The following is a 113233-nucleotide window of genomic DNA, read 5'->3' as shown; positions in this document are numbered from 1 at the left end:
CCGTCGCCAAAGATGCCGCAGACTTCCACCTGCTGCCAGTCCAGGCCGCAGGAGGCGATGTCGGCGCACACCAGCAGCACGCGCCGGTAATGCCCGGCCTGGATCGGCCAGGACAGGGTGTCCAGGGCGGCAATAAAGCCCAGGCAGCTGGCGTTGATGTCCATGGCCGGAATACCCGACTGGCCCAGGCCCAGCTCCCGTTGCAGCAGCGCCGCGTTGCAGGGCATGCCCTGGTCCATGGTGCCGCTGGCGCAGACGATCAGGTCCAGTTGGCCAAGCTCCAGGCCGGCCGCGTGCAGGGCCTGGCGCGCGGCACTGGCACCGAGGCTGGCGGCGGTGTCCGCAGGAGCGGCGACGTGGCGCTGCTGCACTCCGCTGATGCGCGCCACGCTGCCGGTTTCCAGGCCGAGCTGGCGGTCCAGCTCGGCACTGGTGACCACCCGCTGCGGCAGGGCGTGGCCGGTGCCGAGGATGGCCAGGGCGCGGGCCGGGCGGGGGGAGGACGCTGATGTGTGCATGCAAATTCCGTGTGTGTGGGCGTCGAGGCTGGCGTTGAGAGAGGCGGTTAGTGCGCTGGCAGTGCCGCCGGGCATTGGCTCAGGAAGGCTTGCAGCCCCTGCTGGTAGGCCTCGGTGGGCATCAGGTCAGTGTGTTTGGCGATGAAGCAGGCCACGCCTTGACGCTCCATATCGGCGTCCGCCACGAGGTAGAAGTCGGGAATTTCCTGCACGCTTGCGATCTGCTTCCAGGCCAGGCTGCTCTGACCTCCGCGGGTGTTGAGCAGGGTGAAGCCCTGGTCGTCGAAGTTCAGGCAATAGGTGCCTTCGACGGCCCGCAAGCGGGTATCGATCAGGCGCTGACTCAAGCCGCGCAACGGCGCTTGGGGTTTGATCGGGGTGGCGGCAATCCGGGCTTGCAGGTGCTTGATCCAGCGTCCGGAAAAGCGCCACCACAGGGGGATGAAGATCAAGGCGAACGCCACCATGGCGATGACCTTCTCCGGGGTGAAGGTCCGCTCGGGGAAGTAGATCGACAGGCAGCCGCCGATCAGGCACAGGGTGAACATCACGGGACCGATAAAGCGGCCTTGCCACCGGGCAAATGTGCTCATGGCCCGGACATGCTGCTGATCATCCTTGAGCAATTCCTGCTTCAGCGGTTCGGCAATCCAGGCTTCGGTGTGGGCGGGGGTGATGCGGTAGTGCAATTCCATGGGGGCTGAATCCGAGGTCCGTGTTCGGTGAGGGCGGCAGTCTACCGGCTCTGGTGTGTGTTGAGCAGCGGCGTGTGCGCCAACGCCGAGCGGCTGTTCAGGCTGGAAACTGCTCCAGATGTTGCTCCACCCACTGGTACAGGCCCTCGTCCAGCTGCGGCCGCTGCTGGTTGAAGTGGTCCTGGCAGCGGTTGAAGAACGGGTCCTGGTTGATGCGCATGGCCAGCTCGACGGGGCCTTCGCTCCCGGCGTGGGCGGCTCGTAGCTGCTGCTGGCGCTGATCGGCCTGCTCCAGGGTGTCCGCCAGGGCGTCCAGATGCAGGAGCCTGAACTGAGCGATGGCCTGGGGCAGATGAAAGTGCAGGGCGCTGTCGAAGCCTTCCCAGCCCTCGAAGGCCAGCCATTCGTGAAGGATCATGAAGCAGCGCGGTGCCGGGGGCAGCGCCTCCAGTCGTTGGAAATCCAGCCAGTACTGGCGCGGCAGCTGCTCGGCGGTTTCGATGGCCTGGGCGATCAGGTCCAGGGCCTGGCCCTTGTCCCGGTGATGCTTGCGCAGGATGCGCTGGGTCAGGGTGAAGCGTGCTTCTTCTATAGCGTGCAGGGCGCGGTTCAGGTCGTAAGCGGCGTTGAGCAGGTGTTCCCGGGCTTGCTCGGGGGGCAGGCCGGATTTGTCTACCAGCACCTGCAACAGCTCGGCTTTGTAGAGCTCGGCGGCTTGCTGCGGATTATTGGCGCAACGGGCGAGCAGGGCCTGGGCGTGGCGCAAGCCGATGGGGATCAGCTTGCGTAACTGTTGCAGGGCCTGGGTGTGCGTCGGGTCCATCGACAGGGTGCCTTGATAGTCATTGCCGGCTGCGGCGGGAGGCTGATTATCCACCGCGCCGGGCAAAACCTGTAGCCGCTGCCGCAGGCTGCGAACGGCCCGAAGGGACGCGGGGTTCTCAAGGTCGCTGAAGGTCCTGCGGACCTTTTCGCAGCCTCGCGGGCTCGGCAGCGGCTACAAATGAGGTCGCGGTCGCAGTTCAGGTTGGGTGGTGTAGCCGCTGCCGCAGGCTGCGAACGGCCCGAAGGGACGCGAGGTTCTCAAGGTCGCTGAAGGTCCTGCGGACCTTTTCGCAGCCTCGCGGGCTCGGCAGCGGCTACAGGTTGCGTCAGGGAGTGGTGCGGGCGCCGTCGAGCAGGGCGTCCACCACGGCGCGGGCCATTTCCACGGAATGCACCATGGACCAGATCAGCCCGCGTTCGATGCCGCTGGCCCGTTCGGTGATTTCATCGGACACCTCTTCGGCGCATTTGAGCAGCAAGGAAACGTGCATCAGGGCGTCTTCGGCATTCACCTGGGGCTGTACGGCGAACAGCGGATGGCCCTGGGCGTCGCGCAGGCCGAAGGGGCGATGGCGGGTGCCGTGCAAGGCGGCCAGCAGGTTGGCGTTGGCGCGGTCCAGCTCCGGGTCGCGGCGTGGATGATCGGTGGACAAGGGTGGGTCGGGGACGAGCTTTTTCATGAGACTGGTTCCTTTAGCAATTTAAGAAACCGCCGGATCTCACTTCCACATGAGAGGGTGGCAGCCGTGCGCAGGTGTGGAAGACCGGGCTAAAGGAACCGGCGCACCCGTAGGTGCCCTACGCACAGCCGCCATAGATCGGGTTCACCCAAGCCGCATCGGCAAGGATGTTCGAATGAGACGACTGCACGTCCTTTATCCCAGACTTCCACATCCGGGCCGCTGATTTGGCAGCGGCCCCGGGAGACTGCCTGATCGTTTGAAGGGGTACAAGGCGCTCAAAGGCGTTGGGGATTCTCTCGGATTTGCCCTACAAAACAAAGCGAATCCGCTTCGATGCCGGGCGGCATCGCCTGACAAATCGCGGCTTTTTTCCAGGTAAAAAAACGGCACACCGGTCAATCATAGGAGCAGAAAAATGATTTGATATTCAGTGAAATCAGGATTCGATAATCGGTCTATATTTGGGCTGAATATAGTGTAGGGTTCAAGCCGGCAGGATGATTGCGATCCTGCATAGTGAGCGTTAGGCATCCTGAGCGGCGAATTCGCACAGGATCAGTTCGTAGCAGGGCGGCGAGCACGTCGCCAAATGTAGGAGGTTTCACTCATGCGAGTTGAAACGGTCAGCTTTTTAAAACGATACGCATCCGACCTTCCTTTAGAGGAACCAATGGTCGTCACGCAAAACGGTGTGCCTGTTTACGTTGTCGAGTCTTACGTTGAGCGTAAGCGCCGCGACGAGGCAGTGGCGTTGGTGAAATTGCTCGCAGTCAGTTCGCGCGAGTACGCCCAAGGCAAGCATTGTTCGACTGATGAGCTCAAGGCCCGCCTGAGCAAGAGGTTTGCCCACAAATAAAAAGGGTGGGATAGATGTCAACACTGACCATCCGCTACACCGAAACCGCACAGCAAAGCATTGAAGACCAGATCGTGCATCTGGCCGACTATAGCGACCTTAAGTCCGCCTTTGAGCGGCTGGATGCTGTGATTGACGCTCTTCAGGACAAGCTCTTGTCCGCCCCGTTAGGCTACCCAGTCAGCCCTCAAGCAAGCGACCTGGGCATTTTGCATTACCGTGAGCTCAACACCGATGGATACCGGGTGTTCTACGAAATCGTAGATGCGGATCAGGCGATCGTGATTGGGCTGGTGCTGCGGGATAAGCAAAGCGTCGAGCAGGCACTTATTCGTTACTGCCTGCTGCATACCGATTAACGATTGTGGGTGTGAGCCTTCCGATGGGGTGTTTGAGCGTGTCACCCGCACTAGGACCGGGAAGGGGTCTTACCAATACGTTCTATGGAAATTAGATTCACGCGTTCGCCACTCTCCATCTTGTTCGAAATTTCGAAAAGTGAAGGGCGAGAGGGGGGCAGCGCTGCGTCTGTCATGAAGCGAAACTGTGCACAGCTTCCGCACTATCACGGCGCTCCACCAAGGGTCGGCGCTGAACAATAGGCGGTCTTGTTTCTGGGTTTCCGGGACTTCGTGAAAACCAAAAAAAAAGGGCCTGGAGACGTATCTCCAAGCCCTCAAAAGGTGAGAGGTGTCTAGTCCCTCAACCTGGTGAGCGGTGTTGCATGTTTCGGTGTCGCGGCGGTTAGGCTTTCAGCGGAACCAGGCGCGGGGCAATCATGTTTTCCGGACGCAGGATGTCGTCGAGCATGGCGTCGTCCAGCAGGCCTTCTTCGCGCACCAGTTCCAGTACGCCACGGCCACTTTCCAGGGCGATGCGGGCGATACGGGTGGCGTTTTCATAGCCGATGTACGGGTTCAGTGCGGTGACCAGGCCGATGGAGTGCTCCACCAGTTCGCGGCAACGGGTTTCGTTGGCGGTGATGCCGGTGATGCAGTGCTCGCGCAGCATGTCCATGGCGCGTTGCAGCAGGCGGATCGAGTCGAAGATCTTGAAGGCGATCAAAGGCTCCATCACGTTCAGTTGCAGCTGGCCGCCTTCGGCCGCGATGGTCAGGGCCAGGTCGTTGCCGATGATCTGGAACGCCACTTGGTTGACCGCTTCCGGGATGACCGGGTTGACCTTGCCAGGCATGATCGAGCTGCCGGGCTGACGCGCTGGCAGGTTGATTTCGTTGATGCCGGTGCGTGGGCCGCTGGACAGCAGGCGCAGGTCGTTGCAGATCTTCGACAGCTTGACCGCGGTGCGCTTGAGCATGCCGGAGAACAGCACGAAGGCGCCCATGTCGGAGGTGGCTTCGATCAGGTCGGCAGCCGGTACCAGCGGCTGGCCGCTGATGGTGGCCAGGCGTTGTACGGCCAGGGCCTGGTAGCGCGGGTCGGCGTTGATGCCGGTGCCGATGGCGGTGCCGCCCAGGTTGACTTCGGTCAGCACTTCCGGCGCCAGGGTCTTCAGGCGAGCCAGGTCTTCACCCAGGGTGGTGGCGAAGGCCTTGAATTCCTGGCCGAGGGTCATCGGCACGGCGTCTTGCAGCTGGGTACGGCCCATTTTCAGGACGTGGCTGAATTCTTCACCCTTGGCGGCGAACGACTGGATCAGGCTGTCGAGGCTGGCCAGCAGGGCGTCGTGGCCCAGCAGCAGACCCAGGCGGATCGCGGTCGGGTAGGCGTCGTTGGTGGACTGCGCCATGTTCACGTCGTTGTTCGGGTGCAGGTACTGGTATTCGCCCTTGCTGTGGCCCATGGCCTCCAGCGCGATGTTGGCGATGACTTCGTTGGCATTCATGTTGGTCGAAGTGCCAGCGCCGCCTTGAATCATGTCCACCACGAACTCTTCGTGGAAGTCGCCACGGATCAGACGGGCACAGGCCTCGCTGATGGCCGCATGCTTGGCTTCGCTCAGATGACCCAGTTCGCGGTTGGCGTCAGCAGCTGCCTGCTTGACCATTGCCAGGGCCACGACCAGTTTTGGGTAGTGCGAAATCGGAACGCCGGAGAGACGGAAGTTGTTCACCGCTCGCAGGGTCTGGATGCCGTAATACGCTTGAGCCGGTACTTCGAGTACGCCAAGCAGGTCTTTTTCTGTGCGGAAAGATGCAGCGGAGGACATGACGGAGATCATCTCGGTAGGGACCCGGTCTGTGCCGGGAACGCTGCGAATCCTAGGCCGAAGGGAATTTTTGGGCCAATGCTGTTAAACACTGGGCTATGCATATTCGGCATAATGCCGGTGTGACGCCGCTTTGCCGGCGAGCGTGTGACCTAAAATGGTGCGTGTCCGGGAGGACGTGATGAATCTGGAAAGCAAATGGCTCGAGGACTTCAGTGCCTTGGCCGCCACCCGCAGCTTTTCCCAGGCTGCCGAGCGACGTTTCGTGACCCAGCCGGCCTTCAGTCGGCGCATCCGCAGCCTGGAAGCAGCCCTGGGCCTGACCCTGGTCAACCGCTCGCGCACGCCGGTGGAACTGACGGCGGCGGGGCAGTTGTTCCTGGTCACCGCGCGCACCGTGGTCGAACAGCTCGGCGAGGTGGTGCGTCACCTGCACCATCTGGAAGGCGGCCAGGGCGAAGTGATGCAGGTGGCCGCGGCCCACTCCCTGGCGCTGGGTTTCTTCCCGCGCTGGATCGCGCAACTGCGCAATGAAGGGCTGAACATCGCCACGCGGCTGGTGGCCACCAACGTCGGTGATGCGGTGCACGCCCTGCGCGAAGGCGGCTGCGACCTGATGCTGGCCTTCTATGACCCGGACGCGGCCTTGCAGATGGACTCGGAAATCTTCCCCTCGCTGCACCTGGGGCACACCGAGATGCTCCCGGTGTGCGCTGCCGATGCCCAGGGCAAGCCGCTGTTCGATCTGGAAGGCGAGGCCAGTGTGCCGTTGCTGGCGTACAGCGCCGGGGCCTTTCTCGGGCGTTCGGTGAACCTGCTGCTGCGCCAGCGCAACCTGCGCTTCACCACGGTTTATGAGACCGCCATGGCCGACAGCCTCAAGAGCATGGCGTTGGAAGGGCTGGGCATTGCCTGGGTGCCGCAACTGAGCGTGCGCGCCGAACTGGCCCGGGGCGAGTTGGTGGTCTGTGGCGGTGCGCAATGGCATGTGCCGCTGGAGATCCGCCTGTACCGCTGCGCCCTGGTGCGCAAGGCCAACGTGCGCTTGCTCTGGCGCAAGCTGGAAGGCGCCGCCGCACAAGCGACGGGCAACGCATGAGCCTGATGCCGGTGTTGCAGATCGCGAGGGAATGTCAGCGTCGGCAACGCCAGACCCTGTAGCCGCTGCCGCAGGTTCGGGCCGCGTTCGGATGCTCGGCCCCGCAGGGGCCGCCAAACCTGGCGCTGCGAAGTGTCTGAAGGATTGGGGATATAGCGCTGGCGCCGGCTGCGCCGTCGTTCGCAGCCTGCGGCAGCGGCTACAGGGAACTGGTCTGGCTGCGAGGGGTTTTCAGTTCGGGGAGACTGACTTCAGAGTCAATAAAACCGGGGTTTTGCGCCGGAAATACTTTGTTCGACAGATGGTCGGCGAAAGTGCGTTTAGCGCGGCTTTTTCGGTATACTGCGCGGCCTTCGGCCGGTTCGTCCGGCCATAATTCGTACAGTCAAGCCACGCATTTTCGCGTGGCTTGTTGTTTTTGACGCGCCCGCGGGCGCCCAGAGAGAAGAGGCACGACGATGAGTGCACTGGTTGGCGTGATCATGGGCTCCAAGTCCGATTGGTCCACCCTTAGCCACACCGCCGATATGCTGGAAAAGCTCGGCATCCCTTACGAGGTGAAGGTGGTGTCCGCACACCGCACCCCGGACCTGCTGTTCCAGTACGCCGAAGAGGCTGAGGCGCGTGGCATCGAGGTGATCATCGCCGGTGCCGGCGGCGCGGCGCACTTGCCGGGCATGTGCGCGGCCAAGACCCACCTGCCGGTGCTGGGCGTGCCGGTGCAGTCGTCGATGCTCTCGGGCGTGGATTCGCTGCTGTCCATCGTGCAGATGCCCGCCGGCATCCCCGTGGCCACCCTGGCCATCGGCAAGGCGGGCGCGATCAACGCGGCCCTGCTCTCGGCGAGCATCCTGGGCGCCAAGCACCCGCAGTTCCATGCGGTGCTGAAAAAATTCCGTGCTGAACAGACAGACAGCGTCCTGGACAATCCAGACCCGCGCGTCGCCTGAGGTTGTTGACGATGAAGATCGGTGTAATCGGTGGCGGCCAGTTGGGCCGCATGTTGGCCCTGGCGGGGACTCCGCTGGGAATGAACTTCGCTTTCCTCGACCCGGCGCCGGATGCGTGTGCCGCCGCCCTGGGCGAACACCTGCGGGCCGACTACGGCGACCAGGACCACCTGCGCCAGCTGGCCGATGAAGTGGACCTGGTGACCTTCGAATTCGAGAGCGTGCCGGCGGAAACCGTGGCCTTCCTCTCGCAGTTCGTGCCGGTCTACCCGAGCGCCGAAGCCCTGCGCATCGCCCGTGATCGCTGGTTCGAGAAGAGCATGTTCAAGGACCTGGGAATTCCTACCCCGGAGTTTGCCGACATCCAGTCCCAGGCGGATCTCGACGCCGCCGTGGCGCGCATCGGCCTGCCGGCCGTGCTCAAGACCCGCACCCTGGGTTACGACGGCAAGGGCCAGAAGGTCCTGCGCAGCGCCGCCGACGTCGCAGGCACTTTCGCCGAACTGGGCAGCGTGCCTTGCCTGCTCGAAGGCTTCGTGCCGTTCACCGGTGAAGTCTCGCTGATCGCCGTGCGTGCCCGTGACGGTGAAACCCGTTTCTACCCGCTGGTGCACAACACCCACGACAGCGGCATCCTGCGCCTGTCGGTGGCCAGCAGCGATCACCCGCTGCAGGCCCTGGCCGAGGACTACTCCAGCCGCGTGCTCAAGCAGCTGGATTACGTCGGCGTGATGGCGTTCGAGTTCTTCGAAGTCGACGGCGGCCTCAAGGCCAACGAGATCGCCCCGCGGGTGCACAACTCCGGGCACTGGACCACCGAAGGCACCGAGTGCAGCCAGTTCGAAAACCACCTGCGGGCGGTAGCCGGTCTCCCTCTGGGTTCCACAGCCAAAGTCGGTGAGAGCGCCATGATCAACTTCATCGGCGAAGTGCCGCCGGTGGACAAAGTCATCGCTATCGACGACTGCCACCTGCATCACTACGGTAAGGCCTTCAAGGCCGGACGCAAGGTCGGCCACGCCAACCTGCGTTGCGCCGATCAGGCGACCCTGCAAGCGCAGATCCTCAAGGTGCAAGCGCTGATCGCCGAGTAACAAATCCTCCGGCTGGCGGGAACCTTCGTTTCCCGCCGTTCTCTGATAGCAGGATGCCAAAGTGCTGGCTAGGCTTTGGCTTGATCCCCCCTTACAGAGGAACAGCCATGGGCATTATTGGAACCATTTTCATCGGCTTGATCGTTGGTCTGCTGGCGCGTTTCCTCAAGCCGGGAGACGACAGCATGGGCTGGATCATGACCATCCTGCTGGGCGTTGCCGGCTCCTTTGCAGCCACTTATGGCGGCCGTGCTCTGGGTCTCTATGAGGTTGGCCAGGGTGCCGGTTTCCTCGGTGCGCTGGTGGGCGCGATCGTCCTGCTGGTGATCTACGGCTTCGTCAAGAAAAGCTGATTTCCCCCTGCAAGCCCCCTCTGCCGCTCGTGCCGAGGGGAGCCCTTTTCTTCATCTGAAACTTCAACGCAGCCGACGCTTTGGGCACTAGAATGCCCGGGTTTTTCCGTCCTTCCTTTTTGACCGAGCCACCCTCTCATGCGCCGTCTTCTATTGACCTTTGTTCTGCTGGGCTGCGGCCTGGCCCAGGCTGGCGAACTGCCGGAAACCGACTGGCTGGAGCTGATGCCCAAGTCGGACCAGAAAGCCCTGGAGCAGATGCCGGAAATCGACCACAACTCCCCCGAAGCCAATGGCACCTTCACCGAAAAGGGCGGCCTGAAGCAGAGCAAGGGCTTGCCGGCGGTGATGTATTCCACCAAGACCGTGCCGGCGATGAACGACAAGCAGATCCGCCTCGGCGGCTATCCGGTGCCGCTGGAGGCTGATGCCAAGGGGCGCAGCACGCTGTTTTTCCTGGTGCCGTACCCGGGCGCCTGCATCCACGTGCCGCCACCGCCGCCCAACCAGCTGGTGCTGGTGCGCTTTCCCAAGGGCGTGAAGCTGGAGGACATCTACACGCCGCTGTGGGTGACCGGCACCTTGAAGATCGAGACGGTCAGCAATGACCTGGCCGACGCGGCCTACGCCCTGGATGCGGCGAAGGTGCGGGTGGTGCAGGAATCGGATCTCTGAAGCCGCAGCGCTGAATGTGCCTTCCAAGCGGCTCTGTTGAACTGGACCGCTGAAGGCATTTGTAGGAGCCGGCTTGCCGGCGAAAGCGGCCTCAAGAACGCTGACGGTCTGAGGGCCTCTTCGCTGGCAAGCCAGCTCCTACGCAGCTAGGTGGGGTCAGAGCGGGGCGGCGCTGATGCTCACGCTCAGGGTGTGGCGGGCGCCAGGTGCCAGGGTGACGATGTCGTCCATCACGTTGGCGGTCTCGATGCACAGCATGCGCTGCCAGCCGTCGTTGGCCATGTCGCCAAATTGCGCGGCGCGGTCGATCCAGGGGTTCCAGATCACGGCGGTGCGCGAGCCTGCGCTGTTCAGGCGAATCCGTCGTTGCCAGTCCGGATCAACGATATCCAGCTGCGCCGGGACGTTCAGGTAGATGCGGTCGGTCTCGCCGCTAAAGTGCAGGGCGCCGCTCTGGACCTTGGTGGTCCAGTCTTCCAGGGTTTCGATGTAGTTCAGCCCGTCCAGGCCTTCGACCTGCACCTTGCGCACATCGCTGACCGCGAAATAGCTGTGCAGCGCCTGGCTGATGCTCACGCTTTCTGTGCCCAGGTTATGGCTGGTGAGGCTGATGTGCAGTTGCTCGTCGAGGCGGATGCTCAGGCTCGGTTCCACCTGATGGGGCCAGCCAGGAAAGCCGCCAGCGGGGCAGGGCAGGCGCAGCCGTACCAGCAAGCTGTCGCCGTCGCTTTCGATGCCTTGCAGTTCCCAGTCGCTGGCCCGCACCAGGCCGTGGGCCGGTGCCGGTTCAGCGCTTTGGCGCATGGCCTGCACGCTTTGCGGGTTGCGTGCAAAGTTGCCGAACCAGGGCCAGCACACCGGAACCCCGGCGCGGATGCTCTTGCCGGTCTTGAACTGCGCCTCGTCGTTGAGCCAGATCAGCGGCTGTTGCCCGGCCACTTGATAACTGAGGATGTGCGCGCCTTGCTGGGCCACCAGCAGTTCGGCATCACCGTGGCGGATGCGCCAGCAGTTCAGTTCATCCAGTTTCACCGTTTCAACGTGGGGCGTGGGCATGCTGCGGTTCTCGTTAGGGTGGCTTGGGTGTTGTAGGAACCTAGCGCGCTCGGGGCGGAACCGAACGGGTGCGGCCGCTGCCGTCGATGGCGACGAACACGAACACCGCCTCGGTGACCTTGCGCCATTCGCTGGACAGCGGGTCGTCGCTCCACACTTCCACCATCATCTGGATCGAGCTGCGGCCGATCTCCAGGGTCTGGGTATAGAAGGACAGTTGCGCGCCCACCGCCACCGGCACCAGGAACGCCATGCGATCGATGGCCACGGTAGCGACTCGGCCACCGGCGACGCGGCTGGCCATGGCGGTGCCCGCCAGGTCCATCTGCGCCACCAGCCAGCCGCCGAAAATATCGCCAAAGCCGTTGGTTTCCCGGGGCAAAGCGGTGATTTGCAGGGCCAGGTCGCCTTGCGGGATTGGATCTTCTTGTTCGAGTTCTATCATGCCGAGGGGCCTCTGACCCGTGACGCTTCATGGTGACTTCAGGTGAATAGCCGTCTTCAGGAAAAACGATTCAGCCCGAACACACTGCGTTCGTCACGTTCTTTCTAAGGCGTGCTATAGGGAAACTCTGCGAAATCGGCTGCTCATGCACTGTGAGAACTACTGCGCTCAGCAATACTGCGTTAGAAACAGGCACGGATTGCTCATTTACAACACGTAGACTCCGCATCCGTGCCTGTTTCTGCCTTGCCTTGCTTTCGCTCGCTACGTTCTCACAGCGCATGAGGACAACGGGTTTTCGTACAGCAACCCTTGCCAGAAGCGGCTTTGCGCTTCGAGGTTTGCGAGTATATCGGTCGATAGACTCCGCGACGACCCACTCAGTTCGCAAATTTGTGAGTCATTTGTGCGCCGCTGTGTACGCATTCGAACAATTTGCTATCGTGCCGAACCTGCCAGGCCCCAACCAGCGCTGTTGCGGTTGCCGGAACCGACTAATAAGAGAAGCCCTTGCCATGACCACTGTGCCCTCGAGCGCCGCGCAGCCAGCGCAGCCCGCCCGTCCCTTGACCCGTAGTGATTACAAGACCCTGTCGCTATCTGCCTTGGGCGGCGCGCTGGAGTTCTACGACTTCATCATCTTCGTGTTCTTCGCCACCGTGGTCGGCAAGCTGTTCTTCCCGGCGGACATGCCCGAGTGGCTGCGCCTGATGCAGACCTTCGGCATCTTCGCCGCCGGCTACCTGGCCCGTCCTCTGGGCGGGATCGTCATGGCGCACTTTGGCGACCTGCTGGGGCGCAAGAAGATGTTCACCCTGAGCATCTTCATGATGGCGGTGCCGACCCTGATCATGGGCCTCTTGCCGACCTACGCGCAGATTGGCTTATGGGCGCCGATCCTGCTGTTGCTGATGCGGGTGATTCAGGGCGCGGCCATCGGTGGAGAAGTGCCAGGCGCCTGGGTATTCGTTTCCGAACACGTGCCTCAGCGGCATATCGGCTACGCCTGCGGCACCCTGACGGCGGGCCTGACCGCCGGCATTCTCCTGGGCTCGCTGGTGGCCACCGCCATCAATAGCATCTACACCCCGGTGGAAGTGGCCGACTACGCCTGGCGGATTCCGTTCCTGCTGGGCGGGGTGTTCGGCCTGTTCTCGGTGTACCTGCGCCGCCTGCTGCACGAAACCCCGGTGTTCGCCGAGCTGCAATTGCGCAAGGCCCTGGCCGAAGAGCTGCCCCTGCGCACCGTGCTGCGCGATCACCGTGGCGCCATTGTCATTTCCATGCTGCTGACCTGGCTGCTGTCCGCCGGGATCATCGTGGTGATCCTGATGACCCCGACGGTGCTGCAGACCGTCTATAAATTCCCGGCCATCACCGCCCTGGAAGCCAACAGCCTGGCCATTGTGTTCCTGAGCCTGGGCTGCGTGATCTCCGGGGTTCTGGCGGATCGTTTCGGCGCTGGCAAGGTGTTCGTGTTCGGCAGCGCCTTGCTGCTGGCCACCTCCTGGACCTTCTATCACGGCTTGCTGGATAACCCGCAGTGGCTGTTCCCGATGTATGCCCTGACCGGTCTGTTTGTCGGCACCATCGGCGCGGTGCCTTATGTGATGGTCAAGGCGTTCCCGGCGGTGGTGCGTTTCAGCGGCCTGTCGTTTTCCTACAACCTGGCCTACGCGATCTTCGGTGGCCTGACGCCGATGGTGGTGACCTGGCTGCTCAAGGAAAGCCCGATGGGGCCGGCTTACTATGTGGCAATCATTTGCGGCATCGGCCTGCTGGTGGGGCTGTACCTGTGGGCCAAGGGCCGCTGATCTGCGCCATCTTGTAGCCGCTGCCGCAGGCTGCGACAGGGCCGCAGGCCCTGCTGGGCGCTGAAGAGTGTCGCGACCCTGCGGGTCGGTCGCAGCCTTCGGCAGCGGCTACAGAGGTTTTTATCGCCGTATAAAGAAAGGCCCGTTTGCGTTCAGGAGTGCTGGCCTTTCATCTAATTGTCATATTCCGGACATAGAGTGTTCACACGGCCTACAGATACTTGGCCCCGACTTAACACACCCTATCTGCTAGGAGTAAGGCATGAAACTGAAGCGTTTGATGGCGGCAATGACCTTTGTCGCCGCTGGCGTTGCGACTGCCCACGCGGTTGCCGCTGTTGACCCTGCTATCCCGAGCTACACCAAGACCACTGGTGTGTCGGGCAACCTGTCCAGCGTCGGTTCCGATACTTTGGCGAACCTGATGACCCTGTGGGCCGAGAACTACAAAAAGGAATACCCGAACGTCAACATTCAGATTCAGGCCGCCGGCTCCGCCACCGCGCCACCTGCGCTGACCGAAGGCACCTCCAACCTGGGCCCGATGAGCCGCAAGATGAAGGACACCGAGCTGGCGGCCTTCGAGCAGAAGTACGGCTACAAGCCAACCGCTATCCCGGTGGCCGTGGACGCCCTGGCGGTGTTCGTGCACAAGGACAACCCGATCCAGCACCTGACCATGGAACAGGTCGACGCGATTTTCTCGTCCACCCGTCTGTGCGGCGCCAAGGCTGACGTAAAAACCTGGGGCGACCTGGGTGTGAAAGGCGATCTGGCCAACAAGCCGGTGCAACTGTTCGGCCGTAACTCGGTATCCGGCACCTACGGCTACTTCAAGGAAGAAGCCCTGTGCAAAGGCGACTTCAAGCCTAACGTCAACGAGCAGCCAGGTTCGGCTTCGGTGGTGCAGTCCATCAGCTCCTCGCTGAACGGCATCGGCTACTCGGGCATCGGCTACAAGACCGCCAGCGTGAAGACCGTGGCCCTGGCCAAGAAAGGCAGCAGCGACTTCATCGAAGACACCGAAGAAAACGCCCTGAACGGCAAGTACCCGCTGTCGCGCTTCCTCTACGTCTACATCAACAAAGCCCCGAACAAGCCTCTGGCCCCGCTGGAAGCCGAGTTCGTGAAACTGGTCCTGTCCAAGCAGGGTCAGGAAGTAGTGGTCAAGGACGGCTACATCCCGCTGCCAGCCAAGGTGGCCGCCAAGGCCCTGGCTGACCTGGGCCTGAAAGAAGGCGCATAAGCCGCCGCAGAAGGTCCGGGCTCCCCGGACCTTCTCGTTTTCGTAGGAGCGGGCCGGGCGGCAGCGCCCGCAAGGGCGACCCAGGCTCAAGGCCGGTTCGTCGGCCAGCCGGCTCCTGCAACCTCATTTTTCAACCCGCTGCCGGCTTTGCCACGTGGCGGATTTGCTGCGTCACTGCATTGTCATCTTTCTGTCATACAGGATCGCTAGGGTGTGCGCATGAATGATCTGGCCAATTCCCCCATGACTACGACTTCTCCCCCCAAGCGCATTGACTTCAATACGCCTGAACTGCAACGCAAGCGTCGCATTCGCGCGCTCAAAGACCGCCTGACCCGCTGGTACGTCCTGGTTGGCGGACTGGCGGTACTGGGTGCGATCACCCTGATCTTTTTCTTCCTCGCCTATGTCGTGGTGCCGCTGTTCCAGGGCGCCGACCTGACCGTCAAGGACCCGCTGACCCCGGCCTGGATGCAGGACGCCGGCAAGCCGCTGATGTTCTCCCTGGAAGAGCAGAACCAGGTCGGCATGCGTGTCTCCGACAAGGGCCAGGCGCTGTTCTTCGACATCGACAGCGGTGCCGAGCTGCGCAAGGTCGACCTGCCGATCCCGGCCGGCGCCAACGTGGTGTCCATCGGCAAGGACCAGCCCGGCAATCCGCTGGTGGTGGTCGGTCTGTCCAACGGTCAGGCCCTGGTGTTCCGCCACACCTACAAGGTCAGCTACCCGGACGGTAAGAAGACCATCTCACCGGCCATCGAGTACCCCTACGGCGACAGCCCGATCACCCTGAACGAGCAGGGCGGTGCCCTGGAGCACGTCAACCTCAACGCCACTGATTCGTCGCTGATCATCGCCGGTTCCACCGGTGCGCAACTGCATGTGCTGAAGCTGACCCGCGAAGAAAACATGATGACTGGCGAGGTCACCAGCGAGCAGAGCCGCATCGAGCTGCCGCAGATGACCGAGGCGGTGAAGGCCATGTACATCGATCCGCGCCAGCAATGGCTGTATGTGATCAATGGCCGGGCCCAGGCCGACGTGTTCAGCCTGCGCGACAAGAGCCTCAACGGTCGCTACAAACTGCTGGAAGACGCAGATACCGAAGTTACCGCCAGCACCCAGCTGGTAGGCGGCATCTCGCTGATCATCGGTACGTCCAAGGGTGGCCTGGCCCAGTGGTTCATGGCTCGCGACCCGGATGGCGAACTGCGCCTGAAGCAGATCCGCACCTTCCAGATGGGCACCGCGCCTATCGTTGAAATCACTGCCGAAGAGCGGCGCAAGGGCTTCGTTGCCCTGGACGCCGCCGGCAAGCTCGGGGTGTTCCACAGCACCGCCCACCGCACCCTGCTGGTGGATCAGGTGGTGGATGGCCAGGGCCTGTTCGGCCTGTCGCCACGGGCCAACCGGGTGATCGTCGAGGCCGGTGGCAAGCTGCAGCCGCTGCTGCTGGACAACCCGCACCCGGAAGTGTCCTGGAGCGCGCTGTGGAGCAAGGTCTGGTACGAGAACTACGACGAGCCTAAATACGTCTGGCAATCCACCGCGGCCAACACCGACTTCGAACCCAAGCTGAGCCTCTCGCCCCTGACCTTCGGCACCCTGAAGGCGGCGTTCTACGCCATGCTGCTGGCGGCGCCATTGGCCGTGGCAGCGGCGATCTATACCGCCTACTTCATGGCCCCGGGCATGCGCCGCAAGGTCAAGCCGGTGATCGAGCTGATGGAAGCGATGCCGACGGTGATCCTCGGCTTCTTCGCCGGCCTGTTCCTGGCGCCCTATGTCGAAGGTCATCTACCGGGCATCTTCAGCCTCTTGATGTTGCTGCCAATCGGCATTCTGGTGGCCGGTTTCATCTTCAGCCGCCTACCGGAGTCGATCCGCCTGAAAGTGCCGGATGGTTGGGAAAGTGCGCTGCTGATTCCGGTGATCCTGTTCGTGGGCTGGTTGTCGCTGTACATGAGCCCGTTCATGGAAAACTGGTTCTTCGGCGGCGACATGCGCATGTGGATCTCCCACGACCTGGGGATCACCTACGACCAGCGCAACGCCCTGGTGGTCGGCCTGGCCATGGGTTTTGCGGTGATTCCGAACATCTACTCCATCGCCGAAGACGCCGTGTTCAGCGTGCCTCGCGGCCTGACCCTGGGCTCTCTGGCCCTGGGCGCCACGCCGTGGCAGACCATGACGCGGGTGGTGATCCTCACCGCCAGCCCGGGGATCTTCTCGGCACTGATGATCGGCATGGGCCGCGCCGTGGGCGAGACCATGATCGTGCTGATGGCCACGGGCAACACCCCGATCATGGAAATGAACCTGTTCGAAGGCCTGCGTACCCTGGCCGCCAACGTCGCGGTGGAAATGCCCGAATCGGAAGTCGGCGGCAGCCACTACCGCGTGCTGTTCCTCTCGGCGCTGGTGCTGCTGTTGTTCACCTTCGTCATGAACACCCTCGCAGAACTGATTCGTCAGCGTCTGCGCAAGAAATACTCGTCGCTTTAAGAAAGGTAGAAGTCTGTGAAACAGAACTCCCTAAAAGACTGGTTCAAGAGCGGCGCCCCGGGCGTCTGGATCAGCGGTGGCGCGGTGTCCATCGCGGTCATCATGACCATCGGCCTGCTGGCGGTGATCGCCGTGCGCGGCCTCGGCCACTTCTGGCCGGCCGACCTGGTGCACGCCAGCTATGACGTGCCGGGCCAGGCCAACCACCTGGTCATCGGTGAAGTGGTGCAGAAGGAAGAAGTGCCCCGGGCGCGCCTGAAGAGTGCCGGTTTGCCGGTGCCCGACCAGGGCCCGGAATTCATGACCCGGGAGCTGATCAAGGTCGGCAACCGTGACCTGAACGGCAACGACTTCACCTGGATCGTCGGTGAGTGGCTGACCAACCAGAGCTACCCCAAGGAGCTGATGGCCATCGAGCGCCGTGAGTGGGGCAACTTCTACGGCTACCTGGTCAACGTCAAGGAAAGCGGCAAGGTGGTCGCCGAAGGCGAGGCCGCCTGGCCTGAGCTGCAAGCACGGATCAACCGGGTGAACCAACTGGCGGCCCAGCTCAAGAGCCTGGAGAAGTCCGACATCGGCGCGATCAACGCCGGTCTGGAGCGCATCCGCCTGCACGGCCGCAAGCTGGAGCTGGAGGGCCAGATGAGCCCCGCCGCTCAAGCCGACATGGACGCCGAGCGGGCCGAACTCAATGCCCGTTACCAGGACATCGAAGCCCGGCTCAATGACCTACACGCCCAGTTCAATCGCGACAGCCTGACCGCCCGCGATGCCAACGGCAAAGAGCTGGAGATCAGCCTGGGCAAGGTGGTGCACGCCTACCAGCCGAATGCCATGGGCACCTTCACCAAGATCGGTTTCTACTTCAGCAAGATCTGGGAATTCCTCAGCGACGACCCCCGTGAAGCCAACACCGAAGGCGGGATCTTCCCGGCGATTTTCGGCACCGTGATGATGACCCTGATCATGGCCATGATCGTCACCCCGTTCGGCGTACTGGCGGCGGTCTACCTGCGTGAATATGCCAAGCAGAACACCCTGACCCGGGTGATCCGCATCGCGGTGAACAACCTGGCAGGGGTTCCGGCCATCGTCTACGGCGTATTCGGCCTGGGCTTCTTCGTCTACGTGCTGGGCGGTTCCGTGGACCGGCTGTTCTTCCCCGAAGCTCTGCCGGCGCCGACCTTCGGCACCCCGGGCCTGCTCTGGGCTTCCCTGACCCTGGCGCTGCTGGCAGTGCCGGTGGTGATCGTGGCCACCGAGGAAGGCCTGGCGCGGATTCCCCGTACCGTGCGTGAAGGTTCCCTGGCCCTGGGCGCGACCAAGGCCGAGACCTTGTGGAAGATCGTCCTGCCGATGGCCAGCCCGGCGATGATGACCGGCATGATCCTCGCGGTGGCCCGTGCCGCCGGTGAAGTGGCGCCGCTGATGCTGGTGGGTGTGGTGAAACTGGCGCCGTCGCTGCCAGTGGACGGCAACTACCCGTACCTGCACCTGGACCAGAAGATCATGCACCTGGGCTTCCACATCTATGACGTCGGCTTCCAGAGCCCCAACGTCGAGGCGGCGCGGCCGCTGGTGTACGCCACCGCGCTGCTGCTGGTGCTGGTGATCGCCGTGCTCAACCTGTCGGCCGTGTGGATTCGCAACCACCTGCGCGAGAAGTACAAGGCGCTGGACAGCTAATCGGCTGGCTTCTACAGAACACAATGATGTCACCGCAGGCCAGACGCCTGCGGTTCACGACAAACGAATTGGTAGCACAGGGAGCATCCCATGCAACACGAAGCACATACTCACGGCATCAACATGTCCGCCCTGGGCCGCGACAAGCAGAGCCTGAGCCTGGAACAAGAGACCGTGGCCATCGAAGTGCCCGGCCTGAGCCTGTTCTACGGCGAGAAACAGGCACTGTTCGACGTCAGCATGAACATCCCCAAGCAGCGCGTGACCGCCTTCATCGGCCCGTCCGGTTGCGGCAAGTCGACCCTGCTGCGGACCTTCAACCGCATGAACGACCTGGTGGACGGCTGCCGTGTAGAAGGCGCGATCAACCTTTACGGCAACAACATCTACCGCAAGGGCGAAGACGTGGCCGAGCTGCGTCGTCGGGTCGGCATGGTGTTCCAGAAGCCCAACCCGTTCCCCAAGACCATCTACGAAAACGTGGTCTACGGCCTGCGTATCCAGGGCATCAACAAAAAGCGTGTGCTCGACGAAGCCGTAGAGTGGGCGCTCAAGGGCGCGGCGCTGTGGGATGAGGTCAAGGACCGCCTGCACGAATCGGCCCTGGGCCTGTCCGGCGGCCAGCAACAGCGTCTGGTGATTGCCCGGACCATCGCCGTGGAACCGGAAGTGTTGCTGCTGGACGAACCCTGCTCGGCCCTGGACCCGATCTCGACCCTGAAGGTCGAAGAACTGATCTACGAGCTCAAATCCAAGTTCACCATCGTCATCGTCACCCACAACATGCAGCAGGCGGCGCGGGTTTCCGACTACACCGCGTTCATGTACATGGGCAAACTGGTGGAATTCGGCGATACCGATACGCTGTTCACCAATCCGGCGAAGAAGCAGACCGAAGACTACATCACCGGGCGTTACGGCTAGAAAGCAGCTGCAAGCCGCACGCTTCAAGCGGCAAGTAACAGCAGTTCAACGCGACGAAACCTATCAACTGGCAGCTTGTAGCTTGCGGCTTACAGCTTTTGTGGAGCAGAACCATGATTTCGAAGGAAGGCCTCACCCACCACATCTCCGCGCAGTTCAATGCCGAGCTGGAAGAGGTGCGCAGCCACCTGCTGGCCATGGGCGGGCTGGTGGAGAAGCAAGTCAATGACGCGGTCACCGCGCTGATCGAAGCCGACTCCGGGTTGGCCCAGCAGGTGCGCGAGATTGACGATCAGATCAATCAGATGGAGCGCAATATCGACGAGGAATGCCTGCGCATCCTCGCCCGTCGCCAGCCGGCGGCTTCCGACCTGCGCCTGATCATCAGCATCTCCAAGTCGGTGATCGACCTGGAGCGCATCGGCGACGAAGCCACCAAGATCGCCCGTCGGGCCATCCAGTTGTGCGAAGAGGGCGAAGCACCGCGCGGCTACGTGGAGGTGCGGCACATCGGCGACCAGGTGCGCAACATGGTCCGCGATGCCCTGGACGCTTTTGCCCGCTTCGATGCCGACCTGGCACTTTCCGTGGCTCAGTACGACAAGATCATCGACCGTGAATACAAGACTGCGCTGCGCGAGCTGGCCACCTACATGATGGAAGACCCGCGCTCTATCTCGCGGGTTCTGAGCATTATCTGGGTGCTGCGTTCGCTGGAGCGGATCGGCGATCACGCGCGCAACATTTCCGAGCTGGTGATTTATCTGGTGCGTGGCACCGACGTGCGCCATTTGGGGCTCAAGCGCATGAAGGAAGAAGTTGAAGGCACAAGTGGCGAATCCGCTAATGTTCCGGATCAAGCTGACGATAAGTAAGAGTGCCCGAGAAGAGCGCCCGGCCCTTTGGCCGGGCGTTTTTGTTTGTGCTCCTCGAATTTGAAAAGCAGCACCCGCGAACGAAAAGTCCCGGCGTGACTGAAGAGTTTTGGCAAAGTGCCATCAGCCAGCGTTATGCTTGCCGGGATTTTTAAAGGGGTGGTCGATGAGTAAGGTAAGTGTGTTGGTGGTGGATGACGCTTCGTTCATTCGTGACCTGGTGAAGAAGTGCCTGCGCAACTACTTCCCTGGCATCAAGATCGAAGACGCGATCAACGGCAAGAAGGCTCAGGCGATGCTCGCCCGCGAAGCCTTCGACCTGGTCCTGTGCGATTGGGAAATGCCGGAAATGTCCGGCCTTGAGCTGCTGACCTGGTGCCGTGAGCAAGAGGCGCTGAAAACCATGCCGTTCGTCATGGTCACCAGCCGTGGCGACAAGGAAAACGTGGTGCAGGCGATCCAGGCCGGGGTTTCCGGCTATGTGAGCAAGCCTTTCACCAACGAACAGCTGCTGACCAAGGTCAAGCAGGCGCTGAACAAGGTCGGCAAGCTCGACACCTTGATGAACAGCGCGCCGACCAAGATGAACTCGGCCTTCGGCAATGACTCCCTGAGCGCCCTGACCGGCGGCAAGCCGGCGGTGGTGGGGGCGGCTTCGGCCCCGGTCAATCCGTTTGCCAAGCCGGCGGCCCCTGCGCCGGCCTCTGCAGCCGCAGCGCCGGCGCGTGGTTTGCTCAACAGCCCTCCGGTCAAGGCGCCGACGCCCGCGGCAGCGGCCAGTGGCGGTCGTGGCCAGGGCCAGCTGCGGTTGTCCAGCGGCAATCAGCCGTGCGTGATCAAGGCCCTGAGCATCAAGGAAGCGTTGCTGGTGGTGAAGCGTACCGACAGCCTGCCTCAAGTGCTGGAGAGCGCGGTGCTGGACCTGGAGCAGGGCGACAACGCTGAAGTGGCGCGGCTCAACGGCTACCTGCATGCGGTGGTGGCGTTGGAGCCCAAGCCGGACAGCGATTGGCTGCAACTGACCTTCCGTTTCGTCGACCAGGATGCCCAGAAGCTCGACTACATCTCGCGCCTGATCGCTCGCGGCACCGCGCAGAAGCATTTCGTTCCCGGCGCCTGATCCTCCCAGTCCGCTTTGTAGGAGCTGGCTTGCCAGCGAAAGCGTCCACAAGAGCAACACAAGGCTTGCGGGCCTCTTCGCCGGCAAGCCGGCTCCTACGAGGATGGACGCTGCGGAAACCTGCGGAAAACACTTTTCCCGTTGCGGATTTTTGCCTTGCGCTGAGGCGGCCTGCTGCAGCATCCCGTTATCGAGCGAACCACTCGCAACATAGGCCGTAACCCTCAAGCTACAAGGCCTTCGCCGTACCCCTCGATACTTTCTGCCGTACGTCCGATTGATTTTTCTGCCCTTGATTTATATCTGTTTGGATATAGATTGTGCATAGCGCTACGTGCCTTTCAGCGCTTGCGGCCATGCCTTGAAACAACCCGGCGCGGCCGGTCCTGGCCGTGTTGATTAGCCTTGTTCCTGTTCATTAACAACAGGAGAGGTTCGATGCCCAGGCACAAGGATGTGGTGTTTGTCGGGAGCGCGCTGCGAGATCTCAGGGCGTTCCCTGAAGATGCCCGTCGGGCCGCCGGTTTCCAGTTGGATCTGCTGCAGCAGGGTGAACAGCCCTACGATTGCAGGTCGGTGAAAACCATCGGTCCGAGCGTTTTCGAGATCAGGGTCCATGAGGATTCAGGGGCGTTTCGGGTGTTCTATGTGGTCAAGCGGCCGGCAACCATCTATGTGCTGCATGCGGTGCGCAAGACCACCCGCAAGACCGAAGCGCGGGATATCGAACTGGCTCGCGCCAGATATCAGGAAGCAGGTTCACGTCATGACTGATTCACCGGTTACTCAGCGGTTCACCAGTGTCTGGGATGCCCTTGAGGCCACTCCCCAGGAAGCCGCCAACATGCGCCTGCGGGCCAAGCTGATGCTCGAACTGGGCAAGACCGTGCAAGCCTGGGGCCTCTCGCAGAAGGAGGCGGCCAAGCGCCTCAATATCACCCAGCCACGCCTCAACGACGTGCTCAGCGGCAAGATCAACAAGTTCTCCCTCGATGCCCTGGTCAACCTCTCGGAGGCGGCCCATCTGGGGGTGGATCTGCGCTTCGATGGGCCAGGCCTCGACCCCCTGGTGCCGGCCTGATTCACACAAGCTCCATATCCGGCTGTTAGCGTGGCTGCATAACCTGCCAAGAAGCTGCCCAATGTTTGTGCGCCTGCTGTTTTTCTGTGGACTGTCCCTCGCCGCCACGTCGCTGGCGGCGATGACGGTCTACAAGTCCATCGACGCCGATGGCGTGGTGTCCTACAGCGACCGGCCTTCGCCGGGAGCCCAGGCGTTCGTGTTTCGCGATCGCATGGAAGAACACCTGGAGCGCCAGGTGCGCCTGGATATCCAGAAGCACAAGGGCGGGGACGCGGTGTATGTGCGCAACGACCTCTACGCGCCGGTGGAGATCGAGTTGGGCTTTGCCGGTTTGCACAACGTCAGCGGAGCGCCCGGACGCCCGATCCGACAGGTACTGCCGGCCCGCAGCAGGCAGCGCCTGGCGCTGCTCACGGCGACTCGCGCCGACCAGCCCCTGAGCTATGTCCCCAGGTTCCGTTACTCCCTGGGGGACCCGGTAGCGACCACCCAGGCCTATCGCTACCCGCTGCCCTGGCGTGGCGGGCCGTTTCGCCTGACCCAGGGCGCCAATGGCCAATACAGCCATTTCGGTCCCAGGAGCCGTTATGCCATGGACATCGCCATGCCCGTGGGCACGCCGATCATCGCCGCCAGGGGCGGGGTGGTGGTCAAGACCGAGAATGCGCAGAACGGCCGGGGCAACAATCCGGCGGGCAACTTTGTCCGGGTGCTGCACGACGACGGCACCATGGGCGTGTACCTGCACCTCAAGCAAGGTTCGGTGAGTGTGCGCGAAGGGCAGCGGGTGGCGGTGGGCAGCCCGTTGGGGTTGTCGGGCAATACCGGCAACAGCAGCGGGCCGCACCTGCATTTTGTGGTGCAGCGCAATACCGGGCTGGGGCTGGTGTCGATTCCCTATCAGTTCAACCAGCCGCTGGGGGATCTGCCGAATTTTGCCTTGGGCAAAAAATGATCTTTGCCTGTAGGAGCCGGCTTGCCTGCGAGCGGGCCGAAGGGCCCGTCAATCCAGCATCAACACCTTGGCCAGGATGATCTTGGGTCCCTTCATCTTCTTGATGATGATGCGCAGGCCTTCGACTTCCAGCACTTCTTCCTCTTCCGGCACCCGTTTCAGGGTTTCGTACACCAGGCCGGCGAGAGTTTCGGCTTCGATATGGTCCAGGTCGATGCCCAGCAGGCGCTCGACCTTGAACAGCGGCGTGTCACCGCGCACCAGCAGCTTGCCTGGCTGGTAGGCGAGGATGCCGCGCTCGGTCTTGCGGTGTTCGTCCTGGATGTCGCCCACCAGCACTTCCAGCACGTCTTCCATGGTCAGGTAGCCAATCACCTTGCCGTCGGCTTCTTCCACCAGGGCGAAGTGCGAACCGCCCTTGCGGAACTGCTCCAGCAACTGCGACAGCGGCATGTGCCGCGACACACGCTCCAGCGGGCGAGTCAGCTCGGCCAGGTTGAACGACTCGGGAATATGGTCCAGGGCCGCCAGTTCCAGCAGCAGGTCCTTGATGTGCAGCAGGCCGACGAACTCGTTGCGCTCGCTGTCGTAGACCGGATAGCGGCTGAACTTGTGGCGACGGAACAGGGCAAGGATTTCCTTGAGCGGCGCGTTGAATTCGACGCTGACCAGGTCCTCTCGGGAGTTGGCCCAGTCCACCACTTCCAGTTCGCCCATTTCCACGGCCGAGGCCAGTACGCGCATGCCCTGGTCGCTGGGGTCCTGACCGCGGCTGGAGTGCAGGATCAGCTTGAGTTCTTCACGGCTGTAGTGATGCTCGTGGTGCGGGCCGGGCTCGCCCTGGCCGGCAATGCGCAGGATGGTGTTGGCGCTGGCATTGAGCAGGTAGATGGCCGGGTACATCAGCCAGTAGAACAGGTACAGCGGTACCGCCGTCCACAGCGACAGCAGCTCTGGTTTGCGGATCGCCCAGGATTTGGGCGCCAACTCGCCGACCACGATGTGCAGGTAGGAAATGATGAAGAACGCGGTGAAGAACGACACGCCGCGGATCACTTCCGGGGAGTTCACGCCTACGGCGCCCAACAGCGGCTCCAGCAGGTGGGCGAACGCCGGCTCACCGACCCAGCCCAGGCCCAGGGAGGCCAGGGTGATGCCCAACTGGCAGGCCGACAGGTAGGCGTCCAGCTGGCTGTGCACGGTACGCAGGATCTGCCCGCGCCAGCCGTTCTTGTGGGCGATGGCTTCGACTCGAGTCGAGCGCAGCTTGACCATGGCGAACTCTGCGGCAACGAAAAAGCCGTTGAGCAGGACCAGGATCAGAGCAAAAAGAATCATGCCGAAGTCGGCGAACAGAGACGCGAGGGTGAAACCAGGGGAAGGGTCCATGATGGAGTTTTGCGGGTTCCGTGTATTCGAAGAAGAAGGAAAGGCGGTGCCTGAATGGCAGGCACAGGTGACGCAATGTAGCGGCTGACGGGGCGATTGCCTAGGGGCAAACCACGGTCAGCGCTGTTCGGTAAGGCTGCCAGCTGCGGCTTTTTTAACCTGGGCCGGGGCGAAATGGCAGGTAAAGGTGCTGCCGTGGCCCAGTACGCTGCTGATTTCCAGGCGTGCGCGATGACGCAGCAGCACGTGCTTGACGATGGCCAGGCCCAGGCCCGTGCCGCCGGTATTGGAGTTGCGGCTCGAATCCACGCGGTAGAAGCGTTCGGTGAGGCGCGGCAGGTGCTTGCTGTCGATGCCGATCCCGGAGTCTTGCACGCTCAGGTGCGCGCCCTGGTCGTCGCCCCACCAGCGGATGCGGATATTGCCTTCGGCCGGGGTGTATTTCACCGCGTTGAACACCAGGTTGGAGAAGGCGCTGCGCAGTTCCGCCTCGCTGCCCTTGAGCTGTACCGAGGCGTCGGCTTCCAGGGTGATGCGCTGGTTGCGCTCCCCGGACAGGGCCTGGGCATCGCTCTTGATCGACTGCAGCAGCCCATCGATGGGCACCGGCTGGTTGTCCGAGGGGTAGTCGGTGGCTTCCAGCTTGGCCAGCAATAGCAGGTCGTTGAGCAGGGTCTGCATGCGCCCGCCTTGCTGCTGCATCTGTTGCAGGGCACGGTTCCAGCGCGGATTCACTTCCTCGACGTTGTCCAGCAGGGTCTCCAGATAGCCGCAGATCACCGTCAACGGGGTACGCAGCTCGTGGGACACGTTGGCGATGAAGTCCTTGCGCATCTGTTCCAGCTGGTGGATGCGGGTCACGTCGCGCACGAGCATCAGGTGCTCATTGTTGCCGTAGCGGGTGATGTACAGCTGGATGCGGACCCGGTCGTTGGCCGGGGAGGGGATCTCCAGCGGTTCGGCGTAGTTGTCTTGCTCGAAGTATTCCTTGAAGCGCGGATGGCGCACCAGGTTGGTCACCGGCTGACCGCTGTCCTGGGGCGTCTTGAGGCCCAGCAGGGTTTCGGCGGCGCGGTTCCACCATTCCAGGTTGCCGTCGCTGTCGAGCATGATCACCGCGTCTTTCAGGGCCGCGGTGGACTCCTGGACCCGGTCGATCACCGCCTGCAGGCGCCCGCGCACCCGTTGGTCGCGGCGTTGCAGGTGATAGATGCTGTCGAACACCTCGCCCCACAGGCCATAGCCGTCGGGCGGAGCTTCGTCAGGTTGATGCAGGCGCAGCCATTCGTGCAGGCGCAGCAGCTGCTTGAGGGTCCAGGCCAGGTAGAGCCCTAAGCCGGCGGCCAGGCTCCAGCCGTAGTAACCACTGATCAGGCCCACCAGCAGGCAGCCGGTGATCAACAGCAGCAGGTGGCGAATCAGGGTGCCATGCCAGTTTTGATTCACTTGAAACACGTCCGTGGGGGTGAAGCAGCTCCGAGCTGCAAGTGTTGAAGCGGCCACTCATCGGCGCGCCGCTTGTCGCTTGCCGCTGTTGTCAGGCCTTGGTGGAAAAACGATAGCCGGTGCCGCGCACGGTTTGTACCAGATTCTCGTAGGCGTCACCCAGGGCTTTGCGCAAGCGGCGGATGTGCACGTCTACGGTGCGTTCCTCGACATACACATTGCCGCCCCAGACCTGATCCAGTAGCTGGCCGCGGGTGTAGGCACGCTCCTGGTGGGTCATGAAGAATTGCAGCAGGCGGTATTCGGTGGGGCCCATTTCTGCCGGCTTGCCGTCGATGGTCACCCGGTGGCTGATGGGGTCCAGCAGCAGGCCGCCGACTTCGATCGGCGCTTCGCCATCGGTAGGGCCGGCGCGGCGCAGCACGGCCTTGAGGCGGGCCACCAGCTCACGGGGCGAAAACGGCTTGGTGATGTAGTCGTCGGCGCCGACCTCCAGGCCCTGGATCTTGTTGTCCTCTTCACCCTTGGCGGTGAGCATGATGATCGGGATGTCCCCGGTCAGCTCGTCGCGCTTGAGGCGTCGGGCGAGCTCGATGCCGGAGGTGCCGGGGAGCATCCAGTCCAGCAGGATCAGGTCCGGCTTGCGGTCGACGATAATGGCATGGGCCTGCTGAGAGTTCTCTGCCTCCATGCAGTCATAGCCGGCCATTTCCAACGCAACGGCGATCATTTCGCGAATCGGCGCTTCGTCGTCAACGATCAGAATGCTTCTGCCAACCATGCTGGAACCTCTTGTCATTTAACTGTCTTGCGCCGCATTAGATAACGGAATTATTGCAGTCGTGTGACAGTATTTCAGGTCGCGAGGCGCGGTGCAGCTTCGTCGACTACGCTTTGGGTCCGATTCCTGACAACCACAAAAGAAGGTTTCCATGACTCTGTTCAAGCAATCGTTGAAAGTCCTGCTGGTAGGCGCTGTCCTGGCCCTGCCGACATTCGCCATGGCCGCTGACCCGGCGATGAGCAAGGACGGCGTGCTGGTCAATCTCCAGGGCATGACCCTCTACACCTTTGCCAAGGATGCCGGCGGAAAATCCATGTGCAACGACAAATGTGCCGCCAACTGGCCGCCGCTGATGGCCGAGGGCAGCGACAAGGACATGGGCAAGTGGACGGTGGTCAAGCGTGATGACGGCAAGGCGCAGTGGGCCTACGACGGCAAGCCGTTGTACAGCTTTGTGATGGACAAGAAGCCCGGCGACATGACCGGTGAAGGCAAGATGGACGGCGCCTGGAAGGTCGCCAAGTCCGACTGACCTCCCGCGGCCCTTCGGGCCGTTCGCAGCCTGCGGCAGCGGCTACACCGATCTCTGTAGCCGCTGCTGAGCTAGGGCGAAGTTGCGAAAAGGCCCGCAGGGCCTTGCTTGACGCTCTAACGCAACGCGTAATCCAGGACCACGCCGATAAAGATCGCCATGCCCGCCCAGTGGTTGTGCAGGAAGGCCTTGAAGCATTTCATCCGGTCGCGATCCTGGGTGTACCAGAACTCCCAGGCAAAACACGCCGCCGCCACCAGCAGCCCCAGGTGGAACCAGACCCCCAGATGGAAGCGCGCGCCGGCCAGCAGTAGGCAGCCCAATGACAAGCCCTGCAAGGTGAGAATGATCACCCGATCGGCATCGCCGAACAGGATCGCCGTGGACTTGACCCCGATCTTCAGGTCGTCGTCGCGGTCGGTCATGGCGTAGTAGGTGTCGTAGCCCACGGTCCACAGCAGATTGGCGATGTACAGCAGCCACGCACTGGCTGGCAGTTCGCTGTTCTGCGCGGTGAAGGTCATCAGAATGCCCCAGGAATAGGCTGCACCCAGGACCACCTGTGGGTAATAGGTGTAGCGCTTCATGAAGGGGTAGCAGGCCGCCAGGGCCAGGGCGCCGAACGACAGCCAGACCGTGGTGGCGTTGGTGCACAACACCAGCAGGAAGGCTGCGCCCATGAGGAGCGCGAACAGTGCCAGGGCTTCCTTGGCGCTGACCTTGCCGGTGGCCAGGGGCCGTTGGTCGGTGCGCTTGACCTGGCCGTCGACCTTGCGGTCGGCGAAGTCGTTGATGGCGCAGCCGCCGGCTCGGGTCAGGATCACGCCGAAGGTAAAAATCAGCACATGGCTCAGGGATGGCTGGCCCTCGGCGGCGATCCACAGGGCCACCAGGGTCGGCCACAGCAGCAGGTAGATGCCGATGGGCTTGTCCATGCGGGTCAGTTGCAGGAAGTCCCAGGCCCGTGGATGCAGGCGATTGAGGGATTTGAGCAGGCTCAGGTACATCAGCAGGCCTCCGGTTGGGCTTCGATGGCGCGCCACAGGCTGGGCAGGAAGACCTCGGCAACCAGCAGGCTCAAGGGGCCGCGATCGAAACGCGAACGCCGGCCCCAGAGCCCCTCGGTGGCCACTGCGGTGGGCAGCCAGGCTTGCGGATAGCGGCAGACTTCGATGGGCTGGCGGGTAAAGGCTTCATCGCAGAACAGCAGTTCCCCGAGGGAGCGGCTGCCCAGTTCGTCGATGTTCAAGCCGCCTTGCTGCAAGGCGCTGCGGGCGGCCACGCTGCGGGCGAATACCCAGGCTTCGCCGTGGCCCCGCAGGTACACCTCGCGAACCCAGCCTTCACTCTGTTCGGGCAGGCCCAGGGCCGCGCACTCGTCGTTGCGCAGGGTTTGCCATTCCTCCACCAGCGGCGTGACGCTGAAGCCGTCGCGGGAGAGTCGGGTCAGGCGCCGGGTCAGCGACCCTTCATCGAACAGCCAGTTGGCAACGGCTGAGCCGGGGAAGGGGGACAGACGGCTTTGCACCAGCCAGGTCGGGGCCGGTGCGGGGGGCATTGAGTGCGGCACAGTGGGTCAGTATTGGCAGCAAATGAGGCGGCGAGCTTAGCATGGCAACCGCCGGTTTTGATTGATCCAGGACGCCTGGCAGCACGAACGTGCTTGCATCTGCCGGTAGTGATCAGTAAAAAACCCCAGTGCCGGACGCTGATCAGCGTGGCCTTTAGAGTCGATCCATCGACCGAGCCTGAACTCCCGAGGAAATGCATCAATGAAAAAGTGGCAATGTGTGGTCTGCGGCCTGATTTATAACGAAGCGGAAGGCTGGCCGGACGACGGTATTTTGCCGGGTACCCGTTGGGAAGATGTGCCTGAAGACTGGCTCTGCCCGGACTGCGGCGTGGGCAAGATGGATTTCGAAATGATCGAGATCGCCTGATCGAATTCTGTGGATTGAACGACCAATAACAAGGAGCAGGGAATGAGCGCACCGGTGGTGATCGTGGGAACAGGTCTGGCGGGTTACAACCTGGCCCGGGAATTTCGCAAGCTCGACGGAGAAACGCCGTTGTTGCTGATCACTGCCGATGACGGCCGTTCCTACTCCAAGCCGATGCTGTCTACCGGTTTTGGCAAGAACAAGGACGCCGACGGCCTGAGCATGGCCGAGCCCGGCGCCATGGCCGAGCAGCTCAAGGCCGAGGTTCGCACCCACACCCGCATCAGCGGCATCGACCCGGGCCACAAGCGTTTGTGGATTGGTGAGGAGGCGGTGGCCTACCGGGATCTGATCCTGGCCTGGGGCGCGGAAACCGTGCGGGTGCCGGTGCAGGGCGACGCATCCGAACTGATTTTTCCCATCAACGACCTGGAAGACTACGCACGCTTTCGCGCCGCGGCGGCGGGCAAGCGGCGGGTGCTGTTGCTGGGGGCCGGGCTGATCGGCTGCGAGTTTGCCAACGACCTGATCCTTGGCGGCTACAGCGTGGACCTGGTGGCCCCGTGCGAACAGGTCATGCCGACCCTGCTGCACCCGGCCGCTGCGGCGGCGGTCCAGGCCGGACTGGAAAGCCTGGGCGCGCGCTTCCACCTGGGACCGGTGCTCAACCGCCTGCAACGCTGCGCCGACGGCCTGGAAGCCCATCTGTCCGATGGCCAGGTGATCGCCTGCGATCTGGTGGTCTCGGCCATTGGCCTGCGCCCGCGCATTGATCTGGCCGCGGCTGCCGGGTTGGTGGTCAATCGCGGCGTGGTGGTGGACCGCGAGCTGAAAACCTCCCACGCCAATATCTATGCCCTGGGCGATTGCGCCGAGGTCGACGGCCTCAACCTGCTGTACGTGATGCCGTTGATGAGCTGCGCCCGGGCCCTGGCGCAAACCCTGGCCGGCAAGCCCACCGCAGTCAGCTACGGGCCGATGCCGATCACCGTGAAGACCCCGGTCTGCCCGCTGGTGGTGTCGCCACCGCCACGGGGCGCCGAAGGTGTCTGGACCGCTGAAGGGCAGGGGGCCGACATCAAGGTGCTGTGCCGTGACGCCAGCGGCCAGCTGCTGGGTTACGCCCTGACCGGGGCGGCGGTGATGGAGAAACTGGCCCTGAACAAGGAACTCCCGGCCCTGCTGGCTTAAATACCGGTCGTTCTGTCGGAATAACCGGGTTTTTGCACCTACAAAGGTCGTGGCAAGACTGGCGCCACTCTCAAGCGCGTGCCATCCTCACTCCCGTCTGCCGCAGCGTAGAGCCTGCGGCGCCTTGGGCGCTGTTCCCGTGAACAGCACGGACATAACAACAAAAAACCGTCAAAGAGGCTTCACACTATGCGTAAACCAGAACTCGCCGCAGCCATTGCTGAAAAAGCGGACCTGACCAAAGAGCAGGCCAATCGCGTGCTCAACGCCATCCTTGAAGAGATCACCGGGGCTCTGCACCGCAAAGACAGCGTCACCCTGGTTGGTTTTGGCACCTTCCTGCAACGCCACCGTGGCGCCCGCACCGGCAAGAACCCGCAAACCGGCGAGCCGGTGAAGATCAAGGCCAGCAACACCGTGGCATTCAAACCGGGCAAGGCGCTGAAAGACAGCGTCAACCCATAAGCATTGAGCGAGCTCCCGGCAGCGGGAGCTTGCAGGGGAAAATAGGCACGCCGAGCGCATCGGGTGCCTATTTTTTTTGCCCGCTGATTGCTTGCGGATCAGCTTGCGAAGCCGCGGTGGCGTGGCTAGGATGCGCGATTGTCCGACACGTGATCTAAGGCCAAGGATGACCCGTTCCACTGACAAACCCCCGGCATGGGTGGCCGCGTTGCGCTACCTGGGGCGCCCCGATATCGCCGCCATGCTACTGGCCTGCATCCTCTCCCTTGGCCTGTCATCGGCCTTTGCCGGCAGCGACTCGCGACTGGCCCAGATCGGCTATCGCGAGGCCCTCAACTGGTTCCACAGTCAGAAATACGACAGCGCCGGCGTCTGGCTCTGCGGCTATTCCCTGGCCCGCGAGGACTACAGCGTGGCGCCCAAGGCGCCGCGTTTGCTGGTGGAAGTGGATGAGCGCTTTCTCTACCTCAAGACCGGCGGGCAACTGGTGGAGCTCACCGGCGCCGCCCAGGGCCCCGAGCGCAGCGAGTACCAGAATGCCGGAGCCCATATCCGCGTCACCCTGAACATCCTCAAGCGCAACAACTTCAGCGAGTACCAGGAATCCCACGACCGCCAGGTGCTGGCAAAGATCGAGATGAACGATCAGATCCAAACCCTGACCCTCAAGGGGCAATCATGCGGTACTTGAACCGGGCGGGCCTGAGCCTGCTGCTCACCACCTGCACCCTGCCGGCCCTGGCCGATGAGGCCAACCCGGCTCAAGGCTGCTACGGCTACCTCACCGAAATGGTCAGGAGCAGTGATTTTCCCTACCGCGACTTCACCACCCCAGAGCGACTCAAGCTGCTGATCGACCGCGATGATGGCGATGAACTGAGCCTGCAGCTGTTCTACGAAACCTCCGGCAGCGGGATCATCGGCTGGGTTCGCTACGACGTGCCGCAGCAAGCGCTGTGGAATGTCAGCATCGATCCCGAGGAGCCCCAGGCCCTCAAGTTCGACCGGCGCTTTGCCCAGGCTTATGCCTCCTGTCTGGAAGCACGCTGAGCCTGATCCTGGTGCCTTTGCCGGGCTGGATTGGTTTGTTCAAAGTTGCCGACGGGTTCCTTGATTGTTGCCGGTCATTGCTTGAAAATCCGCCGCTGTCCGACCCCCCTCAGCATGGAACGCGAACCTCTTGTCCTCTTACCGCATTCAAGAAGCCGACCTCGACATCCCCGACGCCTGGCAGGACCAGAGCATCAATATCTTCAAGCTGCCGGCTGTGGGCGGCGCCCAGGAAGCCAGCTTCGTCATCAGCCGCGACCCGAGCCAGGGCGACGCCTCATTCGCCGATTACGTGGCCCGGCAACTGAGCGGTGCCGAGCAGCAACTGCCGGGCTTCACCCTGATCAAGCGCTGGGAGTTCGACATGCACGGCCACGCCTCGGTCCTGCTGGACTACAGCTGGAAACGCGAAGGTCGCGAGCTGATGCTGCGCCAGGTGTTCATCGAGCGTAAGCCGGCGGTGCTGATCACCACCCTGACCACCACGCCGCAAGACCTGGTGCACCACGAGCCGGCCTGGAAACAGGCCATGCAGAGCCTCAAGCCTCAGCCTTCGCGGGCCTGATCCCTTCGCTGAGTAGCGCACCATGGATATGTTGGCAGCAGCGCGCCTGGGGGATGAGATCGCCCACGGTTTTGGCGTGGCGGCGATGGTGGCGGGGGCCGTTGTCGGTGCCCTGATTGGCGCCGCGGTGGTGGCGGCGACCGTGGCCACCGGAGGGGTGGCGATCGCCATCATCGCCGGTTCGGTCGCGGCCGGTGGCCTGTCGATGTTCCAGATCGCCAAGGGCCTGAGCACGATTTTCAACCTGCCTGAACCCAGCACGGGGGTGCTGGTGGAGGGCAGCTTCAACGTCTACATCAACCTGCGCAATGCCATGCGCGCGGGGCAGGACCACTCGTCCTCATGCAGCGGCCTGCCCATGAACCACCCGATCTGGCCGTTCCCGGTACTGATCGCCGAGGGCAGCGCCAAGGTCACCATCAACGGCAAGCCCGCGGCGCGCCTGCAAAGCAAGATGGTCTGCGGCGCCCACATCAAGACCGGCAGCGAAAACACCTTCATTGGCGGGGCCACGGTGCAGGTGGCCTTTGTCCTGGATATCGAAGGCTGGATGCACACCGGGCTGGAGGCGCTGGGGCTGCTGGCGGCCGGGGCCGCCCTGGTGCTGGCGGCCTGTGCCGGAGCGGCGGCGTTTTTCGGCGCCCTGGCGGTCGGTGGCGCGATGTATGGCGGGATGTCGCTGCTGGGGGACCTGGGCGACCGTTTGGGCCCGGGTTATCGCGATCTGCTTCAGGGCGTGGCCGGAATGGCCTTGCTGGGCATGGGCCCCAAGCTGGCGCGCACGCCGATGAGCGCGACACAGCGCACGCTGATGGCGCAGCGCCGCCAGGCGCAGATGCTCAAGGACAATCGGGGTTTCAACGTCAGCCCGGTGGCGTGGGACAAATACCCGACCATCGGCCGCAATGGCACTTATGTTTCCGACAAGAAGGGTGTCGCGGATATCATCGGCGACTTTTCCGGGCGCTCGAAAGTCACCATCAGCACCGAGAAAGCGGCGAAGCTCGAACGGGCTTTCGGTCTGGAAGAAGGCTCGTTGAAAGACGGCTTCAAGATTCGTCAGGTCGATAATGTCATCGAGCGTATGCCCAGAAGCCCGATGGAGGGCAACCAGTACTTCCTCGGCCCGGGTAAGCACCTGCCGGGAGGAGCACCGGAAATGGTGGTCGAGTCGATCCCGACCAAAGACATGGACGGGGTCAAAACCTTAACTGAGGTGTTTGTAAGTGACTGAGCAAGAATTGCAGGCCTATGTGGAAAAGGCGGATGCCGACACAGTACGTGTTCGGGTCATGGACGCTTCGCTGGACGCGGCCCTGGTGGCCCTGGGGTTTGGCGCAACGATCGAACCGGGGGTGTATGCCCTGGACGTAGCGGACGACGGGCGCAAGGCGCAGCTCTTCGATGCCTTGCGCACGCTCGGCGTGGCCTTCGCCGATGGCAAGGAATGGTGCCCGGCCGAGGTTTTTGAATACCTGCGCGACATGAACCTGCTCAGCGGCACGTTCACCCGGGTTTCCTGGCGCGAGCCCGGACGTTATCACCTGGTCGAGGTCTGATCGTCCGCCTCGAAGGACCACCCTTGACCAGTGGCCGTCTTACACGGGACCGAGATGAAATTCATCGATCTGTTGGTCAACCGCGAGGAGATGTTCTCCATGGGCATCGAAGCACTCAGCGGCCAGTACTACGTCTCCTTTCCGGTCAGCAACGGCATGGTCGATTACGAGGAGTACTACGCCATCGATCGCGCGACCTTCGAACTGTTCGAACAGGACCTGCAGGCCGCGCTGGAATTCGTCACCCGCGCCAGAAGGCGCGAGCTGGATCAGTTGCTGATCATGAAGCCGGGCAAGAATCGCGGCACGGCGATCTGACCCGGCTGGCGTCGAGGCAGATGCCCAGGCATCCGCTCACCGGCCGAACGCGGCATTGAGTTCTTTGAGGCTATGGCTGTAGTGCTTTTTCTTCGGATGAAAGTAGACCTCTTTCAGGCTCTTGGAGGTCAGCAGCGGGCTCATGTCGCCGTCTTTCAGATCCCAGAATTGCAGTGAACTCAGGCGCTCCATTGCCGGGGCGAACGACACCGAGTCGAGCTCGGAAATGAACACGTCCTCAAGGGTGTTGTTTTGCGCCAGGAACCCGTAGTCCCGTAGCTGGCTGCATTTTTCGATGTGCAGGGCTTTCAGGCTCTTGAGCGCGTTGATGGTGCTGATATCGAGCATCTTCGGGCTGTGCTGGATTTGAATCGACGCCAGCTTGTCCAGCCGCTCGATGCCGGCCAGCCGCTCGATGCCGCCGCCGCTGATGCGCAGTTCCTCAAGGGCGGTGAGCTTCGAGAGAAACTCGCAATCCTGATTCTTCACTGCTACCAGCAGCAGGTGCTTGAGCCGTGGCAGCTCCAGGGGTTCCAGTGCCTCGTCGGCGCCGGTGATGTACAGCGTCTGAAGGCTGGGCAGTTGCGAGAAGTCGATACGCCCCTTCAGGTAGGGGATCGACAGCAACGTCAGCTGCGGCAACGAGTACAGCGGGCTCAAATCCACCTGCTTCAGGTCGATGTCATCCGACAGATCCAGCGATTTCACGCTGCTGTGCCCACTCAGCGCACTCAAGTCCAGCGGCGCACCCTTGGCCGCTTTGGCAGAGCCCATGACCCGCAGGTTGGCGTAGCCCTTCTTGCTGGCGTATTCGATACCTGCGGCGAACTGTTGGACCGGTATTTCCAGTGCGTCTATGTCTTCGTTGTAGCTGAAATTCTTCATTACTTACCCCCACATGATCCGGATTTCTTGAACTTGTTGTCCAACTTCGTGACCAGCCTGTTCACTTTGCGCTGGGTCTTGGCATCCGCAGCTTCGTAATACTTTTTGCCCGGCGAGTTGAGATTCGGGCTGTTGGCGAACTTCGCCGAGTTGCGCGCGTTGTACTTCTGCATCAGACGATGTTCCACCATGAAGCCCATCTTGCTGTCGCCGAAGTCCAAATGGGCAAACTGCGTAGCATTGGCTTTGCCCTTGATGCGGGCGAGCATCGAGCTGTTCATGCGGGTCACCGGCCCCTTGCCGATGTAAGAGATCTTGCCATTGGTGAAGATGTAGGTGCCTGTCCAGCCCAGCGGATCAAAATACGTCAGCGGGTTGGGGCCGTAGGTGTAGAGGTTCAGGCCGCCTTCGAGCCCGATGGGGTCGGGGCTGATGTAGCGGCCGATGTCCGGGTCGTAGAAACGGAACGTGTTGTAGTACAGCCCAGTCTCGCGGTCATGGTACTGACCTTGAAAACGCAGGTTCTGTTCCTCGAGGTAATAGGGCTCGCGCTCTTCCTCGGCAATGTTCCCCCAGACCCGGTAACGGGCCTGCCAGACGCTGTGCCCATCGGCTTCCGTCAGTTGTAGCGGCAGGCCATTGAGGTCGTTGTGATAGTGCCGGACCTTCTGCAGGGCGCCCTTGCCATCGATCCGAGCCAGCACCTCGAAGCCATCGTCGACATACAGATAGAGGCTGGTGGTGCTGTTGCGCTGCTCTTGCAGCAAGCGCAGGCCATCCCAGGCGAAGCGGGTTTCGCCCAGCAGATAGCCCTGAGCGTCATGTTCGGTTTTCTGGATGCGGCGACCCAAGGGGTCGTAGCTCATCCTTACCCTTGTTTCCCGCTGACCGGCCTGATTGCACACCTCTATCAGCCGATGTTCCGCGTCGTAGCTGAAGTGCTGGATCAGGTGGCTGGCGCTGCGTTTCTCGATCAGCCGGCCAAAGCCGTCGTAACGGAAGTGCTTGTCCTGAAACACGCGCTGCTGGTTGTGCAGCACCGGTCCGGACGCGGCCGATTGGCCATCCAGCAGGTTGGCGGCAGCGTCGTAGGCAAAGGTTTCGGTCTGGCCCAGGAGGTTGTCCTGGCTGGCGATGATGCGTTCGCTCGCATCGTAGTGATACAGCTGGTGTTGCCCGCCGCGTGGGCGCTGTTCGAGCCGGCCGATGAGATTGTCGGCAGGGTCATACTCAAAGTGCTTGCGCACCGGCGCCGGCAGCGCCGCGGGCTGCCGGGTCGGACGTTGCAGGCGCGAGCGCAAGCGTCCGGCGCGATCATATTCGCTGAGGGTCGTGAGCTGGCCCTGGGTCCGCAGCACTTCGCGGTGCAGGCGATCGCGTTCGAAGTCGCTGACCACCTGGCCGTCCACATTGATCTGGTGCAGGTGGCCGCTACCGTAGTACAGGCGGTTGATCCAGCGCCCATCAGGCAACTGGCTCTGGCACAGGTTGCCCAGCTCGTCGTAGTGATGCTGCAAACATCCGTCCGCGCTCTGCTCTTCCAGCAGTTGGCCGAGGGCGTCATAGGCGAAGGACAGGGTTTGCGACTGCTGGTTCTGGCCGGTAAAGACCACCCGTGTCAGTTGATCCAACGGATCATGCTGATACTCGGTCAAGCCGTCGGCGGTGACCTTGGCGAGAATCCGGCCCACCGCATCGCGTTCCAGGCGATGGACGATACTCGGCGGTTGCACACTGCCCGAGGGGGCGGCCAGATACTCCACGCCAACCACGTTATCCAGCACGTCATAGTGGTACTGCTGCACGCTGCCATTGAGGTCCTGTTGCCGGATCAGGCGATCCCCGGCATCCCAGGCAAACCGGTAGCTTTCAGCGTTTTCGTTTTGCAGCGCCTGAAGGCGGCCGTAGGCGTCATGACTGAACTGCACCCGGCGCCCATGGGCATCGATGCGAACCTGAAGCTGGCCCTGTCGATCGTACTGGTAGTGGGTGGCGTGCCCGGCCGGATCGATGTAACCGGTCAGCTGGCCGCTGTGGTCACGCAGGAACTGCTCGACGCGGCCGTCCGCGAGCTGGTTGCGCAGCAGGCGCCCACGGGCGTCGTGCTGGAAGACCGTCTGTTCGCCCATGGCATCGGTGATGGCCTGCAGGTAGCCGCGGCGGTCGTAGCTGAAGTGGGTCGGGTAGCCGGAGCAATCGGTGAATCGCAGCAACTGCCCCAGGTCGTTCCACTGCAGACGCTTGGTCTTTGCGCTGGCATCGGTGATCTCGACCATCCGCCCCTGGCTGTCATAGCGATAGTGGGTGGCATGGCCCAGAGGATCGGTTTCACGGATGCAATTGCCCCGTGGATCGTAGTCGTAGGTCCAGCTGTTGCCGGCGGCGTCGGTTTCGATCCGCGGCAGCGACCAATGCTCCAGCCACAGGGTCGACTCGCGTCTGCCTAGGGGATCAAGGGTCTCGCTGAGGTTGCCGGCTTCGTCGTAGCTGAGCTGGAATTGCCCGCCCTGTGGGTCCGTTGCACCCAGTAACTGACGTTCGTCATTCCACTGGAACTGCCAGGTCTGCCCCAGGTTGTCGGTGTACCCGGTGATTTGATGCTGTTGGTCCCAGTGCCGGATGCTCTGGCGTTGCAGGCCGTCCTCTATCCGGGTGATGCCCGCCTGCAAGTCATAGTCAAAGCGGTATTCCTCGCCGCTGTCGGTCCAGTGCCGGACCACGCGCCATTCGACGTCGTCGATCTGCGCCCACTGATAGAAGCAGCGCAGTCCGCTCGGCAGCTGGTGTTCCACCATGCGCCCATCCTCGTAGGCAAAGCGCCGCTGTACGTGCTGGCTGGCGTCCTGTACCTGAGCCAGATCGCCATGGGCGTCATAAGCGTAACGGGCGAGGATTTCCCGCTGCTGGTCCGGGTACAGGCGCTCTATCTGTTGGACCCGGCGGGGCCATTGCGCGCTGTAGATCAGTTCGACCTGAACCAGGTCGAAGGTGTCGCGCAGGCGGATCAATAGCCCGGCCGGGTCATAGTCGAGGTAAATGCGGTTGTCGTTGCGGTCGCCGAACTGGCTCAGGCGCAGCCGCGAGCCTTGCACGGGATCGGGTTCAAACAGACGGTACAAGCCGTTGTTGCTCTCGATCAGCAACTGACCGTTGCCGTTGCGCCTGACACTCAGCCCTTCGCCTGGGCTGAAGGCGGCGGCGCCCAGGGGGATCGAGCCCATATCGATGCGCCGGCCCTGCTCATCGAGGTACACCAGATGTTCGCCGCCCTCGGGGTGAGGTTCGATCAACACGCTGATTTCGTACGGCACGCTCCAACCGTTACCGAACAGCCCGTCGCGCCGCTGATCGAGGCTGTTGTAGAAGCGCTGCCAGTCGATGGGCAAGAGGCCCGGCAAGACAAAGTCCATGTCCGCGACGCCGCCCAGGACCTTGGCCCCGGTCGCCGCATGCACCGGGTTCGGCGAGCCCACCGCGGCATTGGTCAGGGCGCCCATGGCCTGGCTGACCACAAACGAATTGACCCCCGCCAGCAACATGCAGGGCAGGTTGGCCTTGAAGTTGCCCTTGCCGCCCTTGAGCATCATCAGCACGGTAATCGCCAGGCCTATCCCCGGGGTCTTGCCGCTGCGGATCTCGCGCACCACCACCGAGCCGCCGCCGATGGACACGTTGGACGACACCATGCCCGCCGAGACCACCTTGGCATCGCAGGTGCTGCGATCGCCGCTACGCACCGCTGGCTGGCCGTTGATGGAGACCTTTTCCGAGCCTTCGGCCAGAAACTGCGGCGGCATCGGCGGATGCTTGGTGCAGGTCACCAGGTCCAGCGGCTTGGGTTCTGCACCGGGTGCGGGGGTGGCGACGGTCGGGCGCCACATCTGCGAAAAGAACCCTTTGGCCATGTCCAGGAAGCCGGGCTCCGCCTCTGACGGCCCCGGTGACTCGCTGGTGGGTTCCGGGCTTTGCGGGGTGCCCGAGGGCGGGGCAGGGGGCGGCGCCGTACCGGCGGCCCGTGCAGCCGGAATGTTATTGGTCAGGGTATCGGTGGAGCCGCTGAGGATGGTGGCCTGCACGGAGGGCGGAAACAGCGCGTTGCCTATCCAGTCGCACATTTTCGTCAGGCCTTTGTCGGCCCCGGTCTTGCTCATCGCCAGCCCGACGATCACCCCCACTACGGCGCCCAGCAGGCAGGCTCCGAGCCCGCCTGTGGCCACGGTGATGCCGGTCGCGGCCACCACGGCGGCGGTGGCCAGGGCGGTAATCGCGATGTTGGCGGCGACCTCCAGCACACCGCTGAGGATGTCCGCCATCATCGAGCTGTGTTCGAGCCCGTCACCCAGGCGTGCGGCCCACAGAAGTGCGTCAGACATGCCGCTGGCTCATCATCAAGGCGTGTTGAAGTTCAGGGATTGCTTGATGCTGGCCCAGTGCGCGGCGTCGCTATCGTTCAGCGGTTGTGCCTTGACGTAGCTGAGGGCAAGCATCTTGCGTGTACCGGGCAGAACCAGCGCCAGTTGGTACTGGAAGACCTGCTCGGTGCCCTTGTTGAACTGGCTGCGCAGCTCCAGAGCGTCGACCTCCTGGGCGCTGCCCACGCGAATCGCCACGCCGGGCTGGTAGCGCAGCTCCTGAACCTGTTGTTCGAGTTTCTTGAGCTGGCTGTCGAAGCTGCTCTGCAGGGTTTCACCCTCGGCCAGCTGGCTGCGGCTGACGATCAGCGAGGTGCCCAGCTCCGGGAACTTGAGGATGTTGATCGATGCGTCCAGCAGCTCGCTGGGCGGCAAGGCGAACTGAAATTCATTGATGCGATAAGTCATGGCGCTGGGCTCTGGTTAGGGGGTGCCCTGGGGCTTGGGAAACATGGCGTCGACGCTGGCATCGATGCTGCCTTTGACGCCCTGGCCTTCAGGGGTCGCGCCGGCGCTGCCGCCGTTGTTCAGGTGCAGCACGCCGCCGGTATTGAATTCGGCATCGCCCGAGGCATAGAAGCTGATCTGCTTGCCGCTGAGGTTGATCTGGCCGCTGGCGTTCAACTCCAGCACGCTTTCGCCGCAGACCAGGCGCAGGTTCTCGCCCACTTCGATGATGTAGCTCTGGCTGATGCTGTCGGTCTTTTTGCCACCGACCACCAGCACGTCGAGCTCCTTCACCGCGCGCAGGCGGGCAGAGCCAATGGTCACGGTCTCGTCGCGGCCAATGCTCTTGACCCGGTCATTGCCCACCGAGTGGCTTTCGTTGACCTCGACCACGATGTCCTGGTTGCGCTCGGCGTGGATGTACAGCTGTTCGGCGCCCTTTTTGTCTTCCATGCGGATTTCGTTGAAGTTGGCCGGGCTGCCGCCTTTGCTCGAACGACTCTTCATCCCGCTCTGGGTGGCGTTGGCCGGCAGGTCGTAGGGCACGGTCTGCTCGGCGTTGTACACCCGGCCGGTGATGATCGGGCGGTCGGGGTCGCCTTCGAGGAAGCTGACGATCACCTCCTGGCCGATGCGCGGGATCTGCATCGAGCCCCAGTTCTTGCCGGCCCAGGCCTGGGACACGCGAATCCAGCAGGAGCTGTTCTCGTTGGACTGGTCGTGGCGGTCCCAATGGAAGTGCACCTTGACCCGGCCATATTGGTCGGTCCAGATCTCTTCCCCGGCCGGGCCCACCACCCGCGCGGTCTGCGGGCCCTGGACGATGGGTCGCTGGGTCTTGGCCAGGGGGCGGAAACTCTGCTGGGCGTCGATGCAGGTCAGGTGGCTTTCGAACTGTGCCGAGCCGCCGCTGCCGCCGGTCTCCAGGCTCTCCTGGACCACGTAGTAGTGGATGCCGACGATCAGGTACTCGCGGTTCTGGTCCTGGCGGCTGAAGCCGGTGAGGTTGAACAGGTTGCCCACCCCCAGGCCACGGGCATTGCCGCTCAGTTCGATGCGCTCGTGCAGGCTTTGCAGGGCTTCGATGCGGGTCTGCGCGTAGTGCTCGCCGTCGCTGCTCTGCACGTAGGTGCCGGGGTAGTCGTAGAGCGGGTAGTCGCCGGCGCTGTGGGGGCGCGGCATGGCCGAGCGCACGTCGATCCGTGCGCTGGGGCGCTGGAAGTCGTAGTCGTTGAGCTCAAGGGAGCCGGGCTGGACTTCCTGGGCCAGGTGCCAGTCGAAGATGTGGTCGCGCTCGCGCTGTTGCTCGTCCCGGGGGTAGTAGGGCACCGAGGCGTAGCCGGGCACGCTGCTGTGGGCACCGTAGGCGTCAGCCAGCACCAGCACGTGGCGGTCCTTCTCGTGGCGGAAGAAGTAGTAGATGCCTTCCTGTTCCATCAGCCGGCTGACGAAGTCGAAGCTGGTCTCGCGGTACTGCACGCAGTATTCCCATTCCCGATAGGGACGGCTCAGGGCGTCTTCGAAATCGGAAAAGCCCAGGTCGCGAAACACCTGCTTGATGATCTGCGGGATGCTCAGGTTCTGGAAAATCCGGCAGTCGGAGGTGCGGCTGAGCAGCCACAGCCAGGGGCGCAGGGTCACCTGGTAGCTGGCGAACTGGCCGCTGTCGACGTTCTGGCTGCAGCGGGCCACGATGCCGTGGAAATAGCGCTGGCTGCCGTCGTCCAACTGCACGCTCAGGCCCATGGGTTTGCCCAGCAACTGGTTGAGGTCGATGTTGGCATCGCTGGAAGTCAGCTGCAGCTGGTAATCGAACAAGCGCCCCAGCTCTTCGCCGCCGCCCATGCTGTTGAGCAGCAGGACGTCCGGTCCCAGTGGGCAATTGACCTGTGCCAGTCGTGTGGATTGCTGAAATAGCATCGTCAGTCTCGTTGAATGCGTGGTGTGCCTGAACACGGCGTCCGGCGCGCTCCCTGTAGCCGCTGCCGAAGGCTGCGACAAGGCCCGAAGGGCCTTCTCTGGCCCTCAAGGCAATGCCGCCCAGCTCGTTCGCAGCCTGCGGCAGCGGCTACAGGGAACCCGGGGTCAGGCCGGCTCGCTGAAGTCGTAGTGCAATTCGTTGTCCCGCTGGCGAATGCGCACCCCGGCCAGCGCGCGGCCTTCGAGCATGCGGGTGAGGAACTCGCGGCTCATGTCCGGCAGCAGGCTGTTGGTCAGGATGGCGTCGATCATGCGGCCACCACTCTCGGTCTCGGTGCAACGGGAAACGATCAGGTCGATGACCTCGTCGTCGAAATCGAAATCCACCTTGTGGGTGCTTTCCACGCGCTTCTTGATCCGTCCCAGTTGCAGGCGGGTGATCGCCTTGAGCATGTCGTCGCTCAGTGGGTAGTAGGGGATGGTCACCAGGCGCCCCAGCAGCGCCGGCGGGAAGATCTCCAGCAATGGCTGGCGCAGGGCCTTGGCGATCTCTTCCGGCTCGGGCAGGGTCTGCGGGTTCTTGCAGACGTTGGCGATCAGCTCGGTGCCGGCGTTGGTGGTGAGCAGGATCAGGGTGTTCTTGAAGTCGATCATGCGGCCTTCGCCGTCTTCCATGACGCCTTTGTCGAACACCTGGAAGAAGATCTCGTGCACGTCCGGGTGAGCCTTTTCCACTTCGTCCAGCAGCACCACGCTGTAGGGCTTGCGCCGCACCGCTTCGGTGAGCACGCCGCCTTCGCCGTAGCCGACATAGCCCGGCGGTGCGCCCTTGAGGGTGGACACGGTGTGGGCTTCCTGGAACTCGCTCATGTTGATGGTGATGACGTTCTGCTCACCGCCGTACATGGCTTCGGCCAGGGCCAGGGCGGTTTCGGTCTTGCCCACCCCGGAGGTGCCCGCCAGCATGAATACGCCAATCGGCTTGTTGGGGTTGTCGAGGCCGGCGCGGGAGGTCTGGATGCGCTTGGCGATCATCTGCAGGGCGTGGTCCTGGCCGATGATGCGTTTCTTCAGGTGCTGGTCGAGGTTGAGCACGGTTTCCAGTTCGTTGCGGGCCATGCGGCCCACGGGAATCCCGGTCCAGTCGGCGACCACCGAGGCCACCGCCTGGTAATCCACGGTCGGCAGGATCAACGGGGTTTCGCCTTGCAGGGCCGTCAGGCGCTGTTGCAGGTCCAGCAGTTTTTCCCGCAGGCCGTGGCTTGCGTCGCCAACGTCGCTGTCCACCAGGCCGACGTTTTCCCGCAGTTGGGCGCGGGTCGCCAGCAGTTCGTCCACCAGGGTCTTCTCTTGCGCCCAGCGGCTTTCCAGCTCGGCCAGGCGCTCGCGCTCGGCGGCCAGGAGGTTTTCGCTGTTGACCTGGCGGTTGCCGATGGCCACGCCGATCGCCTGTTCCCGGGCGATGATCTGCAGCTCGGTTTCCAGGGCCTCGATGCGCCGGCGGCTATCGTCCACCTCGGCCGGCACGGCGTGCAGGCTGATGGCGACGCGGGCACACGCGGTGTCCAGCAGGCTGACGGATTTGTCTGGCAACTGGCGCGCCGGAATGTAGCGATGGGACAGCTTGACCGAGGCTTCCAGGGCTTCGTCGAGGATCTGCACCTGATGGTGCTGCTCCATGGTCGAGGCCACGCCGCGCATCATCAGCAGCGCCTTGTCTTCCGACGGCTCGGCCACTTGCACCACCTGGAAGCGCCGGGTCAGGGCCGGGTCTTTCTCGATGTGCTTCTTGTACTCGGCCCAGGTGGTGGCGGCCACGGTGCGCAGGGTGCCGCGGGCCAGGGCCGGTTTCAGCAGGTTGGCCGCATCGCCGGTGCCGGCGGCGCCACCGGCGCCCACCAGGGTGTGGGCTTCGTCGATGAACAGGATGATCGGCTTGGGCGAAGCCTGGACGTCTTCGATGACCTGGCGCAGGCGCTGTTCGAACTCGCCCTTCATGCTGGCACCGGCCTGCAGCAGGCCGACATCCAGGCTGCGCAGTTCGACGTCCTTGAGCGCTGGCGGCACGTCGCCGGCGACGATGCGCAGGGCGAAACCTTCCACCACCGCGGTCTTGCCGACCCCGGCTTCGCCGGTGAGGATCGGGTTGTTCTGGCGGCGGCGCATGAGGATGTCCACCAGTTGGCGAATCTCTTCGTCACGGCCGACGATGGGATCGAGCTTGCCGCTGCGGGCCTGCTCGGTGAGGTCGACGGTGAAGCGCTTGAGGGCTTCCTGCTTGCCCAGGGCGCTGGGGGCCATGGCGCCGCTGGCTTCGCCCGGCACCGCGCCGGCAGTGAAACCGTCGCTGGCGCTCAGGGCGTTTTCCGGCGAGTCGCCGATGTACTCGTCAAAGCGCTCGCACAGGGCCTCGATCTTGATCTTGTCGAACTCCCGGGACAGCCCCAGCAGCGCGTGGCGCAGGCTCGGCGTCTTGAGGATGCCGATCACCAGGTAGCCGGTGCGCACCTGGCTTTCGCCGAACATCAGGCTGCCGTAGACCCAGCCGCGTTCCACCGCTTCCTCGACGTGGGACGACAGGTCGGTGATCGAAGTCGAGCCCCGGGGCAGGCGATCCAGGGCTTCGGTCAGGTCCTTGGCCAGGCGCGCCGGCTCCAGGTTGAACTGGCGGATGATGCGGTGCAGGTCCGAGTCCGCAAGTTGCAGCAACTGGTGCAGCCAGTGGGCCAGTTCCACATAGGGATTGCCCCGCAACTTGCAGAAGACCGTGGCGGCTTCGATGGCTTTGTAGGCAACGCTGTTGAGTTTGCCGAACAGCGCCGCGCGACTGATTTCACCCATGCTCTGTGCTCCTTGGTGTACGTGAGGTAGTGGCCAGGTCGGCGTAGTGCCGGGCCAGTATTAGATCCTTGGCATCACTGCCGGGTTGACCGAGCCAGGTGTTGAAACCCAGGCGCTGGCGGCCGTTGAGTTGCAGCTTGGGTACTTCGTCCTTGAGCAGGACCAGGTTCAGGTCCCAGTCCAGCTCGAAGCCCAGGTATTCGGCGACCCAGGCCACCAGTTCCTTGAACGGCTGGCCGTCGGGCAGCATCCCCTGGTAGTCCTCCAACTTCAGCGGACCCAGGCGAATGCGGAATTTGTGCTGGCGGTCCCAGACGTGGCTGCCCAGGCAGAAGTCCACCCCCAGCTGATGGGACTGCACCCCGACCCGGCTGCGCTCCGGCAGCTCCAGCCACTGGCCGACGTATTCCTCGATCGCCACCGGCAGGCCGAAGTACTCGCCGATGATGGCGCGCAGGCCGTCCGGGTAGCGGGTCTGGGCCGCCAGGTGGCCGCTGTAGTGCAGCTTGGCGGTGTCGGGAATCAGCCCCTGCTTGAGCAGGCTGGGCATGCCCCGGCCACTCAGGGCCGCCAGGCGCGCGGACCAGTAGTCGTCGTCCGGGCGGTCGTGGCTCACCGTCGGCCGGGCTTCGGCCCAGGCCCGGTAGAACAGGCTCAGCAGGCGATGGTGGAACACATCGAGAAAGCGCTTGCTGGTGCTGTCGGCGTTGTTGCGCTGGCGTTCGCGCACGTACTCGGTGATGTGCAGCGGCAGGGGGCCGTTGGGGCCGCCCAGGCCGAAGAAGAACTGCTCCAGGCGCGTGGCCGTGCCGTCGCTGCCCGGGGTGACCGAAGCCAGGGTCGAGGGCGCGAAGGTGCAATCGGCCTGCTGGCCCAGGCGCAACGGATCGTCCGCCAGGCGCAGGGAGTGACCGAAGCGCGGCAGTTGCGGCGACAGGCATTCGATACGCCGCAGGGCCTGGAAGAAGTCGTACTCCCAGGGCTCGGCGTGCATCGCCGTCAGCGTATTCAAAGAGTCGGACGACGTCCGGGCTTGGCTTTCCATCGCATGATCTCGCCGCGTTCGGTGGTACGGATCACCGTCTCGGTAAAACTGTTGATCGACACGTAACGTGCCAGGAAGCGCTCGAAGACCGCGCCGAGCAGGAACACCCCGGTGCCGCGAAACGCGTTTTCATCGAATTGCAGGGTGATCTCCAAGCCCCGGCCGAAGACGATCGGCCCGGGCATCGGCAGGCGCCGTGTCACCGCCTTGCTGCTGACTTCCCGCAGGCCCTCGATCTGCAATTGCAGGGCCGCATCGTTGCTGTCGCCATACAGCCGCAACAGCTCGCGCAGGGCCGCCGCGCCCTGGCCCTGTTCGCTCAGGGACAGGTAGTTCAGCGACAGCTGGCTGATCAGGCGCCAGGCCTTGCCATCATGGGCGTGGCTGGGGCGTGGTCGGCTGGGGCCGGCCAGGCAGCGGATGGCCTGCACCGGGGCGCTGTCGGCCAGGGTGAAGTCGGTCTTGGCGTTGCCGGTGTTCATGAACAGCGGCAGGTCGCGGTTGGTGCACAGGGCGCTGACCCCGAGCTGGCGCAAGTCATGGCGGTAGGGTGCCTGCTGGCTGTCCACCAGGCTGACGAAAGACTCACTGCCGATGTAAGTGGAGCGCGGGCCGTTGCGGCGCTGGTCGCTGGACAGCACCCGGGGTTCACGGCGGACGATGTAGTAAGCCTGGTCGCGGCCGTAGCGGGACGGATCGCGCACCGCGTAGAACGGCAGGAACGGCTGCTCCGGCCCGGTGCCGTGGCCACTGATGGCGGTCAGCGAGTGCACTTCGAAATCCATGGGCCGGGTGCGGTCGGCGATCACATGGTGTTCGTTGACCCGGTCGGACAGGTGGATGCGGTCCAGGCGCTTGGGAAACAGGTTGATCGCCGGGGTGCAGAAGGGCACGAACTGGGCGGTGCCGACGCTGCCTTCCAGGCTCTGGTCGAAGCGCTCGAAGAGTACGATCAGCTCCAGCTCCTGGCCGGCGCAGCGTTGTACCGCACGGCTCAGCTGGGCGAACTCGACGAACAGGAAGCGGTTGGGCAGGGCGAAGTATTCCTGCAGCAGGCGATAGCCCTGGAAGGCCTGGGGCACCACTGGCAGGGCCGCGTCGCGGTCGTCGAAGCCACGGGAGCGCAGGGCGTCCAGTGGCAGGCGCTCGACCCAGTCGCTGCCCGGAGCCCGGGCGAACACCGCACAGGCGTTGCCCAGCAACTGTTCGTAGAGGCGGAACGGCAGCTCGTCGTTGCCGTTCAGGTACAGCGGCAACTGCTCCAGGGCCAGGCTGTTGAACGGCAGTTCGGCACCGGTGCGCAGGGTCAGGCGCAGCCCGGCCTTGGCCTTGGGCTCGTTGGCGGCCAGGCGTCCGAGCACCGCTGCCGGGTTGCCGAAGTATTCGGCCTGGCTGACTTGCAGCGGCCACAGCGTCACCGCGTGAGCGGTGCGGTACTCGCAGCAGGTCTGGGTGTCGCGGCTCAGGGCGGCCCGCAGGCTGGTGTCGCGCTCCAGGGTGAAGCCGCTGCTCAGGGAGCCTTCATCGGGATCGGCCTGCAACTGCACCACGGTCATCGACGGGGTCGGCGCCAGGTAGTGCGGGTAGGCGATCTCCAGCAGGTTGTGGGTGAAGGTCGGGTACTCTGCATCGAGCTTCAACTGTACCCGGGCCGTCAGATAGGCGAAGCCTTCCAGCAGGCGCTCGACATAAGGGTCGGCGCAGTCCATGCCCGACAGGGTCAGGCGGCTGGCGATCTTCGGGTATTCCTTGGCGAACTCCGCGGCGCTTTCGCGCACGTGGTGCAGTTCCTGGTTGTACAGCTCCAACAGGCGCGGATTCATGAGCGCCTCCGGGAGTCGGCTTGCACCACCCGGACATGCCCGGATTCCAGGTCCATGTCGGTTTGCAGCAGCAGGCGCAGGGGCATCGGCTGGGCCCACAGATCGCCCTCGATCTCGAAGCTCAGGGCGTTGTGGTTCATCTCGCCGGGCGCGGTGCGCGCGCGAACCCGCAAGGTGCTGCGCAGGATGCGTGGTTCAAAGGTGGCGATGGCCTGGTGGATCAGGCTTTCCAGGGCCGGAATATCGATGCTCGACGCGCTGTACCCGGCCAGGGCCGGCAAGCCGTAGTTGACCACCGACGTACCGGCGGGGGTGTGCAGGGTGGCATCGGCTTCCAGCAGGGAAGTGGTGTTGAGCAGCCATGCCAGGTCGCGTAGTACCGAGGCCTTGAGCTGGCTCAGGGACAGCACGCGCTTGTCCGGGCTTTCTTTCAGGTTGCCGGGTTCATCGTCGGTCAGACGATCCAGCAAAGAGGGTTGCAAGCGATCGCGGGCGGCGATGTCGGTTACCAAAGGGTTCGCTCCAGGATCGGATTGCGCAGGCATGACGTCACGAAAAGGGGCACAGGCGCACACCCCTGTAGCCGCTGCCGCAGGCTGCGAACGAGGACAACGTCCTCGCAACCCGGGCCACGCATGCAGCATGGCCCGGATCTTTCGCCGCCGCGGCGCGACCGCAGCGGATCAGCGCTTGGTGTTCGAGCGGATGTTCCAGCCGTACTTGATCGGGCCGCCGTCCTTGGTGCCGTCGGCTTTCTGCGGCTGGTACTCGACCATCACCTGAGCGAAGTTCAGGGTGATGTTTTCGGTCAGGCGGTCATCGCTGCCCGAGCCGCCGGTGCTCAGGGACGTGATCAGCACTTCTTCCAGGTCGATGATCATGTACTCGACCTGGCTTTCGCCGCCGGCCTTGCGCACGGTCAGGCGCACCTTGTCGATGTGCTTGCCGCTGGAGCAATGCATCATCAGGTTCGGCGAGGCCTTGTCGACGTACTTGGTCAGCGACAGGTCCTGGATGTTCACCTTGCCCGCACCGCCGCCGCCACCCACGTGCATGTTGCCGGACTGGGACATGCCCCAGCTCCAGTTCAGCACGTCGATTTCGTCTTTGTGGGCTTTGTCCATGGACTCGCCCTTGATGTCACCGATCTTGATGAAAATATCAACAGCCATGTTTTCTCCCTGTGTGGCACTTGCCACGATGTTGATTCAGCGTCTGTCGCCGCTGCGCGAGGCCCGGGGGCCCTTGCGCAGCGGCGACAGATTTGAGTCGGTTATGGGTCAGGCGCCCTTGGCGGACGGCAGTTTGGATACCAGGCGCAACGACACGGTCAGCCCTTCGAGCTGGTAGTGCGGGCGCAGGAAGAACTTCGAGTTGTAGTAGCCCGGGTTGCCTTCGACTTCCTCGACCACCACTTCCGCCGCGGCCAGTGGGTGCTGGGCCTTGGTGGTTTCGGTGGAGTGCGCCGGATCACCGTCGACGTAGTTGAGGATCCAGTCCTGCAACCAGCGCTGCATCTCGTCCTTCTCTTTGAAGGAGCCGATCTTGTCGCGCACGATGCACTTCAGGTAATGGGCGAAGCGGCAGGTGGCGAACAGGTACGGCAGGCGCGCGGCCAGGTTGGCGTTGGCGGTGGCGTCCGGGTCGTCGTACTCGGCGGGCTTCTGCAGCGACTGGGCGCCGATGAAGGCAGCGAAGTCGGTGTTCTTCTTGTGCAGCAGCGGCATGAAGCCGTTCTTCGCCAGTTCCGCTTCACGGCGGTCGGAGATGGCGATCTCGGTCGGGCACTTCATGTCCACGCCACCGTCGTCGGTGGGGAAGGTGTGGGCCGGGAGGTTTTCCACCTCGCCGCCGGATTCCACGCCGCGAATCCGCGAGCACCAGCCGAAATGCTTGAACGAGCGGTTGATGTTCACCGCCATGGCGTAGGCGGCGTTGGCCCAGGTGTACTTGGAACTGTCGGCGCCGTCGGTGTTTTCTTCGAAGGCGAAGGCTTCCACCGGGTCGGTCTTGGCGCCATACGGCAGGCGCGCCAGGAAGCGCGGCATGGTCAGGCCGATGTAGCGCGAGTCTTCCGACTCACGCAGCGAACGCCAGCCGGCGTATTCCGGGGTGGTGAAGATCTTGGTCAGATCGCGCGGGTTGGACAGTTCCTGCCACGAACCCATGCCCATCACGGTCGGCGAAGCCGCGGCGATGAACGGGGAGTGCATGGCGGCGCAGACTTTCGACAGCTCGCCCAAGAGCTCGACATCCGGTGGCGACTGGTCGAAGTAGTAGTCGCCCACCAGGCAGCCGTAAGGCTCGCCGCCGAACTGGCCGTATTCTTCTTCGTACATCTTCTTGAACAGCGGGCTCTGGTCCCAGGCCGTGCCCTTGAATTTCTTCAGGGTCTTGTGCAGCTCCGGCTTGGAGATGTTGAGCACGCGGATCTTCAGCTGCTCGTCGCTCTCGGTGTTGTTGACCAGGTAGTGCAGGCCACGCCAGGCGCTTTCCAGTTTCTGGAATTCCGGGTGATGGATCACCTGGTTGACCTGGGCGGTGAGCTTGGCGTCGATGGCGGCGATGATCGATTCGATCGACTTGATGGCGTCGTTGGACACCAGGTCGGTCTGCGCCAGGGCCTGTTCGGCCAGGGTCCGCACGGCGGTTTCCACGGCTTCGCGAGCGCGCTCGGTCTTGGGTTTGAATTCCTGCAGCAGCAGCGAAGCGAATTCGCTGGCCTGCTCGGTGGCGCCGGGTTGGGCCTGATTGTCACGCATCAATTCGGTCATGATCGTTGGTCCTGATTTACGCGTTCGGCTCGGAGTCCACAGGTTTTGGCGCACTCGCCAGGGCCTGGAGCAACGCCGGATCCTTGATGGCTTTCATGATGATTTCTTCAGCACCGGTCTTGCCGTCCATGTAGGTCAGCAGGTTGGCCAGTTGGGTACGGGCCTCCAGCAGCTGGTTCAGGGAGTCGACCTTGCGCGCCACCGCGGCGGGGCTGAAGTCGTCCATGCTCTCGAAGGTGATGTCCAGGCTCAGGTTGCCTTCGCCGGTCAGTTCGTTGGGCACGTGGAACGCGACCCGTGGCTGCATGGCCTTGAGGCGCGAGTCGAAGTTGTCGACGTCGATTTCCAGGAACTTGCGATCGGCCACCGCCGCCAGGGGCTCGACGGGCTTGCCGGCCAGGTCAGCCATCACGCCCATGACGAAGGGCAGCTGGACCTTTTTCTCGGCGCCGTAGAGTTCGACGTCGTACTCGATCTGCACCCGGGGCGCGCGGTTGCGCGCGATGAACTTTTGAGAACTTTGCTTCGCCACGTTGTGCTCCTGGTCGCTGTTGCGACGGTGTTGGCGTCGGTCGGTGATTGCCGCTGACGATACTGTTCGGCCGTACCGGGGTTAGTCGGATTCGGGGCCGCGCAGGTTTTCAAATTGGGACATGCCATCGGGGATCAGATTGCGCACGATGGCCGCGAAATCGGCGTTGACCAGATTCTTGGCTCGGTTGAGCAGCACCGGCAGCGGGCTCGAAGGCTCGTGACGGCTGTAGTAGGCCAGCAGCCGGTCGAGGCTGCGCAGCACGTCCTCACGGCTGTTGATCTCGCCGGAAATCCGCGTTGCGGCTGGCGCCACGGGCGCGTTGCCGGCCTCGTTCGCGGGGGCTTCGGCGGGCTCATCGGTCGGGCTTTCGCTGGTTTGCGGGGCGTGCTGGCCCAGCACCTGCAGCGCCAGGCGCAGGGGCTGCTTGAGGGCGCTGAGGTCAACGCCGCTGGCGGAACCCACTTGTTCGCTGACTTGCTTTTCGATGGATTCGGCCGCCGAGCGAGCGCTGCTCAAGGCGTGGCGAATGGCTTCCAGGTGCTCTGGGTCGCTGTCTTGCAGGGCCCCGGCCAAGTGATCGGAACCCAGGCTTTCGCCCGAGAAGTGCTGCAGGCCGGCGGCGTTCAGCGCCGCGCGCACGCTCACCGGGCCGAAGGTCCGGGAACGGGTGAGGATGGCTTCGCGCAACAGACCGATAGTGGAGTCTGCTGCCAGGCCGGCCAGGGCATTGATCCGCACCGTGGGATCGTTGTCGTCGTCGGCGTCCAGGCGCGGGTGCAGCTCGGCCCAGTAATCACGGAGCAAGCCGTTGATCAGGTCGAGGCTGGTGGCCAGGCCCGGCAGGCCTTCAAGGGCCAGGGTACTTTGCAGGAGGAAATGGGTGATGCGCAGGTCTTTGCTGCGGGCCAGCAAGTCCAGGCTCTGTTGCTGGACGCTGCGCCAGTCCGGCGGCTCGGCCGGCAGGATCGAGTCGCCCATGCTGCGCTCGGGCTGGCCTTGTGCGGCCCGCTCCAAGTGCAAGAATTCCGCGTCATATTCCAGGTCTTCGCCACAAGGCGAAGTTGCTGAAATAGCGGCGAGCAACATCGGTACATCCACCTGGTTCGATCTCCCTATCAGCCTGCAGGACAGTCAGGCAATTAATGCACTAGTTGTTTGTGAACTCGCGCACATTTCTTGGTTAACATGGACTCATTGATACTAGTGAGCCATCATCCGTGTTCAAGAAGTTGTACATTTTTGGTGTAGTAGTTGTGGCTTGTCAAGGTAAGCTATTCGCCCCGCATGACAGTGTTATGTCGACTTATTAGTTCCTTGACCGGCGAGTCAGATTGGGGCGGGACGAAAGGCTTTTGTCATCTGTGTAGTTTAAGTTGAGCGATCATGCTGTGAACGGTGCTGTTTAAAGGATTTTTTGCGGGTTTTTCATTTTTTACGGAACTTTTTCCCCGCCGCCGGTTCGCACGCGGAAGTACAGCAAGGAGGCGCAATGTCGCTGTGTTTGACTATCACTAGTTATCACAAGATTACCCCTGGCCAATGCCCTGAGAAACTAATGGATCAGGGAATGATGGCAATTGGCCGTAGTTCCGATAATGACTGGGTACTTCCTGATCCCGAGCGCTTAGTTTCAGCGCGACATTGTGTCATCCAATACAAGGATGGCCGTTATTATTTGACCGATAACAGTACTAATGGTGTGGAGTTAGTCCGTGCCGGTATTCGTATGCGCCGGGGTAGCAGTGAGCCATTGGAAGATGGCGAGGTTATTCGCATTGGCGATTATGAAATCAGTGCGCGGATCGATTTCAGTCTCAATCGTGCCCAGGTTGAGGCCTTTTCCGGGGACAGCTCCAACAGTTTCGAAGCGCTGATGGGGCGCCACTCGTCGCCTCCCACGCCGATCGAGCCGATTGCCATGGCGCCGGTGGCGCATTTTCAGGGGGCTTCGGCCCAGGACACTTTTCCTGACCTGTTCGATTTCCTCGCTCCGAGTGCGACGCCGCCAGCGACCCAGCCGGATCACGTGCCCGCCGAGCAGCACGATTTTCGCCCGCCGACCCCCACGGCGGTGCCTCAGCCCGTAGCGGCGCCTCAGCCGGCTGCGCCCCAGGGCGCGGCGGTGATTCCGGAGGACTGGGACCTGTTCGGCGAAACACCGGCCCGACCGGCTCCGGTGGCGAGCGCAGCGCCAGTGGCAGCGCCGCCTGTTGCCCCGGACCCCTTTGCCAGCGTCGCTGAGTTCAGTGCAGTACCACCGCAGCCGCAGCCGCAGCCGATCGAGGTCGCAGCCGTGGTGCCCGTTGCCCCTGTCGCCCCTGCGGCTCCCGTTGCGCCAGCGCCAGCGCCAGCGGTCGAGCCGGGGCCACAAACCGACCTGTTGCAAGCCTTCCTGCGGGGCGCCGGGCTGGACCAGCTGCGCATCGACCCGCAGCAGGCCCAGGCGCAGATGGAAAGCCTGGGGCGCAGCTACCGCTTGATGGTGGAAGGCCTGATCGATGTGTTGCGTGCCCGCAGCAGCCTCAAGGGCGAGTTCCGCATGCAGCAGACCATGATCCGCCCGGTGGAAAACAACCCGCTGAAGTTTGCCCCTAACGTGGACGAAGCCATGCTCCTGCTGCTGCGCCACAGCAACCAGGCGTTCATGGCCCCGGACCAGGCGGTGCAGGAGAGCTTCGACGATTTGCGGGCTCACCAGCTGGCCGTCATGGCCGGCGTGGAAGCCGCGATCAAGCACCTGCTGGGGCGCTTCGAACCCACTGAGCTGGAAGCCCGCATGGCCCGCCCCGGTGGCCTGGGCAACCTGTTCAGCGGTTCGCGGCAGGCGCAGAACTGGCAGCAGTTCACGGCGCTCTACAAGCAGATTTCCCAAGAGGCCCAGGACGATTTCCAGGACCTTTTCGGTCGTGAATTCAGTCGCGCCTACGAAGAGCATACCCACCGGCTGCGCCGTTCCTGAGCGCGCCTGGAACCCCCCGAACACACGGATACACGGACAGCTGACACGTCATTGAGGACGCAGGATGATTCAACGATTACTGACATTGGTCGCCATGCTGGTACTGGCGGCCTGTGCCAAGGACGCACCAACGCCCGCCGAGCCGGCCAAGGAAGAACCTGGCGCCACCACCGTGGAGCTGCGTTTCCAGGCCGTGGCCGGGCTCAACCCGGGCCCTGACGGCCAGAGCACGCCGGTGCGGGTGCGGATCTTCGAACTCAAGAACCCGGCCACCTTCATGCGCGCCGACTACTTCGCCCTGGCGGAGCGGGCCCCTGCCACCCTGGGCCCGGACCTCATCGACCAGGATGAAGTGCTGGTCAAGCCCGGCGACCAGTTCACCCTCAAGCGCACCCTGGACCCGGCCACCCGTCAGGTCGGCCTGTTGGTGGGCTATCGCGAAGTGGACCAGGCCCTGTGGCGAGTCGGGGTCAACACGGCGCAGCGCCTGAACAATCAGTATCAGATCGTCCTCGATGTCCGCGCGATCAGCGCCGAGCTCGTGGCCCCCCCATCCAGCCCTGCCCAATAGGCAATCGGAGCAACCATGTCCTGGAACAATCGCGTGGTCTGGTCGGAAGGCATGTTCATTGGAACCCAGCACTTCCAGCAGCATGACCGTTACCTGGAAAACCTCATCGATGCCCGCAGCCGTCCGCTGTCGGCAGGGGCCTGGGGATTCTCCGAGCTGCGTATCGATCAGGGACTGCTGGCCCAGGGCAAGCTGGCCATTGTCAGCGCCCGCGGCCTGTTGCCCGACGGCACACCGTTCAACATTCCCCATGACGACCTGGCGCCGAGCCCGCTGAGCATCGACGACAGCCTGCGCGATGGCCTGGTGTACCTGGCGCTGCCGCTCAAGCGCGCCGGCGCCCGGGATACCGTGGACGAAGGCGAGGAGCTGGGCGCTGCCCGCTACCTGAGCCAGGTGCGCGAGGTGCGGGACGACAACGCCCCCTTTGAAAACCGTGCGCCGGTGGCGGTGGGCTCCCGGGCCTTGCGCCTGCTGACCGCGGCGGACGGCCTCAGCGACTACGCCGCCATCGGTGTGGTGCGGGTCAAGGAAAAGCGCGCCGACCGCGCCCTGGTGCTGGATGACAGCTACATCCCGCCGCTGCTGGATGTGGCCGCGTCCAAGCCCTTGAGCGCCTTTCGCAGCGAGCTGCTGGGCCTGCTGCACCAGCGAGGCGAAGCCCTGGCCGGACGGGTGGTGGCTTCGGGGGCCGGAGGCGCTTCGGAAATCGCCGACTTCATGCTGCTGCAACTGGTCAACCGCGCCCAGCCGCTGGTCAGCCACCTGAACCAGATCAGCCCGCTGCACCCCGAGCGCTTGTACAGCGAACTGGTGAGCCTGGCCGGCGAATTCTCGACCTTCTCCAACAGCGCTCGACGCCCCGCTGAGTACCCGCAGTACCAGCACGATGAGCTGGCCCTGAGCTTTGCCCCGGTGATGCAGGCCCTGCGCGAGGCCCTGTCGATGCTGATCGACAGCAAGGCGACGCCGATCCCGATTGTCGAGAAAGCCTACGGCGTGCACGTGGCCATGCTGGCGGACCGCACCTTGCTGGAGAGCGCCAGCTTCATCCTGGTGGTGCGCGCCGACGTACCCGGCGAGACCCTGCGCGGGCGCTTTGCCCAGCAGAGCAAAGTGGGCTCGGTGGAGCACATCCGCGATCTGGTCAACCTGCAGTTGCCGGGCATCGGCCTGTTGCCGCTGCCGGTGGCGCCACGGCAGTTGCCGTATCACGCCGGCTCCACCTACTACGAGCTCGACCGTGGCAGCGAGCACTGGAAGCAGCTGGTTCATTCCGGCGGCTTCGCGTTCCACGTCGCCGGGGAATTCCCGGGCTTGAACCTGGCCTTCTGGGCCATTCGAGGATAAGTCGCGATGCATCCTTTCGACGATTCGGCAGGGCAGCCGTCCCCGGCCAATGACCGCACCCAATTCATGCCGCGCCCCGGTGGCCGTGCTCCCGAGCCCGGGCGTCCGGCTCCGGCGCCAGCGCCGTCCCTGGCCATGCCGGCGGCGCCGCTGCCGGCCGGCCAGGCCCAGGGCCTGAACCCCCTGGAGAGTGCTGCCGGCCCGCTGCTGGCCTTGCTCACCCGGCTGCGCAACACCCTGGCCCATCCGGCGCCGGCCAGCCTGCGGGCGCAACTGCTGGCCTACCTGCGCCAGTTCGAGGAGCGGGCCGAGGCCGCCGGCGTGCCGCGCAACGACGTATTGCTGGCCCGCTATGCGCTGTGCACCGCCCTGGATGAAGCGGTGCTCAGCACCCCTTGGGGCAGCACCAGCGATTGGGGCAAGCAGAGCCTGCTGATCACCGTGCACAACGAAGCCTGGGGCGGCGAGAAGGTCTTCCAGTTGCTGGAGCACTGCCTGCAAAGCCCCCGCGAGCGCCTGTACCTGCTGGAGCTGCTGTACCTGTGCATGTGCCTGGGTTTCGAAGGCCGCTACCGGGTGATGATCGACGGTCGCAGCCAGCTCGAAGCCCTGCGCGAGCGCACTGCGGCGATCATCCGCAGTGCCCGTGGCGAGCATGAGCGCGAGCTCTCGCCCCATTGGCGCGGGGTCAGCGTGGCCCGTGATCGCCTGGCCCAGTTCATGCCGCCCTGGGTCGGTATCGCCATCGGTGTGGCCCTGCTCCTGGCGCTGCTGTTCGGCCTGCGCCTGAAGCTGGCGGCGGACGCTGAGCCGGTGTTCAAGAACATCCATGCCCTGGGCGAGATCCCGGTGCAGACCCTGGACCGCCCAGTGATCCAGCCCAAGATTGTCGAGCGTCCGCGTCTGGCGGGCTTTCTCGCCGAGGACATCAAGGCCGGGCGGGTGGCAGTGGAAGACGCCGTCGACCGTTCGGTGGTGACCATTCGCGGCGACGAGCTGTTCGCCTCGGCCAGCGCCAGCATCCTCGATGACTACCAGCCGCTGATGCTGCGCATCGCCGACGCCGTGCGCAAGGTCAAGGGCCAGGTGCGGATCACCGGCCACAGCGACAACCGACCGATCGCCACCTTGCGCTTCCCGTCCAACTGGAAGCTGTCCCAGGCCCGCGCCGAATCGGTGTTGCAGATTCTCGCAGCGAAGACCGGGCAGCCGGAGCGCTTCAGCGCCGAAGGCCGCAGCGACACCGAGCCGTTGGCAACCAATGCCACCGCTGAAGGGCGGGCGCGCAATCGTCGGGTAGAAATCAGCGTATTGGCGGAGGGAGTCGAGTGAAGGCGTTTTTCAGTTTTGTGACGCGCTGGGTGATTCCACTGCTGGGGCTGATCGCCCTGAGCCTGATCATCTGGTTCATTGGCCCGTTGCTGGAGTTCCTGGTGCCGGAAGGGCGGCGTTGGGCGCTGATCATTGTCATTTTCGCGGTGTGGATCGGCTACCGGGTGTTTCGCATCATCCAGGCCCGCCGGCACGCGGCCAAAGTCCTGCAAAGCCTGGCCGCCGATACCCCGCCGGACCCGGACAGCGTGGCCACCGCCGAGGAACTGGCGGCCCTGCGCCAGCGCATGGACGAAGCCCTGGCGCTGTTGAAGAAGGCCAAGCTCGGCGGTGACGAGCGGCGCAACCTCTACGAGCTGCCGTGGTACGTGATCATCGGGCCACCGGGCTCGGGCAAGACCACCGCGCTGGTCAACTCCGGCCTGCATTTTCCCCTGGCCGCGCAGCTGGGCGCCGGTGCCGTGCGCGGCGTCGGCGGCACCCGCAACTGCGACTGGTGGTTCACCGATCAGGCCGTGCTGCTGGACACCGCCGGCCGTTACACCACCCAGGACAGCCATGCCGCAGTGGACAAGGCGGCCTGGCTGGGCTTTCTCGACCTGCTGAAAACCCAGCGTTCGCGGCGGCCCATCGATGGCGCCTTCGTCGCCATCAGCCTCTCCGACCTGCTGCTCAGCAGCGAAGCCGAGCGGGCAGCGCATGCTGCGGCGATTCGCCTGCGTATCCAGGAGCTGTACACCCAGCTGGGGGTACGTTTCCCGATCTACCTGATGCTCACCAAGCTGGATCTGGTGCCGGGTTTCATGGAGTTCTTCGATTCCCTGAGCAAGGAAGAGCGGGCCCAGGTCTGGGGCATGACCTTCGCCCTGGATGACGGCAAGAGCGGCGACAGCCCCCTGGCCCAGTTGCCGGCGGAGCTGGCGGCCCTCGAGCAGCGCCTCAACGAACGCCTGGTGGAGCGCCTGCAACAGGAGCGCGATCCGGCCCGGCGCGACCTGATCTACGGCTTCCCGCAGCAATTCGCGGCGCTCAAGGAGTCCTTGCAGGGCTTCCTCGAAGGCGTGTTCAAACCCAACGCCTTCGAAGAGCGCGTGCTGCTACGCGGGGTGTATTTCACCAGCGGCACCCAGGAAGGCAGCCCCATCGACCGCCTGATCGGCGCCATGGCCCAGAGCATGAACCTGGACCGCCAGCACCTGGCGCGGCAGACCGGCACCGGGCGCAGCTACTTCATCGAGAAACTGTTCAGTGCGGTGGCCTTTGCCGAGCGCGGGCTGGTGGGGGTCAACCCCAAGGTCGAGCGGCGGCGTAAATGGATCGCTCGGGGCGCCCTGGCGGCCACCGTGGCCCTGGTGCTGGTGGTCAGTACCTTGTGGATCATCAGCTACCGGGCCAACCAGGCCTATATCGCCCAGGTCGACCAGCGCGTCGGCCCAGTGCGTCAGGACGTGCAAAGCCTCAGCCCGGCCCAGCGCGATGTGCTGGCAGTGCTGCCGCTGCTCAACGCCACGCGCAACCTGGCCGGCGATGCGCCGGGCTGGGCCGAAGGCCTGGGCCTGTATCAGGGCGACATGCTCGAAGCCGAGGCCGCCAGCGTCTATCGCAAGCTGCTGGTGGCGGTGTTCGCCCCGCGCTTGATGACCCGCATCGAAGAGCAACTGCACAGCGGCGGCAACTCGGACTTCCTCTACGAGGGCCTCAAGGCCTACCTGATGCTGGCGGACAGCGAGCACTACGATCCGGACTTCATTAAGGCCTGGATCACCCTGGACTGGGACCGGACCCTGGCCCGCGACCTGCCGCCCGAGCAGCGCCAGGCCCTGACCGGCCACCTGCAGGCGCTGTTCGAAAAACATCCACCCAATGCGCGCCTGGACCAGCGCCTGATCGACGACCTGCGCCGCCAGCTGCAACAGCTGCCGGTGGCCCAGCGCGTGTATGACCGGGTCAAGCGCGCCAAGCTGCCGGACGGTGTGCCGGACTTCCGCCTCAGCGAAGCCGGTGGCCGTGACGCGGCGCTGGTGTTCACCCGCAAGAGCGGCAAGCCGTTGAGCGAACCCCTGAGCGGGCTGTTCACCGCCAAGGGCTACCGCGAAGGCTTCCTCCTGGCCAGCCTCAACCAGGCCGGCACCCTGGCCGAAGAGCAGTGGGTACTGGGCCGCGATCAGGCCGACCAGCAGAACGTCGCCAGCCTTGCCGCCGACGTGCGTCGCCTGTACTTCCAGGACTACCTGCGCCAGTGGGACGCCTTGCTGGCGGACATCGACTTCGTGCCGATCACCAGCGTGGCCCAGGCCGCGGACGTGCTGCGGATTCTTTCCGGTCCCACCTCGCCGCTGAAGAAGCTGTTGGTGGCGGTGGCCAAGGAAACCGATCTGCAACAGGAAGAACGCCTGTTGGCGGCCCAGGGCCAGAAGGTCGAGGGCGGTGTGGATCAACTCAAGCAGCGCCTGGGTTCCCTGCTGGGCCAGGAACAGGCAGGCAATCCGGCGGCCGTGGCCAGTAGCGAAGACCCGGTCAGTGCGCATTTTGCCGAGCTCAACAGCCTGGTGAGCAAGGGCGAAGGCGAGCCGGCGGCCATCGACGGCCTGCTGGCGGACATGAATGCCCTGTACGTGCAGGTCAGTGCCATGGTCGGGGCCAGCGGCGATGCCTTGCTGGGCGAGGCCAAGAACCAGGCCAGTGCCGCGGCGGCGCGGGTCAGCCTGACCGCCGAGCGCCAGCCGCCGGTGGTCCAGGGGCTGGTGAAATCGGTGGTCAGTTCCACCACCAACACCATGATGGGCGGGGTGCGCAACCAACTGAATGCGGCCTGGGTCAGCGAGGTGGTGAACGTTTATCGCCAGTCTCTGAGCGGGCGTTATCCGATGTCGCCGGGCAGCTCGCGGGACGCGACCCTGGAAGACTTCGGGCAGTTCTTCGGCACCGGCGGGGTGATGGACAACTACTTCCGCAAGTACCTGCAGCCTTACGTCAACACCTCGACCACCACCTGGAGCTGGCAGCCGGGCGCGGCGCAGAAGCTGGGCATTTCCCCCGGTGTGCTGCAAACCTTCCAGCGCGCCTCGAACATCCGCGATGCGTTCTTCCGCTCCAGTGGCGGGACCCAACCGGCGGTGCGTTTCGAACTCAAGCCGGTGGCGATGGACGCCAACATCAGCCAGTTCCTCCTCGACCTGGATGGCCAGCAACTGAGCTACGACCACGGCCCGAGCCGGCCGGTGGCCATGCAATGGCCGAACCCGGGGAGCATCGGCGTGGTGCGCCTGTCGATCATGCCGCCATCGGCCACTGGGCGCTCCGGGATCACCCTGGACGGTCCCTGGGCCTGGTTCCGTTTGCTGGAGCAATCGGACCTGACCGCCACCAACTCGCCGGACCGCTTCAACCTGCGGCTGCGGGTGGATGGCGCGAGCATTTCCTACGAGCTGCGGGCCAGCAGCGCCTTCAACCCGTTCAAGAGCCGGGTGCTCAGCGGCTTCAGCCTGCCGGAGCGGCTATGACGGTGGTCGGTCTGTACGGCAAGTTGGCCAGCCGCGGCGATTTTGTCAGCCGTGGCTTGCCGCAGAGTTTCATCGGCCCTTGGGACAGTTGGCTGGCGGCGGGGTTGCTGGCCAGCCAGAACGCCCTGGGCGAGCAGTGGCTGAACGCCTACCTGGTCAGCCCGCTGTGGCGTTTTGCCCTCGCCCCGGGAGTCTGTGGGCCCCAGGCGGCGGTGGGCGTGGTGATGCCGAGCATCGACCGGGTCGGGCGTTACTTCCCCCTGACCGTGGCCGCCTTGCTGGAGCCTGAAAGCGATGTGGCCTCCCTGGTGAGTGGCCCGGAGCTGTGGTTCGAACAGGTGGAAGAGCTGCTGCTGGCGACCCTGGACCAGGACGCCAGTTTCGAAGCCCTGGAGGACGGGTTGCAGGCCCTGGGAGCGCCGAGCCCGGCGACTCGCGCCGAATGCAGCCATTTCGCCGGCCTGCAGCGGTTTTATGTCAGCGATCCACAGTCCCGTGGCGCGATCCTCGCGACCCAGGGCAGTGAAGGGTCGAGCGCCTGGTGGGGCCGGGGTTCGCCGTCCATCAGCCCGATGCTCCTGCGTTGCCAGGGGCTGCCGCCGGCCAGCGATTTTGCGCAATTTTTGCTCGGACAAGAAGGTGCCGTCTAAATGGGTTCAGCGCCACAACTGTCCTACCAGTCCGCCAGCTACAGCCATGTCGGCATGGTGCGGAAAATCAATGAAGACGCCTGGCTCGAAGCCCCGGAAGCCGGCCTCTGGCTGGTGGCCGACGGCATGGGCGGGCACGCTGCCGGGGATTACGTCAGCAGCTTGATCGTCGATAGCCTGCGCGGCATTGCGCCGGTCGACAGCCTCGACCATTACGTCGCCGCGCTGCGCAATGGCCTGGCGGCGGTGAATGCCGCCGTGCGCGAGGAAACCGCCAATCGCGGGGTGACCATGATGGGCAGCACCGTGGTCCTGCTGGCGGTGCGCGGTGCTCGGGCGGTGTGCCTGTGGGCCGGCGACAGCCGCCTGTACCGGCTGCGGGACGAGCAGTTGGAAAGCATTTCCAGGGATCACAGCTACGTCCAGGACCTGCAGGACAGTGGCCTGCTCAGCGAAGCCGAGGCGCGGGTGCACCCCCGGGCCAATATCGTCACCCGGGCCATTGGCGTCGAAGCCCAGTTGGAGCTGTCCCAGGTCGACCTGCAGGTGGAGGATGGCGACACCTTCCTGCTGTGCAGCGACGGCTTGAACAAGACCGCCGAAGACTTCGAGCTGCGCGATGTGCTCAGCCACAGCGAGCCCAACGACGTGGTGCGTAGCCTGATTCACCTGGGCCTGACCCGGGGCGCGCCGGACAACATCACCGCCATCGTGATCAAGGCCGCAGGACAGTGACCATGGATATTCTGATTCCCGGCTTTGACATCCAGGGCGAGATTGGCGAAGGCGCCATGGCCACCGTGTACCTGGCGACCCAGCGTTCGCTTGAACGCAAGGTGGCGCTCAAGGTGATGGCCGCGGCGCTGGCCGCCGACCCGAGCTTCTGCGAGCGCTTTTTGCGCGAGGGCAAGACCCTGGCGCGCCTGTCCCATCCGCACACCGTGACCATCCACGACATCGGCAATGTCGGCGAGCTGTACTACATGGCCATGGAGTACCTGCCCAACGGCACCCTGAAAGAGCGCATTGCCGCCGGGCTGACCCCGGAGCAGGGCCTGGCCTACATCCGCCAGATCGCTTCGGCCCTGGGTTACGCCCACGCCCAGGGGCTGGTGCACCGTGATGTGAAGCCGGCCAACATCCTGTTCCGCGCCGACGGCACGGCGGTGCTTTCGGACTTCGGCATCGCCAAGTCCCTGGATGACCGCACCCAATTCACCCAGGCCGGTTTTGCCGTGGGCACGCCGAGCTACATGAGCCCGGAACAGGCCCGGGGCCAGGACATCGACGGGCGCGCCGACCTCTATGCCCTGGGCGTGGTGCTGTACGAGATTCTCGTCGGCGAGTTGCCTTACAACGGCACCGACGCCCTGTCCACGGCCCTGGCCCACCTCACCGAGCCGTTGCCGGAGCTGCCGCTGCACCACGGGCGCTACCAGCACATCCTGCGCAAGCTGCTGGCCAAGGACCCGGCGGAACGTTATCCGGATGCGGCGGCCTTGCTGACGGCCCTGGACAACCTGCCGCCGGAGGCGACCGAGGTCGAGGCGACGCTGATCCAGCCGTTGCCGCTGCCGCCTCAGGCTGCACCCCAGCCTGTACCTCAGGGCAACGACCTCGCCGGGTTGACCCCGGTGTCGATCGAGATTCCCCGGCAGGCGCCTGCGCCACAACCGGCGCCGCGCCGCGAGCCGCCCGAGGAGCCAGCGGCGCCGCCGCGCACCTCCAATCTGCCACCAGCCGGAAGTGGGGCTTCCGAACAGCACCGTGGCCCGGTGCTGGCCCTGGCCGGCGTCGCCGTGGCCGTCGCCCTGGCGGTGGCCGGCGCTGGTTATTGGTGGCTGTCCGGCGACAGCCCGGCGCCTGCGCCCAAGACCGCTTCGACGGTCAGCACCCCGCCTGCCGTGGTGGCGCCGCCGGTGGAGCAGCCACTGGCAGCGGATGTTGATGGCGGCCAGCGGCCGTTGCTGATGCCGGGCAAGAAGACCCTGTTCCAGCGGGTGCTGAGCAAGCCGGGGGCGAGCTTTTCCAGCGAGCCGGGCGCCACACCGGACAAGTCGGTGCCGGCGTTCTCGGTGCTGTATGTGTACCAGCGCAAGAACCTCGACGGCCGCTCCTGGCTGCGCCTGGGCGCCGCCAGTGACGGGCGCAGCGCCGGCTGGCTGCCGGCCGAGCAGGTCAGCGACTGGAAGCAGAGCCTGGTGCTGAAATTTACCGAGCGTTCCGGTCGTGCACCGGTGATGTTCGTGCGTCAGGCCAGCGAGCTGGAGCGTTTGCTGGCGGACCCGGCGGCGGCCAAGAACCTGCTGCTCAGGGCGCAGAAGAATCCCCAGGACGAGCAGCAGGTGCTGGCCCTGGAACCCAATGCCAGCGCAGTGCCCCAGGAGCAGTTCTACCTGCTGCCGATCTTCGACGCCAAAGAGAGCTTCGACGAGGACGGTCAGCCGGTGCAGTTGCTCAATGTCGCCTCGATCGACCCGGGCAACAGCCCGCAGAGCATCAGCGACAGCAGTGGCCAGCGCCTGCCGGCGAACAGCCCTCCGGCCGCCGCCGATGCCTTCCGCACGGCAGTGGTGCTGGTGGTGGACACCTCGGTGTCGATGCAGCCGTACATCGATCAGGTGCGCGACGTGGTCCACGAGCTGCAGAGCAAGATCGCCGAGCGTGGCGAGCTGGACAGTGTCAGCTTCGGCCTGGTGGGGTTTCGCAACAACACCAGCAAGACCCCGGGCCTGGAGTACGTGACCAAGACCCTGGTGACCCTGGATCAGGGCCGCGACCCGCAGCGCTTCCAGGAACTGGTGAGCCAGGTCAAGGCCACCAGTGTCTCCAGCCACTCGTTCAACGAAGACGCCTTTGCCGGGGTGATGCAGGCAGTGGAAGGCATGGATTGGAAGGGCTACGGCGGTCGCCTGATCCTGCTGGTCAGTGATGCCGGGGCCCTGCGCAAGAACGATCCTTACAGCCGCACCCAGATGAACGAGGCGGAAGTGCGCCAGGCGGCTTTGGGCAAGCAGATCAAGATCTACGCCCTGCACCTGCGCACCGATGCCGGCAAGAAAAACCACGCCCAGGCGGAAACCCAGTACCGGGTGCTGACTGCCGACGCCAACCCGAAGATCGGCGACCTGTACATTCCGGTGCCCGGCGGCGATGTGCGCAAGTTCGGCGAGCAGGTCGACGAGATCGGCACGGTGTTCGCCGACTTGGTGCATCAGGTGCGCAGCAACCAGAACCAGGACGTCCCGCAGCTGGCGGCGGCGCCGAGCATCGCGCAGAAGTCGGCGGCCATCGGCTACGCCATGCACATGGATTTCCTCGGTCGCAAATCCGCGAGTCAGGCGCCGCAGCTGGTCAGCGCCTGGACCGCCGACCGCGACCTGACCAACCCGGCGCTGCCGGCGTTCCAGGTCTGCGTGATGCTCACCAAGCTGCAGCTCAACGACTTGCAGCAGTCGCTGAAGCTGATTGTCGATGCGGCACGCAAGACCCAGACCTCGCCCAAGGATTTCTTCCAGGAAATCGCCAGCGCCAGTGCCTACATGAGCCGCGACCCCTCGGCCCTGCGCAAGGGCGGCAACCTGGCCGACGGCGGCGTGCTGGGGGAATACCTGGAAGGGCTGCCGTACCGCAGCAAGTCGCTGAACATGACCCAGGACCTGTGGCTGTCCCTGAGCGTGGCCGAGCAGGAAGATTTCATCGACGAGCTGGATTCGAAGATCCGTCTCTACGAGACCTTCCACAACGACCTGGCCAACTGGGTGCGCTTCGGCGATGCCGAGCCGGGTGATGCCCTGTACCGCGTTCCGTTGTCGACCCTGCCGTGATGCTCGATCTGGCAGAGGTGCGCAAGAGTCGCGGCGAGGGTCGCCAGCGCTACAGCCTGGTGATCCCCAGGCTGCAATTGCGTGCGGGCGATCAACTGGCGGTGGTCGGCCCCAGCGGCTGCGGCAAGAGCACGCTGCTCGATCTGCTGGCGCTGGTGCTGGCTCCGGACTCGGCGGCGCGCTTTGAATTCGCGCCGGCCAATGACCCCATCGACATTGCCGGCATCTGGCGTGGCACCGGTCACAGCGCCTTGGCGCAGCTGCGCAGCCGGCACCTGGGTTATGTGCTGCAGACTGGCGGTCTGCTGGGGTTTCTTGATGTGCGCAGCAACATCAGCCTGCCCCGGCAGTTGCTGGGGCTGGCGGACGAGGGCATTCCACGGCGTTTGGCCGAACGCCTGGAAATCGCCGATCAACTGCACAAGAAACCCGCCGCCCTGTCGGTGGGCCAGCGTCAGCGTGTCAGTTGTGCCCGGGCCTTGGCCCATGGTCCGCAGGTGCTGCTGGCGGATGAGCCGACCGCGGCCCTGGACCCCTTGAACGCTCAGCGGGTGATGCAACTGTTGGTGCAACAGGCGCGGGATCAGCGGCTGTGCTGCGTGATCGCCACCCACGATGAGGTGCTGGCCCGGGCCAACGGCTTGCAGGTGCGGCGCATTGCCTGCCAGCGCGATGCCGACGGCGGGGTCACCGCGACGCTGGGGGAGGCCTGCTGATGCGTGCGTCCCTGACCGCTGCCCTGGCCTGGCAGGACTACCGCGCCGATACCTGGTTGTCGGCCTGTTCGGTGCTGGCCCTGGTGGCGGTGATTGCGCCGTTGCTGGTGCTGTTCGGGCTCAAGTTCGGGCTGGTGAGCAGCCTCACCGAGCGCCTGGAAAAAGACCCGGCGGTACGCGAGATCATTCCCCTGGGCGGTGGACGTTTCAGCGCCAGCTTCATTGCTGAACTGGGCCAGCGTCCGGACGTAGCCTTTGCCTTGCCGCGCACCCGGCAGATTGCCGCGACGGCGGACTTGTCCCGGGGCACGGGGGATATCGGAGTGACCGTGGAAATGTTGCCGACCGCTGTCTCGGACCCCTTGCTCGGGCGTTTGCCGGTGCCGCGGAACATGAGTGGCGTGCTCCTGAGTCGTACCGCCGCCGAGAAGCTTGGCGTACAGCCTGGTGATTGGCTGCAGGCGAGCTTCGGCCGGCAAGTGGCGGGGCGCAGCGAAGTGCAGCGGACCCGGGTCCAGGTGGAGGGCGTATTGCCCCTGGAAGCCTTTGCCCGGGATGCCCTGTTCGCCCCGCTGGCCTTGCTGGAGGCCGCCGAGGACTACCGCGACGGCCGTGCCGTGGCGGCCCTGGGCTGGCTCGGCGAAGCGCCGGCCGCGTCCGCGCAGCGGGTCTACCCGGCCTTTCGCCTGTATGCCCGCAGCCTGGATGACGTCGAACCCTTGCGCCGCTATTTCGCCGAGCGTGGCCTGTTGGTGGCGACCCAGGCCCAGACCATCGCCCAGGTGCAGTCCTTGAGTCGCAACCTGTCCATTGTCTTCTGGGTGATCGCCGGGCTGGCCCTGGCGGGCGCCTTTGCGGCGATCTTCGCCGGGGCCCTGGCGGCGGTGGAGCGCAAGCGCCGGGAGTTGTCGGTGCTGCGCCTGCTGGGATTCTCCACCGGTGCCCTGTTGTTGTTCGTGGTGGCCCAGGCGCTGTACAGCGCCGGTTTCGCTGCGTTGTTGAGTGGCGCTCTGTATGGCCTGGCCCAGGCCGGGCTGAATCATTTGTTCATGCAGGTGCCCGGCGAGTACGCCAGTCATCTGCTGCCGGCCCATTACGGGCTGGCCCTGTTGGCGACGCTGGGCGTCAGCACCCTGGCCGCCGCGCTGGGCGGCTGGCGGGTGTCGCGCATTGAAGCCTGTGAAGGAATTCGCGATGTATAAGTTGATCGGCCCCGTGTTGGCCATGACCCTGGCCGGCGCCGTGTGGGCGCAAGAGCCCGGCAACAAGATGGACAACCCCAAGCCCTTGCCGGACGACGTCAGTCTGCCGCTGCCCTGTGAAGGCGAGATGGTGTTTCGCTATGTCTACGTCCTGGCCCAGGGCACCCTGGACGACCGCGAGGTCAACCTCGGCTATCCCTTCAGCGAAGGTGAGAGCGGCTACCAGCAATCGTTCATCTCCGGCTATCGCCGGGACTACATCAATGGCCAGTTCACCCTCAAGGACCTGCCTGGTGCCTGGAGCAAGACCATTGCTCCGGCTTTGCCGAAAACCGGTGCCGGGGTGCCTCTCAAGCCGATGCTGTATTTCATCGGCAAGTACGAAGTCACCGCTCGCCAGTACGCTCAGGTGATGGCTCAGGCCCAGTCCCTGGCCAGCGGCGAGCCGGCCCCGGCCTGTGAAGCCTCGGAGGGCATGCAGGGGCGTTTGCCCAAGGTCAAGCTGTCGCGCTTCGAGGCCGAGCGTTTCGCGGCGGTGTACAGCGCCTGGCTGATGAAGCATCACCGTGACTTGCTGCCGGTCAGCGGCCGCGGCAGTTCCTCCGAAGACGGCGGCCTGGGCTTCGTGCGCCTGCCCACCGAAGTGGAGTGGGAATACGCCGCCCGTGGCGGTCAGGCGGTGAGTCGCCAGGAGTTGGAAGGGCGGCTGTTTCCACGGCGCCTGGAGGGCAGCGAGAGCGATGGCCCGCTGGCGGACTGGGCGGTGTTCAATCAGGTGGCCGGCGGCACGGGCCAGGCGGCGCGGCTGATGCCGATCGGCACCAAGCTGCCCAACCCCATCGGCCTGTTCGACGTGATCGGCAATGCCGCCGAGATGGTCCAGGAGTCGTTCCAGCTGGTGCGCGCCGGACGGCGCCAGGGCACCTATGGTGGCTTCGTGGTCAAGGGCGGCAATTACCTGGAAGGCGAGGGCACGCTGTTTACCGGCATGCGCCGCGAGTACCCGCTGTTTGGCGCCGACGGCACCGAGCAGAGCAATGAAACCACGGGTTTTCGGGTGGCCATCGGTGCCTTGTCGGCCCCGCGTTCGCGCTACAAGGAGCTGTTCGCCCAGTGGCAGAAGGAAGGCCGCCTGGCGTCCCTGACCGACGCCATCGATGACGCCCAGGACCCCACCAAGCGCCTGGACGCCATCATCGCCGCCAGTGTCGACCCGCGTCTGCAGGCGGAGCTGGGGCTGGTCAACGAAGAGCTCAAGCGCAACGTCTCGCTGATCGCCCAGCAGCGCGAGGAAGCGGCGGGCAACCTGATCCAGTCGTCGGCCCTGGTGGCCGAGACCATCAATAACTACAACATCCGCCTGACCAACCTGAAGAAGAGCCAGCAGCAGGCCATCGATGCCAAGGACGAACCCAGCGCCAAGCTGTTCGCCGAAGCCATCGACAACGGCCGCAGCGCACTGGACGGGGCGGTGGCGATCTACATCGACAACCTGGCCACGGGCACCCGTTACACCGACGCGGTGATCCAGGCGCAATTTCAACGGATCAAGGAAGAACTCAATCGCAAGCCGGTGCTCGGCAAGAGCCTGGTGACGCGCGCTACGTTATTCGTCCGCCATGTCGGGAATTATCGCCAGCAACGGCGAGCCGACCCGGCGACGATTTTGAAGGAACTGCTCGCATCGACCGGTCAGAAGTCATGACCGGCCGCTGTCTGTCGAGCCTGGAGGAGCTCGGACGACCTGGCGTCGTACCGAGTTGGTCAAACTTAATCGAGATCACGAACATGCTTTTTTCCCGCAACCCATTTGCTTCAACATCCAAGCGTCACCTGCTGTTGGTTGCCGCCGGGTTCAGCACCGTATTGACCGGTTGCGCGACCTCTCCGGTGTCCAAGGTCGCCTCCACCACCAAGGTCGAGTACTACCCGAGCTGCTACGAGCCGGTGCAGCACCTGCGCGCCACTGATTCGGACATGACCAAGTCGGTGGTCACCGGTGCCGCTCTGGGCGCTGCTGGCGGTGCCTTGCTCGGCGCCTTGACCGGCGACGGCGACAACCGTGGTCGCAACGCGGCCATCGGTGCGGCCGGTGGTGCCCTGGCCGGTGGTGCCGCCGGTTACTACACCGAGCGCCAGAAGCAGATCGCCGATGACAATCAGCGCATCGCTTCCTACGCCGCTGACGTCAACAAGAGTGCTGCCGACATCGACCGCAGCACCGCCTACGCCCGTGCTTCGCAGACCTGCTACCAGCGTGCCTTTGACAGCCTGATCACTGCCCGCAAGGCCAACAGCATCAATGATGTGGAAGGGCGTAAGCGCCTGGCGGAGATCGTCAGCGGCCTGAAAGAGTCCAATGACCTGATCGCCGCGGTGAACGGCCGGGCCAGCGAAGACCTGAGCAAGTACAACCAGGCCTACGAGCAGGACCTGCAGCAAGTGGGCGTGCAACGTACCGACGTGGTGAAAGTCGCCACCGCCGACACCACCCCGGTGACCACCACCGGTGGCAAGAAGAAGCAGCAGAAGGTCAAGCAACCCAAGCTGCCGACTGTACCGACGGAAGCGGTGAGCACCGAGAAGTCGATCCAGCAGGCCAAGACCAAGCAGGCCGAGAGCAACAAGGTCGCTACCACCGGCCAGACCCAGGTCAACAGCATGTGCAAGAGCCCGGACCTGGGTGATTGGGCACCGGTGCCTTGCCCTAACGTCTGAGTCAGTGATTGTCTGACAAGATGTAGCGATAAGCGTTGAACGCCAGTCGATCTCCGAGTAATCGAGCAGATCGGCTGGCGCTCTTCGAGTTACAGGTTAAACTGCGGCGGCCATCCAATAATTCCACTGAGGCGCCGTGCATGAAATTTCGTTTTCTTCTCTGGGTGCTTGGCCTGTTGATGGGCAAAGCCAGCCGCAACAATCCTGCTTTTCAGCAACAGTTGGGTGACAAGGAACTGGTGTTCCAGTTGCAGACGCTCGACGGCAAGGTTGCTCGACACTTCTTCGTCAAAGACCAGCGCGTGACCAGCCGTTCGGGGTTCTATCCGGAGCCGGCGTTCGCCATTGCCTTCAAGGATGCCGCTTATGGCTTCGCCACGATGCAGGCGAAGAACAAGCAGTTGGCGTTCATGACCGGTATTCAGGACAAGTCGATCCAGATCAAGGGCAATCCGGCGCTGGTGATCTGGTTCCAGGGCTTGACCAAGTATTTGAAACCGAAGAAGGCCAAGCCCAAGGCTTGAGGGTGGAGCTTCGCCGGCTAGCCGGCGAATGGGGTCAGGCCTGGCTGAACTGCGAAGCCAGTTCCCGCAGCAGCACTTCCGCTTCCAGCACTTTGCTCACCACGTCTTCGGCCTTGTCGCGGCTCAAGCCCAGGCGCTCGAACAGTGCGTCGGGAATTTCCTCGTGGGGGCCGGAACCGATGCCACGGCTGCGCAGCAGGCGTACTGCCAGGCACACCAGATTCGGGTACTCGGCGTAGGCGCCGTCGTAGCTCGGGTCGTGCTGGAAGCGCAGGGCGGTGGACAGCTCGTCCGGCATGTCCCAGTAACGCATCAGCCAGGAACCGATCTGTTCGCGGCTGATGCCCAGCAGGTGCTGCTCGACATAGCTGTGGCACAGGTGCGGGTTGACCTCCAGGTGCCGGCAGATCAGCGAGAAGTGCGGTGGGAACACGTGGGCCAGCAGCAGGTAGCCGAAGTTGTGCAGCAGGCCGGCGAGGTAGGTCAGGCCGGCTTCCGGGCGCTGTGCCCGAGGCATGGCGCGGGTCAGGCCTTCGATCACCGCTGCGGTGTAGATCGATTGCTGCCAGTAGGGCGTGGCGTGCTGCGGCTGGTCCTTGGGCAGGCTCAGGGTCTTGCCCAGGGCCAGGCCCAGGGCGAGGTTGATCACCAGGTCAAAGCCCAGCACGCGGACGATGGCGTCCTCCACCGAGCGGATCTTGCCCGGCGACGCGTAGTAGGGCGAGGCGGCCCAGCTGACCACTTGCGCGGCCAGGGCCGGGTCGGTCTCCACCACGCCGGTGATGTCGTCGATGGTGGCGTTGGGGTCGACCCGCAGCTTGATGATCTTCTGCGCGGTTTCCGCCAGCGGCGGGATCTCGATGGTGGCTTCCAGGCGTTGCTGGATACGCCGCGCGGTGAACGCCTGCATGGCCTGGGTGATTTCCTCGCGGTCGTCATCCGGGCGATCAAGGTTGGGGCGGATGCTGCTCAGGGGTTCGCCGAAATGCCCGGCGCTGGCCTTGTTGAGCATGCTCTTGAAGGCTTCGCTGGTGATTTCCAGAAGCACGCCCGGCTCGCCCGAATAGATCAACAGGCTGGGTTCGCGCAGCAGGCTTTCTTCGTACAGACAGGGGGAACTGGTGAGTGCCGGCAGGCCGGGCAGCAGGCTCAGGCTGTGTTTGCCGAGCATGCGCTCCAGGCGTTCGGTGGACACCGCGGTGAGACGGCGGCCGGTGAGTTCGGTGAGGCGGTTGAGGTCCAGTAGCTGGCTCTGCGGAAACAGCACCATCAGCGCGCCGACGGCATCGTCAAGGAGCACGGCCTGGACCTTGCGCGCAGCCGGCAGGCCTGGCTGGTCGAGCACTTCGTTGTAGCTGATGGCCAGCTTGCCGAGCAGCAACCGGATAACAGACGGAGCGTGTGGGGTTGCAGTGGCGAGGGCAACTTCTGTCATGGCCTGGTATCCGTTTTTCTACAATTTGACGAGTATAACCAGCTTGGTTATGCCCATGGTCCATTAACTGAGCGTTGGTTCACACTTGGCCGTATTGCTGGCCGTGGCGCAGCCAGCGTTCCAGCAGCGGGCTCACATGGTCCGGCCAACGCTCCAGCAAGGCCTGCGCGGCGTCGCGTACGGCCGGTAGCAGGTCAGCGTCACGCATCAGGTCGGCGACCTTGAATTGCAGCAGGCCGGTCTGGCGGGTGCCGAGCATTTCCCCGGGGCCGCGCAGTTCCAGATCCTTTTCGGCGATGACGAAACCGTCGTTGGTCTCGCGCATGATGCCCAGGCGCTGTCGTCCGATTTGTGAAAGCGGCGGATGGTAGAGCAGCACGCAGTGGCTGGCGGCGCTGCCGCGCCCGACCCGGCCGCGCAGCTGGTGCAACTGAGCCAGGCCCAGGCGTTCCGGGTTCTCGATGATCATCAGGCTGGCATTGGGCACATCGACCCCGACCTCGATCACGGTGGTGGCCACCAGCAGTTGCAGGTTGCCGGCCTTGAACTCGGCCATCACCGCGGCTTTCTCAGCCGGTTTCATGCGGCCGTGAATCAGCCCCACGCGCAGTTCGCCCAGGGCGCTGGAGAGGTCTTCGAAGGTGGTTTCGGCCGCCTGGCAGGTGAGCTCTTCGGACTCTTCGATCAGGGTGCAGACCCAATAGGCCTGGCGCCCTTCGGCGCAGGCCGCGCGCACCCGCTCGATCACTTCGACGCGGCGGCTGTCGGTCACCAGCACGGTGTTGACCGGGGTCCGGCCGGGCGGCAGTTCGTCGAGGATCGAGGTATCCAGGTCGGCGTAGGCGCTCATCGCCAGGGTTCGCGGAATCGGTGTGGCGGTCATGATCAGCTGGTGCGGACAGAGGCGGCCACCCACGCCTTTCTGGCGCAGGGCCAGGCGCTGCTGGACACCGAAGCGGTGCTGTTCGTCGATGATCACCAGGGCCAGGTTCTTGAACTGCACTTCATCCTGGAACAGGGCATGGGTGCCCACCACCATCGGCGCGCCGCCGGCAATCTGTTCCAGGGCCGCCGCGCGGTTCTTGCCCTTGAGCTTGCCCGCCAGCCAGGCGACTTCCAGGCCCAGGGGCTCGAGCCAGCGCTTGAAGGTAATGAAGTGCTGCTCGGCGAGGATTTCCGTCGGCGCCATCAGCGCCACCTGGTAACCGGCTTCCAGGGCCTGCAGGGCGGCGAGGGCGGCGACCACGGTCTTGCCTGCCCCTACGTCGCCCTGGATCAGGCGCAGCATGGGCTCCGGCTGGCTCAGGTCGTAGGCGATTTCGTTGCCGACCCGTTGTTGCGCGCCGGTGGGGGCGAAGCCGAGGTTCTTCAGGTATTTGGCCGGCAGCTTCTTGGCCAGGGGCAGCACCGGGGCGCGCTGGGAGCGCAGGCTGTCGCGCAGGCGTTGCTGGGACAGCTGATGGGTCAGCAGCTCTTCGAACGCCAGGCGGTGCTGGGCCCAGTGGTGACCCAGGGCCAGTTCGTCGACATCGGCGTCCGCCGGTGGGTGATGCAGGTAGCGGATCGCATCGTCCAGGGGCGCCAGTTGATAGTCGCGGGCCAGTTCTTCGGGCAGCCAGTCGGGCAGGCTACGCGGGCCCAGCAGCGCCAGGCTCTGCTGGCAGAGCAGGCGCAGGCGCTGTTGGGTCAGGCCTTCGGTCAGGGGGTAGATCGGCGTCAGGGTCTGATCCACCGGCGGCGGCTCGTCACCACTGATGGCGCGGTATTCGGGGTGGTAGATCTCCAGTCCCGAGGCGCCGGGTCGGGCTTCGCCGTAGCAGCGCACGCGGGTGCCGCGTTTCAGGCCGTCTTTCTGGGCGTTGCTGAAATGGTAGAAGCGCAGGCTCAGGCCGCCGGTGCCGTCTTGCAGGCGCACCAGCAGGCTGCGGCGCTTGCCCATGACCACATCGGCGCCGCTGACGGTACCTTCGATCACCGCATCCTGGCCGGGGCGCAGGGCGCCGATCGGCACCACGCGGGTACGGTCCTGATAGCGCAGGGGCAGGTGGAACAGCACGTCCTGAAGGCTCTCCAGGCCGACCTTGGCCAGCTTCTCGGCCATGGCTTCGCCGACGCCCTTGAGTGCCGTGACCGGCACTTTCGACAGCTCAGTCATTGCGCTTGCTTAGCTCGCGGCGGGCGGCTTGGCCACCGAGCACAGGCGGATCGAGTCGGCGAGGATCTCGATGGCCTTGGGCCGCGGGAAGCTGGCACGCCAGGCGATGGCCACGGTGCGAAATGGCACCGGCGGCGTCAGTGGGCGGACTTCAATCACTCCGGGAGCGTAGTGATGGCTGTCCACTGCCGACAGCGGCAGGATCGAGATGCCCAGGCCGGAGGCGACCATGTGGCGGATGGTTTCCAGGGAGCTGGATTCCACGGTGGTGTGCTTGGCGCCGTCGTTTCCCTTGGTCAGGGTCGGACAGGCTTCCAGCACCTGATCGCGGAAGCAGTGACCTTCGCCCAGCAGCAACAGGCTCTTGTCGTTGAGCAGGCTGGCGTCGATGGTTTCCTTCTTGGTCCAGGAATGGCCGCTGGGCATCAGCACATAGAAGGGTTCGTCGTACAGCGGCAGGGTCAGGACATCGGCCTCGTTGAACGGCAGGGCGATGATGATGGCGTCCAGCTCGCCGTTGCGCAGTTTGTCGCGTAGGACGTGGGTGAAGTTCTCTTCGATATACAGCGGCATCTGCGGAGCGACCCGGTGCAGCTGGGGAATCAGGTGTGGGAACAGATAAGGGCCGACGGTGTAGATGGCGCCCACCTTCAGCGGTGCGGTCAGCTGGTTCTTGCCGGCCTGGGCCAGTTCGCGGATGCCTTGAGCCTGTTCCAGGACCTTCTGCGCCTGGGCAACGATGGTTTCGCCTACCGGCGTCAGGCGCACCGCGCTCTTGCTGCGCTCGAAAATCAGCACACCGAGTTCGTCTTCAAGCTTCTTCACGCCTACCGAAAGGGTCGGCTGGCTGACATGGCAACGCTCGGCGGCGTGGCCGAAGTGCTGCTCTTGGGCGAGGGTAACGATGTAGCGCAATTCTGTGAGAGTCATAGCGGGCGTCCATGAGGTTGCGGCCAAGCATAACGGCTGCAATCGATAGACGCACGTTATCAGACAGAGGGTGGAGTGCGACACCCGCCAATGTCTGCTTCAGGCTGCACAAGCGACAAGGGCACCCTGAGGTGCCCTTGCGTTGTATCAGCGGCGGCCGCGGCTTCTGTCGATCTCGTAGTTGTACGAGGCGGTGATTTCCACGCTGCCGTTGGTGAGCATGTCGGCCGGTGGCTTGGGCAGTGGCTGGGCCCGTCGGATCATGTCCAGGGTGGCCCGGTCCAGATCAGCGTTGCCCGAGCGTCCCACCAGCTCGTAGGACAGCACCTTGCCTTCGGCATCCACCACGAAGCGCAAGGAGTTGGTGCCTTCCTTGCCGCGCCGCTGGGCTTCGCCCGGGTAGCGCTTGTACTTCGCCAGGTGGGCCTGCAACTCACCCTGCCAGTTGGCCTTGGCGGCGGCCTGGGCCGGTGATGGGCCTGGGGTCGCTGGAGCGGGCTGCTTGGACGGCGACGGGGTTACCGGAGCGTCGCTGGGCTTTTCCTCGGAAGGTTTCTCCTTGGGCGGCTCGGGCTTGACCACCGGTTTTGGCGGCTGCGGCTTGGGCTTCTGCTTGGCCGGCTTGGGCACCGAAATAGTCGGCTTCGGTGCTTCGGCGAGCTTGGGCAGCGGCAGTTCTTCCACGGGCGCCGGCGGTTGCGGCGGGGTCACCACTTTCGGTGGTGCCGGGGGAGGCGGCACAGGGGCAGGCGCCAGTTCGACCACCATGGCTTGTGGTGGAATGGGCATCGGCTGTGGCTTGGACCAGTTGAGGGCGAGCAGGATCGCCACCGCATGGACGCCCAGCACCACCGCCAGGCTACCGCTGTAACGCGTCAGTCTTTGGCGCGTCGTGATCATTTCTTGGCTGCCGTCTCAAGTCCGACCAGGCCGACTTTCAGGTAGCCGGCGGCCCGCAGGGTGTCCATCACGCTCATCAGGTCGCCGTAGTCCACGGCCTTGTCAGCCTGGAAGAAGATCGTGGTGTCCTTCTTGCCCTGGGTCCGGGCGTCGAGGATGGCCCCGAGGGTTTCGGCCTTGACCTCATCTTCACCCAGGAACAGACGCTGATCGGCCTTGACGCTGAGGAACACCGGTTTCTCTGGGCGCGGCGCCGGCTTGGCGCTGGAGGCAGGAAGATCGACCTTGATGTCCACGGTGGCCAGAGGGGCGGCCACCATGAAGATGATCAGCAGCACCAGCATCACGTCGATGAACGGCGTAACGTTGATTTCGTGGTTTTCGGCCAGGTCGTCGCCTGCGCCTTCTTTCAAATGCAAGCCCATGGCTGATTACCCCACTTTCACCATGTGCGGTTGTGCGGAGCGCTCGGTCGGCTGGTGATCCAGGTCACGGCTGACCAGCAGCAGGACTTCTGCCGAGGCGTCTGCCACCTGGGCCCGATAGCCGGTGATGGAGCGAGCGAAGACGTTGTAGATCACCACCGCGGGAATCGCTGCAACCAGGCCCAGGGCGGTGGCCAGCAGGGCTTCGGCGATACCCGGGGCGACCACGGCGAGGTTGGTGGTCTGGGTTTTGGCGATGCCGATGAAGCTGTTCATGATGCCCCAAACGGTACCGAACAGACCGACGAAAGGTGCGGTAGAACCGATGGTGGCCAGTACCCCGGTGCCGCTGCTCATGTTGCGGCCGCAGGCGGCTACCAGACGCTCCAGGCGGAAGCTGACCCGTTCCTTGATGCCTTCTTTCTCACGGCTGTTGGTCGACAGGCGCATTTCTTCCAGGGCGTCGTGCACCAGCAGGTGGGCGAGGGTGCCCTCCTTGGCGGCCGTGGCGCTGGCTTCTTTGAGGGTGGTGGCTTTTTTCAGGGCGGCGATTTCGCTGCGCAGGCGGCGCTTGGCGCCCAGCAGTTCGAAGCCTTTGGCGATCCAGATGGTCCAGGTGATGATCGAGGCGATGGCCAGCCCGATCATTACCAGTTTCACGATGATGTCGGCGTTCTGGTACATGCCCCAAGGCGACAGGTCGTGGGCCATGCCCAGGCTGTTGTCGGCTTCGAGGACTTCGGGAGCGTTTTCACCAAGTACTGGCTGGCCTTCGACCTGAGCCGGTTCGCCAGCTGCTGGGGCGGCGGCGGGAGTTGCCGGGTTGGCGGCCGGAAGCTCGGCGGCCGGAGCGGTCGCGGCAGGGGCTGCGGCGGTGGCCGGCGCGTTCTGGTCGGCGAAGGCTGCGGTCGGTGCCAGCAGCAGGCTGCACAGCAGCGCTGCAACCGCGCTCACGGCGCGCAGCGGGCTTGGGCGTTTGGTTGGCGAGGCGGAGAGTTGATTGCTTGTCATGCTGGCCGGACCTGAGAGGAAAAAAGGGTGAAATGTCCTTCTAGGCCTCGCAGGGCCGAGAACAAAATGGGTGGGCATTATTGCAAGTAATTCTTGTTAACAGAAGTAATAGAGTATCTTTTTTTCCTTGATTGCTAGCCGTTCGTCCAGTGCCGAGGCTAGTCTTGACCTTTCTGAAAGGAGTTTTCTGATGTCCTTCCCCTCTGTTTTGATCGCCGGTTGCGGTGATGTCGGGAGTCGCCTGGCGACCCAATTGCTGGCCGAGCAATGGCAGGTTTATGGCCTGCGTCGCAACGTTTCGCGCTTGCCGCAGGGGGTGGTGGGTGTCGCCGCAGACCTGTTCAGCGAGCAATGTCCGGCCCACTGGCCGCAAGCGTCCGTGGATTATCTGGTGTACTGCGCGGCGGCCACGGAGCATGACGAGGCCGGGTATCGTGCGGCTTATGTCGAGGGCTTGCAGCATGTCCTGAGCTGGCTCCAGCAGCATGGCCAGCAGCCCAAGCGCTTGTTGTTCGTGTCCAGCAGCAGTGTTTACGAGCAAAAGGGCGGCGAGTGGGTCGACGAGAACTCCCCGACCCTGGCGACCGGCTACTCGGGCCGTTTGATGCTGGAGGCGGAGCAGGTGGCCTTGAACAGTGGGATTCCTGCCAGTCGGGTGCGTCTGACCGGTATCTATGGGCCGGGCCGTGAATGGTTGCTGACTCAGGTGCGTCGCGGCTATCGGGTGGCGATTGATCCGCCGTTGTATGGCAATCGCATTCATGCCGACGACGCGGCGGGGTTGCTGGCGTTTTTGCTCAAGGCTGACCAGGGTGGTGCTGTCCTGGACGACTGCTATATAGGCGTGGATGACGCGCCTGCGCCTCTGGCGGAAGTGGTTGGCTGGCTTCGTGAACGCCTGGGCGTGACTGAGTGGTCCGATGATGCCAGCGTTCGACGCACGGGCAGCAAGCGTTGCAGCAATGCCCGAGCCCGGGCCTTGGGCTGGGTGCCGCGTTACTCGAGTTATCGCGAGGGGTATGCGGAGATTCTTCAGGGCCAAGCTTGAACCGGGCTGTAGCCGCTACCGTTGGCAGCGGCTACAGGAGGGTCATTGTTTTTCCAGCAGCCATTGCTGACTGCCCGGTGTCAGCGAGGGCACTTCATCCGCCAGTGCGGTATTCACCGCCTGGAAAATTTCCAGCTGCTGATCCTTGCGGACGAAGATCCAGGAGTTGCCCTGGCCATTGAGTTGCAGCCAGATGCTGTCGTTGCCACCGCTCATGGAGGCGCAGTCACCGGCCAGGCACAGGGCGTAGCGATCGGCGCCTGGCAGGCCTTGCACGGCGCCGTTGGCCTGGAACTGTACTTCGTTGCCCAGCCCCGGACCGCTGACGATTTTCCATTTGCCACCCAGATAGGCCGAGTACAAGGCACGCTCGAAGTTGGCGCCCAGTGGTGCGCCTTCAGGTGCCGGGTCTTTGGGCGTGGCAAACACTTGTTCGGGCTCGTTGTCGTTGGCCACTTGCAGCAACTGCTTGCCGTTGCGTTTGAGTTCGGTGGCGGCGCTGCCATAGAACTCGACCTTTGTGGTGTTTGAGCCGTCGCCGATGATCTTGCCTTCGATGGTCTCGAAGCCATTGGTGTAGCGGGCCTGGCCGGCTTTGGTGTTGAGTTCCCATTCCAGGTTCGGGCCGTAAGCCTGGAGGGCTTCACGCAAAGGGCCGCCCTTGGAGGCTGCGTCGATCGCTACCTGATTGATCCAGATGCCGCCCACATCGTTTTTGGCGGGGTCGCTGGCACAACCGCCGAGCAATAAGGCGAGCAGCGAAACAGCTAGCGCTTGGCGCATGACGAAATCCTTTCAGAACGAAAACGGCGCAGCCTGAACAGCTGCGCCGCGGGTGTTACTCGATGACCAGAATGGCATCCATTTCAACCTGTGCGCCCTTGGGCAGGGCGGCCACGCCGATGGCGGCGCGGGCTGGGTAAGGCTGTTGGAAGTACTTGCCCATGATCTCGTTGACCTTGGCGAAGTGGCTCAGGTCGGTGAGGAAGATGTTCAGTTTGACGATGTCCTTGAACGAACCGCCAGCGGCCTCGGCTACCGACTTGAGGTTCTCGAAGACCTGGACGGTCTGGGCTTCGAAGCCCTCCACCAGTTCCATGGTTTTTGGATCGAGGGGAATCTGGCCCGACATGTAGACAGTGTTGCCCGCCTTGATGGCCTGGGAGTAGGTACCGATGGCGGCCGGGGCCTTGTCGCTGGTGATAACGGTCTTGGTCATGAATGACTCCTTGTAATGGACGGGCTACGCGCGCATGCGGGTGATGCGGATGACCCCGGTCAGGGCGCGCAGTTTCTTGATCACGCGAGCCAGGTGCACGCGGTCGTGCACGCTGACCACCAGTTGGACCACGCTGATGCGACCATCGCGTTCGTCCATGCTGATTTTCTCGATGTTGCCGTCGGCGGCATTGACGCTGCTGGCCAGCAGCGCGATCAGGCCGCGCTGGTGTTCCAGCTCGACGCGCAGTTCGACGTTGAATTCGCCGGTGACATCCTTGGCCCAGGACAGCTGGATGCATTTTTCCGGGTTGTGACGGATTTCGCTGATATTGCGGCAGTTGTCCAGGTGCACCACCATCCCCTTGCCGGCGGACAGGTGGCCGACGATCGGGTCGCCAGGGATCGGCGTGCAGCATTTGGCGTAGCTCAGCACCAGGCCTTCGGTGCCGCGGATCGCCAGCGGGCCTTCCGGGCTCGGCAGTTGTTCGCCTTCGCCCAGCAGGCGGCGGGCGACCACATAGGCCATGCGGTTGCCCAAGCCGATGTCTTCCAACAGGTCTTCGATCAGCTCCAGGCGGTATTCCTGAAGAATCGCCTGGATACGTTCCGCCGGGATTTTTTCCAGGGAGCTGTCGAAGCCGTTGAGCACCTTGTTCAGCAGGCGTTCGCCGAGGCTGATGGACTCGGAGCGACGTTGCAGCTTGAGGGCGTGGCGAATGTGGGTGCGGGCCTTGCCGGTGACCACGAAGTTGAGCCAAGCCGGGTTCGGCCGTGCTCCCGGGGCGCTGACGATCTCCACGGTGGAACCGCTTTGCAGGGGTTCCGACAGCGGGGCCAGGCGACGGTTGATCCGGCAGGCGATGCAGCTGTTGCCCACGTCGGTGTGCACCGCATAGGCAAAGTCCACCGCGGTGGAGCCTTTGGGCAGCTCCATGATCCGGCCTTTGGGCGTGAACACGTAGACCTCGTCCGGGAACAGGTCGATCTTCACGCTTTCGATGAATTCCAGGGAGTTGCCAGCGCGCTGCTGCATCTCCAGGACGCCCTTGACCCATTGGCGGGCGCGGGCATGGGTGCTTTTCGGCTGTTCGTCGCCACTGGATTTGTACAGCCAGTGGGCGGCGATGCCGTTGTTGGCCATTTCTTCCATTTCCCGGGTACGAATCTGGATCTCGATTGGTACTCCGTGCATACCGAACAGCGTGGTATGCAGCGACTGATAGCCGTTGGCCTTGGGAATGGCGATGTAGTCCTTGAAGCGTCCCGGCAGTGGCTTGTACAAATTATGTACAGCGCCGAGCACGCGGTAGCAGGTGTCTACTTTGTCGACGATGATGCGGAACGCATAGACGTCCATGATCTCGTTGAAGGCCCGGCGTTTGCCACGCATCTTCTTGTAGATGCCGTACAGGTGCTTCTGGCGACCGCTGACCTCGCCCTGGATGCCATCGATGGCCAGGCAGTGGCTGAGGGACTCTTCGATCTTGTTGACGATTTCCTTGCGGTTGCCCCGGGCGCGCTTGACCGCCTGGTAGATCCGCGCGGAGCGCATCGGGTGCATCGCCTTGAAGCCAAGGTCTTCGAATTCGATACGGATGCTGTGCATGCCCAAGCGGTTGGCTATGGGAGCGTAGATCTCCAGGGTTTCCTTGGCGATCCGCCGACGTTTTTCGCCGGACAGCACTTCCAGGGTGCGCATGTTGTGCAGGCGGTCGGCCAACTTGACCAGGATCACGCGAATGTCGCGAGCCATGGCCATGGCCATCTTCTGGAAGTTTTCCGCCTGGGCTTCGGCCTTGGTCTCGAAGTTCATCTGGGTCAGTTTGCTGACCCCGTCCACGAGTTCGGCCACGGTTTCACCAAACTGCGCGCTGAGCGCTTCCTTGGCAATTCCGGTGTCTTCGATCACGTCATGCAGCATCGCAGCCATCAGGCTCTGATGGTCCATGTGCATGTCGGCAAGAATGTTCGCTACCGCGAGTGGGTGCGTGACGTACGCCTCGCCGCTGCGACGGCGTTGACCGTCATGGGCTTGTTCGGCGTAGAAATACGCTCGGCGGACCAGATTGACCTGGTCCGTGCCGAGATAGGTCGATAAGCGATCGGCGAGGGCGTCTATGCTCGGCATGATATCTCCTGCCGTAAGCTGTGATCCCGCGCCGTGCTACGTCGACCAGGCATAGGCTCAGACGGCCTCGTTGGACTCGTCCTCGAAAGCAGCAAAAAGCGGTTCATCTTCAACGATTTCGGCTTCGGCGATAGCTGCGTAGTCGATCAGGCCTTCAGCGATTTCGCGCAGGGCGACAACGGTAGGCTTGTCGTTTTCCCATGCTACTTTCGGCTCTTTGCCGCCGGTTGCCAGTTGACGGGCACGCTTGGTAGAGAGCATGACCAGCTCAAAGCGGTTATCCACGTGTTCTAGACAGTCTTCAACGGTTACGCGGGCCATGGTCTTCCTCGTAGCAAATGCAATATGCGCGCTGCCCGGATGGGCGAGCGGACTCAACAGTTTAAAAAATCACCAGCGTTTAGGGAAGCGCTGATTTTTTGACCAAGCTCTTCAACGCGCTGCAAGTGCCAATGTAAAGCGCTTGCAGCGGTTTTGGGAAGTGCTGTTTAACCAAGCAATTCAGCGAGCAGTTTGCCAAAGCGCTGCTGCTGACGTTTCTGTTGCAGCTGATTGGAGCGGAAAATCGCTTTCAGATCTTCCAGTGCGTGGGCGAAGTCGTCGTTGATGATCAGGTAGTCATAGTCGACGTAGTGGCTCATTTCGCTGACGGCTTCACGCATCCGCCCTTCGATGATTTCGTCGCTGTCCTGCCCGCGGTTGGTCAGGCGCTGGTGCAGGGCCTGCAGTGACGGCGGCAGAATGAAGATCGAGCGTGCCTGAGGCATGAGCTTGCGCACCTGCTCGGCACCCTGCCAGTCGATTTCCAGGATCAGGTCGTGGCCTTCGTCCAGGGTCTGCTGCAGGTGGCTTTGTGAGGTGCCATAAAGGTTGCCGAAGACTTCGGCGCGCTCGAGAAAGTCGCCGTGCTCGATCATCTTCACGAACTCGCTGCGTTCGACGAAGTGATAGTTCACGCCATTCACTTCACCTGGGCGCATGGCGCGGGTGGTGTGGGAGACGGAGACGCGGATCTCCTGGTTGGCGTCGGTCAGGGCCTTGACCAGGCTGCTTTTGCCCGCGCCCGACGGGGCGGAAATGATGTACAGGGTGCCGGTGCTGTGGGTCATGTCAGTTGCCTTACTCAATGTTCTGCACTTGTTCGCGCATCTGCTCGATCAACACCTTGAGGTTGACCGCAGCCTGGGTGCTGCGCGGGTCGAAGGCCTTGGAGCCCAGTGTGTTGGCTTCGCGATTGAGCTCCTGCATCAGGAAGTCCAGGCGCCGACCGGCAGCGCCGCCGGACTTGAGCACGCGGCGTACTTCGATGATGTGAGTGCTCAGGCGGTCCAGTTCTTCAGCGACATCGCTCTTCTGCGCCAACAGGACCATTTCCTGCTCGAGACGGGTGGGGTCCAGTTCGGCCTGCATGTCGGCGAAGCGGTCGAGGACTTTCTGGCGCTGGGTCGCGAGCATCTGCGGGACCAGCTCACGCAAGGTCGCCACGTCTTCTTCAATGGAGGACAGGCGTTCGTTGATCAGCCGGGCCAGTTCGGCGCCTTCGCGCTCGCGGCCATTCTTCAGGTCTTTCAGGCCCTGGTTGAACAGGGCCAGGGCATCGCTGTTCAAGGCTTGCGGGTCGGTGGCGTCGGCCACCAGCACGCCGGGCCAGGCCAGGACTTCCAGTGGATTCAGAGCTGCCGGCTGCTTGATCAGGCTGGCGACGGTTTCAGCGGCAGCCACCAGTTGTGCCGCACGTTCACGGTCGACTTGCAGTGGCTTGCCGGTGGTCTCTTCAGTGAAGCGCAGGGTGCATTCGACCTTGCCCCGGGACAGGCCCTGGCGCAAGGCTTCGCGGACTGCGCTTTCGAGGTCGCGAAAGGCTTCCGGCAAACGCAGGTGCGGCTCCAGGTAGCGGCTGTTGACCGAGCGCAATTCCCAGCTCAGGGTGCCCTGAGTGCCGGCCCGTTCGACTCGGGCGAAGGCGGTCATGCTGTGCACCATGGAGGTACCTCCGATTCAGCGCCGGCACCAACCCCAGGAGGATTGAGCGGGCCTGATAGTGATGAATTGAAGCCGACAGGCTGCGAAGGCGCAGGATTGTAGCGCAGTGCGGCCGGAGGCCCCAATCCCTGGTGCTGACAATGGGCTGCAGGTCATCACTACAGGACCGATCTGACGCGTAAATATGCCTTTGGCCGTTTTAGGCGTGCCCTGGCGCGATTGCGGGCTTTATAATGCTCGGCAGTTTTCCGTCCTCGTACAGGTGTTCCCCTATGAAACGTCCAAGTGGTCGCGCTGCCGATCAGCTCCGCTCGATCCGCATCACCCGCAACTACACCAAACACGCCGAGGGATCTGTACTGGTCGAGTTCGGTGATACCAAGGTGATTTGCACTGTTAGTGTCGAGAATGGCGTGCCGCGCTTCCTCAAGGGGCAGGGCCAAGGTTGGCTGACAGCCGAATACGGCATGTTGCCGCGGTCCACCGGCGAGCGTAACCAGCGTGAAGCCAGCCGTGGCAAGCAAGGCGGCCGCACCCTGGAGATCCAGCGCCTTATCGGTCGCTCCCTGCGCGCCGCCCTGGACATGTCCAAGCTGGGCGACATCACCCTGTATGTCGATTGCGATGTGATCCAGGCCGACGGCGGCACCCGTACCGCGTCGATCACGGGCGCCATGGTGGCCCTGGTAGATGCTTTGAAAGTGATCAAGAAGCGTGGCGGCCTCAAGGGTGGTGATCCACTCAAGCAGATGATTGCTGCTGTGTCTGTGGGCATGTATCAGGGCGAACCGGTCCTGGACCTGGACTATCTGGAAGATTCGGCTGCCGAGACCGACCTCAACGTAGTGATGACCAGCACCGGTGGCTTCATCGAGGTGCAGGGCACTGCTGAGGGCGCGCCATTCCAGCCAGCTGAACTGAATGCAATGCTGGCCCTGGCTCAGCAAGGCATGAATGAAATCTTCCAGCTGCAGCAGGCGGCACTCGCCGATTGATGGGCGCCAGTCTTCAGCCAGGAGAGCACCATGAGTGATGAGCAGCTACCCCAGCCCACCCCGAGCCATGAAGTTCGGCAATGGGCAATGTTTTGTCACTTGTCCGCCTTGCTGGGGATCTGGGTTCCATTTGGTACATTGATCGGGCCGCTGATTCTTTGGCAGATGAAGCGCGAGACCGACCCCTTCATCGATGCACAGGGTAAGGAAGCGCTGAACTTTCAGCTGACTGTCGCTATCGCTTCGGCAGTCTGTTTCCTGCTGATGATCGTGATAATCGGTTTCTTTATGTTCGGCCTGCTGGCGATTGGTGCCCTGGTGTTGACCATCATCGGCGGAGTCAAGGCTGGAGAGGGAGTGCCATATCGGTACCCTTTCACCTGGCGCCTGATCAAATAGAGCGAGCACAAAAAAGCCGACTGTGATGTCGGCTTTTTTGTGGCTGTGAACGGACGCTTAGATGGTCAGTGTCCAGTCATAGTCCACGATCAGCGGCGCATGCTGCGAAAAACGCGGCTGACGCGGCAAGCGTGCGCTGCGGACAAAACGGCGCAGGCCGGGAGTCAGCAACTGATAGTCGAAGCGCGAGCCCAGGTTGAGCATCTCGGCCTGTTCGTTGTCCGGCCACCAGCTGTACTGGTCGCCTTCGCGACTGACTTCGCGCAGGGCATCGACATAGCCCATGTTGCCGATAATCTCGTCCATCCAGGCGCGCTCAGGTGCCAGGAAGCCCGGAGATTGCTGGCCGTCACGCCAGTTCTTGATATCCAGCTTCTGTTGCGCCACGTACAGCGAGCCACAATAAATGTACTCGCGACGTTTGCGCCGCTGCTTATCCAGATAACGGGCGAAGTCGTCCATTAACTTGAACTTCTGGTTCAAGTCTTCATCGCCGTTCTGCCCTGATGGAAGCAGCAAGGTCGCGATGCTGACCTTGTCGAAATCGGCTTGCAGGTAGCGCCCGTAACGATCGGCTGTCTCGAAGCCGAGGCCGCTGATGACCGCCTTCGGCTGCAACCGCGAATACAAAGCCACACCGCCTTGGGCAGGGACTTCAGCATCGCAGGCATAAAGGAAGTAGCCATCCAGTTGGAAGGCTGGGTCGTCCAGTTCAAAGGCAGAGGCGCGGGTGTCCTGCAGGCAGATGACGTCGGCATTCTGTGCCTGCAGCCAACTGAGCAAACCACGCTCCACTGCAGCCTGAATACCATTGACGTTCACACTGATGATCCGCATAAATGGCCCCAAAAATCACGTGCGTGTATGATACCCGAGCTCTACCTAATTAGCTAAATCCGTGGTATCTGGGGTTTTTTCATGCAGGCGTATCAGCGCGATTTCATTCGTTTTGCCATCGATCGCGGGGTTTTGCGCTTCGGTGAGTTCACCCTGAAGTCCGGGCGCACCAGCCCTTACTTCTTCAATGCCGGCCTGTTCAACAGCGGTTCGGCCCTGGCCCAGCTGGGGCGTTTCTATGCGGCGGCGATTGTCGACAGCGGCATTCCCTTCGATGTGCTGTTTGGCCCGGCTTATAAAGGCATTCCCTTGGCAGCAGCCACTGCAGTGGCTCTGGCTGAACATCATCAGCGCGATCTGCCTTGGTGCTTCAACCGCAAGGAAGCCAAGGCGCACGGTGAAGGCGGTAGCCTGGTAGGCGCGCCATTGACCGGCGATGTGCTGATCATCGACGACGTGATCACTGCGGGCACGGCAATTCGCGAGGTGATGCAGATCATCGAGTCCCAGGAAGGCGCCAAGGCGGCAGGTGTATTGATCGCACTGAACCGCGAGGAGCGTGGCAACGGTGAGTTGTCGGCGATCCAGGAAGTCGAGCGTGACTTCGGCATTCCAGTGGTGAGCATCGTTTCCCTGACCCAGGTCCTGCAGTTCCTGGCGGACGATCCGGCGCTCAAGCAACATCTGCCGGCAGTGCAAGCCTATCGCGCGCAGTACGGAATCTGACACTGTAGGCGCCGGCTTACCGCTGAAGAGACCTTTGAGTCCTGAGTTGCGCGTGTGAGCGCCTTCGCTGGCAAGCCTGCTCCTACACAAGCCAGCTCCTACAAAGATCGCGTAGATAAAAAAGCCCCCGCCCGAGATACCGGGCGGGGGCTTTTTTGTGGCTGTCGCTTAAGGGCGCTTGCGGTTGCTGATCAGGGTGCCGACACCGGTATCGGTGAAGATCTCCAGCAGAATCGCATTGGGTACGCGACCGTCGATGATCAGGGAGCTGCCGACGCCACCTTGTACCGCTTCCAGGGCGCAGCGGATTTTCGGCAGCATGCCGCCGTAGATAGTGCCATCGGCGATCAGCTCGTCCACCTGCTGGGTGCTCAGGCCGGTCAGGACCTTGCCGGACTTGTCCATCAGACCAGCGATGTTGGTCAACAGCATCAGCTTTTCAGCTTTCAGTGCTTCAGCCACCTTCCCGGCGACCAGGTCGGCGTTGATGTTGTAGGACTCGCCGTTGGCTCCCACGCCAATCGGCGCGATCACCGGAATGAAATCGCCCTTGACCAGCAGGTTCAGCAGGTCGGTGTTGATCCCGACCACTTCGCCCACATGGCCGATATCGATGATTTCCGGCGTGGTCATTTCCGGTGTCTGGCGGGTCACTGTAAGCTTCTTCGCCCGGATCAGTTCGGCATCTTTACCGGTCAGGCCGATGGCGCTGCCGCCGTGACGGTTGATCAGGTTGACGATGTCCTTGTTGACCTGGCCGCCGAGGACCATCTCCACCACGTCCATGGTTTGCGCGTCGGTCACGCGCATGCCATCGACGAAGTGGCTTTCGATCGACAGGCGCTTGAGCAGATCACCGATTTGCGGGCCACCGCCGTGCACCACCACCGGGTTGATCCCGACAGCCTTCATCAGGACGATGTCGCGGGCGAAGCCGGTTTTCAGCTCCTCGCTCTCCATAGCGTTGCCGCCGTACTTGATCACCAGGGTCTTGCCGACATAGCGGCGAATGTAAGGCAGCGCTTCGGATAGGACCTTGGCGGTATTGGCGGCGGCATCGCGTTCGATGGTCATTCAGGGCTCCGGTGCTTCAAACAGTCAAAACGGTAGTTGGAGGTCAGGTGCAACACGTTTCAGCTGGACGTGGAACACGTCCTTAATCCGCTGCAGCTCGGCTTCGTCATCAGCCTCGAAGCGCAGCACCAGCACAGGGGTGGTATTGGAGGCGCGAACCAGGCCCCAGCCCTTGGCATAGTCGACTCGCACCCCGTCAATGGTGGTCAGGTCAGCGCCTGCGCCCCATTGCGCGTCGTGCAAGGCATCAATGATGCTGAATTTGCTCTCTTCGGTCACATGGATATTGATTTCCGGCGTAGAAATATCGTTCGGGAAGGTCGCAAACAGCTCTTCTGCGGTAGATGTTTCCTTGCTGAGGATCTCCAGCAACCGCGCGGCGCTATAGATGCCGTCGTCGAAACCGAACCAACGCTCCTTGAAGAACACATGGCCGCTCATTTCGCCGGCAAGCAGGGCGCCGGTCTGCTTCATTTTCTTTTTGATCAACGAGTGACCGGTCTTCCACATTAGCGGGCGACCACCATATTCCTTGATCAGCGGAAACAGGCGTCGAGTGCATTTGACGTCGAAGATGATCTCCGCGTCCGGGTTGCGCGCCACTACATCTTTGGCGAACAGCATCAGCAGTCGATCGGGGAAAACGATGCTGCCGGTGTTGGTCACCACGCCGACGCGATCGCCGTCACCGTCGAAGGCCAGGCCCAGGTCGGCGCCGGTTTCCTTGACCTTGGCGATCAGGTCTTCAAGGTTCTCGGGTTTGCCCGGGTCCGGGTGATGATTGGGGAAGTTGCCGTCTACCTCGCAGAACAGCGGAATGACTTCGCAGTTCAAGGCCTCGATCAGTTGCGGGGCAATGACCCCGGCGGCGCCGTTGCCGCAATCCACCACGACTTTCAGGCGGCGAGCCAGCTTCACGTCTCGGGCGATCTCTTCGGCGTAGCGCGGCAGGATGTCGACCTTGGTGATGCTGCCCTGGGCACTGCTCAGGTTATTGGTCTTGAGGCGCTGGTGCAGGGCTTGGATCTGTTCGTTGGCCAGGGTGTCGCCGGCAATGACGATCTTGAAACCGTTGTAGTCCGAAGGGTTGTGGCTGCCGGTGAGCATCACCCCGGACTTGCCGGCCAGGACGTTGGCGGCGTAGTACAGGGTAGGGGTCGGCACCAGGCCGACATCGCTGACGTGGCAGCCGCTGTCGTGCAGGCCCTGAATCAGTTGCTCCACCAGCTCCGGGCCGGACAGGCGGCCGTCCCTGCCTACGCAGACGTTGGGTTCGCCCTGAGCCAGGCTCTGGGAGCCAACGGCGCGGCCGATCCAGTAGGCGGTCTCTGCGGTCAGGGTTTGCGGTACAACACCGCGGATGTCATAGGCGCGGAAGATGCTCTCGGGAAATGTCGGGGCGACTTTGGCTGCGTTGCTCATCACTGAGGGTGCTCCATTTGAAGAGGGGGCAGTACGGCCGGGGAAATGACGGGCCGGCGGGCTCAAACTGAAGGGTATGACGGCGTTTTCAGCGTAGAGTTCGTACTGTGTAAGTGCCATCTGGAGGGCACTTGCCGCTCCGCGGACGCTCAAGGGCCTGATTTGACGGGCCCGAGGGGGCATGCAGAAACCGGTGGTCATTTATCCTTGAATGTCCTGCAGTCACCCTGGGGCCGGACCAAGTGCCTGGCCCCAGGACACGCAATCAGTGACTGCCGGAGTGGCCGAAACCGCCTGCGCCGCGCTGGCTTTCATCAAAAGCCTCAACCACTTCGAAGTGCGCCTGCACTACCGGCACCAGCACCAGTTGGGCGATACGCTCGCCGACGGCGATATTGAAGGCAGTCTGGCCGCGGTTCCAGCAGGAAACCATCAGTTCGCCCTGGTAGTCCGAGTCGATCAGGCCGACCAGATTGCCCAGCACGATGCCGTGTTTGTGGCCCAGGCCGGAGCGCGGCAGGATCAGCGCCGCCAGGCCCGGATCGCCAATGTAGACCGACAGCCCGGTCGGGATCAGCAGCGTCTGGCCTGGCTCCAGGATGGTGTCTTCCTTGAGCATGGCGCGCAGGTCGAGGCCGGCGGAGCCCGGCGTGGCGTACTGCGGCAGAGGGAATTCGTTGCCGATGCGTGGGTCGAGGATCTTGGCTTGTAGAGCGTGCATTGAAGTTAAACCTGGTTCAGCCGTTCGGCGATAAAAGAGATCAGTTGGCGGGCAATCTTGCCCTTGCTGGTCTGGGCGAAGAGAGTTGCGTGCAACTCCCGGTCAATCACGCTGCAGGCGTTTTCCTCGCTGTTGAAGCCAATGCTCGGGTTGGCTACGTCGTTGGCGACGATCAGGTCGAGGTTCTTGTCCTTCAATTTGCGTGCAGCGTAGTCGAGCAGATTTTCGGTTTCGGCGGCGAAACCGACACTGAATGGCCGATCCGGCCGCGTAGCGATGGTGGCCAGGATATCTGGGTTGCGCACCATCTGTAGTAGCAGGCCGTCACCTTTCGTAGGGTCTTTCTTTAATTTCTGTGGGGCGACGACTTCCGGGCGGTAGTCCGCGACCGCCGCGGAGGCGATGAAAACGTCGCACGGAATGGCCGCCTCGCAGGCCGCGAGCATGTCGCGAGCGCTGACTACGTCGATCCGAGTGACTCTGTCGGGGGTCGGCAGGTGCACCGGTCCGGTGATCAGGGTGACCCTGGCGCCGGCCTCGACGGCTGCCTCGGCCAGGGCGAAGCCCATTTTTCCTGAGCTATGGTTGGTGATGTAGCGCACCGGATCGATGTTTTCCTGAGTGGGCCCGGCGGTGATCAGCAAGTGTTTGCCGGTCAGTGCCAGGTGCTGGAAGCAGTCGGCGGCGCACAGCGCCAGATCGTTGGCTTCCAGCATGCGGCCCAGGCCGACGTCGCCACAGGCCTGGCTGCCGGAGGCTGGGCCGAAGACTCGCAGGCCACGACTTTGCAGCAATTGGGTGTTGGCCTGGGTGGCCGGGTCGCGCCACATGGCCTGGTTCATCGCTGGAGCGATGGCGACGATGGCGTCTGTGGCCAGGACCAGGGTGGTCAGCAGGTCATCGGCAATGCCCTGGGCCAGGCGGGCGATCAGGTCGGCCGTGGCGGGGGCGATCAGCACCAGATCGGCCCATTTGGCCAGTTCGATGTGACCCATGGCGGCTTCGGCGGCCGGGTCCAGCAGGTCGAGATGGACCGGGTGCCCGGAGAGGGCCTGCATGGTCAGCGGGGTGATGAACTCACTGCCGCCCCGGGTCATGACCACACGCACTTCGGCGCCTTGGTCGAGGAGTCGGCGAACCAGCTCCGCGCTCTTATAGGCGGCAATGCCGCCGCCGACGCCGAGCACGATGCGTTTCCGATACAGCCGCTGCATAGGCCTGTTTTTCCGTTAAGTGATTGCTGCGTGGCATGCCCCCTCCCCAGGTGAAATACCACGCAAAAAAGAGGGGGCTAAGATAGCACAGCGCCCGCTGCCGAACAGCGGCGCCATGCACAGGGAGGTGTGATGAGTATTCGTGATTGGCCTGCGGCGGAGCGCCCGCGGGAACGGCTTTTGGAGCAGGGCGCCATCAGCCTTTCCGACGCCGAATTACTGGCTATTTTCCTGCGCACCGGGGTGGCTGGAAAAAGTGCGGTCGACTTGGCGCGGCACCTGTTGCATCGCTTCGGCAGCTTGCGCAGTCTGCTGGAAGCCGATCAGCTGACCTTCACCCGCCAGTTGGGATTGGGGGCGGCCAAGTACGCACTGTTGCAAGCGGTGTTGGAGATGGCGCGTCGGCATCTGGCAGAAAAACTCCACCGCCAGTCAGCCTTGGAAAGTCCGCTGGTGGTGCGCGATTACCTGAAGTCGATGTTGCGACATGAGCCCCACGAGGTGTTTGGCTGTCTGTTTCTCGACACCAAGCATCGGGTCCTGGCCTTTGAGGTGCTGTTCCAGGGTTCGATCGACAGCACCACGGTGTACCCGCGACAAGTGCTCAAGCGCACCCTGGCGCATAACGCGGCAGCGGTAATTCTCTGTCACAACCACCCATCGGGCATCTCTGAGCCCAGCCCGGCCGATCGGGTGGTGACCCGGCGTTTGCAAGAAGCCCTGGAGTTGATCGATGTACGGGTGCTGGATCACTTCATCGTCGGAGAGGGCGATCCGTTGTCCATGGCCGAATATGGCTGGATCTGAAGGCGGCCAGCCTCAAGGTCGGCACTGACCCTGAAGCTGGCCGACGTGTCACTTGACGCTGACCTTCGAGTAATCCTGGCGGCCGAAGGGGCTCACTTGATAGCCCTCGACCTGTTTGCGGGTCAGGGCGAAAGCGGTCGGGTGAGCCAGAGGGAGCCACAGCGCCTGTTGCTGGATCTGGGTCTGGGCCTGCTGGTACAGCTTGCTGCGCACACCCTGTTCGCTGGTGGTCTTGCCGGCGGTAATCAGCTTGTCCAGGTTCTGATCGCAGTAGCGGGCGAAGTTGGTGCCGGATTTGACTGCTGCGCAGGTGAACTGTGGTGTGAGGAAGTTATCCGGATCGCCGTTGTCGCCGGCCCAGCCCATGAACAGCAGGTCATGTTCGCCGGCCTTGGCCCGACGGATCAGCTCGCCCCATTCGATCACGCGGATTTCTGCCTGGATTCCCACTTGGGCCAGGTCCGCCTGCAGCAGTTGGGCGCCCAGGCTCGGGTTGGGGTTGAGCAGGCTGCCGGAAGGGCGGGTCCAGATTGTGGTCTCGAAGCCGTTTTTAAGGCCTGCCTTGGCCAGCAGCTGACGAGCCTTTTCCGGGTCGTGGGTGTAGCCCGGCAACTCTTTGGCGTAGCTCCAGGTATTGGCCGGGTAGGGGCCATTGGCGGCCTCGGCGGTGTCTTCGAACACGGTCTTGAGGTAATGGGCCTTGTCGAAGGCCAGGTTGATCGCCTGGCGCACTTCGGGTTTGTCCAGGGGCGGATGCTGGCTGTTGATCGCAACGAAGGCCGTCATGAAGGCTGCCGTTTTCTCGATTTTCAGCGTTGGATCATCACTGGCGGCCTGGACATCCAGGGGCTTGGGTGACAGGGCGATCTGGCACTCATTGCGCCGCAGTTTCTGCAGGCGCACGTTGGCGTCCGGAGTGATGGCGAAAATCAGGGAGTCCACCGCCGGTTTGCCAGCAAAGTAGTCGCGGTTGGCCTTGTAGCGGATCGAGGCGTCTTTCTGGAAGCGCCCGAAAATGAACGGGCCGCTGCCGATGGGCTGGCTGTTGAGCTTCTCCGGGGTGCCGGCCTTGAGTAACTGATCGGCGTACTCCGCGGAGTAGATCGAGGCAAAGCCCATGCTCAGTGTGGGGAGAAAGGTCGAGTCGGCGTGATCCAGGGTAAAGCGCACAGTCAGCGGGTCCAGGGCGTCGATCTTCTTGATCAGGCTGGGTAACTGCAGGGATTGGGCGTGTGGGAAGCCGCTCTGGGCGATCTTGTGCCATGGGTGGGCTGGGTCGAGCATGCGCTCGAAGCTGAACTTGACGTCTTCGGCGGTCAGCTCGCGGCTGGGATTGAAGTAGTCGGTACGGTGAAACTTGACCTTGGGATGCAGCTTGAAGACATAGCTCAGGCCATCCGCGGAGACTTCCCAGCTATCGGCCAGGCTGGGGACCACCTTGCCGCTGACAGCGTCGAATTCCACCAGGCGGTTCATCAGCACGTCGGCGGACGCGTTGGTGGTGGTCAGCGAGTTGTACTGCACCACGTCGAAGCCCTCCGGGCTGGCTTCGGTGCAGACGCTCAACGCGGCGGCCTGGGCCAATGGGCTCAGAAGAGGGGCGAGCAGGAGCGGGAGGGCGGCAAGACGCATGGTCGGGTTCCTTGTGCAGATCGAAAGCCCATCTGCGAGTGCAGTCTGGAAATGCCTTACCCTAGTGGCCTCTTTGTAAAATGACTATCCCTTTTGTATTCGACATTGAAACCTGGGGCGCGGTCAGGGCTGGAGCCGTGATTTTGTGTAGGGATGCCCGTGTTCAGCAGCAGATTTTTTCCCGGGGTTTCGAGAGAAATATATTCTGCGACGAGCGGTAGATTTCTGCGGTAGCCTTTGCCGCAGGCGTCCGGCGCAAGAAAATCAGGACTTTTCATCATCCTGCACACAGCGGCTGTTGTTGCTATGGGGTCTTTCTGGTATAAAGCAGCGCTCTTTTCTAGGGGCCCGGTTCCTTCGCTTGTAGGTGTAGCCGGTAAGACCCTAAAGAAACGCGGCGCCTGGCGCCAAATGACTGAGAGATTAAGCGGCCAACCCATGCCGGGTTGGGCATGTGGTTTTAGAGGGCTGAGGCATGTCTAGAGTCTGTCAAGTTACCGGTAAGGGTCCGGTGACTGGGAATAACATTTCCCACGCAAACAACAAAACCCGTCGTCGTTTCCTGCCGAACCTGCAGCATCACCGCTTCTGGGTTGAGTCCGAGAAACGCTTTGTGCGTCTGCGCGTATCTGCCAAAGGCATGCGTATCATCGACAAGCGCGGCATTGATGTCGTGCTGGCCGAAATCCGTCGCGATGGCGGCAAGGTTTAAGGGAGCTAATCATGCGTGAATTGATTCGTTTGATCTCGAGCGCCGGTACTGGTCACTTCTACACTACCGACAAGAACAAGCGTACTACTCCGGACAAAATCGAGATCAAGAAATATGATCCGGTTGTTCGTAAGCACGTGATCTACAAGGAAGGCAAAATCAAGTAATTGATTTTTCTTCTGACAAAAAAACCCGCCTTCAAGCGGGTTTTTTTGTGCCTGGGATTCAGGCCTTCTGTTCGAAGGCCACGTAGACCTTGCGGCAGGGCTCCAGCACTTCCCAGGTGCCTTTGAAGCCGGCCGGGATCACAAAGCGGTCGCCAGAGCGCAGGGTCTTGGCGTTGCCGTCGTTGTCTCGCAGCACCGACACGCCCTGGAGAATCTCGCAGTATTCGTGCTCGGTGAAGTTCACCGTCCATTGGCCCACCGCGCCTTCCCAGATCCCGGCATTGAGTTGCCCGCACGGGCTGCCGTAGTGGTTGAACACCGCTTGCTCGGGATCGCCCTTGAGGACTTTTTCCGGAGCGGGGCGGTAGCGTTCGCCCTCGGTGTTGGCCTGGCTGAAGTCGACGACGTTGTGGATGCTCATTCTTGTATTCCCCCGTGATTGCGGCGCGAGTGGCTATGAAGGCCAGAGTCTATGTTTATTAAAATGCACATAGCAATGCTGTTTGCCCGGGCTTTGTCAAATATATTGAAAGTACAGGGGTCGCTGGTTTAGGGTGGCGGGTGCCTTTGGCCGAAAACAGGCTGGCCGGGCAGAATTCTTCATGAGTGCCGGCGTAGTTCGCATGGCGCTTGTATTCAAATAAGAGGAGGACACTCGTATGACCACCCTGACTCGTGCCGATTGGGAACAACGTGCCCGCGACCTGAAAATCGAAGGCCGCGCCTACATCAATGGTGAATACACCGCAGCTGTTTCCAATGACACCTTCGAGTGCATCAGCCCGGTAGACGGCCGTGTGCTGGCAACCATTGCCAGCTGTGACGCCGCCGATGCCCAGCGTGCCGTGGACAATGCCCGCGCCACCTTCAACTCTGGCGTCTGGTCGCGCCTGGCGCCGGCCAAGCGCAAGTCCGTCATGATTCGTTTTGCCGGCCTGCTCAAGCAACACGCCCAGGAGCTCGCGCTCCTGGAAACCCTGGACATGGGCAAGCCCATCACCGACTCCCTGGAAATCGACGTGCCCGGCGCGGCGCAAGCGCTGAGCTGGAGCGGCGAGGCCATCGACAAGATCTACGACGAAGTCGCGGCCACCCCCCACGACCAACTGGGCCTGGTAACTCGTGAGCCCGTGGGTGTAGTCGCGGCCATCGTGCCGTGGAACTTCCCGCTGATGATGGCCTGCTGGAAACTGGGGCCGGCACTGTCCACCGGTAACTCGGTGATCCTCAAACCTTCGGAAAAATCCCCGCTGACCGCAATCCGCATCGCGGCCCTGGCGGTGGAAGCCGGGATTCCGGCTGGCGTGTTCAACGTGCTGCCCGGTTACGGTCACACCGTCGGCAAGGCCCTGGCCCTGCACATGGACGTGGACACCCTGGTGTTCACCGGCTCCACCAAGATCGCCAAGCAACTGCTGGTGTACTCCGGTGAATCCAACATGAAGCGCGTCTGGCTGGAAGCCGGTGGCAAAAGCCCGAACATCGTGTTTGCCGATGCCCCGGACCTGCAGGCCGCCGCCGAATCCGCTGCCAGCGCCATCGCCTTCAACCAGGGCGAAGTCTGCACCGCCGGTTCCCGTCTGCTGGTGGAGCGCTCCATCAAGGACAAATTCCTGCCGCTGGTGATCGAGGCCCTGAAAGCCTGGAAACCGGGCAACCCACTGGACCCGGCCACCAACGTCGGCGCTTTGGTGGACACCCAGCAGATGAATACCGTGCTGTCCTACATCGAGGCCGGTCACGCCGATGGCGCCAAACTGGTGGCCGGCGGCAAGCGCACCCTGCAGGAAACAGGTGGTACCTACGTCGAACCGACGATTTTCGACGGCGTCACTAACGCGATGAAGATTGCCCAGGAAGAGATCTTCGGCCCAGTGCTGTCAGTGATTGCGTTCGACAGTGTGGAAGAGGCGATCCAGATTGCCAACGACACTCCTTACGGGTTGGCGGCGGCGGTCTGGACTGCAAACATCTCCAAGGCGCACCTGACGGCCAAGGCGTTGCGTGCCGGCAGCGTCTGGGTCAACCAGTACGACGGTGGCGACATGACCGCGCCGTTCGGCGGCTTCAAGCAGTCGGGCAATGGTCGGGACAAGTCGCTGCACGCGTTCGACAAGTACACCGAGCTGAAAGCGACCTGGATCAAGCTCTGAGTCTTCGGGTTTGAGGCGATGGCGTCCGCAAGGGCGCTTGCGCCGGCAAGCGCCACGTCGCATGGGCGCTTCTATCCGCAGCCATTGATCCGCAGCGCAGCCGGACTTCCCGAGAGGGGAGTCCGGCTGTGTTGTCTGTGGCTTGCAGAATAATCATCCACAGGAGTGTGGAAATGCCTTGGGCGACCTATTTCGCCGTTTTATCCGCTGTCTTGAGTGTCGGCCTGGCCCTGGGCATGACCATGCCGCTGGTGTCCTTGCGCCTGGAAAGCTGGGGCTACGGGCCCTTTGCCATCGGCGTGGTAGCGGCGATGCCGGCCATTGGCGTGCTGCTGGGCGCGAAGATTTCCAGTCGGCTGGCGGCCCGCTTCGGTACCGCCAACCTGATGCGCCTGTGCCTGTGGGCGGGTGCGCTCTCTATTGGACTGCTGGCGCTGTTGCCCAGCTATCCGGTGTGGCTGGCGTTGCGCCTGATTCTGGGCGTGGTGCTGACCATCATCTTCATTCTGGGGGAAAGCTGGATCAATCAGCTGGTGGTGGAGCAGTGGCGGGGGCGGCTGGTGGCGTTGTATGGCAGCGGCTATGCCCTGAGTCAGCTGGCCGGCCCCTTGCTGCTGGGCGTCCTGGGGACCACGCAGGACTACGGCTTCTGGGTCTCGGTGGGATTGCTGGTGGCGGCGCCCTTGCTGCTGTTGGGGCGTAGCGGAGCGCCGAGCACCGAGTCTTGCAATGTCACCCTGATCGACCTCTGGCGCTTCTGTCAGACGCTGCCGGCGATTGGTTGGGCGGTGGCCTTGTTCGCGACTTTCGAGGCTCTGATCCTGACCCTGCTTCCGGTTTATTGCTTGAGCCAGGGCTTCACCGAGGACGTGGCCCTGGCCATGGTCAGCACCGTAGTGGTGGGCGATGCATTGTTGCAGCTGCCGATCGGCGCCTTGGCTGATCGCGTCTCCCGGCGCGGCCTGTTCACCGGTTGCGCGCTGATCCTGCTGTGCTCCAGCCTGGCCATTCCCCTGTTGTTGGACAGCGTATTGATCTGGCCGTTGTGGGTGCTGTTCGGGGCCAGCGCTGGTGGGCTGTTCACCTTGTCGCTGATCCTGATCGGCGAGCGTTATCGCGACGATGCGCTGGTACGAGCCAATGCCCATGTGGCGCAACTGTGGGGTATCGGTTGTCTGATCGGTCCCTTGGTGGCAGGGGCGGGCAGCCAGTGGGTCAGCGGCCATGCGATGTTGCTGCTGGTGGCGGCGGGCGCCTTTGGCCTGTTGCTTCTGCTGCTGCGTCAGGGCGCTTTTGGTAGCGTCCAGGCGCAACCCTTGTAGCGCGTCAAAGCATGCGCTCCAGACCGATGCGAGTGCTCAGCCAGGCATTGATGCGTCGCCACCAACTGCCGGGCTCGTGGCTCAGGCTGTGCAGCTGCCCATGGTCCTCGGTGATCCAGACCAGCTTGCCGTCCTCCAGTTTGACCTGGTAGCTGAGGGGCGGCGCCATCCCTTGCAGGGCCAGGGCGCGTACATGCTCGGCCAGTTCGGGGCTGTCTACCAGTACCCCGACCTCGGTGTTCCACAGCACTGAGCGTGAATCGAAATTGAATGAGCCGATAAAGCTCTTCTGTCGGTCGAAGACCATCGCCTTGCTGTGCAGGCTGGAGTCCGAGCCCTTCAAGGAACTGCTGTGGAACAGCCGCGGACCGCTGCCGCCGCCCCGCTCTGCGGGTTGCCTGCGCAACTCGTAGAGCTTCACGCCGTGTTCCAGCAAGGCCCTGCGATAGGGTGCGTAGCCGCCATGCACCACCGGCACGTCGGTGGCTTCCAGGGCGTTGGTCAAGAGGCTGACCGCGACCCCGGCGTCAGCCCGGCCGGTCAGGTACACCAGCCCCGGCTGGCCCGGGACGAAGTAGGCCGAGACCATGATCAGTTCCTTGCTGACGCCCTTGAGTTCCGGTGCCAACTGGGTGGTCAGCAGCAAGTGCGGGTCGGGATCGCCCTTGGCCAGGACCTTGGTGGGGGCGTCCCACAGGGCCTGGTTCCAGGCCCAGATCAGTTCCTTGCGCCAGATATCCATGCGCGGCTGAGTCTGGTAGGTCATCAACTGGCGATACAGGGCCTGGTTCTGCCGGTGGCTGTCCTGTAGCGACTCTTCCAGGCGCTGGCGGGTGTTGTTCAGGGCCTGGGTCGAAGGTGCGTAAGACAGGAACTCGCCTATGGGGCGGCTCAGGGCACTGTTCCAGTATTGATCGAAGCTATGGCCCAACTGTTCGGCCACGGGGCCTGCGCTGAACATGTCGATGTCGGTGAAGTTGAGATTGGGTTCGGCATCGAAGTATTCATCGCCGATGTTGCGCCCGCCGACGATGGCCACGCTGTTGTCCGCCAGCCACAGCTTGTTGTGCATCCGGCGATGCTGTTGCGACAGGTTGAACAGGCGGCCCACGGCTCGGGTAACGCCGGTGCTGCGGCCCAGGTGCAGCGGGTTGAACAGGCGGACCTGGATCTGCGGGTGGGCGGCCAGGGTGGCGATGATCTGGTCCAGCCCGTCGCTGGTGGTGTCGTCCAGCAGGATGCGTACCCGCACACCTCGATCGGCAGCCTTGAGCAGCTCGTCCACCAGCATCCGGGTGCTGATGCCGTCATGAACGATGTAGTACTGCAGGTCGAGGCTGCTCTGTGCGTTGCGGATCAGCTCGGCGCGGGCCATGAAGGCTTCGGTGCTGTTGGGCAGCAGGCGAAAGCCGGAGCGTCCCTGGTAGGGGGCGGCCTGGGCCCGGATGGACTGGGCGAAGCTGGAGTCACCGGCGGCCAACGCTTGGCTGGGCTGGTAAGGCACTTCCTGGGTGGCGCAGCCGCCTAGCCCGAAGGTCAGGATCAGCGGCAGGATAAACCCCTGTTTACGGCTCAAGTCAGGTCGTCTCGCATCGCGGCGCGGGTTGGCATGGGGCAGTGGGCTTCCTGCAACGTGACCCGGGGTTCAGTCCTGGGTTTCGCTGAGCAGCTTGATGGCTGCGGAGCCGACTTTGCGTACCGCGTCTTCGATCTGCGCGGTTGGCTTGGCAGCGTAGTTCATCCGCAGGCAATTGCGGTATTTGCCCGAGGCGGAAAAGATGCTGCCCACGGCGATCTGCACGCCTTGGTCGAGCAATGCCCGGTTGAGTTTCAGAGCGTCGAAGCCTTCGGGCAGTTCGATCCACAGCATGAAACTGCCCTGGGGGCGACTTGCGCGGGTGCCCGTGGGGAAATAGCGGCTGACCCAATCGAGCATCAGGTCGCGATTGCGCTGGTATTGAGTACGCATCTTGCGCAAATGGGGCTCGAAATGACCGCTTTTCAGGAATTCGGCGATGGCCACCTGGGGCTGGGGGGCGGTGGAGCCGGTACTGATGTACTTCATGTGCAGCACCCGCTCCAGATAACGGCCGGGTGCGACCCAGCCGATACGCAGGCCGGGGGCCAGGGTCTTGGAGAAGGAACTGCACAGCAGAACCCTGCCGTCGTCGTCGAAGGACTTGATGGTTCGCGGGCGCGGGTAGGTGTAGGCCAGTTCGCCATACACATCGTCCTCGATGATCGCCACGTCGAAGCGCTGGGCCAGGGTCAGCAGGGCCCGCTTGCGCGACTCCGGCATGATGTAGCCCAAGGGATTGTTGCAGTTGGGGGTCAACTGTATGGCCTTGATCGGCCACTGCTCGAGGGCCAGTTCCAGGGCTTCCAGGCTGATCCCGGTAATAGGATCGGTGGGGATTTCCAGGGCTTTCATGCCCAGCCCCTTGAGGGTCTGCATGGCGCCGTGGAAGCTCGGCGAGTCTACGGCGACGATGTCCCCGGGCTCGCAGATAGCGCGAATGCTGGAAGACAGGGCTTCGTGGCAGCCGGTGGTGATCACCAGGTCATTGGCCCCCAGCTGGCAGCCAGAATCCAGCATCAGCCGCGCCACTTGCTCGCGCAATTCCAGCACGCCGTAGATGTTGTCGTAGTGCAGGCCGGGCATGTCCTGGCGCCGGCTGAGCCGGGCCAGGGCCCGTAGCAAGGGCTTCATGGTTGATGTGGTGATGTCCGGCATGCCGCGGCCCAGCTGCACCACGTCCTTGCGCGGCACCGCGCGGATCAGCTCCAACACCTGGTCCCACTGGGAGATTTCCACCGGACGCTGGGCCGGGCGACCGACTGCCGGTAGCGCAGGCAACTCACGGCTGGGGGGGACGAAGTACCCGGATTTTGGCTTGGGCATGGCCAGGCCGTTGTCTTCCAGCACGCGGTAGGCCTGCTGCACGGTACTCAGGCTGACCCCGTGTTCTACGCTCAGCGCGCGCACCGAGGGCAGTCGATCACCGGGGCGATAGAAGCCTTGTTCGATGCGGGTGCCCAGGAGTTCGGCGAGGTTCACGTAGAGGGTCATGGCGTTGGCTCGAAGTGGCAGTCACGGAGGACCAGTACAGATGAGGCAAAAATACGGCATTCAGCGGGATTTTTGGCAAATCTGTATGGAAGTAATACCGCTGTATTGGGTCTGTATTGGTTTTGGTGCGGCGCCCATCATGCTCGCTCATGGCAACTTGAGTAAACAGGAGCAATGGAGATGAACGGCTTGAGCGATGTGCGGCTGTCGTTACGCGGTCAGGAACTGGAAGTCGAGCAGGAGCGGGCGGCGGCGACCCTGTCGTGCACTGCGCCGTCCGGGCTGGGAACCTGGGACCTGTACTGGCATCGATTGCGTACCCGCAAGGCGTTGCTGGAGTTGACCGCCGAGGAGTTGCGGGATGTGGGGCTGAGCCGCGAGGAGGCGCGGGCCGAAGGCCTCAAGCCTTTCTGGCGGCTGTAATCCGCGGCGACAAGGAGCCGCGGAAGATCAGGCCAGCTCTTTCAGGCGATGCCAGAGCATGCCCAGGGCCAGCAGTGGCGAGCGCAGGTGCTTGCCGCCGGGAAAGGTGATGTGTGGCACCTTGGCGAACAGGTCGAAGCCGCCGCCCTGTTGACCGCTGATGGCCTCTCCCAGCAACTTGCCCGCCAGGTGTGTGGCGTTCAGCCCGTGGCCTGAATAGGCCTGGGCGTAATACACATTGGGCTGGTCCTTGAGTCGACCGATCTGTGGCAGGCGGTTGGCGCCGATGCCGATCATGCCGCCCCACTGGTAGTCGATCTTCACCTTGGCCAGTTGCGGGAACACTTCCAGCATCTTTGGCCGCATGTACGCGGCGATGTCCTTGGGGTCGCGTCCCGAGTAGTGGCAGGCACCGCCGAACAACAGGCGCCGATCGGCCGAGAGCCGGTAGTAGTCCAGAGCGACGCGCTGGTCGCAGACCGCCATGTTCTGTGGCAATAGCTCTTGTGCCTGGGCCTCACTCAAGGGTTCGGTGGCAATGATGTAGCTGCCGGCCGGCAGCACCTTGCCCCCCAGCTCCGGGTTGAGGTCGTTGAGGTAGGCGTTGCAGCCCAGCACCAGGGTCTTGGCGCGGACCGTGCCGCGATGGCTGTGGACCTTGACCTCGGGCCCGTAGTCGATGCGAGTCACTGCCGAATGCTCGAACAGACGCACGCCCATCTGCTGCGCCGCCCGGGCTTCACCCAGGGCCAGGTTCAGTGGATGCAGATGGCCCGAGCCCATGTCGATCAGCCCGCCAACGTAGCGTGTGGAGCCCACTACGCTGTGCATTTCACTGGCCTGCAACAGGCGGGTTTCGTGGCGATAGCCCAGGCTGCGTAGCTCTTCGGCGTCTTCGGCAAAACCCTCAAGGTCTGCCGGCTTGTTGGCCAGGTCGCAGTAGCCCCAGGTCAGATCGCAGGGGATCTGCAGGCGTTCGATGCGCTGGCGGACGATTTCCACCGCCTCCAGGCCCATGAGTTTCATCTGCCGCACGCCGTCGCTGCCGATCACCTTGGTGAACTGCTCCAGGCCGTGGCCGACCCCGCGAATCAACTGCCCACCGTTGCGGCCGCTGGCGCCCCAGCCGATCTTGCGGGCTTCCAGCAGGATCACGCTGAACCCGCGTTCGGCCAGTTCCAGCGCGGTATTGAGCCCCGAGAATCCGCCACCTACCACGCACACGTCCGCTGTCAGCTCGCCTGCCAGTGTCGGGTAGTCCGGCTGCGGCAGGCTGCTGGCGGCATAGTAAGAGGCGGTGTGCCGATCGCTGGCGGCGGATGGCTGAGCACTGGCGGGCATGGAAAGTGTCCTGATCAGGGGGTCTTTAAAAATTGCCGGAGCATAAGCCGGGGCTTTCGTTTGCGGCAACCGCATGACGCCCGGCCCTGTCTGCTGCCAGGCATTTAGGGCAGAATTCATGGCTATTCATGCCCCGGTAGCCTTTTTCATGAGCTGTAACCGTCAAATCGTCCGTAGTTTGCGTCAGCAGATTCCCTCTTTCGAGTGCGTTCCTGGTTGCCACGACTGCTGCGGCCCAGTCACCACTTCGCCTGAGGAAATGTCCCGCCTGCCGCGCAAGACCGCTGCCGAGCAGGACGCCGCCATGGACGAGCTCAACTGTGTGCACCTGGGCCCCAATGGCTGCACGGTGTATGACGAACGCCCGCTGATCTGTCGCTTGTTCGGCACCACGCCGAGCCTGCCGTGCCCCAACGGCCGGCGTCCCGTGGAGATGATCCACCCCCGGGTCGAGAAGCAGATCCACGACTACATGGCCAGCAATCGTCAGGTCCTGGTCTAGCCCCTCGCGCTCCGAGCCAGCTTGCCGCGGAACCGGCGCCCCTCATCTCAGTCCGGAATCGGCAGGCTCAGGCTTTCCTTCACTTCCTCCATCACGATGTAGCTCTTGGATTCCCGTACATGGGGCAGCTTGAGCAGGATGTCCCCCAGCAGCTTGCGATAGGACGCCATCTCCGAGATCCGCGCCTTGACCAGATAGTCGAAGTCCCCGGACACCAGATGGCACTCCAGCACGTGCGGTAGCTTCAGCACCGCCCGGCGAAACTCCTCGAAGGTATCCCCTGATTTGTAGTCCAGGCTAATCTCGACGAACACCAGCAGGCTGCCCTTCAAGTGCTGCGGGTTGAGCCGGGCGTTGTAGCCCATGATGATTCCTTCGCGTTCCAGGCGGCGCACTCGCTCGGTGCAAGGGGTGGTGGAGAGTCCGACCCGTTCCCCCAGCTCGGTGAAGGAAATGCGTCCATCGGCCTGCAGAATTCGCAGGATATTGCGATCTATCTTGTCCAGGGCACGACGGGTCTGATGATTGGTGCGCATAGGGGATGCCCCTCCGTGAAAAGCGATATTGCCGAGAATTCTCGCCAAATATAGGCGGTTATATAGTGAAAATCACTGCTCAATGTTTCTTACACTGCGCCCATCTTTGCTCTGAATAACAAACGTCAGCGGTCAAGCCGCGATGAGGGATATGAAAATGCGCGTTCTGGTCTTGGGCAGTGGCGTTATCGGAACCACCAGTGCCTATTACCTGGCTCGAGCCGGGTTTGATGTGACCGTGGTGGACCGCCAGCCGGCTGCAGCCATGGAAACCAGTTTCGCCAACGCCGGCCAGGTTTCCCCTGGCTATGCCTCGCCCTGGGCTGCTCCGGGCGTGCCGCTCAAGGCCATCAAATGGCTGCTGCAACGCCACGCACCGCTGGCAATCAAGGCCACCGCCGATATCGACCAATACCTGTGGATGGCGCAGATGCTGCGCAACTGCACTGCCAGCCGTTATGCGGTGAACAAAGAGCGCATGGTGCGTCTGTCCGAATACAGCCGTGACTGCCTCGACGAATTGCGTGCGGAAACCGGCATCGCTTACGAAGGTCGCAGCCTGGGCACCACCCAGCTGTTCCGCACCCAGGCGCAACTGGACGGCGCGGCGAAAGACATCGCCGTGCTCAAGGAATCCGGCGTACCGTTCGAGCTGTTGGATCGCGAGGGCATCGCCCGGGTCGAGCCGGCTCTGGCCAGCGTCACCGACATCCTTGCCGGTGCCCTGCGCCTGCCGAATGACCAGACCGGCGACTGCCAGATCTTCACCACGCGCCTGGCTGAAATGGCCATCAAGCTGGGGGTGGAGTTCCGTTTTGGCCAGGACATCCAGCGCCTCGACTTCGCCGGCGACCGGATCAATGGCGTGTGGATCGACGGCAAACTGGAAACCGCCGACCGCTACGTGCTGGCCCTGGGCAGCTACTCGCCGCAATTGCTCAAGCCGCTGGGCATCAAGGCTCCGGTGTACCCGCTCAAGGGCTACTCCTTGACCGTGCCGATCACCAACCCGGCGATGGCACCGACTTCGACCATCCTCGACGAGACCTACAAGGTCGCGATCACTCGTTTCGACAACCGTATCCGGGTCGGTGGCATGGCCGAAATCGCCGGTTTTGACCTGTCGCTGAACCCGCGCCGGCGTGAAACGCTGGAGATGATTGTCAACGATCTCTATCCTCAGGGCGGCGATCTGTCCCAGGCCAGTTTCTGGACCGGGCTGCGTCCTACCACCCCGGATGGCACGCCAATCGTCGGTGCCACGCCGTTCCGTAATCTGTTCTTGAACACCGGTCATGGCACCCTCGGTTGGACCATGGCCTGTGGTTCCGGTCGTTTGCTGGCGGACCTGATGGCCAAGAAAAAGCCGCAGATCAGTGCCGAAGGCCTCGATATTTCCCGTTATGGCAACCCTCAGGAGTCAGCTAAACATGTCAATCCAGCGCCAGCTCACCAATGAGCGCATGAGTCAGATCGTCGTTCACAGCGGTACGGTGTATCTGTCCGGGCAGGTCGGCGATGACATGAGTGCCGGGATCGAACAGCAAACCCGGGAAACCCTGGCCAACATCGAGCGTCTGCTGGACCTGGCGGGCACCGACAAGAGCAAGCTGCTGTCGGTGACCATCTACCTCAAGGACATCGATGCCCACTTCGCAGGCATGAACAGTGTCTGGGACCAGTGGCTGCCAAAAGGCGTGGCCCCGGCCCGGGCCACTGTGGAGGCCAAGCTCTGCGAGCCGGAAATCCTCATCGAGCTTTCCGTGGTGGCTGCTCTGCCTTAAGCGACAAGATCCCTCTCCCGGTGCCGGTGGCGGCCAGCTGTCATCCAGCACCGGTTTTTTATTCCCATGACCGCCTAGAAGTCTGCCGCCATGCGCCCTGCCCGTGCCCTGATCGATCTCCAAGCCCTGCGTCACAACTACCAACTGGCCCGTGAAGTCTCGGGTGTTCGCGCCCTTGCGGTGATCAAGGCTGATGCCTACGGCCATGGCGCCGTGCGTTGCGCCCAGGCGCTGGAGGCCGAGGCCGACGGCTTTGCCGTGGCCTGCATCGAAGAGGCCCTGGAACTGCGCGCCGACGGTATTGGTGCGCCGATCCTGCTGCTGGAAGGTTTCTTTGAAGCCTCCGAGTTGGCGCTGATCGTCGAGCATGATTTCTGGTGTGTGGTGCATTCGCTGTGGCAGCTCGAGGCCATCGAGCAGACACCGGTGGCCAAGCCGCTGACGGTCTGGCTCAAGCTGGATTCGGGCATGCACCGGGTTGGCCTGCATCCCAAGGATTACCAGACGGCCTATCAACGGCTGCAGGCCAGCGGCAAGGTCGAGAAGATCGTGCTGATGAGCCACTTCGCCCGTGCTGACGAGCTGGACTGCCCGCGCAGCAGTGAACAGGTCGCGGTATTCGAGGCGGCTCGTCAGGGGCTGGGGGCTGAAATCAGCTTGCGTAACTCGCCGGCGGTCATGGGCTGGCCGAGCGTGCCCAGTGACTGGGTGCGTCCCGGCATCATGCTTTATGGCTCTACGCCGTTCGAAGAAAACAACTCCGTGGCTGAGCGACTGCAGCCGGTCATGACCCTGGAATCCAAGGTGATCTGTGTGCGTGAGTTGCCCGCCGGCGAGCCGGTGGGCTATGGCGCCAAGTTCATCACCGACAAGCCGATGCGCATCGGCGTGGTCGCCATGGGTTATGCCGATGGCTATCCGCGCCACGCGCCGACCGGCACTCCGGTGCTGGTGGACGGCCAGCGCAGCCGCCTGCTAGGCCGGGTGTCCATGGACATGCTGTGTGTCGACCTGACGGATGTGCCACAGGCCGGGCTGGGTTCCCGGGTGGAATTGTGGGGCAAGAACATCCTCGCCAGCGAGGTTGCCCTGGCCGCCAATACCATCCCTTATCAGCTGTTCTGCAACCTGCGTCGGGTGCCGCTGGTGTACTGCGAAGACTGAGATTGCGCGGGTTGTACCGAAAGTCGCCTGCCCTCGGGGGAATCGGGGCCAAGTGTTGTAAATACTGAACGCTGTCGCCATGATAACGCTCAATTACAACAACGCCTGATTCCCGCCTAGGAGGCTGCCGCATTGGACGTCGGTGAACGACTACAATCCATCCGTAAACTGAAAGGTCTTTCCCAGCGTGAACTCGCCAAGCGTGCGGGCGTCACCAATAGCACCATTTCAATGATCGAAAAGAACAGTGTCAGCCCCTCGATCAGTTCACTGCGAAAGGTGCTGGGCGGCATTCCCATGTCCATGGTCGAGTTCTTTTCCGAGGAAATCCTCCAGGAAACGCCTTCTCAGATTGTCTACAAGGCCCACGAACTGATCGATATCTCCGATGGCGCAGTCACCATGAAGCTGGTGGGCCGGGCGCATCCGAGTCGTGCTATTGCGTTTCTCAACGAAATCTACCCGCCCGGCGCCGATACCGGGGAAGAGATGCTCACCCACGACGGCGAGGAAACCGGCATTCTTCTCGAAGGTCGCCTGGAACTGGTGGTAGGGCTGGAAACATTTGTCCTGGAGGCCGGCGACAGCTACTACTTTGAGAGTACGAAGCCGCACCGTTTCCGTAATCCGTTCGATGCTCCGGCGCGACTAATCAGCGCAGCCACGCCGGCGAATTTCTAGACCAAGAGGCATCCTGCAAGGTTTGCAGAGAGCCCCCCAGCGACATTTCGCCGCGATTAAGACCCCTTCGACTTTGGGGTTGTTTCAGTGTGGCGGGCTAACCGTTATACTTTCGCCCGCCTGCGAAACCGTGGCCGCAGGCGTGACTAGCCACCATTGAGGGTGTACGCGTGAACCTAATTATGAAAATGCTGGCCGCACCAGCAACCGTATTGGCCCTTTGGGCAGTCAGCGCTCAAGCTGCGACTAATGATGACATTGCCAAGCGTCTTGAGCCTGTTGGCCAGGTCTGCGTTCAGGGGCAGGAATGCAAGGGTATGGAAGTCGCTGCTTCTGCAGGTGGTGGCGGTGGGGCGAAATCCCCGGATGACGTGATTGCCAAGCATTGCAATGCTTGCCACGGCACCGGCCTGTTGGGTGCGCCGAAAATCGGTGACACCGCAGCCTGGAAAGAGCGCGCCGATCACCAGGGCGGCCTCGACGGCATCCTGGCCAAGGCCATCACCGGTATCAACGCCATGCCGCCTAAAGGCACCTGCGCCGATTGCACCGATGACGATCTCAAAGCGGCTATCCAGAAGATGTCCGGCCTGAAATAAGCCGCCATCTTCAGCGAAAAAGCCGCTTACGAGCGGCTTTTTTGTGGGCGTAATTCAGCCAGTGCACTGTTCAAGGCAGCAAACTCCCGGCAAGCTCGGTCCAACCTCAATTCATGGATGGTCCCCGGAGGGTCAGATGCTGCAATCCTGTTCTATCGAGCATGCGGTAGATGAAGTGCTCGCCCGTTTGCCGCAGCACATTCACATGGGCATGCCCCTGGGCCTGGGCAAGCCCAATCGTTTTGCCAACGCTCTGTATCGCCGCATTGGCCAATTGCCAGAACGCCAACTGACGATCTACACCGCCCTGAGCCTGGGCCGTCCGTCCCTGGGCGACGGTTTGCAGAAGCGCTTTCTCGAACCCTTCGTGGAGCGGGTGTTCGGCGACTATCCGGAACTGGATTTCCTTGCCGACCTGCACCGCGACAGCCTGCCGGCGAACATCCGCGTCGAGCAGTTCTTCATGCAGCCCGGCAGCCTTTTGCACAGCGCCGCAGCACAGCAGGACTACGTCAGCAGCAACTACAGCCATGCCGCCCGGGACATCAACGCCGCCGGCCTCAACCTGGTGGCGCAACTGCTGGCCCGCGATCCGCAACACCCCGGCCGCCTGAGCCTGAGCTGCAACCCGGATATCACCCTCGACATGCTGCCGATGATCGCCAAGCGTCGTGCGGCGGGGGAGACCATCCTGATTCTCGGCCAGGTCCACAGTGACCTGCCTTATATGCCCGGGGACTCCGAGATCGACGCTGCGGACCTCGATCTGCTGATCGACGAAGAAGAGCGCAGCACCCTGTTTTCCACGCCGAACATGCCGGTGGGGATTCAGGATCATTGCATCGGCTTGCATGCCAGCACCCTGGTGCGCGACGGCGGCACCTTGCAGATCGGCATTGGCTCCATGGGCGACGCGCTGACCGCAGCCTTGCTGGCACGGCAGGCCGACAACGACGGTTATCGTGCCCTGCTGGCGGATCTGCAGGTTGACCACTGGCAGGCGCTGATCGACCGCGAAGGCGGCGTCGAGCCCTTTGCCCAGGGGCTCTATGGTTGCAGTGAAATGTTCGTCAACGGCCTGCTGGCCCTGGCGGATGCCGGCATCGTGCGGCGCAAGGTCTACCCAACTTTGGAGCTGCAACAGCAAGCCAACGCCGGCACCCTGGATGCGGCCACGGCTGGCGGGGTCTCGGTCCACGGTGGTTTCTTCCTTGGCCCGCGCAGTTTCTATCAGCGGTTGCGCGAGCTGCCCAAGAGCAAGCTGGCGCAGTTCAACATGACCGCCATCAGCTACATCAACGAGCTGTATGGCCATGAAGAACTCAAGCGCCTGCAGCGCCGGGATGCGCGATTCATCAACAGCGCGTTCACCATGACCCTGATGGGCGCGGCGGTGTCCGATCAGTTGCAGGGCGGGAAGGTGCTCAGCGGTGTGGGCGGGCAGTACAACTTCGTTGCCCAGGGACATGCTTTGGCAGATGCCCGATCAGTGCTGATCCTGCGCAGTTGGCGTGAATCCGCTGGCGAGGTCAGCTCCAACATCGTCTGGGAGTACGGCCATTGCACCATCCCGCGCCATCTGCGGGACATCGTGATCACCGAGTACGGCATTGCCGATCTGCGGGGTAAAACGGATGCGCAAGTGATCGAGGCGCTGCTCAACATCAGCGACTCACGCTTTCAGCCGGGGTTGATGGAGCAGGCACAGAAGGCCGGAAAACTGCCGAAGGATTTTCGTCTGAACCCGCGTTTTACCGACAACAGCCCACAGCGTTTGCAGAATATCCAGGCGCGTCATAGCCACCTGTTTCCGGAGTATCCGTTGGGCAGTGATTTCAGCGATGAAGAGCGTGACCTGCTGCGGGCGCTGAACTGGCTCAAGAGCAAGTTCAAGCTCAGCGAGATCCTTGAGCTGGGCAAGGCGGCACTCGATGCGCCGGAGCCTGAGGAATTTGCGGCGCACCTTGAACGCATGGGGCTGGAGCAGCCCGATGGGCTGCGCGAGGAGCTGTATCAGCGGTTCCTGCTGGCCGGGCTGCAGGCCACTTCGCCAACGCTGTCGTAGGAGCCGGCTTGCCGGCGAATGGGCCATTAAGTCTTGCGCTGCTCTCAAGGGCGCCTTCGCTGGCAAGCCAGCTCCTACACAAGTCAACTCCTGAGCAGGCCTGGCGGGCGAGGTTACTCGATGAAGGTGACCACGCCGCCGGCCAGGGATTTGACCCGGGCCAGGGATTCCACGCGGTAGCCCTGGGAGTCCAGTTCGGCACGGCCACCCTGGAAGGACTTCTCGATCACGATGCCCAGGCCGGCCACGGTGGCGCCGGCCTGCTTGATGATCGAGATCAGTGCCTGGGACGCCTTACCGTTGGCCAGGAAGTCATCGATGATCAGCACGCGATCGCTGCTGGTCAGGTGCCGTGGGGAGATGGCGACGGTGCTTTCCACCTGTTTGGTGAAGGAGTATACGGTGGCCGACAGCAGGTTCTCGGTCAGGGTCAGGGACTGGTGCTTGCGGGCGAAGATCACCGGCACGCCCAGGTTCAGACCGGTCATGATGGCCGGGGCAATCCCCGAGGCTTCGATGGTGACGATCTTGGTGATGCCCGAGTCCTTGAATAGCGTGGCGAATTCATCGCCGATCAGCTTCATCAACTGCGGGTCGATCTGATGGTTCAGAAAGGCGTCGACTTTCAGTACTTGATCGGAAAGCACGATGCCTTCTTCGCGAATTTTCTTGTGCAGTGCTTCCACGGAGCTTCCTCAAATAGCGCCTGTTGCGCCAAAGGTCAGTTAAAAATAGTCGATTTTAGCGCTTTAACATCGCGCGTATATCCGCCAAAGCGCTATTGCCGCGAACGGCTTTGACTTCGGTCGGCGTGTCGTCATTGCCTTCCCAGGCCAGGTCGTCCGGGGGCAATTCATCGAGGAAGCGGCTCGGTGCGCAGTCGATGATTTCACCGTATTGCTTGCGCTTGGCCGCGAAAGTGAAGGCCAGGGTCTGGCGAGCACGGGTAATGCCCACATAGGCCAGGCGTCGTTCTTCCTCGATGGTATCGGCTTCGATACTGGAGCGGTGCGGGAGGATTTCCTCTTCCATGCCCATGATGAACACGTAGGGAAACTCCAGCCCCTTGGAGGCATGCAAGGTCATCATTTGTACACCTTCGGCGCCGTCTTCCTCTTCCTGCTGGCGTTCCAGCATGTCCCGCAGGACCAGCTTGCCGATGGCGTCCTCGACGGTCATTTCGCCGTCTTCGTCTTTTTCCAGGGTGTTCTTCAAGGCCTCGATCAGGAACCAGACGTTGCCCATCCGGTAGTCCGCGGCCTTGTCGCTGGAGCTGTTGGTGCGCAGCCAGTTCTCGTAGTCGATGTCCATGACCATGCTGCGCAGTGCGGAGATCGGGTCTTCGCCGGCGCATTGTTCACGGACCCGGTCCATGAAGCGCTTGAAACGCGCCAGGCGGTCGGTGAAACGGCTGTCCAGGTGCTCGCCCAGGCCGATTTCATCGGTGGCGGCGTACATCGAGATCTTGCGCTCGGTGGCGTAGTTGCCGAGTTTTTCCAGGGTCGTGGAGCCGATTTCCCGGCGCGGCACGTTGATCACCCGGAGGAAGGCGTTATCGTCGTCCGGGTTCACGATCAGGCGGAAGTAGGCCATCAGATCCTTGACTTCCTGGCGTCCGAAGAAGCTGTTCCCGCCGGACAGGCGATAGGGCACCTGATGGTGCTGCAGCTTCAGTTCGATCAGCTTGGCCTGGTAGTTGCCCCGGTAAAGAATGGCGAAGTCGCTGTAGGGCCGGTCGGTGCGCAGGTGCAGGCTGAGGATCTCCATGGCCACCCGTTCGGCCTCGGCGTCTTCGTTGCGGCAGCGGATCACGCGGATCTCGTCGCCGTGGCCCATCTCGCTCCACAACTGCTTTTCGAACTCGTGGGGGTTGTTGGAGATCAGCACGTTGGCGCAGCGCAGGATACGGCTGGTGGAGCGATAGTTCTGCTCCAGCATCACCACTTTCAGGGACGGGTAGTCGTCCTTGAGCAGCATCAGGTTTTCCGGGCGCGCGCCACGCCAGGCGTAGATCGACTGGTCGTCGTCGCCCACCACGGTGAACTGGTTGCGTTTGCCGATGAGCATTTTCACCAGCAGGTACTGGCTGGCGTTGGTGTCCTGGTATTCGTCCACCAGCAGGTAGCGGACCTTGTTCTGCCATTTCTCCAGGATGTCGGCGTGTTCTTCGAACAGCTTCACCGGCAGCAGGATCAAGTCATCGAAGTCCACCGCGTTGAACGCCTTGAGCGTGCGTTGGTAATGGGTGTAGACGATGGCTGCGGTCTGCTCCTTGGGGTTGCGAGCATTTTCCAGGGCTTGGGCCGGCAGGATCAGGTCGTTCTTCCACGAACCGATCATGTTCTTGATCTCGTCGACGCCGTCGTCCCCGGAATACTCCTTCTGCATGATGTCGGTCATCAGGGCCTTGACGTCGGCTTCGTCGAAGATCGAGAAGCCCGGCTTGTAGCCCAGCCGCGCATGCTCCTTGCGGATGATGTTCAGGCCCAGGTTGTGGAAGGTCGACACGGTCAGGCCACGGCCTTCGCCGGCGCGCAGCAGGGTGCCGACCCGCTCCTTCATTTCTCGCGCGGCCTTGTTGGTAAAGGTCATGGCGACGATGTACTGGGCGCGGATGCCGCAGTTCTGGATCAGGTGCGCGATCTTGCGGGTGATCACGCTGGTCTTGCCGGAGCCTGCGCCGGCGAGCACCAAAAGAGGGCCGCCGACATAGTTCACGGCTTCTTGCTGCCGGGGATTGAGTCGGGACAT

General features: G+C 63.1%; 105 protein-coding genes and 1 pseudogene (1 of these 106 cut by a window edge). 57 read left to right on the top strand and 49 right to left on the bottom strand.

Translation table 11 applies throughout. The features are described 5' to 3' along the window. From KHO49_RS00530 to KHO49_RS00515, 4 genes are all read right to left on the bottom strand, one after another. Positions 1-518, bottom strand: the 5' portion of a protein-coding gene (locus tag KHO49_RS00530) for a beta-ketoacyl-ACP synthase 3 (RefSeq protein WP_213664454.1). The gene continues 502 nt to the left of window position 1, outside the view; only the first 518 of its 1020 coding nucleotides appear in the window; the start codon lies at positions 516-518; its stop codon lies off the left edge, out of view. A 47-nt stretch (positions 519-565) separates the two neighbouring features. Continuing rightward, positions 566-1213: a YcxB family protein gene (locus KHO49_RS00525; RefSeq protein WP_213664453.1), complete on the bottom strand. Its 648-nt coding sequence runs from the start codon at positions 1211-1213 to the stop codon at positions 566-568. 97 nt (positions 1214-1310) lie between these two features. Further along, the gene (locus KHO49_RS00520) at positions 1311-2090 is read right to left on the bottom strand and encodes a hypothetical protein (RefSeq protein ID WP_349628949.1); all 780 of its coding nucleotides are present in this window, start codon (positions 2088-2090) and stop codon (positions 1311-1313) included. 274 nt (positions 2091-2364) lie between these two features. Continuing rightward, positions 2365-2718: a DUF6124 family protein gene (locus KHO49_RS00515; protein WP_102881332.1), complete on the bottom strand. Its 354-nt coding sequence runs from the start codon at positions 2716-2718 to the stop codon at positions 2365-2367. 610 nt (positions 2719-3328) lie between these two features. On the opposite strand from KHO49_RS00515, the gene KHO49_RS00510 reads away from it, so the two are divergent. Further along, positions 3329-3577, top strand: coding sequence for a prevent-host-death protein (locus KHO49_RS00510; RefSeq protein ID WP_025131512.1), 249 nt, complete (start codon positions 3329-3331; stop codon positions 3575-3577). 14 nt (positions 3578-3591) lie between these two features. Beyond that, a complete protein-coding gene (locus KHO49_RS00505) occupies positions 3592-3936 on the top strand; it encodes a type II toxin-antitoxin system RelE/ParE family toxin (protein WP_103291506.1) in 345 nt (114 codons plus the stop codon). Between the two features lie 385 nt (positions 3937-4321). Here the strand turns inward: KHO49_RS00505 and aspA are convergent, their stop codons facing one another. Next, positions 4322-5746 carry an aspartate ammonia-lyase gene (gene aspA / locus KHO49_RS00500; protein ID WP_102862326.1) on the bottom strand — a complete coding sequence of 475 codons (1425 nt, stop codon included), beginning with the start codon at positions 5744-5746 and terminating at the stop codon, positions 4322-4324. A 181-nt stretch (positions 5747-5927) separates the two neighbouring features. Here aspA and KHO49_RS00495 point away from each other — a divergent pair, with 181 nt between their 5' ends. The 5 genes from KHO49_RS00495 to KHO49_RS00475 all read left to right on the top strand — a co-directional run bounded on the left by KHO49_RS00495 (position 5928) and on the right by KHO49_RS00475 (position 9917). Further along, on the top strand, positions 5928-6845 hold the full coding sequence (locus KHO49_RS00495; protein ID WP_110594200.1) for a LysR substrate-binding domain-containing protein: 918 nt from the start codon (positions 5928-5930) through the stop codon (positions 6843-6845). A gap of 458 nt (positions 6846-7303) precedes the next feature. Next, complete coding sequence (gene purE / locus KHO49_RS00490) at positions 7304-7795, top strand: 5-(carboxyamino)imidazole ribonucleotide mutase (protein ID WP_016967060.1); 492 nt, start codon at positions 7304-7306, stop codon at positions 7793-7795. A gap of 11 nt (positions 7796-7806) precedes the next feature. Next, positions 7807-8889, top strand: a complete 1083-nt coding sequence (locus KHO49_RS00485; RefSeq protein ID WP_102881331.1) for a 5-(carboxyamino)imidazole ribonucleotide synthase — start codon at positions 7807-7809, stop codon at positions 8887-8889. 107 nt (positions 8890-8996) lie between these two features. Next, the gene (locus KHO49_RS00480) at positions 8997-9242 is read left to right on the top strand and encodes a GlsB/YeaQ/YmgE family stress response membrane protein (protein WP_110652886.1); all 246 of its coding nucleotides are present in this window, start codon (positions 8997-8999) and stop codon (positions 9240-9242) included. Positions 9243-9380: 138 nt separating this feature from the next. After that, positions 9381-9917 carry a DUF3299 domain-containing protein gene (locus KHO49_RS00475; RefSeq protein WP_102881330.1) on the top strand — a complete coding sequence of 179 codons (537 nt, stop codon included), beginning with the start codon at positions 9381-9383 and terminating at the stop codon, positions 9915-9917. 156 nt (positions 9918-10073) lie between these two features. Here KHO49_RS00475 and KHO49_RS00470 read toward each other — a convergent pair whose 3' ends face one another. Both KHO49_RS00470 and KHO49_RS00465 read right to left on the bottom strand, forming a co-directional pair. After that, positions 10074-10973, bottom strand: a complete 900-nt coding sequence (locus KHO49_RS00470; RefSeq protein ID WP_213664452.1) for a D-hexose-6-phosphate mutarotase — start codon at positions 10971-10973, stop codon at positions 10074-10076. 40 nt (positions 10974-11013) lie between these two features. Further along, complete coding sequence (locus KHO49_RS00465) at positions 11014-11418, bottom strand: acyl-CoA thioesterase (RefSeq protein WP_003229628.1); 405 nt, start codon at positions 11416-11418, stop codon at positions 11014-11016. Positions 11419-11933: 515 nt separating this feature from the next. Between KHO49_RS00465 and KHO49_RS00460 the strand changes: the two genes are divergently transcribed. The 10 genes from KHO49_RS00460 to KHO49_RS00415 all read left to right on the top strand — a co-directional run bounded on the left by KHO49_RS00460 (position 11934) and on the right by KHO49_RS00415 (position 23627). Then, the gene (locus tag KHO49_RS00460; protein ID WP_102862320.1) at positions 11934-13232 is read left to right on the top strand and encodes an MFS transporter; all 1299 of its coding nucleotides are present in this window, start codon (positions 11934-11936) and stop codon (positions 13230-13232) included. Between the two features lie 262 nt (positions 13233-13494). Then, positions 13495-14478 (top strand): phosphate ABC transporter substrate-binding protein PstS, encoded by a 984-nt coding sequence (locus KHO49_RS00455; protein WP_102881328.1) that lies wholly within the window; start codon positions 13495-13497, stop codon positions 14476-14478. Positions 14479-14697: 219 nt separating this feature from the next. Continuing rightward, positions 14698-16983 (top strand): ABC transporter permease subunit, encoded by a 2286-nt coding sequence (locus tag KHO49_RS00450; RefSeq protein WP_102862318.1) that lies wholly within the window; start codon positions 14698-14700, stop codon positions 16981-16983. Between the two features lie 15 nt (positions 16984-16998). Next, positions 16999-18669, top strand: coding sequence for a phosphate ABC transporter permease PstA (gene pstA / locus KHO49_RS00445; RefSeq protein ID WP_110594204.1), 1671 nt, complete (start codon positions 16999-17001; stop codon positions 18667-18669). 90 nt (positions 18670-18759) lie between these two features. Then, complete coding sequence (gene pstB / locus KHO49_RS00440) at positions 18760-19593, top strand: phosphate ABC transporter ATP-binding protein PstB (protein WP_102862316.1); 834 nt, start codon at positions 18760-18762, stop codon at positions 19591-19593. A 113-nt stretch (positions 19594-19706) separates the two neighbouring features. Next, positions 19707-20468, top strand: coding sequence for a phosphate signaling complex protein PhoU (gene phoU / locus KHO49_RS00435; protein ID WP_025130765.1), 762 nt, complete (start codon positions 19707-19709; stop codon positions 20466-20468). 166 nt (positions 20469-20634) lie between these two features. Further along, a complete protein-coding gene (locus KHO49_RS00430; protein WP_102862315.1) occupies positions 20635-21588 on the top strand; it encodes a response regulator in 954 nt (317 codons plus the stop codon). 438 nt (positions 21589-22026) lie between these two features. Continuing rightward, the gene (locus KHO49_RS00425; protein ID WP_110594205.1) at positions 22027-22362 is read left to right on the top strand and encodes a type II toxin-antitoxin system RelE/ParE family toxin; all 336 of its coding nucleotides are present in this window, start codon (positions 22027-22029) and stop codon (positions 22360-22362) included. Then, positions 22355-22669, top strand: a complete 315-nt coding sequence (locus KHO49_RS00420; protein ID WP_102881323.1) for a helix-turn-helix domain-containing protein — start codon at positions 22355-22357, stop codon at positions 22667-22669. Before KHO49_RS00425 ends, KHO49_RS00420 begins: the two co-directional genes overlap by 8 nt. A 61-nt stretch (positions 22670-22730) precedes the next feature. After that, positions 22731-23627 (top strand): peptidoglycan DD-metalloendopeptidase family protein, encoded by an 897-nt coding sequence (locus KHO49_RS00415; protein ID WP_102881322.1) that lies wholly within the window; start codon positions 22731-22733, stop codon positions 23625-23627. A 48-nt stretch (positions 23628-23675) separates the two neighbouring features. Here the strand turns inward: KHO49_RS00415 and KHO49_RS00410 are convergent, their stop codons facing one another. The 3 genes from KHO49_RS00410 to phoB all read right to left on the bottom strand — a co-directional run bounded on the left by KHO49_RS00410 (position 23676) and on the right by phoB (position 27243). Then, positions 23676-25016 (bottom strand): hemolysin family protein, encoded by a 1341-nt coding sequence (locus tag KHO49_RS00410; RefSeq protein ID WP_102862311.1) that lies wholly within the window; start codon positions 25014-25016, stop codon positions 23676-23678. Between the two features lie 117 nt (positions 25017-25133). Next, complete coding sequence (gene phoR / locus KHO49_RS00405; protein ID WP_110594207.1) at positions 25134-26462, bottom strand: phosphate regulon sensor histidine kinase PhoR; 1329 nt, start codon at positions 26460-26462, stop codon at positions 25134-25136. 91 nt (positions 26463-26553) lie between these two features. Continuing rightward, on the bottom strand, positions 26554-27243 hold the full coding sequence (gene phoB / locus KHO49_RS00400; RefSeq protein WP_003177195.1) for a phosphate regulon transcriptional regulator PhoB: 690 nt from the start codon (positions 27241-27243) through the stop codon (positions 26554-26556). A gap of 151 nt (positions 27244-27394) precedes the next feature. Between phoB and KHO49_RS00395 the strand changes: the two genes are divergently transcribed. Further along, positions 27395-27778: a COG4315 family predicted lipoprotein gene (locus KHO49_RS00395; protein WP_102881320.1), complete on the top strand. Its 384-nt coding sequence runs from the start codon at positions 27395-27397 to the stop codon at positions 27776-27778. A 116-nt stretch (positions 27779-27894) separates the two neighbouring features. On the opposite strand, the gene ubiA is transcribed toward KHO49_RS00395, so the two are convergent. Then, the gene (ubiA, locus tag KHO49_RS00390; RefSeq protein ID WP_102881319.1) at positions 27895-28785 is read right to left on the bottom strand and encodes a 4-hydroxybenzoate octaprenyltransferase; all 891 of its coding nucleotides are present in this window, start codon (positions 28783-28785) and stop codon (positions 27895-27897) included. Further along, a complete protein-coding gene (locus tag KHO49_RS00385; protein ID WP_102881318.1) occupies positions 28785-29348 on the bottom strand; it encodes a chorismate--pyruvate lyase family protein in 564 nt (187 codons plus the stop codon). The genes ubiA and KHO49_RS00385 overlap by 1 nt, the downstream gene beginning before the upstream one ends. A gap of 202 nt (positions 29349-29550) precedes the next feature. On the opposite strand from KHO49_RS00385, the gene KHO49_RS00380 reads away from it, so the two are divergent. The 9 genes from KHO49_RS00380 to KHO49_RS00340 all read left to right on the top strand — a co-directional run bounded on the left by KHO49_RS00380 (position 29551) and on the right by KHO49_RS00340 (position 34866). Continuing rightward, positions 29551-29718, top strand: coding sequence for a rubredoxin (locus tag KHO49_RS00380; RefSeq protein ID WP_025130776.1), 168 nt, complete (start codon positions 29551-29553; stop codon positions 29716-29718). A gap of 42 nt (positions 29719-29760) precedes the next feature. Next, positions 29761-30909: an NAD(P)/FAD-dependent oxidoreductase gene (locus tag KHO49_RS00375; RefSeq protein ID WP_102881317.1), complete on the top strand. Its 1149-nt coding sequence runs from the start codon at positions 29761-29763 to the stop codon at positions 30907-30909. 189 nt (positions 30910-31098) lie between these two features. Further along, positions 31099-31374: an HU family DNA-binding protein gene (locus tag KHO49_RS00370; protein ID WP_102862305.1), complete on the top strand. Its 276-nt coding sequence runs from the start codon at positions 31099-31101 to the stop codon at positions 31372-31374. Between the two features lie 166 nt (positions 31375-31540). Further along, entirely contained in the window at positions 31541-32065 is a 525-nt protein-coding gene (locus KHO49_RS00365; protein ID WP_102881316.1) for a hypothetical protein, read from the top strand. Then, entirely contained in the window at positions 32053-32424 is a 372-nt protein-coding gene (locus KHO49_RS00360; RefSeq protein ID WP_213664451.1) for a hypothetical protein, read from the top strand. The genes KHO49_RS00365 and KHO49_RS00360 overlap by 13 nt, the downstream gene beginning before the upstream one ends. Before the next feature lie 130 nt (positions 32425-32554). Then, on the top strand, positions 32555-32989 hold the full coding sequence (locus KHO49_RS00355; RefSeq protein ID WP_102862302.1) for a DcrB-related protein: 435 nt from the start codon (positions 32555-32557) through the stop codon (positions 32987-32989). 22 nt (positions 32990-33011) lie between these two features. Next, positions 33012-34223, top strand: coding sequence for a PAAR domain-containing protein (locus tag KHO49_RS31235; RefSeq protein WP_213664450.1), 1212 nt, complete (start codon positions 33012-33014; stop codon positions 34221-34223). Further along, entirely contained in the window at positions 34216-34548 is a 333-nt protein-coding gene (locus tag KHO49_RS00345) for a hypothetical protein (protein WP_042940740.1), read from the top strand. The genes KHO49_RS31235 and KHO49_RS00345 overlap by 8 nt, the downstream gene beginning before the upstream one ends. 54 nt (positions 34549-34602) lie before the next feature. Further along, positions 34603-34866 carry a hypothetical protein gene (locus tag KHO49_RS00340; RefSeq protein ID WP_213664449.1) on the top strand — a complete coding sequence of 88 codons (264 nt, stop codon included), beginning with the start codon at positions 34603-34605 and terminating at the stop codon, positions 34864-34866. Between the two features lie 36 nt (positions 34867-34902). Here the strand turns inward: KHO49_RS00340 and KHO49_RS00335 are convergent, their stop codons facing one another. The 12 genes from KHO49_RS00335 to tssA form a co-directional block, all read right to left on the bottom strand. Next, positions 34903-35751, bottom strand: coding sequence for a leucine-rich repeat domain-containing protein (locus tag KHO49_RS00335; protein ID WP_213664448.1), 849 nt, complete (start codon positions 35749-35751; stop codon positions 34903-34905). After that, positions 35751-40124, bottom strand: coding sequence for an RHS repeat-associated core domain-containing protein (locus KHO49_RS00330; protein ID WP_213664447.1), 4374 nt, complete (start codon positions 40122-40124; stop codon positions 35751-35753). Before KHO49_RS00330 ends, KHO49_RS00335 begins: the two co-directional genes overlap by 1 nt. A gap of 15 nt (positions 40125-40139) precedes the next feature. Further along, entirely contained in the window at positions 40140-40571 is a 432-nt protein-coding gene (locus KHO49_RS00325) for a DcrB-related protein (protein WP_123390081.1), read from the bottom strand. Between the two features lie 15 nt (positions 40572-40586). After that, the gene (locus KHO49_RS00320) at positions 40587-42530 is read right to left on the bottom strand and encodes a type VI secretion system Vgr family protein (RefSeq protein WP_110652897.1); all 1944 of its coding nucleotides are present in this window, start codon (positions 42528-42530) and stop codon (positions 40587-40589) included. Positions 42531-42695: 165 nt separating this feature from the next. Next, positions 42696-45371, bottom strand: a complete 2676-nt coding sequence (tssH, locus tag KHO49_RS00315) for a type VI secretion system ATPase TssH (RefSeq protein WP_102881308.1) — start codon at positions 45369-45371, stop codon at positions 42696-42698. Beyond that, the gene (tssG, locus tag KHO49_RS00310; RefSeq protein ID WP_213664446.1) at positions 45364-46416 is read right to left on the bottom strand and encodes a type VI secretion system baseplate subunit TssG; all 1053 of its coding nucleotides are present in this window, start codon (positions 46414-46416) and stop codon (positions 45364-45366) included. Before tssG ends, tssH begins: the two co-directional genes overlap by 8 nt. Beyond that, positions 46380-48239, bottom strand: coding sequence for a type VI secretion system baseplate subunit TssF (gene tssF, locus KHO49_RS00305; protein ID WP_213664445.1), 1860 nt, complete (start codon positions 48237-48239; stop codon positions 46380-46382). The genes tssG and tssF overlap by 37 nt, the downstream gene beginning before the upstream one ends. Then, positions 48236-48751 carry a type VI secretion system baseplate subunit TssE gene (gene tssE / locus KHO49_RS00300; RefSeq protein ID WP_102862292.1) on the bottom strand — a complete coding sequence of 172 codons (516 nt, stop codon included), beginning with the start codon at positions 48749-48751 and terminating at the stop codon, positions 48236-48238. The genes tssF and tssE overlap by 4 nt, the downstream gene beginning before the upstream one ends. A gap of 171 nt (positions 48752-48922) precedes the next feature. Beyond that, complete coding sequence (locus KHO49_RS00295) at positions 48923-49411, bottom strand: Hcp family type VI secretion system effector (protein ID WP_011064257.1); 489 nt, start codon at positions 49409-49411, stop codon at positions 48923-48925. Positions 49412-49519: 108 nt separating this feature from the next. Next, positions 49520-51013 carry a type VI secretion system contractile sheath large subunit gene (gene tssC, locus KHO49_RS00290; protein ID WP_102862291.1) on the bottom strand — a complete coding sequence of 498 codons (1494 nt, stop codon included), beginning with the start codon at positions 51011-51013 and terminating at the stop codon, positions 49520-49522. A 16-nt stretch (positions 51014-51029) separates the two neighbouring features. After that, positions 51030-51545, bottom strand: coding sequence for a type VI secretion system contractile sheath small subunit (gene tssB, locus KHO49_RS00285; RefSeq protein ID WP_102881305.1), 516 nt, complete (start codon positions 51543-51545; stop codon positions 51030-51032). A gap of 81 nt (positions 51546-51626) precedes the next feature. After that, on the bottom strand, positions 51627-52646 hold the full coding sequence (gene tssA, locus KHO49_RS00280; RefSeq protein ID WP_213664444.1) for a type VI secretion system protein TssA: 1020 nt from the start codon (positions 52644-52646) through the stop codon (positions 51627-51629). A gap of 391 nt (positions 52647-53037) precedes the next feature. Between tssA and tagH the strand changes: the two genes are divergently transcribed. From tagH to KHO49_RS00215, 13 genes are all read left to right on the top strand, one after another. Then, entirely contained in the window at positions 53038-54507 is a 1470-nt protein-coding gene (tagH, locus tag KHO49_RS00275; protein ID WP_213664443.1) for a type VI secretion system-associated FHA domain protein TagH, read from the top strand. A 64-nt stretch (positions 54508-54571) separates the two neighbouring features. Further along, positions 54572-55078, top strand: coding sequence for a type VI secretion system lipoprotein TssJ (gene tssJ, locus KHO49_RS00270; protein WP_110594217.1), 507 nt, complete (start codon positions 54572-54574; stop codon positions 55076-55078). Positions 55079-55093: 15 nt separating this feature from the next. Further along, positions 55094-56428 (top strand): type VI secretion system baseplate subunit TssK, encoded by a 1335-nt coding sequence (tssK, locus tag KHO49_RS00265; RefSeq protein ID WP_102862287.1) that lies wholly within the window; start codon positions 55094-55096, stop codon positions 56426-56428. A gap of 6 nt (positions 56429-56434) precedes the next feature. After that, positions 56435-57760, top strand: a complete 1326-nt coding sequence (locus KHO49_RS00260; RefSeq protein WP_102862286.1) for a DotU family type VI secretion system protein — start codon at positions 56435-56437, stop codon at positions 57758-57760. Next, positions 57757-61263, top strand: a complete 3507-nt coding sequence (tssM, locus tag KHO49_RS00255) for a type VI secretion system membrane subunit TssM (protein ID WP_102862285.1) — start codon at positions 57757-57759, stop codon at positions 61261-61263. The genes KHO49_RS00260 and tssM overlap by 4 nt, the downstream gene beginning before the upstream one ends. Continuing rightward, positions 61260-61913 (top strand): type VI secretion system-associated protein TagF, encoded by a 654-nt coding sequence (gene tagF, locus KHO49_RS00250; RefSeq protein WP_102881300.1) that lies wholly within the window; start codon positions 61260-61262, stop codon positions 61911-61913. Before tssM ends, tagF begins: the two co-directional genes overlap by 4 nt. Further along, entirely contained in the window at positions 61914-62648 is a 735-nt protein-coding gene (locus KHO49_RS00245) for a PP2C family protein-serine/threonine phosphatase (RefSeq protein ID WP_102862283.1), read from the top strand. 2 nt (positions 62649-62650) lie between these two features. Next, positions 62651-65740 carry a serine/threonine-protein kinase gene (locus KHO49_RS00240; RefSeq protein WP_213664442.1) on the top strand — a complete coding sequence of 1030 codons (3090 nt, stop codon included), beginning with the start codon at positions 62651-62653 and terminating at the stop codon, positions 65738-65740. Continuing rightward, positions 65740-66456: an ABC transporter ATP-binding protein gene (locus KHO49_RS00235; protein ID WP_102881298.1), complete on the top strand. Its 717-nt coding sequence runs from the start codon at positions 65740-65742 to the stop codon at positions 66454-66456. Before KHO49_RS00240 ends, KHO49_RS00235 begins: the two co-directional genes overlap by 1 nt. Next, positions 66456-67658: an ABC transporter permease gene (locus KHO49_RS00230; protein ID WP_110594220.1), complete on the top strand. Its 1203-nt coding sequence runs from the start codon at positions 66456-66458 to the stop codon at positions 67656-67658. The genes KHO49_RS00235 and KHO49_RS00230 overlap by 1 nt, the downstream gene beginning before the upstream one ends. Before the next feature lie 22 nt (positions 67659-67680). Next, a complete protein-coding gene (locus KHO49_RS00225; protein ID WP_372342486.1) occupies positions 67681-69363 on the top strand; it encodes a formylglycine-generating enzyme family protein in 1683 nt (560 codons plus the stop codon). Between the two features lie 83 nt (positions 69364-69446). Beyond that, the gene (tagQ, locus tag KHO49_RS00220; RefSeq protein ID WP_102881296.1) at positions 69447-70376 is read left to right on the top strand and encodes a type VI secretion system-associated lipoprotein TagQ; all 930 of its coding nucleotides are present in this window, start codon (positions 69447-69449) and stop codon (positions 70374-70376) included. 140 nt (positions 70377-70516) lie between these two features. Next, positions 70517-70900: a helicase gene (locus KHO49_RS00215; RefSeq protein WP_102862277.1), complete on the top strand. Its 384-nt coding sequence runs from the start codon at positions 70517-70519 to the stop codon at positions 70898-70900. Positions 70901-70934: 34 nt separating this feature from the next. Here KHO49_RS00215 and KHO49_RS00210 read toward each other — a convergent pair whose 3' ends face one another. The 6 genes from KHO49_RS00210 to exbB all read right to left on the bottom strand — a co-directional run bounded on the left by KHO49_RS00210 (position 70935) and on the right by exbB (position 77756). Beyond that, entirely contained in the window at positions 70935-72335 is a 1401-nt protein-coding gene (locus tag KHO49_RS00210; protein WP_102881295.1) for an aminoacyl-tRNA deacylase and HDOD domain-containing protein, read from the bottom strand. Between the two features lie 79 nt (positions 72336-72414). After that, positions 72415-74490: an ATP-dependent DNA helicase RecG gene (recG, locus tag KHO49_RS00205; protein ID WP_213664441.1), complete on the bottom strand. Its 2076-nt coding sequence runs from the start codon at positions 74488-74490 to the stop codon at positions 72415-72417. Between the two features lie 9 nt (positions 74491-74499). Further along, the gene (locus tag KHO49_RS00200; protein ID WP_102881293.1) at positions 74500-75420 is read right to left on the bottom strand and encodes a hydrogen peroxide-inducible genes activator; all 921 of its coding nucleotides are present in this window, start codon (positions 75418-75420) and stop codon (positions 74500-74502) included. Positions 75421-75567: 147 nt separating this feature from the next. Further along, complete coding sequence (locus KHO49_RS00195) at positions 75568-76320, bottom strand: energy transducer TonB family protein (RefSeq protein WP_102862273.1); 753 nt, start codon at positions 76318-76320, stop codon at positions 75568-75570. After that, the gene (gene exbD / locus KHO49_RS00190; protein WP_213664440.1) at positions 76317-76745 is read right to left on the bottom strand and encodes a TonB system transport protein ExbD; all 429 of its coding nucleotides are present in this window, start codon (positions 76743-76745) and stop codon (positions 76317-76319) included. The genes KHO49_RS00195 and exbD overlap by 4 nt, the downstream gene beginning before the upstream one ends. A 6-nt stretch (positions 76746-76751) precedes the next feature. Beyond that, positions 76752-77756: a tonB-system energizer ExbB gene (exbB, locus tag KHO49_RS00185; RefSeq protein WP_213664439.1), complete on the bottom strand. Its 1005-nt coding sequence runs from the start codon at positions 77754-77756 to the stop codon at positions 76752-76754. A 190-nt stretch (positions 77757-77946) separates the two neighbouring features. On the opposite strand from exbB, the gene KHO49_RS00180 reads away from it, so the two are divergent. Then, on the top strand, positions 77947-78804 hold the full coding sequence (locus KHO49_RS00180; protein WP_213664438.1) for an SDR family oxidoreductase: 858 nt from the start codon (positions 77947-77949) through the stop codon (positions 78802-78804). Positions 78805-78846: 42 nt separating this feature from the next. Here the strand turns inward: KHO49_RS00180 and KHO49_RS00175 are convergent, their stop codons facing one another. From KHO49_RS00175 to KHO49_RS00150, 6 genes are all read right to left on the bottom strand, one after another. After that, positions 78847-79587: a hypothetical protein gene (locus KHO49_RS00175; RefSeq protein WP_102862269.1), complete on the bottom strand. Its 741-nt coding sequence runs from the start codon at positions 79585-79587 to the stop codon at positions 78847-78849. A gap of 55 nt (positions 79588-79642) precedes the next feature. Next, complete coding sequence (gene ridA / locus KHO49_RS00170) at positions 79643-80023, bottom strand: deaminase RidA (protein WP_007921133.1); 381 nt, start codon at positions 80021-80023, stop codon at positions 79643-79645. Between the two features lie 24 nt (positions 80024-80047). After that, positions 80048-82153, bottom strand: a complete 2106-nt coding sequence (gene spoT / locus KHO49_RS00165; RefSeq protein ID WP_110594226.1) for a bifunctional GTP diphosphokinase/guanosine-3',5'-bis pyrophosphate 3'-pyrophosphohydrolase — start codon at positions 82151-82153, stop codon at positions 80048-80050. A gap of 57 nt (positions 82154-82210) precedes the next feature. Further along, positions 82211-82474: a DNA-directed RNA polymerase subunit omega gene (rpoZ, locus tag KHO49_RS00160; protein ID WP_007921129.1), complete on the bottom strand. Its 264-nt coding sequence runs from the start codon at positions 82472-82474 to the stop codon at positions 82211-82213. Between the two features lie 167 nt (positions 82475-82641). Then, positions 82642-83262: a guanylate kinase gene (gene gmk / locus KHO49_RS00155; protein ID WP_102881289.1), complete on the bottom strand. Its 621-nt coding sequence runs from the start codon at positions 83260-83262 to the stop codon at positions 82642-82644. 10 nt (positions 83263-83272) lie between these two features. Continuing rightward, positions 83273-84136: a YicC/YloC family endoribonuclease gene (locus tag KHO49_RS00150; protein WP_102862266.1), complete on the bottom strand. Its 864-nt coding sequence runs from the start codon at positions 84134-84136 to the stop codon at positions 83273-83275. A 272-nt stretch (positions 84137-84408) separates the two neighbouring features. Here KHO49_RS00150 and rph point away from each other — a divergent pair, with 272 nt between their 5' ends. Together rph and KHO49_RS00140 are read left to right on the top strand one after the other, a co-directional pair. Further along, positions 84409-85131, top strand: coding sequence for a ribonuclease PH (gene rph, locus KHO49_RS00145; RefSeq protein WP_016964145.1), 723 nt, complete (start codon positions 84409-84411; stop codon positions 85129-85131). 30 nt (positions 85132-85161) lie between these two features. Next, positions 85162-85530 carry a DUF4870 domain-containing protein gene (locus tag KHO49_RS00140; RefSeq protein WP_102862265.1) on the top strand — a complete coding sequence of 123 codons (369 nt, stop codon included), beginning with the start codon at positions 85162-85164 and terminating at the stop codon, positions 85528-85530. 57 nt (positions 85531-85587) lie between these two features. On the opposite strand, the gene crc is transcribed toward KHO49_RS00140, so the two are convergent. Then, positions 85588-86367: a catabolite repression control protein Crc gene (crc, locus tag KHO49_RS00135; RefSeq protein WP_102862264.1), complete on the bottom strand. Its 780-nt coding sequence runs from the start codon at positions 86365-86367 to the stop codon at positions 85588-85590. A gap of 81 nt (positions 86368-86448) precedes the next feature. On the opposite strand from crc, the gene pyrE reads away from it, so the two are divergent. Further along, entirely contained in the window at positions 86449-87093 is a 645-nt protein-coding gene (pyrE, locus tag KHO49_RS00130) for an orotate phosphoribosyltransferase (RefSeq protein WP_102862263.1), read from the top strand. A 168-nt stretch (positions 87094-87261) separates the two neighbouring features. Here pyrE and argB read toward each other — a convergent pair whose 3' ends face one another. The 4 genes and pseudogenes from argB to coaBC form a co-directional block, all read right to left on the bottom strand. Beyond that, complete coding sequence (gene argB / locus KHO49_RS00125) at positions 87262-88167, bottom strand: acetylglutamate kinase (RefSeq protein ID WP_011064225.1); 906 nt, start codon at positions 88165-88167, stop codon at positions 87262-87264. Positions 88168-88191: 24 nt separating this feature from the next. Next, positions 88192-89592 (bottom strand): annotated as a pseudogene (locus KHO49_RS00120) (phosphomannomutase/phosphoglucomutase); the annotation flags it as partial. Between the two features lie 262 nt (positions 89593-89854). Beyond that, positions 89855-90310 carry a dUTP diphosphatase gene (gene dut / locus KHO49_RS00115; protein ID WP_102862261.1) on the bottom strand — a complete coding sequence of 152 codons (456 nt, stop codon included), beginning with the start codon at positions 90308-90310 and terminating at the stop codon, positions 89855-89857. Positions 90311-90315: 5 nt separating this feature from the next. Then, entirely contained in the window at positions 90316-91524 is a 1209-nt protein-coding gene (gene coaBC, locus KHO49_RS00110; RefSeq protein WP_102862260.1) for a bifunctional phosphopantothenoylcysteine decarboxylase/phosphopantothenate--cysteine ligase CoaBC, read from the bottom strand. Between the two features lie 132 nt (positions 91525-91656). Here coaBC and radC point away from each other — a divergent pair, with 132 nt between their 5' ends. Then, the gene (radC, locus tag KHO49_RS00105) at positions 91657-92331 is read left to right on the top strand and encodes a RadC family protein (RefSeq protein ID WP_213664436.1); all 675 of its coding nucleotides are present in this window, start codon (positions 91657-91659) and stop codon (positions 92329-92331) included. A 48-nt stretch (positions 92332-92379) separates the two neighbouring features. On the opposite strand, the gene KHO49_RS00100 is transcribed toward radC, so the two are convergent. Beyond that, positions 92380-93963 (bottom strand): ABC transporter substrate-binding protein, encoded by a 1584-nt coding sequence (locus tag KHO49_RS00100; protein WP_213664435.1) that lies wholly within the window; start codon positions 93961-93963, stop codon positions 92380-92382. Positions 93964-94438: 475 nt separating this feature from the next. On the opposite strand from KHO49_RS00100, the gene rpmB reads away from it, so the two are divergent. Further along, complete coding sequence (gene rpmB / locus KHO49_RS00095; protein WP_011064219.1) at positions 94439-94675, top strand: 50S ribosomal protein L28; 237 nt, start codon at positions 94439-94441, stop codon at positions 94673-94675. 11 nt (positions 94676-94686) lie between these two features. Continuing rightward, positions 94687-94842: a 50S ribosomal protein L33 gene (gene rpmG, locus KHO49_RS00090; RefSeq protein ID WP_003177274.1), complete on the top strand. Its 156-nt coding sequence runs from the start codon at positions 94687-94689 to the stop codon at positions 94840-94842. A 58-nt stretch (positions 94843-94900) separates the two neighbouring features. On the opposite strand, the gene KHO49_RS00085 is transcribed toward rpmG, so the two are convergent. After that, on the bottom strand, positions 94901-95263 hold the full coding sequence (locus KHO49_RS00085; protein WP_102881285.1) for a cupin domain-containing protein: 363 nt from the start codon (positions 95261-95263) through the stop codon (positions 94901-94903). 238 nt (positions 95264-95501) lie between these two features. On the opposite strand from KHO49_RS00085, the gene KHO49_RS00080 reads away from it, so the two are divergent. Both KHO49_RS00080 and KHO49_RS00075 read left to right on the top strand, forming a co-directional pair. Then, positions 95502-96995: an aldehyde dehydrogenase gene (locus tag KHO49_RS00080; RefSeq protein WP_102881284.1), complete on the top strand. Its 1494-nt coding sequence runs from the start codon at positions 95502-95504 to the stop codon at positions 96993-96995. Positions 96996-97168: 173 nt separating this feature from the next. Then, a complete protein-coding gene (locus KHO49_RS00075) occupies positions 97169-98317 on the top strand; it encodes an MFS transporter (protein ID WP_102881283.1) in 1149 nt (382 codons plus the stop codon). A gap of 4 nt (positions 98318-98321) precedes the next feature. Here KHO49_RS00075 and KHO49_RS00070 read toward each other — a convergent pair whose 3' ends face one another. Together KHO49_RS00070 and KHO49_RS00065 are read right to left on the bottom strand one after the other, a co-directional pair. Then, on the bottom strand, positions 98322-99893 hold the full coding sequence (locus tag KHO49_RS00070) for a phospholipase D family protein (RefSeq protein WP_213664434.1): 1572 nt from the start codon (positions 99891-99893) through the stop codon (positions 98322-98324). 69 nt (positions 99894-99962) lie between these two features. Further along, complete coding sequence (locus KHO49_RS00065) at positions 99963-101387, bottom strand: aminotransferase-like domain-containing protein (protein WP_123390050.1); 1425 nt, start codon at positions 101385-101387, stop codon at positions 99963-99965. 180 nt (positions 101388-101567) lie between these two features. Here KHO49_RS00065 and KHO49_RS00060 point away from each other — a divergent pair, with 180 nt between their 5' ends. Then, the gene (locus KHO49_RS00060) at positions 101568-101810 is read left to right on the top strand and encodes a DUF1127 domain-containing protein (RefSeq protein ID WP_102881281.1); all 243 of its coding nucleotides are present in this window, start codon (positions 101568-101570) and stop codon (positions 101808-101810) included. Positions 101811-101837: 27 nt separating this feature from the next. On the opposite strand, the gene KHO49_RS00055 is transcribed toward KHO49_RS00060, so the two are convergent. After that, complete coding sequence (locus KHO49_RS00055; RefSeq protein WP_102881280.1) at positions 101838-103151, bottom strand: NAD(P)/FAD-dependent oxidoreductase; 1314 nt, start codon at positions 103149-103151, stop codon at positions 101838-101840. A 148-nt stretch (positions 103152-103299) separates the two neighbouring features. Here KHO49_RS00055 and KHO49_RS00050 point away from each other — a divergent pair, with 148 nt between their 5' ends. Next, complete coding sequence (locus KHO49_RS00050) at positions 103300-103653, top strand: YkgJ family cysteine cluster protein (RefSeq protein ID WP_102862531.1); 354 nt, start codon at positions 103300-103302, stop codon at positions 103651-103653. A gap of 47 nt (positions 103654-103700) precedes the next feature. Here the strand turns inward: KHO49_RS00050 and KHO49_RS00045 are convergent, their stop codons facing one another. Next, positions 103701-104189 carry an Lrp/AsnC ligand binding domain-containing protein gene (locus KHO49_RS00045; RefSeq protein WP_011064210.1) on the bottom strand — a complete coding sequence of 163 codons (489 nt, stop codon included), beginning with the start codon at positions 104187-104189 and terminating at the stop codon, positions 103701-103703. Positions 104190-104346: 157 nt separating this feature from the next. On the opposite strand from KHO49_RS00045, the gene dadA reads away from it, so the two are divergent. From dadA to KHO49_RS00015, 6 genes are all read left to right on the top strand, one after another. Then, a complete protein-coding gene (dadA, locus tag KHO49_RS00040; protein WP_102862530.1) occupies positions 104347-105648 on the top strand; it encodes a D-amino acid dehydrogenase in 1302 nt (433 codons plus the stop codon). Then, positions 105620-105973, top strand: coding sequence for a RidA family protein (locus KHO49_RS00035; RefSeq protein ID WP_102862250.1), 354 nt, complete (start codon positions 105620-105622; stop codon positions 105971-105973). The genes dadA and KHO49_RS00035 overlap by 29 nt, the downstream gene beginning before the upstream one ends. Positions 105974-106063: 90 nt before the next feature. Next, the gene (alr, locus tag KHO49_RS00030; RefSeq protein WP_213664433.1) at positions 106064-107137 is read left to right on the top strand and encodes an alanine racemase; all 1074 of its coding nucleotides are present in this window, start codon (positions 106064-106066) and stop codon (positions 107135-107137) included. 132 nt (positions 107138-107269) lie between these two features. After that, a complete protein-coding gene (locus KHO49_RS00025) occupies positions 107270-107818 on the top strand; it encodes a cupin domain-containing protein (RefSeq protein WP_102862248.1) in 549 nt (182 codons plus the stop codon). A gap of 182 nt (positions 107819-108000) precedes the next feature. After that, entirely contained in the window at positions 108001-108417 is a 417-nt protein-coding gene (locus KHO49_RS00020; protein ID WP_102881278.1) for a c-type cytochrome, read from the top strand. A 136-nt stretch (positions 108418-108553) separates the two neighbouring features. Continuing rightward, on the top strand, positions 108554-110482 hold the full coding sequence (locus KHO49_RS00015; RefSeq protein ID WP_213664432.1) for an acetyl-CoA hydrolase/transferase C-terminal domain-containing protein: 1929 nt from the start codon (positions 108554-108556) through the stop codon (positions 110480-110482). Positions 110483-110595: 113 nt separating this feature from the next. Here the strand turns inward: KHO49_RS00015 and KHO49_RS00010 are convergent, their stop codons facing one another. Continuing rightward, positions 110596-111168, bottom strand: a complete 573-nt coding sequence (locus KHO49_RS00010) for a xanthine phosphoribosyltransferase (RefSeq protein ID WP_011064203.1) — start codon at positions 111166-111168, stop codon at positions 110596-110598. Between the two features lie 55 nt (positions 111169-111223). After that, entirely contained in the window at positions 111224-113233 is a 2010-nt protein-coding gene (rep, locus tag KHO49_RS00005; protein WP_102862245.1) for a DNA helicase Rep, read from the bottom strand.

The sequence above is a fragment of the Pseudomonas sp. RC4D1 genome (genome assembly GCF_018390395.1).
Lineage (GTDB): Bacteria > Pseudomonadota > Gammaproteobacteria > Pseudomonadales > Pseudomonadaceae > Aquipseudomonas > Aquipseudomonas danubii.
This window is presented reverse-complemented; position numbering and strand designations above follow the sequence as displayed.

Bases quoted from the DNA above. Each gene is read 5' to 3' on its own strand.
- KHO49_RS00525 (WP_213664453.1), bottom strand. From the start codon at position 1,213: ATGGAATTGCACTACCGCATCACCCCCGCCCACACCGAAGCCTGGATT.
- KHO49_RS00515 (WP_102881332.1), bottom strand. From the start codon at position 2,718: ATGAAAAAGCTCGTCCCCGACCCACCCTTGTCCACCGATCATCCACGC.
- KHO49_RS00510 (WP_025131512.1), top strand. From the start codon at position 3,329: ATGCGAGTTGAAACGGTCAGCTTTTTAAAACGATACGCATCCGACCTT.
- KHO49_RS00505 (WP_103291506.1), top strand. From the start codon at position 3,592: ATGTCAACACTGACCATCCGCTACACCGAAACCGCACAGCAAAGCATT.
- aspA (WP_102862326.1), bottom strand. From the start codon at position 5,746: ATGTCCTCCGCTGCATCTTTCCGCACAGAAAAAGACCTGCTTGGCGTA.
- KHO49_RS00495 (WP_110594200.1), top strand. From the start codon at position 5,928: ATGAATCTGGAAAGCAAATGGCTCGAGGACTTCAGTGCCTTGGCCGCC.
- purE (WP_016967060.1), top strand. From the start codon at position 7,304: ATGAGTGCACTGGTTGGCGTGATCATGGGCTCCAAGTCCGATTGGTCC.
- KHO49_RS00485 (WP_102881331.1), top strand. From the start codon at position 7,807: ATGAAGATCGGTGTAATCGGTGGCGGCCAGTTGGGCCGCATGTTGGCC.
- KHO49_RS00480 (WP_110652886.1), top strand. From the start codon at position 8,997: ATGGGCATTATTGGAACCATTTTCATCGGCTTGATCGTTGGTCTGCTG.
- KHO49_RS00475 (WP_102881330.1), top strand. From the start codon at position 9,381: ATGCGCCGTCTTCTATTGACCTTTGTTCTGCTGGGCTGCGGCCTGGCC.
- KHO49_RS00470 (WP_213664452.1), bottom strand. From the start codon at position 10,973: ATGCCCACGCCCCACGTTGAAACGGTGAAACTGGATGAACTGAACTGC.
- KHO49_RS00465 (WP_003229628.1), bottom strand. From the start codon at position 11,418: ATGATAGAACTCGAACAAGAAGATCCAATCCCGCAAGGCGACCTGGCC.
- KHO49_RS00460 (WP_102862320.1), top strand. From the start codon at position 11,934: ATGACCACTGTGCCCTCGAGCGCCGCGCAGCCAGCGCAGCCCGCCCGT.
- KHO49_RS00455 (WP_102881328.1), top strand. From the start codon at position 13,495: ATGAAACTGAAGCGTTTGATGGCGGCAATGACCTTTGTCGCCGCTGGC.
- KHO49_RS00450 (WP_102862318.1), top strand. From the start codon at position 14,698: ATGAATGATCTGGCCAATTCCCCCATGACTACGACTTCTCCCCCCAAG.
- pstB (WP_102862316.1), top strand. From the start codon at position 18,760: ATGCAACACGAAGCACATACTCACGGCATCAACATGTCCGCCCTGGGC.
- phoU (WP_025130765.1), top strand. From the start codon at position 19,707: ATGATTTCGAAGGAAGGCCTCACCCACCACATCTCCGCGCAGTTCAAT.
- KHO49_RS00430 (WP_102862315.1), top strand. From the start codon at position 20,635: ATGAGTAAGGTAAGTGTGTTGGTGGTGGATGACGCTTCGTTCATTCGT.
- KHO49_RS00425 (WP_110594205.1), top strand. From the start codon at position 22,027: ATGCCCAGGCACAAGGATGTGGTGTTTGTCGGGAGCGCGCTGCGAGAT.
- KHO49_RS00420 (WP_102881323.1), top strand. From the start codon at position 22,355: ATGACTGATTCACCGGTTACTCAGCGGTTCACCAGTGTCTGGGATGCC.
- KHO49_RS00415 (WP_102881322.1), top strand. From the start codon at position 22,731: ATGTTTGTGCGCCTGCTGTTTTTCTGTGGACTGTCCCTCGCCGCCACG.
- KHO49_RS00410 (WP_102862311.1), bottom strand. From the start codon at position 25,016: ATGGACCCTTCCCCTGGTTTCACCCTCGCGTCTCTGTTCGCCGACTTC.
- phoB (WP_003177195.1), bottom strand. From the start codon at position 27,243: ATGGTTGGCAGAAGCATTCTGATCGTTGACGACGAAGCGCCGATTCGC.
- KHO49_RS00395 (WP_102881320.1), top strand. From the start codon at position 27,395: ATGACTCTGTTCAAGCAATCGTTGAAAGTCCTGCTGGTAGGCGCTGTC.
- ubiA (WP_102881319.1), bottom strand. From the start codon at position 28,785: ATGTACCTGAGCCTGCTCAAATCCCTCAATCGCCTGCATCCACGGGCC.
- KHO49_RS00380 (WP_025130776.1), top strand. From the start codon at position 29,551: ATGAAAAAGTGGCAATGTGTGGTCTGCGGCCTGATTTATAACGAAGCG.
- KHO49_RS00375 (WP_102881317.1), top strand. From the start codon at position 29,761: ATGAGCGCACCGGTGGTGATCGTGGGAACAGGTCTGGCGGGTTACAAC.
- KHO49_RS00370 (WP_102862305.1), top strand. From the start codon at position 31,099: ATGCGTAAACCAGAACTCGCCGCAGCCATTGCTGAAAAAGCGGACCTG.
- KHO49_RS00365 (WP_102881316.1), top strand. From the start codon at position 31,541: ATGACCCGTTCCACTGACAAACCCCCGGCATGGGTGGCCGCGTTGCGC.
- KHO49_RS00360 (WP_213664451.1), top strand. From the start codon at position 32,053: ATGCGGTACTTGAACCGGGCGGGCCTGAGCCTGCTGCTCACCACCTGC.
- KHO49_RS31235 (WP_213664450.1), top strand. From the start codon at position 33,012: ATGGATATGTTGGCAGCAGCGCGCCTGGGGGATGAGATCGCCCACGGT.
- KHO49_RS00340 (WP_213664449.1), top strand. From the start codon at position 34,603: ATGAAATTCATCGATCTGTTGGTCAACCGCGAGGAGATGTTCTCCATG.
- KHO49_RS00335 (WP_213664448.1), bottom strand. From the start codon at position 35,751: ATGAAGAATTTCAGCTACAACGAAGACATAGACGCACTGGAAATACCG.
- KHO49_RS00330 (WP_213664447.1), bottom strand. From the start codon at position 40,124: ATGTCTGACGCACTTCTGTGGGCCGCACGCCTGGGTGACGGGCTCGAA.
- KHO49_RS00325 (WP_123390081.1), bottom strand. From the start codon at position 40,571: ATGACTTATCGCATCAATGAATTTCAGTTCGCCTTGCCGCCCAGCGAG.
- KHO49_RS00320 (WP_110652897.1), bottom strand. From the start codon at position 42,530: ATGCTATTTCAGCAATCCACACGACTGGCACAGGTCAATTGCCCACTG.
- tssH (WP_102881308.1), bottom strand. From the start codon at position 45,371: ATGGGTGAAATCAGTCGCGCGGCGCTGTTCGGCAAACTCAACAGCGTT.
- tssG (WP_213664446.1), bottom strand. From the start codon at position 46,416: ATGGAAAGCCAAGCCCGGACGTCGTCCGACTCTTTGAATACGCTGACG.
- tssF (WP_213664445.1), bottom strand. From the start codon at position 48,239: ATGAATCCGCGCCTGTTGGAGCTGTACAACCAGGAACTGCACCACGTG.
- KHO49_RS00295 (WP_011064257.1), bottom strand. From the start codon at position 49,411: ATGGCTGTTGATATTTTCATCAAGATCGGTGACATCAAGGGCGAGTCC.
- tssC (WP_102862291.1), bottom strand. From the start codon at position 51,013: ATGACCGAATTGATGCGTGACAATCAGGCCCAACCCGGCGCCACCGAG.
- tagH (WP_213664443.1), top strand. From the start codon at position 53,038: ATGTCGCTGTGTTTGACTATCACTAGTTATCACAAGATTACCCCTGGC.
- tssJ (WP_110594217.1), top strand. From the start codon at position 54,572: ATGATTCAACGATTACTGACATTGGTCGCCATGCTGGTACTGGCGGCC.
- tssK (WP_102862287.1), top strand. From the start codon at position 55,094: ATGTCCTGGAACAATCGCGTGGTCTGGTCGGAAGGCATGTTCATTGGA.
- KHO49_RS00260 (WP_102862286.1), top strand. From the start codon at position 56,435: ATGCATCCTTTCGACGATTCGGCAGGGCAGCCGTCCCCGGCCAATGAC.
- tagF (WP_102881300.1), top strand. From the start codon at position 61,260: ATGACGGTGGTCGGTCTGTACGGCAAGTTGGCCAGCCGCGGCGATTTT.
- KHO49_RS00245 (WP_102862283.1), top strand. From the start codon at position 61,914: ATGGGTTCAGCGCCACAACTGTCCTACCAGTCCGCCAGCTACAGCCAT.
- KHO49_RS00240 (WP_213664442.1), top strand. From the start codon at position 62,651: ATGGATATTCTGATTCCCGGCTTTGACATCCAGGGCGAGATTGGCGAA.
- KHO49_RS00235 (WP_102881298.1), top strand. From the start codon at position 65,740: ATGCTCGATCTGGCAGAGGTGCGCAAGAGTCGCGGCGAGGGTCGCCAG.
- KHO49_RS00230 (WP_110594220.1), top strand. From the start codon at position 66,456: ATGCGTGCGTCCCTGACCGCTGCCCTGGCCTGGCAGGACTACCGCGCC.
- KHO49_RS00225 (WP_372342486.1), top strand. From the start codon at position 67,681: ATGACCCTGGCCGGCGCCGTGTGGGCGCAAGAGCCCGGCAACAAGATG.
- tagQ (WP_102881296.1), top strand. From the start codon at position 69,447: ATGCTTTTTTCCCGCAACCCATTTGCTTCAACATCCAAGCGTCACCTG.
- KHO49_RS00215 (WP_102862277.1), top strand. From the start codon at position 70,517: ATGAAATTTCGTTTTCTTCTCTGGGTGCTTGGCCTGTTGATGGGCAAA.
- KHO49_RS00210 (WP_102881295.1), bottom strand. From the start codon at position 72,335: ATGACAGAAGTTGCCCTCGCCACTGCAACCCCACACGCTCCGTCTGTT.
- recG (WP_213664441.1), bottom strand. From the start codon at position 74,490: ATGACTGAGCTGTCGAAAGTGCCGGTCACGGCACTCAAGGGCGTCGGC.
- KHO49_RS00200 (WP_102881293.1), bottom strand. From the start codon at position 75,420: ATGACTCTCACAGAATTGCGCTACATCGTTACCCTCGCCCAAGAGCAG.
- KHO49_RS00195 (WP_102862273.1), bottom strand. From the start codon at position 76,320: ATGATCACGACGCGCCAAAGACTGACGCGTTACAGCGGTAGCCTGGCG.
- exbD (WP_213664440.1), bottom strand. From the start codon at position 76,745: ATGGGCTTGCATTTGAAAGAAGGCGCAGGCGACGACCTGGCCGAAAAC.
- exbB (WP_213664439.1), bottom strand. From the start codon at position 77,756: ATGACAAGCAATCAACTCTCCGCCTCGCCAACCAAACGCCCAAGCCCG.
- KHO49_RS00180 (WP_213664438.1), top strand. From the start codon at position 77,947: ATGTCCTTCCCCTCTGTTTTGATCGCCGGTTGCGGTGATGTCGGGAGT.
- KHO49_RS00175 (WP_102862269.1), bottom strand. From the start codon at position 79,587: ATGCGCCAAGCGCTAGCTGTTTCGCTGCTCGCCTTATTGCTCGGCGGT.
- ridA (WP_007921133.1), bottom strand. From the start codon at position 80,023: ATGACCAAGACCGTTATCACCAGCGACAAGGCCCCGGCCGCCATCGGT.
- spoT (WP_110594226.1), bottom strand. From the start codon at position 82,153: ATGCCGAGCATAGACGCCCTCGCCGATCGCTTATCGACCTATCTCGGC.
- rpoZ (WP_007921129.1), bottom strand. From the start codon at position 82,474: ATGGCCCGCGTAACCGTTGAAGACTGTCTAGAACACGTGGATAACCGC.
- gmk (WP_102881289.1), bottom strand. From the start codon at position 83,262: ATGACCCACAGCACCGGCACCCTGTACATCATTTCCGCCCCGTCGGGC.
- KHO49_RS00150 (WP_102862266.1), bottom strand. From the start codon at position 84,136: ATGGTGCACAGCATGACCGCCTTCGCCCGAGTCGAACGGGCCGGCACT.
- rph (WP_016964145.1), top strand. From the start codon at position 84,409: ATGAAACGTCCAAGTGGTCGCGCTGCCGATCAGCTCCGCTCGATCCGC.
- KHO49_RS00140 (WP_102862265.1), top strand. From the start codon at position 85,162: ATGAGTGATGAGCAGCTACCCCAGCCCACCCCGAGCCATGAAGTTCGG.
- crc (WP_102862264.1), bottom strand. From the start codon at position 86,367: ATGCGGATCATCAGTGTGAACGTCAATGGTATTCAGGCTGCAGTGGAG.
- pyrE (WP_102862263.1), top strand. From the start codon at position 86,449: ATGCAGGCGTATCAGCGCGATTTCATTCGTTTTGCCATCGATCGCGGG.
- argB (WP_011064225.1), bottom strand. From the start codon at position 88,167: ATGACCATCGAACGCGATGCCGCCGCCAATACCGCCAAGGTCCTATCC.
- dut (WP_102862261.1), bottom strand. From the start codon at position 90,310: ATGCACGCTCTACAAGCCAAGATCCTCGACCCACGCATCGGCAACGAA.
- coaBC (WP_102862260.1), bottom strand. From the start codon at position 91,524: ATGCAGCGGCTGTATCGGAAACGCATCGTGCTCGGCGTCGGCGGCGGC.
- radC (WP_213664436.1), top strand. From the start codon at position 91,657: ATGAGTATTCGTGATTGGCCTGCGGCGGAGCGCCCGCGGGAACGGCTT.
- KHO49_RS00100 (WP_213664435.1), bottom strand. From the start codon at position 93,963: ATGCGTCTTGCCGCCCTCCCGCTCCTGCTCGCCCCTCTTCTGAGCCCA.
- rpmB (WP_011064219.1), top strand. From the start codon at position 94,439: ATGTCTAGAGTCTGTCAAGTTACCGGTAAGGGTCCGGTGACTGGGAAT.
- rpmG (WP_003177274.1), top strand. From the start codon at position 94,687: ATGCGTGAATTGATTCGTTTGATCTCGAGCGCCGGTACTGGTCACTTC.
- KHO49_RS00085 (WP_102881285.1), bottom strand. From the start codon at position 95,263: ATGAGCATCCACAACGTCGTCGACTTCAGCCAGGCCAACACCGAGGGC.
- KHO49_RS00080 (WP_102881284.1), top strand. From the start codon at position 95,502: ATGACCACCCTGACTCGTGCCGATTGGGAACAACGTGCCCGCGACCTG.
- KHO49_RS00075 (WP_102881283.1), top strand. From the start codon at position 97,169: ATGCCTTGGGCGACCTATTTCGCCGTTTTATCCGCTGTCTTGAGTGTC.
- KHO49_RS00065 (WP_123390050.1), bottom strand. From the start codon at position 101,387: ATGACCCTCTACGTGAACCTCGCCGAACTCCTGGGCACCCGCATCGAA.
- KHO49_RS00060 (WP_102881281.1), top strand. From the start codon at position 101,568: ATGAACGGCTTGAGCGATGTGCGGCTGTCGTTACGCGGTCAGGAACTG.
- KHO49_RS00055 (WP_102881280.1), bottom strand. From the start codon at position 103,151: ATGCCCGCCAGTGCTCAGCCATCCGCCGCCAGCGATCGGCACACCGCC.
- KHO49_RS00050 (WP_102862531.1), top strand. From the start codon at position 103,300: ATGAGCTGTAACCGTCAAATCGTCCGTAGTTTGCGTCAGCAGATTCCC.
- KHO49_RS00045 (WP_011064210.1), bottom strand. From the start codon at position 104,189: ATGCGCACCAATCATCAGACCCGTCGTGCCCTGGACAAGATAGATCGC.
- dadA (WP_102862530.1), top strand. From the start codon at position 104,347: ATGCGCGTTCTGGTCTTGGGCAGTGGCGTTATCGGAACCACCAGTGCC.
- KHO49_RS00035 (WP_102862250.1), top strand. From the start codon at position 105,620: ATGTCAATCCAGCGCCAGCTCACCAATGAGCGCATGAGTCAGATCGTC.
- alr (WP_213664433.1), top strand. From the start codon at position 106,064: ATGCGCCCTGCCCGTGCCCTGATCGATCTCCAAGCCCTGCGTCACAAC.
- KHO49_RS00020 (WP_102881278.1), top strand. From the start codon at position 108,001: ATGAAAATGCTGGCCGCACCAGCAACCGTATTGGCCCTTTGGGCAGTC.
- KHO49_RS00015 (WP_213664432.1), top strand. From the start codon at position 108,554: ATGCTGCAATCCTGTTCTATCGAGCATGCGGTAGATGAAGTGCTCGCC.
- rep (WP_102862245.1), bottom strand. From the start codon at position 113,233: ATGTCCCGACTCAATCCCCGGCAGCAAGAAGCCGTGAACTATGTCGGC.